The organism is Paraburkholderia sp. J11-2 (genome assembly GCF_905220185.1).
In the GTDB taxonomy this organism is placed as follows: domain Bacteria; phylum Pseudomonadota; class Gammaproteobacteria; order Burkholderiales; family Burkholderiaceae; genus Paraburkholderia.
This window is the reverse complement of the sequence record NZ_CAJMYY010000035.1, coordinates 1-87,826: the sequence shown is the minus strand read 5'-3', so window position 1 is coordinate 87,826 and position 87,826 is coordinate 1. Positions and strand designations below refer to the sequence as shown.

Annotated in this window: 81 protein-coding genes; 49 read left to right on the top strand and 32 right to left on the bottom strand. The window is 63.2% G+C overall.

The genetic code is table 11. From position 1 onward, the window contains the following. Nucleotides 1-450 precede the first annotated feature (450 nt). Together U5A57_RS35405 and U5A57_RS35400 are read left to right on the top strand one after the other, a co-directional pair. Entirely contained in the window at nucleotides 451-1,281 is an 831-nt protein-coding gene (locus tag U5A57_RS35405) for a tyrosine-protein phosphatase (protein WP_321916333.1), read from the top strand. A 79-nt stretch (nucleotides 1,282-1,360) separates the two neighbouring features. After that, complete coding sequence (locus tag U5A57_RS35400; RefSeq protein WP_321916331.1) at nucleotides 1,361-1,573, top strand: hypothetical protein; 213 nt, start codon at nucleotides 1,361-1,363, stop codon at nucleotides 1,571-1,573. A gap of 1,896 nt (nucleotides 1,574-3,469) precedes the next feature. Here U5A57_RS35400 and U5A57_RS35395 read toward each other — a convergent pair. Further along, nucleotides 3,470-4,102 carry a 3'-5' exonuclease gene (locus U5A57_RS35395; protein ID WP_321916329.1) on the bottom strand — a complete coding sequence of 211 codons (633 nt, stop codon included), beginning with the start codon at nucleotides 4,100-4,102 and terminating at the stop codon, nucleotides 3,470-3,472. A 156-nt stretch (nucleotides 4,103-4,258) separates the two neighbouring features. On the opposite strand from U5A57_RS35395, the gene U5A57_RS35390 reads away from it, so the two are divergent. The 8 genes from U5A57_RS35390 (at nucleotide 4,259) to hutG (ending at nucleotide 12,302) form a co-directional block, all read left to right on the top strand. Next, nucleotides 4,259-4,510, top strand: coding sequence for a hypothetical protein (locus U5A57_RS35390; RefSeq protein ID WP_321916328.1), 252 nt, complete (start codon nucleotides 4,259-4,261; stop codon nucleotides 4,508-4,510). Nucleotides 4,511-5,026: 516 nt separating this feature from the next. Further along, complete coding sequence (gene dapA / locus U5A57_RS35385; RefSeq protein ID WP_321916327.1) at nucleotides 5,027-5,950, top strand: 4-hydroxy-tetrahydrodipicolinate synthase; 924 nt, start codon at nucleotides 5,027-5,029, stop codon at nucleotides 5,948-5,950. Nucleotides 5,951-5,988: 38 nt separating this feature from the next. Then, nucleotides 5,989-7,059, top strand: coding sequence for an ABC transporter substrate-binding protein (locus tag U5A57_RS35380; protein WP_321916326.1), 1,071 nt, complete (start codon nucleotides 5,989-5,991; stop codon nucleotides 7,057-7,059). Between the two features lie 77 nt (nucleotides 7,060-7,136). After that, on the top strand, nucleotides 7,137-7,970 hold the full coding sequence (locus tag U5A57_RS35375) for an ABC transporter permease (protein ID WP_321916324.1): 834 nt from the start codon (nucleotides 7,137-7,139) through the stop codon (nucleotides 7,968-7,970). Beyond that, on the top strand, nucleotides 7,967-8,818 hold the full coding sequence (locus U5A57_RS35370) for an ABC transporter permease (RefSeq protein WP_321916323.1): 852 nt from the start codon (nucleotides 7,967-7,969) through the stop codon (nucleotides 8,816-8,818). The genes U5A57_RS35375 and U5A57_RS35370 overlap by 4 nt, the downstream gene beginning before the upstream one ends. A gap of 14 nt (nucleotides 8,819-8,832) precedes the next feature. Further along, the gene (locus U5A57_RS35365; protein ID WP_321916321.1) at nucleotides 8,833-9,999 is read left to right on the top strand and encodes an ABC transporter ATP-binding protein; all 1,167 of its coding nucleotides are present in this window, start codon (nucleotides 8,833-8,835) and stop codon (nucleotides 9,997-9,999) included. Nucleotides 10,000-10,006: 7 nt separating this feature from the next. Next, nucleotides 10,007-11,455 carry an FAD-binding oxidoreductase gene (locus tag U5A57_RS35360; protein WP_321916320.1) on the top strand — a complete coding sequence of 483 codons (1,449 nt, stop codon included), beginning with the start codon at nucleotides 10,007-10,009 and terminating at the stop codon, nucleotides 11,453-11,455. Between the two features lie 43 nt (nucleotides 11,456-11,498). After that, entirely contained in the window at nucleotides 11,499-12,302 is an 804-nt protein-coding gene (gene hutG / locus U5A57_RS35355; protein ID WP_321916318.1) for an N-formylglutamate deformylase, read from the top strand. Between the two features lie 185 nt (nucleotides 12,303-12,487). Here hutG and U5A57_RS35350 read toward each other — a convergent pair whose 3' ends face one another. Genes U5A57_RS35350 through U5A57_RS35335 form a run of 4 tightly spaced genes read right to left on the bottom strand, consistent with a single transcriptional unit; the run spans nucleotide 12,488 to nucleotide 15,987 of the window. Next, a complete protein-coding gene (locus U5A57_RS35350) occupies nucleotides 12,488-13,417 on the bottom strand; it encodes an electron transfer flavoprotein subunit alpha/FixB family protein (RefSeq protein ID WP_321916317.1) in 930 nt (309 codons plus the stop codon). Next, nucleotides 13,418-14,167, bottom strand: a complete 750-nt coding sequence (locus U5A57_RS35345) for an electron transfer flavoprotein subunit beta/FixA family protein (protein WP_321916316.1) — start codon at nucleotides 14,165-14,167, stop codon at nucleotides 13,418-13,420. Nucleotides 14,168-14,200: 33 nt separating this feature from the next. Then, nucleotides 14,201-14,803, bottom strand: a complete 603-nt coding sequence (locus U5A57_RS35340; RefSeq protein WP_321916314.1) for a HutD family protein — start codon at nucleotides 14,801-14,803, stop codon at nucleotides 14,201-14,203. Continuing rightward, complete coding sequence (locus U5A57_RS35335; protein WP_321916312.1) at nucleotides 14,800-15,987, bottom strand: FAD-binding oxidoreductase; 1,188 nt, start codon at nucleotides 15,985-15,987, stop codon at nucleotides 14,800-14,802. Before U5A57_RS35335 ends, U5A57_RS35340 begins: the two co-directional genes overlap by 4 nt. 463 nt (nucleotides 15,988-16,450) lie before the next feature. On the opposite strand from U5A57_RS35335, the gene U5A57_RS35330 reads away from it, so the two are divergent. After that, nucleotides 16,451-18,127 (top strand): electron transfer flavoprotein-ubiquinone oxidoreductase, encoded by a 1,677-nt coding sequence (locus tag U5A57_RS35330; RefSeq protein ID WP_321916310.1) that lies wholly within the window; start codon nucleotides 16,451-16,453, stop codon nucleotides 18,125-18,127. 80 nt (nucleotides 18,128-18,207) lie between these two features. On the opposite strand, the gene pruA is transcribed toward U5A57_RS35330, so the two are convergent. The 4 genes from pruA to U5A57_RS35310 form a co-directional block, all read right to left on the bottom strand. Continuing rightward, nucleotides 18,208-19,818: an L-glutamate gamma-semialdehyde dehydrogenase gene (pruA, locus tag U5A57_RS35325; protein ID WP_321916309.1), complete on the bottom strand. Its 1,611-nt coding sequence runs from the start codon at nucleotides 19,816-19,818 to the stop codon at nucleotides 18,208-18,210. 213 nt (nucleotides 19,819-20,031) lie between these two features. Continuing rightward, the gene (locus U5A57_RS35320) at nucleotides 20,032-21,033 is read right to left on the bottom strand and encodes a LysR family transcriptional regulator (protein ID WP_321916307.1); all 1,002 of its coding nucleotides are present in this window, start codon (nucleotides 21,031-21,033) and stop codon (nucleotides 20,032-20,034) included. Nucleotides 21,034-21,108: 75 nt separating this feature from the next. Continuing rightward, complete coding sequence (locus U5A57_RS35315; protein WP_321916306.1) at nucleotides 21,109-21,966, bottom strand: N-formylglutamate amidohydrolase; 858 nt, start codon at nucleotides 21,964-21,966, stop codon at nucleotides 21,109-21,111. Nucleotides 21,967-22,141: 175 nt separating this feature from the next. Continuing rightward, nucleotides 22,142-23,296 (bottom strand): porin, encoded by a 1,155-nt coding sequence (locus U5A57_RS35310; protein ID WP_321916304.1) that lies wholly within the window; start codon nucleotides 23,294-23,296, stop codon nucleotides 22,142-22,144. Between the two features lie 375 nt (nucleotides 23,297-23,671). On the opposite strand from U5A57_RS35310, the gene U5A57_RS35305 reads away from it, so the two are divergent. Then, nucleotides 23,672-24,967, top strand: coding sequence for an MFS transporter (locus tag U5A57_RS35305; protein WP_321916303.1), 1,296 nt, complete (start codon nucleotides 23,672-23,674; stop codon nucleotides 24,965-24,967). A gap of 42 nt (nucleotides 24,968-25,009) precedes the next feature. On the opposite strand, the gene U5A57_RS35300 is transcribed toward U5A57_RS35305, so the two are convergent. Continuing rightward, nucleotides 25,010-25,906, bottom strand: a complete 897-nt coding sequence (locus U5A57_RS35300) for a LysR family transcriptional regulator (RefSeq protein WP_321916301.1) — start codon at nucleotides 25,904-25,906, stop codon at nucleotides 25,010-25,012. A gap of 98 nt (nucleotides 25,907-26,004) precedes the next feature. On the opposite strand from U5A57_RS35300, the gene U5A57_RS35295 reads away from it, so the two are divergent. The 16 genes from U5A57_RS35295 (at nucleotide 26,005) to U5A57_RS35220 (ending at nucleotide 43,469) form a co-directional block, all read left to right on the top strand. Next, a complete protein-coding gene (locus U5A57_RS35295) occupies nucleotides 26,005-27,309 on the top strand; it encodes a citrate:proton symporter (protein ID WP_321916299.1) in 1,305 nt (434 codons plus the stop codon). 18 nt (nucleotides 27,310-27,327) lie between these two features. After that, complete coding sequence (locus U5A57_RS35290; RefSeq protein WP_321916298.1) at nucleotides 27,328-28,701, top strand: acyclic terpene utilization AtuA family protein; 1,374 nt, start codon at nucleotides 27,328-27,330, stop codon at nucleotides 28,699-28,701. Continuing rightward, complete coding sequence (locus tag U5A57_RS35285; RefSeq protein WP_321916297.1) at nucleotides 28,688-29,002, top strand: hypothetical protein; 315 nt, start codon at nucleotides 28,688-28,690, stop codon at nucleotides 29,000-29,002. Before U5A57_RS35290 ends, U5A57_RS35285 begins: the two co-directional genes overlap by 14 nt. Nucleotides 29,003-29,142: 140 nt before the next feature. Then, the gene (locus U5A57_RS35280; RefSeq protein WP_321916296.1) at nucleotides 29,143-29,847 is read left to right on the top strand and encodes a FadR/GntR family transcriptional regulator; all 705 of its coding nucleotides are present in this window, start codon (nucleotides 29,143-29,145) and stop codon (nucleotides 29,845-29,847) included. A gap of 68 nt (nucleotides 29,848-29,915) precedes the next feature. Further along, nucleotides 29,916-30,806 carry an L-threonate dehydrogenase gene (gene ltnD / locus U5A57_RS35275; RefSeq protein ID WP_321916294.1) on the top strand — a complete coding sequence of 297 codons (891 nt, stop codon included), beginning with the start codon at nucleotides 29,916-29,918 and terminating at the stop codon, nucleotides 30,804-30,806. A 28-nt stretch (nucleotides 30,807-30,834) separates the two neighbouring features. Continuing rightward, nucleotides 30,835-32,151, top strand: coding sequence for a 3-oxo-tetronate kinase (gene otnK / locus U5A57_RS35270; protein WP_321916339.1), 1,317 nt, complete (start codon nucleotides 30,835-30,837; stop codon nucleotides 32,149-32,151). Beyond that, nucleotides 32,148-32,804 carry an aldolase gene (locus tag U5A57_RS35265; RefSeq protein ID WP_321916293.1) on the top strand — a complete coding sequence of 219 codons (657 nt, stop codon included), beginning with the start codon at nucleotides 32,148-32,150 and terminating at the stop codon, nucleotides 32,802-32,804. The genes otnK and U5A57_RS35265 overlap by 4 nt, the downstream gene beginning before the upstream one ends. A gap of 134 nt (nucleotides 32,805-32,938) precedes the next feature. Beyond that, on the top strand, nucleotides 32,939-34,276 hold the full coding sequence (locus U5A57_RS35260; protein WP_321916292.1) for an MFS transporter: 1,338 nt from the start codon (nucleotides 32,939-32,941) through the stop codon (nucleotides 34,274-34,276). A gap of 26 nt (nucleotides 34,277-34,302) precedes the next feature. Beyond that, nucleotides 34,303-35,091: a 2-oxo-tetronate isomerase gene (gene otnI, locus U5A57_RS35255; protein ID WP_321916291.1), complete on the top strand. Its 789-nt coding sequence runs from the start codon at nucleotides 34,303-34,305 to the stop codon at nucleotides 35,089-35,091. Nucleotides 35,092-35,127: 36 nt separating this feature from the next. Continuing rightward, nucleotides 35,128-36,117 carry a D-erythronate dehydrogenase gene (gene denD / locus U5A57_RS35250; RefSeq protein ID WP_321916290.1) on the top strand — a complete coding sequence of 330 codons (990 nt, stop codon included), beginning with the start codon at nucleotides 35,128-35,130 and terminating at the stop codon, nucleotides 36,115-36,117. A 210-nt stretch (nucleotides 36,118-36,327) separates the two neighbouring features. After that, nucleotides 36,328-37,005 carry a heavy metal response regulator transcription factor gene (locus U5A57_RS35245; RefSeq protein WP_321916289.1) on the top strand — a complete coding sequence of 226 codons (678 nt, stop codon included), beginning with the start codon at nucleotides 36,328-36,330 and terminating at the stop codon, nucleotides 37,003-37,005. Next, complete coding sequence (locus tag U5A57_RS35240) at nucleotides 37,002-38,408, top strand: heavy metal sensor histidine kinase (RefSeq protein WP_321916288.1); 1,407 nt, start codon at nucleotides 37,002-37,004, stop codon at nucleotides 38,406-38,408. Before U5A57_RS35245 ends, U5A57_RS35240 begins: the two co-directional genes overlap by 4 nt. Before the next feature lie 201 nt (nucleotides 38,409-38,609). After that, the gene (locus U5A57_RS35235) at nucleotides 38,610-38,843 is read left to right on the top strand and encodes a hypothetical protein (RefSeq protein WP_415766357.1); all 234 of its coding nucleotides are present in this window, start codon (nucleotides 38,610-38,612) and stop codon (nucleotides 38,841-38,843) included. Between the two features lies 1 nt (nucleotide 38,844). Continuing rightward, nucleotides 38,845-39,897 (top strand): multidrug transporter subunit MdtN, encoded by a 1,053-nt coding sequence (gene mdtN, locus U5A57_RS35230; RefSeq protein WP_321916286.1) that lies wholly within the window; start codon nucleotides 38,845-38,847, stop codon nucleotides 39,895-39,897. After that, entirely contained in the window at nucleotides 39,878-41,899 is a 2,022-nt protein-coding gene (locus U5A57_RS35225; protein WP_321916285.1) for an FUSC family protein, read from the top strand. The genes mdtN and U5A57_RS35225 overlap by 20 nt, the downstream gene beginning before the upstream one ends. After that, nucleotides 41,886-43,469 (top strand): TolC family protein, encoded by a 1,584-nt coding sequence (locus U5A57_RS35220; RefSeq protein ID WP_321916284.1) that lies wholly within the window; start codon nucleotides 41,886-41,888, stop codon nucleotides 43,467-43,469. The genes U5A57_RS35225 and U5A57_RS35220 overlap by 14 nt, the downstream gene beginning before the upstream one ends. A 19-nt stretch (nucleotides 43,470-43,488) precedes the next feature. Here the strand turns inward: U5A57_RS35220 and U5A57_RS35215 are convergent, their stop codons facing one another. Continuing rightward, nucleotides 43,489-43,842 carry a DUF4148 domain-containing protein gene (locus tag U5A57_RS35215; RefSeq protein WP_321916283.1) on the bottom strand — a complete coding sequence of 118 codons (354 nt, stop codon included), beginning with the start codon at nucleotides 43,840-43,842 and terminating at the stop codon, nucleotides 43,489-43,491. A 343-nt stretch (nucleotides 43,843-44,185) separates the two neighbouring features. On the opposite strand from U5A57_RS35215, the gene U5A57_RS35210 reads away from it, so the two are divergent. Further along, a complete protein-coding gene (locus U5A57_RS35210; RefSeq protein WP_321916282.1) occupies nucleotides 44,186-44,965 on the top strand; it encodes an alpha/beta hydrolase in 780 nt (259 codons plus the stop codon). Then, nucleotides 44,962-45,096, top strand: coding sequence for a hypothetical protein (locus tag U5A57_RS35205; protein WP_321916281.1), 135 nt, complete (start codon nucleotides 44,962-44,964; stop codon nucleotides 45,094-45,096). Before U5A57_RS35210 ends, U5A57_RS35205 begins: the two co-directional genes overlap by 4 nt. Before the next feature lie 28 nt (nucleotides 45,097-45,124). On the opposite strand, the gene U5A57_RS35200 is transcribed toward U5A57_RS35205, so the two are convergent. From U5A57_RS35200 to U5A57_RS35185, 4 genes are all read right to left on the bottom strand, one after another. Continuing rightward, nucleotides 45,125-45,463 (bottom strand): ribbon-helix-helix domain-containing protein, encoded by a 339-nt coding sequence (locus U5A57_RS35200; RefSeq protein WP_321916280.1) that lies wholly within the window; start codon nucleotides 45,461-45,463, stop codon nucleotides 45,125-45,127. A 119-nt stretch (nucleotides 45,464-45,582) separates the two neighbouring features. After that, complete coding sequence (locus U5A57_RS35195; RefSeq protein WP_321916279.1) at nucleotides 45,583-47,163, bottom strand: GMC family oxidoreductase; 1,581 nt, start codon at nucleotides 47,161-47,163, stop codon at nucleotides 45,583-45,585. 16 nt (nucleotides 47,164-47,179) lie between these two features. After that, nucleotides 47,180-47,797: a twin-arginine translocation signal domain-containing protein gene (locus U5A57_RS35190; RefSeq protein ID WP_321916278.1), complete on the bottom strand. Its 618-nt coding sequence runs from the start codon at nucleotides 47,795-47,797 to the stop codon at nucleotides 47,180-47,182. A gap of 57 nt (nucleotides 47,798-47,854) precedes the next feature. Continuing rightward, complete coding sequence (locus U5A57_RS35185; protein ID WP_321916277.1) at nucleotides 47,855-48,253, bottom strand: VOC family protein; 399 nt, start codon at nucleotides 48,251-48,253, stop codon at nucleotides 47,855-47,857. A 443-nt stretch (nucleotides 48,254-48,696) separates the two neighbouring features. Between U5A57_RS35185 and U5A57_RS35180 the strand changes: the two genes are divergently transcribed. From U5A57_RS35180 to U5A57_RS35110, 15 genes are all read left to right on the top strand, one after another. Next, nucleotides 48,697-49,740: an NAD(P)-dependent alcohol dehydrogenase gene (locus tag U5A57_RS35180; protein ID WP_321916276.1), complete on the top strand. Its 1,044-nt coding sequence runs from the start codon at nucleotides 48,697-48,699 to the stop codon at nucleotides 49,738-49,740. Nucleotides 49,741-49,782: 42 nt separating this feature from the next. Next, on the top strand, nucleotides 49,783-50,094 hold the full coding sequence (locus U5A57_RS35175) for a hypothetical protein (protein ID WP_321916337.1): 312 nt from the start codon (nucleotides 49,783-49,785) through the stop codon (nucleotides 50,092-50,094). Beyond that, nucleotides 50,091-51,113, top strand: a complete 1,023-nt coding sequence (locus U5A57_RS35170) for a GTP-binding protein (protein ID WP_321916275.1) — start codon at nucleotides 50,091-50,093, stop codon at nucleotides 51,111-51,113. The genes U5A57_RS35175 and U5A57_RS35170 overlap by 4 nt, the downstream gene beginning before the upstream one ends. Further along, entirely contained in the window at nucleotides 51,110-52,204 is a 1,095-nt protein-coding gene (locus U5A57_RS35165) for a WD40 repeat domain-containing protein (RefSeq protein WP_321916274.1), read from the top strand. Before U5A57_RS35170 ends, U5A57_RS35165 begins: the two co-directional genes overlap by 4 nt. A gap of 41 nt (nucleotides 52,205-52,245) precedes the next feature. Further along, a complete protein-coding gene (locus U5A57_RS35160) occupies nucleotides 52,246-52,449 on the top strand; it encodes a hypothetical protein (protein ID WP_321916273.1) in 204 nt (67 codons plus the stop codon). A 451-nt stretch (nucleotides 52,450-52,900) separates the two neighbouring features. Then, the gene (locus U5A57_RS35155; RefSeq protein WP_321916272.1) at nucleotides 52,901-54,571 is read left to right on the top strand and encodes an aromatic/alkene/methane monooxygenase hydroxylase/oxygenase subunit alpha; all 1,671 of its coding nucleotides are present in this window, start codon (nucleotides 52,901-52,903) and stop codon (nucleotides 54,569-54,571) included. A gap of 57 nt (nucleotides 54,572-54,628) precedes the next feature. Next, complete coding sequence (locus U5A57_RS35150; RefSeq protein ID WP_321916271.1) at nucleotides 54,629-55,711, top strand: NADH:ubiquinone reductase (Na(+)-transporting) subunit F; 1,083 nt, start codon at nucleotides 54,629-54,631, stop codon at nucleotides 55,709-55,711. 37 nt (nucleotides 55,712-55,748) lie between these two features. Next, nucleotides 55,749-56,831: an aromatic/alkene monooxygenase hydroxylase subunit beta gene (locus U5A57_RS35145; protein ID WP_321916270.1), complete on the top strand. Its 1,083-nt coding sequence runs from the start codon at nucleotides 55,749-55,751 to the stop codon at nucleotides 56,829-56,831. Nucleotides 56,832-56,875: 44 nt separating this feature from the next. Next, entirely contained in the window at nucleotides 56,876-57,229 is a 354-nt protein-coding gene (locus U5A57_RS35140) for an MmoB/DmpM family protein (RefSeq protein WP_321916269.1), read from the top strand. An 81-nt stretch (nucleotides 57,230-57,310) separates the two neighbouring features. After that, the gene (locus tag U5A57_RS35135) at nucleotides 57,311-58,336 is read left to right on the top strand and encodes an amidohydrolase family protein (RefSeq protein ID WP_321916268.1); all 1,026 of its coding nucleotides are present in this window, start codon (nucleotides 57,311-57,313) and stop codon (nucleotides 58,334-58,336) included. Next, the gene (locus tag U5A57_RS35130) at nucleotides 58,333-59,217 is read left to right on the top strand and encodes an iron-sulfur cluster assembly protein (protein WP_321916267.1); all 885 of its coding nucleotides are present in this window, start codon (nucleotides 58,333-58,335) and stop codon (nucleotides 59,215-59,217) included. The genes U5A57_RS35135 and U5A57_RS35130 overlap by 4 nt, the downstream gene beginning before the upstream one ends. 42 nt (nucleotides 59,218-59,259) lie before the next feature. Continuing rightward, nucleotides 59,260-60,897, top strand: a complete 1,638-nt coding sequence (locus U5A57_RS35125) for a molecular chaperone GroEL (RefSeq protein ID WP_321916266.1) — start codon at nucleotides 59,260-59,262, stop codon at nucleotides 60,895-60,897. 100 nt (nucleotides 60,898-60,997) lie between these two features. Next, nucleotides 60,998-61,204, top strand: coding sequence for a hypothetical protein (locus tag U5A57_RS35120; RefSeq protein ID WP_321916265.1), 207 nt, complete (start codon nucleotides 60,998-61,000; stop codon nucleotides 61,202-61,204). Nucleotides 61,205-61,267: 63 nt separating this feature from the next. Next, nucleotides 61,268-62,593, top strand: a complete 1,326-nt coding sequence (locus tag U5A57_RS35115; protein WP_415774697.1) for an Nramp family divalent metal transporter — start codon at nucleotides 61,268-61,270, stop codon at nucleotides 62,591-62,593. 264 nt (nucleotides 62,594-62,857) lie between these two features. Beyond that, a complete protein-coding gene (locus U5A57_RS35110) occupies nucleotides 62,858-64,846 on the top strand; it encodes a sigma-54-dependent Fis family transcriptional regulator (protein WP_321916335.1) in 1,989 nt (662 codons plus the stop codon). 42 nt (nucleotides 64,847-64,888) lie between these two features. On the opposite strand, the gene U5A57_RS35105 is transcribed toward U5A57_RS35110, so the two are convergent. The 4 genes from U5A57_RS35105 to U5A57_RS35090 form a co-directional block, all read right to left on the bottom strand. Next, nucleotides 64,889-65,401: an OmpA family protein gene (locus U5A57_RS35105; protein WP_321916263.1), complete on the bottom strand. Its 513-nt coding sequence runs from the start codon at nucleotides 65,399-65,401 to the stop codon at nucleotides 64,889-64,891. An 83-nt stretch (nucleotides 65,402-65,484) separates the two neighbouring features. Then, a complete protein-coding gene (locus U5A57_RS35100; RefSeq protein WP_321916262.1) occupies nucleotides 65,485-66,744 on the bottom strand; it encodes a diguanylate cyclase domain-containing protein in 1,260 nt (419 codons plus the stop codon). Further along, complete coding sequence (locus U5A57_RS35095) at nucleotides 66,741-67,427, bottom strand: YfiR family protein (RefSeq protein ID WP_415774696.1); 687 nt, start codon at nucleotides 67,425-67,427, stop codon at nucleotides 66,741-66,743. The genes U5A57_RS35100 and U5A57_RS35095 overlap by 4 nt, the downstream gene beginning before the upstream one ends. Nucleotides 67,428-68,032: 605 nt before the next feature. Beyond that, nucleotides 68,033-69,064 carry an AraC family transcriptional regulator ligand-binding domain-containing protein gene (locus tag U5A57_RS35090; RefSeq protein WP_321916260.1) on the bottom strand — a complete coding sequence of 344 codons (1,032 nt, stop codon included), beginning with the start codon at nucleotides 69,062-69,064 and terminating at the stop codon, nucleotides 68,033-68,035. 208 nt (nucleotides 69,065-69,272) lie between these two features. Here U5A57_RS35090 and fabF point away from each other — a divergent pair, with 208 nt between their 5' ends. Next, nucleotides 69,273-70,511, top strand: a complete 1,239-nt coding sequence (fabF, locus tag U5A57_RS35085; RefSeq protein WP_415774698.1) for a beta-ketoacyl-ACP synthase II — start codon at nucleotides 69,273-69,275, stop codon at nucleotides 70,509-70,511. A gap of 136 nt (nucleotides 70,512-70,647) precedes the next feature. Beyond that, the gene (locus tag U5A57_RS35080; protein WP_321916258.1) at nucleotides 70,648-71,088 is read left to right on the top strand and encodes a hypothetical protein; all 441 of its coding nucleotides are present in this window, start codon (nucleotides 70,648-70,650) and stop codon (nucleotides 71,086-71,088) included. A 132-nt stretch (nucleotides 71,089-71,220) separates the two neighbouring features. On the opposite strand, the gene U5A57_RS35075 is transcribed toward U5A57_RS35080, so the two are convergent. From U5A57_RS35075 to U5A57_RS35060, 4 genes are all read right to left on the bottom strand, one after another. Further along, nucleotides 71,221-72,864 carry an ABC-F family ATP-binding cassette domain-containing protein gene (locus U5A57_RS35075; RefSeq protein ID WP_321916257.1) on the bottom strand — a complete coding sequence of 548 codons (1,644 nt, stop codon included), beginning with the start codon at nucleotides 72,862-72,864 and terminating at the stop codon, nucleotides 71,221-71,223. Between the two features lie 221 nt (nucleotides 72,865-73,085). Then, the gene (locus U5A57_RS35070) at nucleotides 73,086-74,123 is read right to left on the bottom strand and encodes a porin (protein WP_321916256.1); all 1,038 of its coding nucleotides are present in this window, start codon (nucleotides 74,121-74,123) and stop codon (nucleotides 73,086-73,088) included. 139 nt (nucleotides 74,124-74,262) lie between these two features. Then, nucleotides 74,263-76,788, bottom strand: a complete 2,526-nt coding sequence (locus U5A57_RS35065) for a glucose/quinate/shikimate family membrane-bound PQQ-dependent dehydrogenase (RefSeq protein WP_321916255.1) — start codon at nucleotides 76,786-76,788, stop codon at nucleotides 74,263-74,265. A 52-nt stretch (nucleotides 76,789-76,840) separates the two neighbouring features. Then, on the bottom strand, nucleotides 76,841-77,944 hold the full coding sequence (locus U5A57_RS35060) for a porin (RefSeq protein ID WP_321916254.1): 1,104 nt from the start codon (nucleotides 77,942-77,944) through the stop codon (nucleotides 76,841-76,843). 370 nt (nucleotides 77,945-78,314) lie between these two features. Between U5A57_RS35060 and U5A57_RS35055 the strand changes: the two genes are divergently transcribed. Further along, nucleotides 78,315-78,866, top strand: a complete 552-nt coding sequence (locus tag U5A57_RS35055; protein ID WP_321916253.1) for an isochorismatase family protein — start codon at nucleotides 78,315-78,317, stop codon at nucleotides 78,864-78,866. Nucleotides 78,867-78,868: 2 nt separating this feature from the next. Here the strand turns inward: U5A57_RS35055 and U5A57_RS35050 are convergent, their stop codons facing one another. The 4 genes from U5A57_RS35050 to U5A57_RS35035 form a co-directional block, all read right to left on the bottom strand. After that, nucleotides 78,869-79,591, bottom strand: a complete 723-nt coding sequence (locus U5A57_RS35050; RefSeq protein WP_321916252.1) for a trimeric intracellular cation channel family protein — start codon at nucleotides 79,589-79,591, stop codon at nucleotides 78,869-78,871. Further along, nucleotides 79,588-80,856, bottom strand: coding sequence for a M20 family metallopeptidase (locus U5A57_RS35045; protein ID WP_321916251.1), 1,269 nt, complete (start codon nucleotides 80,854-80,856; stop codon nucleotides 79,588-79,590). The genes U5A57_RS35050 and U5A57_RS35045 overlap by 4 nt, the downstream gene beginning before the upstream one ends. A 55-nt stretch (nucleotides 80,857-80,911) precedes the next feature. Beyond that, entirely contained in the window at nucleotides 80,912-81,289 is a 378-nt protein-coding gene (locus tag U5A57_RS35040; RefSeq protein WP_321916250.1) for a MarR family winged helix-turn-helix transcriptional regulator, read from the bottom strand. A gap of 253 nt (nucleotides 81,290-81,542) precedes the next feature. Then, nucleotides 81,543-82,703: a porin gene (locus tag U5A57_RS35035; protein ID WP_321916249.1), complete on the bottom strand. Its 1,161-nt coding sequence runs from the start codon at nucleotides 82,701-82,703 to the stop codon at nucleotides 81,543-81,545. On the opposite strand from U5A57_RS35035, the gene U5A57_RS35030 reads away from it, so the two are divergent. Continuing rightward, entirely contained in the window at nucleotides 82,702-82,848 is a 147-nt protein-coding gene (locus tag U5A57_RS35030) for a hypothetical protein (RefSeq protein ID WP_321916248.1), read from the top strand. The two genes, U5A57_RS35035 and U5A57_RS35030, sit on opposite strands and share 2 nt — an antisense overlap. A 342-nt stretch (nucleotides 82,849-83,190) precedes the next feature. On the opposite strand, the gene U5A57_RS35025 is transcribed toward U5A57_RS35030, so the two are convergent. From U5A57_RS35025 to U5A57_RS35005, 5 genes are all read right to left on the bottom strand, one after another. Then, the gene (locus tag U5A57_RS35025) at nucleotides 83,191-83,925 is read right to left on the bottom strand and encodes an ABC transporter substrate-binding protein (RefSeq protein WP_321916247.1); all 735 of its coding nucleotides are present in this window, start codon (nucleotides 83,923-83,925) and stop codon (nucleotides 83,191-83,193) included. A 75-nt stretch (nucleotides 83,926-84,000) separates the two neighbouring features. After that, complete coding sequence (benD, locus tag U5A57_RS35020) at nucleotides 84,001-84,777, bottom strand: benzoate diol dehydrogenase BenD (RefSeq protein WP_321916246.1); 777 nt, start codon at nucleotides 84,775-84,777, stop codon at nucleotides 84,001-84,003. Next, nucleotides 84,774-85,796, bottom strand: coding sequence for a benzoate 1,2-dioxygenase electron transfer component BenC (gene benC / locus U5A57_RS35015; RefSeq protein ID WP_321916245.1), 1,023 nt, complete (start codon nucleotides 85,794-85,796; stop codon nucleotides 84,774-84,776). Before benC ends, benD begins: the two co-directional genes overlap by 4 nt. 63 nt (nucleotides 85,797-85,859) lie before the next feature. After that, complete coding sequence (gene benB, locus U5A57_RS35010) at nucleotides 85,860-86,348, bottom strand: benzoate 1,2-dioxygenase small subunit (protein WP_321916244.1); 489 nt, start codon at nucleotides 86,346-86,348, stop codon at nucleotides 85,860-85,862. Next, nucleotides 86,345-87,715 (bottom strand): Rieske 2Fe-2S domain-containing protein, encoded by a 1,371-nt coding sequence (locus U5A57_RS35005; RefSeq protein ID WP_321916243.1) that lies wholly within the window; start codon nucleotides 87,713-87,715, stop codon nucleotides 86,345-86,347. The genes benB and U5A57_RS35005 overlap by 4 nt, the downstream gene beginning before the upstream one ends. Between the last annotated feature and the right edge of the window lie 111 nt (nucleotides 87,716-87,826).

Here is an 87,826-nt window from a genome sequence, read left to right as displayed (position 1 = left end):
ATGAGGTCGCCGAACGAGTCAGGTCTTGCACCGAAATGACGAAACGAAATCGTTTAAGCATGATAGTTGAACTGGATGCTCGAAGGGCCACATTTTGCCGCCACCCTCGAGGGTCCGCTTGTGGCCGAGGTCTGCGAGATGTAGTCGTCCCTAGTCCACGGCGGATTCAACCGGTCGATGCAGCACCCCACGGGCTCGCAAAGCCCTTAGTGTGTTGCATCGACTGGTTGAATCCGCCACCCTCACCAGCCATTCGCCCGGTTCGGTACCCGAAGACGGCTATCAAGTGTAGAGGCGACTTTCTCGACCCCGTTTATGCCGCGTAGTGGTCAACCCTGGGCAATTTTGGCGCGCAATGAAAAACGACTCGAATCGGCTCGATAAAAAATAGACGCTCCAATCATTGTCAAAGGATCGCGACCGCCTCGCCGGCAGAGTCCTAAATCGGGTATGTCAAGCCAAATCTCGTCACTCCTGTCTAGCGTCACCTCATATGAGGATCCCGACGCGGAACAGTCATTCGATCCGGGATCCCCCGTTGCACCGCGTCGTTTTGACAACATCCATAACCTGCGCGATCTTGGAGGGCTGCACGGCCACGAGGGCAGGCGCATCAGTGCGGGGCGCCTTTTCCGCAGCGGCAACCCTGGGATGGCCAGTTCCGGCGACATTGATCGGCTTCAGACGCTTGGACTGGACGTAGTCATCGACTTTCGTTCGCCCGAAGAGAAGTCCGATGAAGAAAGCGCATTTGGTGCCGTATTTAACTGGCTGCCATTACCGGTGCTGGAAGGCAGCATGAGTATGGCCGAGCTGGTGCCGCGCCTGAAAAGCGCGACACGGCAGGAAATGGATGACTTCATGCTGCAGGTGTACCGTGACTTTCCTCTGAAGCATCAGTCCGTCTTCGGTCGGTTCATGAAGGCGGCGGAGGCGGGTCTGACGTTGCTCTATCACTGCAGCACCGGAAAGGACAGAGCTGGCTTTGCGACCCTCCTGCTACTGTCAGCGCTCGACGTCACGCCCGAGACGATCCTCGCGAACTATATGGAATCCAACCACCGGAACCGACTACTCGTTCGAGGGCTCTTGGCCCGTCTGGATTCGCTCGGGATCGCACATGGCGTAGCGATGCCGCTGCTGGAGGTCCGGCCCGGTTATCTGCTGGCGTCGCTTCAGACAATCCAGCAGGAATGGGGCAGCACAGCAAGGTTCCTCAGCGAAGCTCTGTCCGTGGATGTCGAAAAGCTACGCGTGCATTACTTGGAGAGCATCAACTGACTTCAGCGGCGGAGGCAGTCGATCCTGGGGCACTCGTTAGCATGAAGGGATGTTCATTCGAAACTGAGGAGGAAAGAATATGGCAACGAAGGAAGCGAAAGATTTGCAGGTCGGTGACGTGGAAGTACGTAACGGTATGAGCCGTCACAAGATCACCGCCGTCGTGCCCATTGTCCGCCTCGGTGGTTATGTGGAAGTCCGAAGCCACCAGGTGGGCAAGCCGGACAACACAACCGTCGCCACGGTCCCTGCACATATGCTGGTGAAAGTGGCCGACGACAAGACGCTATGATCACGTGAAGCTCAGCTCCCCCCCGCTTATCCCTCTGGTGCCAAAGACCAGTTGGGGTGTAGAGACAGCACCGACCACGGTTGACTGTCAAACAGCAGGAAAAGCCGAAAGACCGCTCATCTCCTGCAATCGAATGTCCGGTAACAAGGGAGGACTCGCCTTTTGAATGTCCCATCTGCCAGACAACCGGGTGACTCTTCCTGGCCGACTGCCGCCCGACGTGTCCAACAGATTCACGCGATGTGCGTTGCGCATCTCTCCCACGATGCAAGGATAATTTTGACGGTTGGCCGTCATGAGCTCCAGAAGCCTACACTTTTCGGACCAATCGCGCTGGCCCAGCGTTCGCAGTCGCACGAGTTTCGGTCAAGGGAGGCGCGAATATGCATGTCGAAAAGCACGTCGACCGGGTGGACCGGGCGCGCTTCACGTTTGACAGCTCGATCTACGTGAACCCAGGATGAATGAGATCTATGCGCTCGGCACATCCATGGCTCGGCCCGTTCGCTTGTGTGCCACTGTGGGCGTGCTGTGGACCGTGCCTTGCGTAGAATCCCCGCACGAATAAAGGTGCCGGGGCGTGGAGACGTCAATCAGGCAAGTTCAGCGGTCCCTGGATGAGCTCCCAATGTAGAACAAGGTCGCGGGTTTCTGCATCGTAGCTTTTCAAGCCCAAGTGTTCGACAGCTATCCCGATCAGGTGAATCATCGCTGCATTGGCCGCGTGCAGCGTGATCGCATATCGGAATAGTCAGGTCCGAAGCGATACCCGTTGAGGTATCCGCTTTCGTCGGCGCACATGTTACGTTCCAGCGCGGCGACTGTGGCGTGCGCTCTGTTACCGGACGTGTGCCGATATGAAAGCTCATATAGCAGTTCGAGCCCGCTTTGTCGCGCGAGGGAACCCGGCCTGTCTTTGCGATCGGTAACCCGCTCATTGCTGACGGATTGTCACAACAAATTCCAATCTGGGCACCGGGCGGTGCGCTCGCGCTGCTCGACTCACTCATCGAACCTTACGAACTCACTGGCGTCGACGCTAGCCAGGCGCGAGTGGAGAGTGCCGAACGCGCCGAGTACGCCCCTGAACTCACCAAAGTTCTCTAACGCGGTTTTCAATCTGCGCGAGGACTTGGCATTGAGCGACTCATGCAGCGAGCGAGCATCCGAGTGTCATGGGACGTCTTGGCGCGATTCAATGTCTGCGTCCGGCGGGACCTGACAGTCAGATTTGAGGACGTTATTCCCGGCAGATTTTTGTCCTTCGCGACGCGAGCATGGATCGACATGGACGCAGCCACGTTCTACGTCGTCGAGCCGGACGACGTTGGCGATCCCGGCTCAGGTGCGTACGCGGTTGCGTCGGCCTTTGCTAGCGATACGCGACGAATCGCCCACGACTGGCTCGCCGCTTGGGGGGCCGCAAAGGCGGGGCACCGGGCTGAGGCGATCAAGACTGCCGCGAGTGTGGAGGCTGAGCAGAAGCGGGCCCGCGCGGAGCGCGAGGCAGCTGCCAGCGCCGCATTCCAGCGATTATCAGAAGAGTCAGAGCGACGTCGGCAGAAGAGGTCGACAACCAAGCTGGGTGGCGGTGATCGGCAACCTTCAAGCAGGTGCTGGAGATCCAGAGGTGCGAGTTATCACGAATCCGCTAGACCAGCTCGAACTGCAACCGACGACGTCGGTGCAGTTCGCCGGCGTCCTCGCTGCAAGAGCACTCACTTTCCAATTCACACTCCAGGACTTGCCCGAGATCGACGAAACACTGTGAACCCGCACGAATTCGTCGAAGGCAATTGTCGATAGCCGTTCGATAGACATATCGGTGCTTGCCGTTTGGGGATGTCTCTTATCGCTTTACTCCGGCCTTCCGACGGGTGACAGATTTAATGTGCTCTACGACGTCTTTTTCGGCAAAACTGGCGTAGACAGTGAACCCAGAAATGTCGCAACCTTCGCCTTGCTAGTCTTCTGCAATTGAGCCATGAGGGCGTGATCGATTCGCTTCAGCCCGTAAGTTTGAGCGATGTCGTGCTGCAATCGGCACCAGAGATGACTGGCGATCTCAGCGTCAACCATCGCTCGGTGCGCACGACCCGATTTCGGTAATCGAAGCATCTCCGCCAAGCTAGATAGGCGGTGACTCTGGGCGCGTGGGTAGATCCGCCTGGACACGAGCATCGTGCAAGCAAACGAATGCTCCGCTGGCACTCCAAGAAGCCCCAGTTCTGCCTGCCAAAACCGCTTATCGAAACCGGCGTTGTGGGCAACGACGGGATGGTTTCCAACAAACGCTGCAGATTCCCTCATGACTTTCGATACAGGAGGAGCCGATGCGATCATGTCGTTCGTGATGCCTGTGAGAGCAGCGACATCGGACGGGATGCGCCGTCCTGCGTTCATCAAGCTCTGGTAACGATCAACAATCCGACCGTCACGCAGGAGGATGACGGCAATCTCGGTAGCGCGGTCGCCCAGATTCGGCGAAAGCCCGGTTGTTTCGAAGTCGAGTACCGCAACGGTCTGCATGTTTCTTTCGTTCACTAATCAGTTGATGCCGTAATACGCACGCTTCCCCATGCCTAGCGAGCCAGGCAAGACGCACCTTGATTTGTTCGCCCGGCTGCCGCTCAGGCCAGTTCGCCAACCAACGACACACTCGGAGACAGGACTTGCAGGGTATCCGTGGCGATGCGCCCGGATCTGGATGCGTTGGATGAGTGGCGTATTCTACGCTTCGTCACCGCTATTTCTTATATCGACGCTAACGCCGTCGACAGTTACTGGGGCGAACGTGGAGAGTTGACAGATGCAAACGCCTGGAATGACGCGAAGCTCAGGCGCTGCGCTTTCCTCTCGCTGGAGTTGTGGATTGCGAGTTCACCGGCATCGGGAAAACCGGCGCCTTCAGCGGAAAGCGGGCAGGGGACCGAGTAAGGTGGATTCTGTCATCTAGGAGTTTTAAGTGAAAAGCGTTCCATTATGATAAGAATACTTATCACAATAAAATCATAATACCGGCATTTCACCTATGTCCCGACGACCTACCGCTGTCGACGAGCATTGCCAGAATCAAAAAACCGCGTTCGAATCGCCTGGCCCTTGCGAAATCGTCGGACAAGAGGCCACGGATGGATGGGGGACCACGCCCGTTCGTATAAGGCGACAATGCTCTCGATGCACATGCCCCTGAGAACCACCAGAGGGTCACATCAGGGGAAACCCTCAAACCGCCACGTTTATCACGCTTGTTTGCGCCCGCCAGGCCGTCTCGCGAGGCTGCGCAGCCCCATCCCGCCTGCTCCAGGCCCCATTGAATAACCAGGTCTTATAAAGAGGGTAACTGGCACTGATGGTGCGTGTCCGGTTTTTTTGCCTCCTTATCGTTCAAACCATGGAGTGTCATTCAGATCCTCGGCGACCCAGGCCGTACCACTATTGAAGAGCGCATCGATGAGCACGTTGCATCCCTATGCAGGTATTTTGACGGCAGTTCCCACTCCTCTCGACGCAGACGGCCATTTCGTCGCCGCGCCGCTTGCCGCGCAGATCGGCAGGCTCATCGAAGCCGGCGCGGACGGTGTCGTGCCGCTCGGCGGCACGGGCGAGTACACGGCACTGTCGTTCGCGGAGCGTCTGCGTGTCGTCGAAACGTCGCTCGAAGCGGCGGCCGGCGCGCTGCCCGTCGTGCCGGGCATTCTCGCGCCAGGACTTGGCGACGCCATCGACAACGCCAAGGCCTTTGTGAAGGCCGGCGCGAAGGCGCTCATGGTCGTCACGCCGTATTATTTCCGGCCTACACAGGAAGGCATCGTCGAGTACTACCAGCGTTTCTCCGATGCAGTCGACGCCGACATCATTCTCTACGAAATCCCGTATCGCACGGGCGTCTCGCTCCATTACGAAACCGTCGCGAAGCTCGCCGCGCTCACGCGCGTCGTCGGCATCAAAGCCTGCAATCCGGATCTCGCCACGCAAATGCGCGCGGCCGAACTCTGCGCGTCGAAGATCGCCATTCTGAGCGGCGAGGAAGACGTGCTGCCGCTGCACGTCGCCATGGGTGCCGTAGGCGGCATCATCTCCAGTTCGAACCTCGTGCCGAAGCAGTGGGCGCGTGTGCTCGCGCTGGCGTCGAACGGCCAGCTCGAACAGGCCGTTGCGCTGCACGCCACGTTGCGCCCGCTCATCGACGCCATCTTCGCCGAGCCGAATCCCGCGCCCATCAAAGCCGCGCTGACGCTTCAAGGCCTCGCGTTCGGCGACGTGCTGCCGCCGCTCAAGCCTGCTTCGGCGGCGCTGCGCCAGCGCCTCGCCGACGTCATGGCGCCGCTCGTCGCGCGCGAGGACGCCTGTTCCCCATCCGCGGCGGGCGTTTGAGTCGCACTGAGACCATCGATACGTTAAGAGAGAAGACCATGTCATCCGATAACAACATCATTCTTCCGCGTCGTCGCTTTCTTCAGGCGGCGGGCGCCACGCTACTCTCGTCGGCCGTTGCCGCGCCGATGATCATCACTTCACGCAAGGCGGCCGCTGCGAGCAATCTCACGGTCGTGAGCTGGGGCGGCAACTATCATCAGGGTGTTGACGAAGCGCTCGCCAAGCCGTTCGAAAAGGAATTCGGCGTGCACGTGACGCTCGTCGACACGCCCGATCTTGCCCGCGTGAAGGCGCAGGTGATGACGAACAACGTGCAATGGGACGTGTTCGATGCGGTCGGTCCAATGGCGATGACGGGTGCGAAAAACGGCTATTGGGAACCGCTCGATCCGGCATTGTTCGACCGCAGCGACCTGATTGCGCCGATGACGAAATTCGCCGTGCCGTTCTACGGCTTCACGGGCGGCATTTGCTGGGACAACAGCAAGCACCCGGCCGGCAAGCACCCGGAAACCTTCGCCGATTACTTCGACGTGAAGAAGTTTCCCGGCCAGCGCACGCTGCGCAACCGCGCGAGCGAAACGCTCGAAATCGCCTTGCTCGCCGACGGCGTGCCGCCGGAAAAGATTTATCCGCTCGACGTCGACCGCGCGTTTCGCGTACTGGACCGCATCAAGCCGTCTATCGGCAAGTGGGTGGACCAGACGCCCCAAACGGTCTCGCTCGTGGAAACGGGCCAGGTCGATTACAGCTACACGTATTCGACGCGCGTGAAGGCCGCACAGGAAGCGGGCAAGCCGATCGACTTCTCGTTTAAACAAACGCTCACCGGTCTCGAGTATCTCGTCGTTCTGAAGAACGCGCCCAACAAGGCGAACGCGATGAAGTTCGTGCAGTTCGCCATGCGCCCCGATCGTCAGGCGGCGCTCATGGATTATCTCGGCAACACGCCGGCGAGCAAGAAGGCGCTCCCGCTCGTCAAACCCGACGTGCGCAAATGGCTGTCGGACCCGAACAACAAGATGAACCTCATCAGCAACGATGTCTGGTGGACCGACCATTACGACGAACTCACACTGCGTTTCAAGGAGTGGGTGCTGTCGTAACGTCGAGGTAAAAAAGGCCGTCGCAATAGCGGCGGTCGTATGGTCAGCAGTCAAGCATTTCAGCGGTAGGAGGAGTGATGAAAGGCAGAAAGGATGGGTTGCTGTACGTCGGCCCGGCAACGGTATTTTTATTTCTCGTGGTGTTCGTGCCGCTGATGTATGTGGTCTACACGAGTGTCTGGGTGAATGACGGCTTGTCGCTTTCGGCCTATCAACGCCTCTTCGGCAGTGAACTCTTCCTGCGCACCTTGTGGTCGACGTTTCAGATCAGCATCTGCGCTTCGTTGTGCAGCCTGCTGCTCGGCTATCCCATCGCCATGCATCTCGCGAAGCAAACGCCGAAGAAACGGGCCCTCTACATGGTGCTCGTGCTGGTGCCGTTCTGGACCAGCATTCTCGTGAAGAGCTATGCATTCACGGTCCTGCTCGGCCGCGACGGGCTGGTCAACAAGCTGTTGTCGGTCCTGTTCGCCACGCATGTCCAGCTGCCGATGCTGTTCAACCGCTTCGGCGTGATGGTCGGCATGACCAACTATCTGATTCCGTTCATCGTCTTTCCGGTCCTCGCGAGTTTGCTCGCTATCGACCAGTCGCTGTACCGCGCTTCGGAAATCATGGGCGCGAAGCCGCCGCGCATCTTCTTTCGCATCACGCTGCCACTGTCCATGCCCGGTGTCGCGGCCGCGGCGCTGAGCACCACGGTCATGTCGATGGGCTTTTTCGTGATTCCTGCGCTGCTGGGCGGCCGTAAGGACGCGATGATGTCCAATCTCGTCGACTTCTACACGCGCGAAACAATGGACTGGAATATGGCGTCGGCAATCGGCGTGATCCTGCTCGGTATCGTCACGCTCGCGGCGCTCGGCGCGGAGCGGTTCCAGAAGCGCGATTCAAAAAAGGTGATGGCATGAGCACATCGATGCAAGCAGGGTTGCCGGCAGTCCGGCGCGGTGTCGTGGTCGATGGGCTCGCGCGTCGTTACGCGCGGCTGCGCAACGTCATCGCCATTCTGGTGTACGTCTTCATTCTGGTGCCCACGCTCATCGTCATTCCGATTTCGTTCGGCGGCGACGGCGAGCTGACGTTCCCGCCGCGTGTGTGGTCGATGTCTCTGTATGTGCATCTCTTCACGTCGGATAGCTGGGTCGGACCGATCCTGCAGAGCCTGAAGGTCGCGAGTCTCACCACGGTCGTTTCCGTGCTCCTGGGCGTGCCTGCCGCATACGGGCTCGTGCGCCACGAATTCCCCGGCAAGCGCTTTGTGATGTTGCTGCTCATGAGTCCGATTCTGGTTCCCGTGATCGTGATGTCGCTCGGCCTCTATTTGTACCTGTCGCGGCTGCATCTGGTCGGCTCGACGCTTGGCCTCGTCGTGAGTCATGTCGCGTATGTCACGCCGTTCATGATGATGACGGTGATGGCCGGCGTGAAGAAGCTCGACCCGGCGCTCGAATTCGCCACCACGATCATGGGCGCGGAGCGCCGCACCGTGTTCTTCAAGGTGGTCCTGCCGCAGCTTCGCCCGTCGATTCTCGCGGGCGCGCTGTTCGCGTTTCTCGTGTCGTTCGACGAGGTCGTTATCGCGTGGTTTCTCACGAGCCCCGAAACGACTACGTTGCCGGTGCGGATGTACAGCAGCATTCAATGGGATATTTCACCCGTGATCGCCGCCGTTTCCGCACTGCTCACATTGCTTTCGCTGGTTTTCTGTTGCGTGTCGGTTTGGCTTCAGCCGGCTGCGCCCGAATCGTCGCATTGAGGTTGGAGAAAAACATGTCACACGTTCTACTGGATAACGATGGCCGTCCGCTGCCAGGCATCGCGCAAGCGGCCAAGGAAGCCTCGGGCAGCGTCGCGGCGACGCAGCGCAACACTGAAGAGATGATCGTTTTTCGCGGCGTGAGCAAGCATTACGGCAGCGCGATTGCGCTGCACAGCACGGATTTTTCGATCCGCAAGGGCGAATTCCTGAGCCTGCTCGGGCCGAGCGGTTCGGGCAAGAGCACGATCCTCAACATTATCGCGGGCGCCGTCGCGCCGACCGAAGGCACCATCGTGCTCGACGGCAAGGACGTGTCGACCGTGCCGCCGCGCGAGCGCGGCCTTGGCATGGTGTTCCAGAACTACGCGCTGCTGCCGCATTTGAATGTGTTCGACAACGTGGCGTTTCCGCTGCGCATTCGCGGCGTCGCGAAGTCGGAGATCCAGCAGCGTGTGCGCAACGCGCTCGAGCGCGTCGGGCTCACGGGCTACGAGAATCGCAAGCCTCGCGAGATGTCGGGCGGCCAGCAGCAACGCGTGGGCATTGCGCGCTGCATCGTCTATTCGCCTTCGGTGATCCTGATGGACGAGCCGCTCGGTGCGCTCGACAAGAAGCTGCGCGACCAGTTGCAAGGCGAGATCAAGCGCCTGCACCGCGACCTCGGCACCACACTCGTCTACGTCACGCACGATCAGGAAGAGGCGCTCAACCTCTCTGACCGCGTGTGCCTCATGAACGGCGGCCGCATCGCGCAACTCGGCACGCCCGACGAATTGTATTTCGAGCCCGTCAACGAGTTCGTCGCGGACTTCGTTGGCGAGTCGAACCTGATCGAAGGCGTCGTGCAGGCCGAAGGGGTGGTGCGTGTTTCCGCGAATCGCGTGCTCAAGGTGCGCAGCACGCAAGGGCACGCGATCGGCTCGAAAGTCAAGGTGCTCGTGCGCCCGGAAAAGATCGACGTGGTGGAGAAAATGCAACCCGAGGACGACAACACGTGCACGGGCACGATTGCGCAGGTATCGTTCGTGGGCGGCATGACGCGCTTCGAGCTGACGCTCGCAGACGGCGCGACGCTGCTCGTGAAGGGTATTTCGGCGCGCGCCGCGGAGCGCGCGAACGTGGGGCAGCAACTGGCCGTGCGCTGGGCCGCGCGCGACGCCGTCGTGTTGAGGAAGTGAACGAACCATGAATCAAGCCATGATTATCGAGGCGATGCGCGAACTCGCGGGCGTCGCCAATGTGCTGGAGCGCGACGCCGACATGGCGCCGCATTTGATCGACTGGCGCAAGCGCCATTCGGGACGCGCCGCGTGCGTCGTGTTTCCGCGCGACACCGCGCAGGTGTCGCGTGTCCTCGCATGGTGCAACGCGCGCGGCGTGAAGGTGTTTCCGCAAGGCGGCAACACGAGCGTGTGCGGTGGCTCGGTACCGGACGCTTCCGGTAACAGCATCCTGCTGAATCTCGCGAAGATGAACCGCATCATCGAGGTCAACGCCGACAACAATTCGATGACCGTCGAGGCCGGCTGCATTCTGGCCGATCTCCAGCAAGCCGCCCTCGACGCCGACCGCATTTTTCCGCTCACGCTCGGCGCGGAAGGCTCGTGCCAGATCGGCGGCAACATCGCGACGAATGCAGGCGGCACCAACGTGCTGCGCTTCGGCAACACGCGCGATCTCGTGCTCGGGCTCGAAGTCGTGCTTGCCGACGGGCGCATCTGGAACGGCATTCGCACGCTGCGCAAGAACAACAGCGGCTACGATCTGAAGAACCTGTTGGTGGGCGCGGAGGGCACGCTCGGCGTGGTCACGCAGGCTGCGTTGAAGCTGTATCCGCGTCCGCGCGCGACGGCTACGGCCATGTTGGGCGTCGATACCGTGCACGCCGCCGTGCGGGAAGGGCTCAAGCTTCAAGCCGCTTTTCCGGGCGAACTGGTCGGGCTCGAACTCATCTCGCGCAGTGAATTCGAAATCTCGCTGCGTCATGCCGCGAAGGCGCGCAATCCGTTCGACAAAACGCCGGCGTGGATGGTGCTCGTCGAACTGGCGGCTTCGTCGGGCGACGATGAAGCAGTCGCCGCGCGCTTGACGGATGCGCTCGCGCCGTCGTTCGAAGCCGGCGTGATCGTCGACGCGGTGGTGGCCGCGAGCGCGCAGCAGCGCGCGGACCTTTGGCACATCCGTCATCACGTGACCGAGGCGAATGGCCGCGAAGGCATGGGGCTCACGCACGATATCGCCGTGCCTACGTACCGCATTCCCGACTTCATGGAGGCCGCCGAGAAGACGCTCGAGGAGCACTATCCGCAGGCCACGCAAGTCGTGGTCGGCCATATGGGCGACGGCAATCTCCACTACATCGCCATGTTTTCGCACGAATACTGGGCGAGCGTTGCGGACAAGGCCGCTCTGCAGCTCGCGCTGAGTCATCGGCTTTACGACATCGCGGCGGCGATGGGCGGCACGTTCAGCGCGGAGCACGGCATCGGCTCGCTGCACGTGCCCGAGATGTCGCTCTACAAGGACGCGAACGAAATCGCCTTGATGCGGCAAATGAAGCACCTGCTCGATCCGAACGATACGATGAATCCGGGCCGTGTCGTGCCGGCAGCGTCACCCTCGCTTCCCGCGTAGTTACGCAGGCCGTTCCCCTCAACATCACCGCAATGCCTCCCGCATGACTTCCCCGATCTTCGATTTTCATCGCGGCACCGTGCCGCTGCTCGTTTCCATTCCGCATCTGGGCACGGCCATTCCCGCCGATATCCGTGAGCAGTTGACCGACGTTGCCGGCGAAGTCGCCGACACCGACTGGCATCTCGATCGCCTCTACGCGTTCGCGAAAAAGATGGGCGCCTCGGTGCTGGGCGCGCGCGTGTCGCGCTATGTGATCGACCTGAACCGGCCGGCCTCGGGCGAAAGCCTCTATCCGGGCCAGAGGACCACCGGCCTGTGCCCGACCGAAACGTTTCGCGGCGAACCGCTGTATCGCAATGGCGCCGGCCCCAACGCCGCCGAAGTCGCGCGGCGTCTCGACCGGTACTGGCGCCCGTATCACGCGCAACTGCGCGCCGAACTCGACCGCTTGACGGCTGAATTCGGCGCCGTGCTGCTGTGGGAAGCGCATTCGATCGCGAGCGTGCTGCCGCGCCTTTTCGAGGGCAAGCTGCCCGACCTGAATATCGGCACGAACAACGGACTGAGTTGCGACGCCGGCGTGCTCGACGCGATCACGCGCACGCTCGACGCTCAGCCGTTCACGTGGATCGCCAATGGACGCTTCAAGGGCGGTTACAACACGCGCGCGTATGGCGAGCCGCAGAAGGGCGTGCACGCGGTGCAGCTCGAAATGTGTCAGTCGACGTATATGAGCGAGACTTCGCCGTTTGAGTACCTGCCTGAAGTCGCGGGCGAGGTCGAGCCGGTGGTCGAGCGCATGGTGACGGCGGCGTTTGAGGCGGTGCGAGCGATGGGACGCTGAATGCGCGATCCAGGCTAATGAAAAAGCGGGCATGGCCCGCTTTTTTTGTTGGCGCATCGCACATGCCGCATCGCAGGCGCAAAAAAAGCCGTCTTCGCGAAGGCATCGAGAAGACGGCGAACCGGTTACTGCGTGAGGATTGAGACAGGAACAGGCAAGTAGCGCGGCGCGAACGCCGCGCAGCATTACAGCGCTTGAGCGAAGGCGGGCACCGCCTCGAACAGATCGGCAACGAGACCGTAATCGGCCACGCCGAAGATCGGAGCATCGGCGTCCTTATTGATTGCCACGATCACCTTCGAGTCCTTCATGCCCGCGAGATGCTGGATCGCACCCGAAATGCCGACTGCGACATAGAGTTCCGGCGCGACGATCTTGCCGGTTTGCCCGACTTGCAAATCATTCGGCGCATAGCCCGAATCGACGGCGGCGCGCGACGCGCCGATCGCGGCGCCCAGCTTTTCGGCGAGCGGATCGAGGCGCGCGAAATCTTCGGCGCTGCCAAGGCCGCGACCGCCGGACACCACCACACGCGCCGAGGTGAGGTCGGGCCGGTCGCTTGCCGCGATCTCGCGGCGAATAAACGACGAGAGGCCGCGATCGGGCACGGCCGGCGCTTCGGCGATCGACGCGCTGCCGCCTTCCGGCTGCGCCGCTTCGAATGCGGTCGTGCGGATCGTCGCGACCTTCACGGCGTCGCTGGATTGCACGGTGGCGATGGCGTTACCGGCGTAGATCGGGCGCTGGAACGTGTCCGGCGCGTCGATGGCGATCACGTCGGAGATTTGCGAGGCGTCGAGCTTCGCGGCCACGCGCGGGGCGACGTTCTTGCCGAACGCGGTGGCGGGGAAGAGTAGATGGGAGTAGTCGGCAGCCAGCGCCAGGACCTGCGCCGCCACATTCTCCGCGAGGGCATCGGCGAGATGCGGCGCATCGATCAGCACGACCTTGTCGACGCCCGCCACACGGCTCGCGGCTTGCGCCACGGCGCTCGCGGCATGACCCGTCACGAGCACGTGCACGCCGTTGCCGATCTGTTGCGCGGCGGCGATCGTGTGCAGCGTCGCGGGCTTCAGTTGACCTTCGCCATGTTCGGCGATTACGAGAGTTGTCATTCAGATCACCTTCGCTTCGGATTTCAGTTTTTCGACGAGCGTGGCCACATCTGGCACGATCACGCCGGCTTTGCGCACGGGCGGCTCGACGACCTTGAGCGTTTTCAGGCGCGGTGCGGGATCGACGTTGAGTTGCTCGGGCGTGAGCGTGTCGATCGGCTTTTTCTTCGCCTTCATGATGTTGGGCAGCGTGACGTAGCGCGGCTCGTTAAGGCGCAGATCGGTCGTCACGATGGCGGGCAGGCGCAGCGAGACGACTTCGAGACCGCCGTCCACTTCGCGCGTGACGGTGGCCGTGCCATCGCCGATTTCGATCGCGCTCGCGAACGTCGCCTGCGGCCAGTCGAGCAGGGCGGCGAGCAGCTGGCCCGTTTGACCCGCGTCGTCGTCGATGGCCTGCTTGCCGAGAATGACCAGTTGCGGCTGCTCTTTGTCGATCACGGCCTTCAGCAGCTTCGCGACGGCAAGCGGCTGCAATTCCACGGCGGTTTCCACGAGGATGCCGCGGTCCGCGCCGATGGCGAGCGCGGTGCGCAGCGTTTCCTGGCTTTGCGCGACGCCGCACGAGACGGCCACGACTTCCGTGGCATGGCCCGCTTCCTTCAGGCGCGTGGCCGCTTCGGTGGCGATCTCGTCGAAGGGATTCATCGACATCTTGACGTTGCCGATATCGACGCCGCTGCCGTCCGCTTTCGCGCGGACCTTCACGTTGTAATCGACGACGCGCTTGACTGCGGTAATCACTTTCATGCTGGTTTCCTCGGAATACTCAACGATATTCGTTCATGGTGATGCGACAGGCGATAACGTGACGAGCACGATGCGCGCGCCTGGCGTGGCGGGCGCGACGGCCAGCGGCGCGCGCACGTCGGCGAACGTGGCGTATTCGCCCGATGCGAGGCGCGTGTGTCCGGCTAAGCTGCCGCCGATATCGCACGCGCCATCGAGCGCCAGCACGAGCGCCACGCCGCCGGCGTCGACAGTCACGCTCGCGCCGAGTGGGCGCACCGCGACGCGATACTTTTGCGCCGCGTTCATCACGTTCAGCACCGTGACTGCGCCGCCCACGAGGCGCGCGTCCCACGCTGCGTTGCCCGTGTATTCCACGGCTTCGTTCGGCGTGAGCGACACTTCCAGCGCGCCTTCGCGCAGCACGACGCCTGCGCCGCGCAGTACGAACGACACGCGCGTCATGCCGGCAAAACGGGAGTACGGGCCATCGCGCTCGACTTCGGCGATGCTCACGCGCCATGCGTCTGCGTTTGCATTCGCGTTCGTGGCAAGCGTGCGTGTCACGCCGCCGCCGTTGCGCCACGCTTCGCGCGGCAGCGCGGCGAGCGCGCGTACGTTGGCGGTGTTCATCGGCACGGGGTCACGCACGCTCACGACACGGCGCCAAGGCCGTATTTGCCCGTCAGCAGCGCGCCCGTTTCGAAGCGCTCGATCGAATACGGGTCGAGCGAGACATCGGTCGGCAGACCAAGCGCTTCCTGGGCGAGTACGCGGCCCACCGTCGGCGAAAGCTTGAAGCCGTGGCCCGAGAAGCCGTAGCCGACCACGAGGCCTTCGATGCCGGGCAGGCGGCCGAGCACCGGATTCCAGTCGGGCGTGACGTCGTAGACGCCGGTCCACGACGACGCGATGCCCGCCGTTTCGTAGGCCGGGAAGCGCTCGGCCACCTGCGCGCCGACTTCGACGACGTAGTCCATCGGAATGTCGCCTTGCTCGGTTTCGGCGGCGGCGAGCTTTTCGCCCACGATGCCTTCGCTCACCAGCATCTGACTGCCGCCGTAGCTGCGGTAATAGAGCATGCCGGGCGAGGCCAGGTCCTTGAATACCGGCATCGAGAAGGTGTACTTCGCCGCGTCGCATTCGAGCGCGAGCACGGCGTGGCGTTCGGGCATCACGGGCAGGTTGCGGCCGGTCCAGCCCGCAAGTTCAGGCGTCCAGATGTTCTGTGTGCTGATGACGACGCCCGCTGCGAAGTCGCCCGCGCTCGTCGATACGCCGACCACGCGGTTGCCTTCGAACAGGATCTTGTTGACCGCGACGTTCTCGCGGATCGTCACGCCGCCGCGGCGCGCGGCGCGCGCGAAGCTGGTGGCGACGAGATACGCATCGGCGAAACCGGCTTCGGGCTCGTAGCCGATCAGGGCGGCGTCGTCGAAGCGGGCGATCGGCAGCAGTTCATGCGCGGTTTTCGCGTCGAGCAATTCGAGCGGCACGCCCTGGGCCTTTTGCTGATCGAGCGACGCGCGCAGCGGCTCGAGCTTGTCGCCTTCGCTCGCCACGATCATGTAGCCGCACTTCACGAGTCCACAGGACGCTTCTTCGTCGCCGAGATAGGCCGGGAAGTTGTTGAAGACTTCCCAGCTCTTGAGCGCGAGTTCCACGTTTTCCTTGACGGAGTAGTGGGTCCGCAAGATGCCGGACGACTGCGAGGTCGTCCCGGCGCCAATCGTGCCGCGATCGAGCACGAGCACGTTCTTCGCGCCGAGCTTCGCCAGTTGAAATGCGACGGAGCTGCCGATCACGCCAGCGCCAATCACGACCACATCATATTTGTCCACGGTTTCGCGTCCTTTCCTGAGCAAAGGGTATGGGGCGAAGTGTGAGACGCCATAAACCGCGGCGCGCCAATATAAGCAGGATCGATGCTTAGTAAAAGCGGGCGTCGCACTGCCGCCGCGCACAGGCCGTGCGCGCGGTATTCGGGCGCTATCCGCGCGGTTCTGGGTGGCGCTTGCCTTACGCGGGACTGGCCCGGTCGCATTCGCAGCGACGCGCACAGAATCACCACGACTGGACGCGCTCGCGTCGCCGCATTGAATTCACGCCATCGCAAGACCAACGCGGGCTTGATTGCTGCATAAGCACCGGTGATGTCGCAGGCATCCGCTATCCGGCAACGTAGGATGGGTTTCAGGCCGGTCGTGCCGCTTCGCGCGGCGCGTGCCGGGAACTCCACAAGGCTGCGGCCCTTGCATGTGTGTGCGAGCCGCAGCCGTCCCGCACAGTCAGATATCGGTTGAAATGGACACGAAGACCTTCGCAGCGCGGTTTGGCCCGCGCGAATCGATGGAGTATGACGTCGTCATTGTCGGTGGAGGGCCGGCCGGTCTTTCCGCCGCCATCCGCCTCAAGCAGATGGCGCAAGAACGCAACGCTGATGTGAGCGTGTGCGTGCTCGAGAAAGGTTCGGCCATCGGCGCGCATACGCTCTCGGGCGCGGTCATGGACCCGCGCGCGCTTTCCGAGCTGATTCCCGACTGGAAGGAGCGCGGTGCACCGCTCGACGTACCGGTGACCGAAGACCGTTTTCTCTTCCTTTCCGAAGGCGGCGCGAGGCCGGTGCCCAACTGGCTGCTGCCCGATAACTTCAGGAACCACGGCAACTATGTCGTGAGCCTCGGCAATGTGACACGCTGGCTCGCGGAGCAGGCCGAAGCGCTGGGCGTGGAGATCTTCGCGGGCTTCGCAGCGGCGGAAGTGCTCTACGGCGAGCACTGCGAAGTGCGGGGCGTGGCGACGGGCAACATGGGCGTCGGCAAGGACGGGGAGCCGACTGCGAACTTCCAGCTGGGCATGGAACTCCACGCGCGCTATACGCTATTCGCGGAAGGCGCGCGCGGTCATCTTGGCCGCGAGCTGATCGGCCGTTTCAAACTCGACGAGGGCGCCGATCCGCAGGTATACGGACTCGGCATCAAGGAACTCTGGGAGATCGATCCGGCCTTGCATCAGCCGGGCCTCGTGATACACACCGCGGGCTGGCCGCTCGAAAGCGACACCTACGGAGGCTCGTTTCTCTATCACCTGAACGACAACCAGGTGGTGGTGGGGTTCGTCGTGGGGCTCGGGTACACGAATCCGTATTTGTCACCGTTCGAGGAGTTTCAGCGCTACAAGACGCATCCGGCGATCCGGCGCTTTCTCGAAGGCGGCCGGCGTCTGTCGTATGGCGCGCGCGCCATTGCGGCGGGTGGCCTCGTGTCGATGCCCAAACTCGTGTTCGCGGGCGGCGCGCTCCTGGGTTGCGAGGCGGGCATGCTCAACGCCTCACGCATCAAGGGCAGCCACGCGGCGATCGCCTCGGGCATGATGGCGGCGCAAGCGGCGTTCGACGCGTTGCAAGCGGGGCGTGGCAACGACACGCTCGAGGCGTACCCCGAGGCCTTCGAGCAATCGTGGCTCAAGGAAGAACTGCATCGTGCGCGCAATTTCAAGCAATGGATGAGCAAGGGCCTCTATCTCGGCAGCATGATGGTCGGCCTCGAGCAAAAGGTGCTGGGTGGACGCGTGCCATGGACGCTTCACCATCATCATTCGGATCACGAAACATTGCGGCCGGCAGCGCAGTGCAAGCCGATCGCCTATCCGAAGCCCGACGGCAAGCTCACGTTCGACCGGCTTTCTTCGGTGTTTCTCTCGAATACGAATCACGAAGAGAACCAGCCCGCTCATCTCACGCTCAAGGATGCGAGCGTGCCCGTGCGTGTGAATCTCGACCACTACGCGGGGCCTGAAGCGCGGTTTTGCCCGGCGGGCGTCTACGAGTTCACGGGCGATGAAGGCGCGAGCGATCGCACGCTAGTCATCAATGCGCAGAACTGCGTTCACTGCAAGACCTGCGATATCAAGGACCCGACGCAAAACATCGTGTGGGTCACACCCGAAGGCGGCGGCGGACCGAATTATCCGAACATGTAAAGCAAAAGGGCTCATCGTCGCGATGAGCCCTTTTTTCATGCGTCCCGGCGATCGCCGGGACGATGAACCGCGCCTGGCGCTTACACGCCGAAACGCCACTCGCGCGTGGGCAGGTAGGTTTCCTTCACGACGCGCGGCGAGGCCCAGCGCAGCAGGTTCAGATACGAACCGGCCTTGTCGTTCGTGCCGCTCGCACGGCCGCCGCCGAACGGCTGCTGGCCGATCATCGCGCCGGTCGGCTTGTCGTTGAGGTAGAGGTTGCCCGCGGCGTTCACGAGCACGTCCTCGGCCTGATGCAGCGCGAAGCGGTCGGTGCAGAAGATCGAGCCGGTGAGGGCGTACGGGCTCGTCGCGTCGATCAGCGTGAGCGTGTCGTCCCATGCGTTGTCGTCGTACACATACACCGAGAGGATCGGCCCGAACAGTTCCTCGGTCATCAGCGCGTGCTTCGGATTGCTCACTTCGAGCACGGTCGGCTCGACAAAGTAGCCGGGTTCCGACCACGTCTTGCCGCCGCTCACGAAGGTGACAGCCGAGTCGTCCTTTGCCGCGGCCAGCACGCGGCTCAGCTTGTTATGCGAGGCTTCGGAAATCACGGCGCCCATGAACGTGCTGAAGTCGGCTACGTCGCCCACTTTCAGCTCGGCAAGGCGCGCGCGCAATTCCTCGCGCACGGTGGACCACAGGCTGCGCGGAATATAAGCGCGCGAGGCGGCGCTGCACTTTTGCCCTTGATAGCCGAACGCGCCGCGAATCAGCGCGATGGCGACTTCGGACGGATGCGCCGACGCATGCGCGAGTACGAAGTCCTTACCGCCCGTTTCGCCCACGAGGCGCGGAATCGTACGGAACGAGTCGACCTTGGACGCCACGCCCTTCCAGAGCGACTGAAACACCGCCGACGAGCCCGTGAAATGAATACCCGCGAGATCGGGCGAGGCCAACGCCACGCGTGTGGTGAGTTCGGCTTCGCCCGGCACGAAGTTGATCACGCCCGGCGGCAGGCCCGCCTCTTCGAGCGCTTCGAAGAAGATGTAATTGGCGAGCGCCGACTTTTCCGAGGGCTTCCACAGCACGGTATTGCCCATGATGGCGGGCGCCGTGGTCAGGTTGCCGCCGATGGCCGTGAAGTTGAACGGCGAGACGGCGTAGACGAAACCTTCGAGCGGACGCCAGTCGGCGCGGTTCGCGGCGGTTGCGACCGACATCGGCTGCTCCGCATACACGCGTTGTGCGTTGTAGGCGTTGAAGCGCAGGAAATCGATCAACTCGCAGGCGCTGTCCGGCTCGGCCTCTTCCACGGTCTTGCTCTGGCCGAGCATGGTCGCTGCGTTGATCTTCATGCGCGAACGCGTGGCGATGATCTCGGCGGCGCGATGCAGGATCGTTGCGCGGCTCGCGTGCGTGAGTCGGGCCCAATCTTTCGCCACGCGTTTGTTGCTCGCAATCGCTTCCTGGACCTGGGCTTCAGTGGGCCGGTGGATGCGGGCGAGCAGGCGCTGCGTGTCGTGCGGTGCGCGCACTTCGACGACGTCGTTCGAGAAGTAGCGCTTGCCGTCGATCACGGTGGGGATCTCGACCACGTCGCGCTGTTCGAGCTCCTGGCGCAACTCCGCTTGCGCTTGCGTGCCCGCGCCGAAATGCACTTCGGGTTCGTTCGCGGGCTGCGGGAATTGAGGACCTGAAATCACACTGGCTCCTAAGGGAAGGGGATTCGAAAACGCCGCCGGCGTAGCGGTTCGCATGCAGCGGCACGCCGCGCGCGCCGCTTTGCGCCGAAGGCGAAGCTCAGTGTCCAGACTAGTGGCAAGGCGGCAAACCGCCCGTTGCTAAACCTCGACTTATGCTTTGGATCGGCGAGGGTTATGGAAGCGGCGGAACATGCGGCCAACGCGCGGCGCGCATCATTGCTCGTCGGCGATACAGACATCCTCGGGCGCGAGCGCGAGCGCTTTGGCGATGTCGCGTGACACCTGGCGCTCGAACGCGCGCTTGAGCAGATCGTAGAGATCGGCGGGCAGATGGCCGAGTTCGTTCTCGCGCGAGGCGAGAAAGAACGAACGGCTCAGGCCCTGGTAAGCCCGGCCGTGCCGCGAGAACGACGAAAGCGCGACCACGCGCAAATCGGGCACGTAATGGCGCGACTGCCACAGACACAGCGGCGTGGTCACCGCGAAGCCGAGACCGGCGGCCACGAGACTGAGCATCGGGTCGGTGGCGTCGAATTCGCAGGTGCGCTCGATGTTTTCGGCGTTGGCGGCGAGATAGGCATCGACGTGTTGGCCGATGACCGAACGCGCGCTGTAGCGGATGAGTTGAAGCTGGCGGCTGAGTTCCGTGAGCGTCGTGAAGCGGTCCACTTCGAAGCTGCGCGGCAGCACGACCACGTAGGGCTCCGAAAACAGCTTCTGGCGGCGAATGCCGGGCACCTGCGAAAGCTCGGTGGTCGTCACGGCCATGTCGAGCTGGCGCGCCTCGAGCTGCGCGTCGAGCGTGGGCGTGATGCCCGACCACAAACGGATTTGATGCGACGTGCCCGCGAGCGCCTTGATGATGATCGGGCCGATGGTGGCCGCAAACGAATCGACGCATCCGAGACGCACGACAACGCGCTTGGCGCGCGTGACGTTGCGCACGGCTTCGACCATCTGGTCAGCGCCTTGCAGCAGCACGGTGGCATGTTCGAACAGGCGTTGACCGGCGGCGGTAGGACGCGCGGGGCGCGTCGCGCGATCGAGCAACGTGGTGTCGAGGATGGTTTCGAGCGCCTTGATGCGTTGTGAGACGCCGGCTTGCGAGATCGCGAGGCGGCTTGCCGCGTCTGAAATCGAACCCGATTCGACGACGGCCACCCAGCTTGCGAGTAAATCCCAGTCTGGATACTGTTCAGGTGCGCTTTCTTTCATGGTCGCCTGCAACGTGACAGCACGAATGCTAACACGGTTGCCTGAGCGTAAATATTAGGGAATCGCGCGTTGCCGTTACTTTGGCAGCCGGTCGGCGTGGGTTGACGTTGCGTGCGACGGCGCGAGCGTTGGCGCGCGCGGAAAGCGTGCGAGCGCGCCCTCGAGCGCATCGAGCAGCGCACTGAGCGTGGCAACCGCTTCGGCGCCTTCTGCCTGCTCGCGCTCGTATTCGAGCGCTGCCCGCCAGCGGCCCGCGATCTCCATTTCGACGGCGTGGATGCCCTCGTCGGGCGCGCCGTAGTGCTGCGCCGCGAACACGTCCGCGACCTTGCCGTTCACGACCCACGAGCGGCCGTGCTCGCCAACCGTATCGGTGAGCGCGGACACGAGTTGACGGTCGCACGAACGGCCGCGATTGCTGCCGACGTTGCAGTCGAGCGCGCCGCTCTGGTTGCGGTAAGGCGAGAGCCAGTAGCTCGCGTGCGAAACGAGCAGCAGCACGTTGGCGTGAAGGCTGCGCAAGCGTTCGATTTCCGCCGCCACGGCCGCATGAAAGGGACGCCAGTACTGTTCGACGCGGGCTTCGACCTCGCGCTCGGAAGGCGGGTGCGAGTCGTCGTAGAGCGGCTCGCCGCGCGAAGTGTGCGTGCGGCACAGGCCGCTTCGGCTCAGGCGCAACGATAGCGGACGGCTTTCCGTTGCCACGTTGAAGTCGATGACGCAAGGATGGTAGCGCGCACTGATCGTCGTGATGCCGCGCTTCGCGGCGAGGGCTTCGAGGGCGAGGCCCGCCGGATCGGCCATACGTCCCTCGATGGCGGTCCATGACGCGCTGCTCAGCAACTCGCCCGGAATCCGGCTGCCGCTATGCGGCGTGACGATGACAAGCGGTGAATCGGCACGAAAAACGTGCCCGAAAGCCAGGCTCTGCATGTTCAATACCCTCGGGTTCGCTTGCGCGCGTGTTTCTCTGGCAGCGGCGCGCCGGCCTTGAGCGCGGCGCGCGTTGTCCTAAGGTAGCCGAACCCGTTGCGAAACGCCGGTGCCTAAGCGGCTCTTTTCCTAACCATAAGCACCGCTTACGCAAATACGCCGGCGTTCGCGCGTTTTAGAACCGGTGCCGCATCCCGACAATCGCCATGACCTGGTTTTGCGTGGTCGAAGCGGTGAGGAAGTTGATGTTCGCGACCGCCTTTTCCCCCGTGGAATCGGTGCCGGATGCGTGCTGGTAGACCGCGTCGACGTACAAATCGGTGCGCTTCGAGAGGAAGTAATCGGCGCCCATCACACCCTGGTGATATGTCGCGCCGTTCACGCCATAGCCCTTGGTGTAGTCGTAAGCCGCGCCCAGCAGCAGCGCAGGCGTGAGCTGATAGCGGAAGTTCGCCTCGACATTGTGGAATTTCGCGTCGCCGCCGGCTCCCGTGGCAGGCAGCCCGGCGAGCGCGCCGATGTCCTTGAACTGCGTGTTGCTGTACGTGACGCCGAAGGTCGCGGCTTCGTAGGTATATTGCGCGCCCGCGACGATAACCTGCTGCGTTTTCGCCGACGCATAACCGGAGTAGACGCGGCTCGACGTCATGTTCGACGCCGTGGTGCTCGAGGTCGAGTTGTTGCCGAAGTACGAGTAGTTCGGGTCCCTGGCGTTGAGGTACGACACGCCGAGCACCAGAGGCCCGCGCGTGTAGTTCGCGCCGAGCGACCAGATCTGGTTGCGGGTGAAGTCGCCCGCCACGCCGCCTAGGCTGTAAAGCCCGCCGAACGTGAAGCCGCCGTAGGAGAGGCTCTTGTACTTGATTGCGTTGTTCACGCGGTTGGTGCCGTTCAGGTTGTCGAGGTCGCCGGGATGCGCGCCAAAGTACGGCGACCACACGTTCGCCGCTTCGAACATGTACGTGAAGTCAGTGATCGAATCGTACTGGCGGCCGAGCGTGATCGTGCCGAGATTCGCCGACGACAGTCCCACGTAGGCCTGGCGTCCGAATTCGTCGCCGCCCTGGCCAAGCTTGCCGGTCGCCACGTTGAAACCGTTTTCGAGCACGAACAGCGCCTTGAGCCCGCCACCCAGGTCTTCGTTGCCGCGCAAGCCCCAGCGGCTGCCCTGGATATTGCCGCTGCTCATCTGATACTGGCTATGGCCGCCGGCATTGTTGGCATAGAGGACGCCGACATCGATCAATCCATATAGCGTGACGGAGCTTTGGGCGTGCGCAGCAGTAGTGAATGCGAGCGCAATAGCCGCTGCAAGAATGTGTTTTTGCATGTGAAGGTCTCTGCGGTTGAAAGAAGAACGAAGCCGGCGAAGCCGTTGGCGACGCCATGCGCTCGCAGAGTAGGTAGGTCAAAAAAATCGGCCGCGAAACGATCGGCGGATCTTATTCAGATAATAAGAGGGGGTGATATTCGCGTGACAGCATGCAATGACGGGCGATCTTCGGCTCTCGTGCTTGCGCGCGTGAGCATCACGGGCCGTTAATTTCTTTATCACGTTTCGTGATTGATTTCGCGTGCGGCCGCATTCTGGATGACGCTGACCGACTCTGGCGATACACGCCGCGGCCGTGCTTCGCTTGAACGAATCGTGGCGTCATTGATCGAGGGACGTGCGCCCTGCGCATCTGCTTTACGGACGGTAAGAATGAGAGAAGCACAAGGTGACGCCAGCACGCTATTGCTGCAAGAACCGCCATACGATCGCACGGGCAGCGCAGAATCGAACCTTCCTCTCGACACGCCCGGTCACGCCGCGCCACTACCGGCCGCTGCCTCGCAAACCCCCAGCGAATACCGAACCCTTGCGGGACTGCTGCTCGGCGCGGGCTTTCTGATTCTCGGCAATGGGCTGTTCCAGACGCTGATTCCGCTGCGTCTCGTGCGCCACGGCGAATCCACGCTCATGGTGGGACTCATCCAGTCGTGCTACTACCTTGGCTTTTTGCTCGGCGCATTTACCGCGCGACGTTTAATCGACCGGTTTGGCCAGCATCGGGTCTTTATCGCCTTCGCCGCGTTGGCCGCGATTCTCACGCAAGCGTTCGGAGCGTTCGACTCGGCACCGACGCTCGCGTTGATTCGTCTCGCGACCGGCTTCGCTTTCATGGGCCTGTTTTCGTCTATCGAAAGCTGGATTCAGGGCACGGCGTCGAATGCCAATAGAGGGCGCATATTCGGCACCTACTCCACCGTCAACTATTTCTCGCTGTGCGCGGGGCAATTATTGCTGAATATCGGCAGCCCGGGCGCTACAACCGGATTTGCGCTTGCCTCTGGACTTTTCTCAGCGGCGATCATTCCTGTGGCGTTGCTGTCAGGCTGGCCCAGGACGGCGAATAGCGGCGCGATTGAACCGTTGCGAGGGCATAGCTGGATCGAGGTCCTGCGAGCGTTGACCCGTGCGACGTCGCTTGCGGTGCCGGGCTGCATTCTCGCGGGGTTTCTCTACAGCAGCTTTTTTTCGTTGATGCCCGTCTTTCTTGTGCGTTCCGGCTTCGCCACGACCAATCTTTCGCTATTCATGGGCGTCTGTTTACTCGGCGCGTTGTTTACGCAGCGGCCGATAGGGCGGCTTTCCGACCGTTATGCGCGGCGTGTGCTCGTGTTCCGGATAGCGTTGCTATCGGCGGCGCTGAGCGTGGCGCTCGTCGTATTTCACGAAGGTGCGTTTCTCTGGATTGGCGCCATTGCGTATGTGGCCGTGACGTTCACGCAGTATGGACTTGTCGCGGGCGACACCAATGACCGTATCGATCCGCAATTGCGTGTGGCGATCTCTTCGCTGTTGCTGGTGCTGTTCTCATTGGGCGGCATGACAGGGCCTGCCATCGCATCCATGTTCATGACCGTGCTGGGCGCGAAGGGCCTTTTCGCTTTCAATGCATTTTCGTGCCTGGTACTGGCGTGGGCTGCGAAAGGCAGTCGCAAAACAATGCGCTAAGTGAACTTAGGGCGGTGCCCACCGCAAAGCGACAATTTGCGCTCAGCCCGGCCTCTCGCCGCCAAGATCGACTGTGCTCACAAAGTCCTCCGTCACGCGAGGCAGCGTGCGGCCGCGCTTCTTGACGAGCGCGATCGGGCGCACGAATGCCGGATCGTCAATCGGCCTAGTGACGAGGCCGCGCTCGGCATGCACTTCACGCGCCGATTCCGGTAGAACCGAAATCCCCAGGCCGCCGCGCACCATCGCAACGGCGGTCATCATGTACATCGGCTCGCACGCGATATCGGGCGTGCAACGCGAGTTCGACAGCGCGGCATCCACCACCGCGCGCACGCTGGTTCCCGGCGCGGTCAGCACGAGCGGCATCGAAGCGAAGTCGTCCACCGTCACCGTGCGCTTGCGGGCAAGCGGGTGGGTCTTCGGACACACGATCACGAGCCGGTCCTCGCCTGTCTGCAGAACATCGAGCGTCGCATCGACGCTGTGGCCGCCCGTCAGGCCAATATCGACCTCTTCATTGCGCACAAGTGCGTTGACGGCGCTCGCGACGACATCGCGAACCTGAAAGCGCGCCTGTGGCACGCGTAGACGAAACGCCTGAATGAGTTCGGGGAGCGCGCTGGCCGCGAAGGTCGGCAGACACGCGAGCCGCACCGTGCCGCTCGAACCGTCGCCCAAGGCGCGCGCATCCCGCAGGGCCTGCTCCATGTCACTGAGCGATCGCGTCAGGATAGGCAGCAATTCGCGTCCCGTTTGCGTCAGTGCGACGCTGCGGCTGTTGCGATCGAACAGTCGCGCACCCACGGTTTCTTCCAGACGCCGAATCTGCACGGTCAGCGCGGGCTGCGACAAATGCAGCCGGGCCGCCGCGCGCGTGAAGTTGCCCGCGTGCGCCACGGTCACGAAAGCTCGAATGTCGCGGAGATTGAGATCCATAACGAACTGTGATTGCTGCGATCAATTCATTTCAATTGCGTTATTGCACCGCCGAACTTACGCTGGTCCGCACTAAAAGACAAGACTGGAGACACAACATGCTGCCTTTGCTGGGGCTCGTGACGATCGTGGTGTTGCTGGCCGCGATTCTTTCAAAACGCATGTCGCCGCTCGTCGCGCTCATCATCGTGCCGATCGCCGCGTCGCTGATTGGCGGATTCGGCTTGCAGACGAGCAAATTCGTTGTCGACGGATTGAAGAGCCTCGCGCCCGTCGTCGGCATGTTCGTGTTCGCGATTCTCTATTTCGGCACGATTACGGACGCGGGCACGCTCGATCCGATCATCGACCGCATCCTGCGCACGGTCGGCACCAAGCCGACGCGTATCGTGGTGGGCACGACGCTGCTCGCGCTGCTCATACACCTCGACGGCTCGGGCGCCGTGTGCTTTCTCGTCACGATCCCCGCGATGCTGCCGCTGTACGAGCGCCTGAACATGGACAAGCGCGTGCTCGCGGCGGCCGTTTCGATGGCGGCGGGCATCAACTTCCTGCCATGGACGGGGCCGATGATCCGCGCATCGGCGTCGCTGCATCTGCCTATTTCCGCGCTGTTCAACCCGCTGATTCCGGTGCAGGCAATCGGCCTCGTATTCGTGTTCAGCATGGCCTGGTGGCTCGGCTGGCGCGAGGAGAAGCGCCTCGGTTATTCGTCTGCGAACGGCGCTGTGCCGGTGCCCAAACGCGAACTCACGCCCGAGGAGCAAGCGCTGCGCCGCCCGCAGAACTTCTGGTTCAACATCGTGCTGACGATCATCGTGCTCGGCACGATGGTCGTGATGGGCGAGAAGATTCCGCCCGCGATCATGTTCATGGTGGGCCTGTGCATCGCGCTGATGGTGAATTACCCGAACGTCGACATGCAGCGAAAGCGCATCGACGCCCATGCGCGCGCCGCGCTGATGATGGCGGGCATCCTGCTTGCAGCCGGTGTGTTTACCGGCATCATGCAGGGCAGCGGCATGCTCAAGGCGATGGCGCAAGCGGCGGTCGGCTTCGTGCCGCCATCGTTTGCGGGGCAGATTCCGGTTGCGCTCGGCGTGCTGTCGATGCCGCTCTCGATGCTGTTCGACCCCGATTCGTTTTATTTCGGCGTGCTACCGGTTATCGCCGAAGTCGCGTCGCAGCTGGGCGTGCCGGCGGTGCACATCGGCCAGGCCGCGCTGCTCGGCCAGATGACTACCGGTTTTCCCGTGAGTCCGCTCACGCCCGCGACGTTTCTGGTCGTCGGCCTGTGCGGCATCGATCTAGCCGATCATCAGAAGTTCACGTTCCCGCTGCTGTTTGGCGCATCGATCGTCATGACGATCGCGTGCGTCGTGCTGGGCGTGTTTGCGTTGTAAACAGGAGTCGTTGACGTCATGAACCGGACCGAATCACCCAAACGCGTACGCATAGGCGCGGGCGCTGGCTACTCGGGCGATCGCATCGAGCCCGCTGTCGAACTCGCGGAGCACGGCGCGCTGGACTACCTCGTATTCGAATGCCTCGCGGAACGTACGGTCGCGATCGCCCAGCAGACGCGCCGCCACCATCCCGAACTTGGCTACGATCCGCTGCTCGAAGCGCGCATGCGCGCCGTACTGCCGGTCGCCGTGAGCCAGCGCGTGCGCATCATCTCGAACATGGGCGCCGCCAATCCGCGCGCTGCGGCGATCAAGACCGCGCAAATTGCGCAGGAACTTGGCCTGAGCGGACTGAAGATTGCGGCCGTCACCGGCGACGATGTGCTCGATGTCGTCCTGCAATCCCAACTGCGCTTCGAGGAGTCCGGCGACGATGTGAGCCGCTACACGGACCGCATCGTCTCGGCGAATGCGTATCTCGGCGCGGCGCCGATTGTCGAAGCGCTCGCGGCGGGCGCGGATATCGTGCTGACGGGGCGCGTCGCGGACCCGTCGCTGTTCGCGGCGCCGCTCATTCACGAGTTCGGCTGGCGCATGGACGACTGGAACACGCTCGGGCAGGCGACGGTCGTCGGCCATTTGCTCGAATGTGCGGGGCAGGTGACGGGCGGTTACTTCGCCGATCCCGGCGTCAAGGACGTAGCGAATCTCGCGCGGCTAGGTTTTCCGATTGGCGAGGTGAGTGCCGATGGAAGCGTCGTCGTCACGAAGGTGCCGCATGCGGGCGGGCGCGTGACCGAGGCGACATGCAAGGAGCAATTGCTCTACGAGATTCACGATCCACAACGCTACTTTCAACCCGATGTCGTCGCAGACTTCTCCGAGGTTCGCGTCGCACAGGAGGCACATGACCGCGTGCGCGTGACAGGCGGACGCGGCAGCGCTCGAACCGGCACGCTGAAGGTGTCGGTCGCGTATGTCGACGGCTACATCGGAGAGGGGCAGATTTCCTATGGCGGGCCGGGTGCGCTCGCGCGTGCGCGGCTTGCGCTCGACATCGTGCGGGAGCGTCTGGCGATCACGGGCGTCGAGACGAGTGAACTGCGCTTCGACCTGATCGGCGTGAATGCGCTTTATGGCGATGCCCTTGCGGCCCATCATGAAGAACCGTACGAAGTGCGCGTTCGCGTGGCGGGGCGCGCGGCGAACGCAAAGGAAGCGGCGCGCATCGGCAACGAGGTCGAAACGCTCTACACCAACGGGCCTGCGGGCGGCGGCGGCGTCACCAAATCGACGCGCGAGGTGCTCGCCGTGCAGTCCGTGCTGCTGCCGCGCGAACAGGTGAGTGCGGCTTTCCAATTTGTCGAGGCAAGCGATGAAACTGCGTGAACTGGCCCACGGCCGCACCGGCGACAAAGGCAATACGCTGAATATTTCGGTGATCTGTTTTGACGCGAAGCACTACGCCCATCTGCGCAACGTCCTCACGCCGGAGCGCGTCAAGGCTCACCTCGCCGACGTGGTCAAGGGCGACGTCGTGCGCTATGAACTGCCGCTTCTCGGCGCATTCAATTTCGTGCTCGGCAACGCGCTCGGCGGAGGCGTCACGCGCTCGCTGGCGCTCGACGCGCATGGCAAGTCGATGAGCATGGCGCTCCTCGATATCGAAGTGGACGACCTTCCCGAGTGAGCGAAAGGAGGCGCGCCCGTCGAGAGACGGGGCGCCTCCCTTTGAAACGGGCTCAAACGAGCCGCTTAAGGGTTCACCCCAATGTCGATTCGCGCGTCAAAATTTGTATGATGACCCGATGACATGGCGAATCTGATGATATGTTCGAGAAAATTCCCACGCGGGCGCTGAGCGACACCGTCGCGCAACAACTGCTCGCCCAGATCGACAAAGGCACGTTCGCGCGCGGCGGCAAGCTGCCGACCGAAGCCGTGCTCGCTCAGGAGTTCGGCGTGAGCCGCACGGTAATCCGGGAGGCCATTTCGCGCTTGAAGAACGAGGGCGTGGTCGAGCCGCGCCAGGGCAGCGGCGTCTACGTATCGGCGCATGGCGCGATCCGGCCGCTGCGCATCGACTATGCGGAAGCGATGGAAGGCGGCTCGGTCCTGCAGATTCTCGCGGTGCGCCGCGCGATCGAAGCCGAAGTCGCGGCGGAAGCCGCGATGCGCCGCACCGATGCCGACATGATGGCCATCGACGCCGCGCTCAAGAGGATCGATGAAGCCGTCGCCGAGGGCCGCGACGGCGTTGCCGAAGACGTCGCGTTTCACCGGGCGATTGCCACCGTAACGGGCAACCCGTACTTCCTGAAGACGCTGACGTTTCTCAATCAATACCTTGAAGCGGGCACGGTCGTCACGCGCCGCAACGAGGCGCTGCGCGAAGACTTCTCGCGTCAGGTGCGCGACGAACACGCAGCGATCGCCGCGGCAATCCGCGCAGGCGACCCCATGGCGGCGCGCAACGCCGCGCAAACCCACATGTACAACGCGGCGCGCCGTTTGGCCGAAGCCGGTATCTGCTGATTTGCAGACGCGTTCGCCAGCGCCATGCGCGGCGCGCTGTCTGCTGCATTGTTCGTAGAGGAAAGGGTATGTCGAGAAATGTCGGAGTGATCGGTCTGGGTGCGATGGGCATGGGTGTCGCACGTTCGCTGCTGCGCGGCGGCTTCAATGTCCATGCGTGCGATGTGCGCCGCGAAGTGCTCGACCAGTTCGTCGCCGACGGCGGCACGGCTTGCGCGAATCCTGCCGAGCTTGGCGCGCAGTGCGACGTGGTCGTCACGCTCGTCGTGAATGCCGCGCAAACGGAAACGGTGCTGTTCGGCGAGCACGGCGCGGTCAAGTCGATGAAGCCGGGCGGCGTGGTGATTGCGTGCGCAACGGTTGCGCCGGACTTCGCCATTGACCTCGGCCGTCGCGTGGAAGCGGCCGGCCTGCACATGCTCGATGCCCCCGTGTCGGGCGGCGCGGCGCGCGCCGCGTCGGGCGAAATGACCATGATGACGTCCGGCCCCGCTGCCGCGTATGCCGCGTGCGAGGACGTGCTCGCCGCGATGGCGGGCAAGGTGTATCGGCTGGGCGAGCAGCACGGCGCGGGCTCGAAGGTGAAAATCATCAACCAGTTGCTCGCGGGCGTGCACATCGCCGCCGCCGCCGAGGCGATGGCGCTGGGTCTTCGCGAAGGCGTGGATCCCGACGCGCTCTACGACGTGATCACGCATAGCGCCGGCAACTCGTGGATGTTCGAGAACCGCGTGCCGCACATTCTCAACGGCGACTACACGCCGCTGTCGGCCGTCGACATCTTCGTGAAGGATCTCGGCCTCGTGCTCGATACCGCGCGACGCTCGAAGTTTCCGCTGCCGCTCTCGGCGGCCGCGCATCAGATGTTCATGATGGCCTCGACGGCGGGCCACGGCGGCGAAGACGATTCCGCCGTCATCAAGATTTTCCCGGGCATCGATGTCCCGGCGAAGCGGTAAGCGAGAAGGGCGCAACGACATGACGAACCTGAACGCCTCCGCCAGCAAGCCGCTGCTCGGCTGCATCGCCGACGACTTCACGGGCGCGACCGATCTCGCGAACATGCTGGTGCGCGGCGGCATGCGCACCGTGCAGACGATCGGCGTGCCCGCCGCCGACACGCGCATCGAAGCCGATGCGCTCGTGGTCGCGCTGAAGTCGCGCACGATCGATGCCGCCGACGCCGTGGCGCAGTCGCTGGCCGCGCTCGAATGGCTGCGCGCGCAAGGCTGCCGCCAGTTCTTCTTCAAGTACTGCTCGACCTTCGATTCGACGGATAAAGGCAACATTGGGCCCGTGGCCGACGCGCTGCTCGACGCGCTGTCGCGCATCGACGGAACCGCGCCATTCACGATCGCTTGCCCCGCGTTTCCGGAAAACGGCCGCACGATTTATCGCGGGCATCTGTTCGTCGGCGACGTGCTGCTGAACGAGTCGGGCATGGAGCATCATCCGCTCACGCCGATGACGGACGCGAACCTCGTGCGCGTGCTGCAACGGCAGACGCACTCGAAAGTCGGCCTCGTACGCTATGACGCGGTGGCGCAGGGCGCACAAGCCGTACGGGCTTCAATCGACACGTTGCGCGCCGACGGCGTGCGCATGGCGATTGCCGATGCGGTCTCCGACGCCGATCTCTACACGCTCGGCGAAGCCTGCGCGGACCTGCCGCTGATCACGGGCGGCTCGGGCGTCGCGCTCGGTCTGCCCGCGAATTTCCGCCGCGCCGGTTTGCTCGCCGATGCCGCCAACGCAGGCGAGCTGCCGCGTATCGACGGCGCGTCGGCAGTGCTGGCGGGCAGTGCGTCGAAGGCGACGAATGCCCAGGTGGCCGCCTGGCGCGAAACGCGCCCCGCGTTCCGCATCGATCCGCTCGCGGCGGCGCGCGGCGAGCCTGTCGTCGAACACGCGCTGGCCTTTGCACGCGAGCACATGAACGCCGCGCAGCCGCAACCCGTGCTGATCTACGCAACGGCGTCGCCCGACGAAGTGAAGGCGACGCAGCGCGAACTCGGCGTCGCGCAGGCGGGCGAACTGGTCGAGCGCACACTCGCATCGATTGCGCGCGGTCTGCGCGATCTCGGCGTGCGCAAGTTCGTTGTCGCCGGTGGCGAGACCTCGGGCGCAGTGGTGCAGGCGCTGGGCGTCGACATGCTGCGCATCGGCAAGCAGATCGATCCGGGCGTGCCCGCCACCGCCACGATAGGCGGGGAGCCGCTTGCGCTCGCGCTCAAATCCGGCAACTTCGGCGCGGTCGACTTCTTCGCGAAGGCGCTGCGTCAGCTTGACGGAGACGCGCAATGACGGCAGCCATTCACACGAGCGGCGAAGCCCGCGTCCGCGAAGAAATCTGCGTGACGGGCGCAAGCCTGTACGCGCGCGGTTACACGGTCGGCAGCGCGGGCAACATCAGCGCGCGGCTCGACGACGGCTGGCTCATCACGCCGACCGACGCCTGCCTCGGCCGGCTCGATCCGGCGGAGATCGCGAAGGTCGACCTGAATGGCAACGCGGTTTCGGGCGGCAAGCCATCGAAAACGCTGGCGCTGCATCGCGGCGTGTACGAGCGTAACCGCGAAGCGCGCGGTATCGTGCACACGCATTCCACGCACCTGGTCGCGCTCACGCTCGCAGGCGTCTGGAACGACGCCGACGTGCTGCCGCCCATCACGCCGTACTACGTGATGAAAGTCGGCCACATTCCGCTGATTCGCTACCGCCGTCCCGGCGATCCGCAAGTCGCGCAACAAATCGCCTCGCTCGCAGAAAGCGTGCGCGGCGTGCTGCTCGAACGGCTCGGGCCGGTCGTTTGGGAGCGCTCCGTTTCGCAGGCTTCGTACGTGATCGAAGAACTCGAAGAGACGGCGCGCTTGTGGCTGATGACGAACCCGCGTCCCGCGCCGCTCAGCGACACCGCGCTCGAGGAGTTGCGCACGGTCTTCGGCGCGCGCTGGTAGCGCGTTCGAGCCCATCGAGCTTGCCGCGCACCCACGCGCACGCTCCGTATTACCCACCTTAGACAGAAAGCCGGAGGGCCGTCCGACGCAACGAGGACGGCCTGTAACCAGCGCCACCCCGAAGGAGACAACGCATGACAAGCTATCAGGCGGCATCCGTTCGCCCTGCATCCACCGCCGCCGCAGCCGGGCAACCCGGCGCGGCCGAAATCGAACGCACCTATGGCAAGGTGTTCTGGCGCATCGTGCCATTTTTGATGCTGTGCTACGTGGTCGCGTATCTGGACCGCGTCAACGTGGGCTTTGCAAAGCTGCAGATGTCGCAGGACCTCGCGTTCAGCGAGACGGTATTCGGTCTCGGCGCGGGTGTGTTCTTCGTCGGTTACTTTCTCTTCGAGCTGCCCAGCAACATCCTGATGCACCGGCTCGGCGCACGCATCTGGATTGCGCGCATCATGATCACGTGGGGCCTGCTTTCCGCCGTGTTCGTATTCGTTCGGACTCCAACGCAGTTCTACGTGCTGCGCTTCCTGCTCGGTCTTGCCGAAGCCGGTTTCTATCCGGGCGTCATTCTGTATCTCACGTACTGGTTCCCGTCGCATCGCCGCGCGAAAATCATCGCGGTGTTCATGTCGGCGATTCCGGTTTCGGGCATTTTCGGCAATCCGTTGTCGGGCTGGATCATGCAGACCTTCGACTCCCATCACGGCTTCGCGGGCTGGCAATGGATGTTCCTGATCGAAGCGGTACCCGCGATCGCCATTGGTATCGCGACGATCCTGTATCTCGACAACGGCATCGCCGGCGCGAAATGGCTGACGCCGCGCGAAAAGCAACTGCTCGCCGATGAAATCGCCGCGCAGCCGCAGGAAGAGGCGAAGTCGCATTCGATTGGCGCGGTGTTCCGCGACCCGCGCACGTGGTGGATGTCGCTGATCTATTTCGCGTTCGTCACGGGCCAGTACGGGCTCACGTTCTGGATGCCGACGCTCGTGAAGTCGACGGGCGTGACGGGCGCGTTCGAAATCGGCCTGCTGAGCGCGATTCCGTTTCTCGTTGCCATTGTCGTGATGAATGTCATGGGCCACAGCGCGGACAAGCGCCGCGAGCGCCGCTGGCATCTGATCGGGCCGGCGCTTGCGGGCGCGGTCGGCTTCACGGTCGCGGCTTCGTTCGCGAACAACACGGCCGTGTCGATTGTGTTCCTGTCGATCGCGGCTGCGGGCGTGTTGACCTGCGCGCCGCTCTTCTGGTCGCTGCCCACGGCGTTCATGTCCGGCGCGACGGCGGCGGCGGGCATCGCGATCATCAATTCGATCGGCAATCTGGCGGGCTTCGCAAGCCCGTACATGATCGGCTATCTTAAGGATCTCACGCACAGCACGCAGTCCGGCATGTATGTGCTGGCCGCCATGCTCGTGATCGGCGCGCTCGCCGTCTGGCTGACGCCCGCGCGGCTCGTGAACCGCTAAACACGCGTATTTAAGGAGTTGCTTCGATGCCACGCTTCGCCGCCAATCTGTCGATGATGTACAACGAACACGCGTTCCTCGATCGTTTCGCCGCCGCCGCACGCGACGGTTTCGAGGCCGTGGAGTTTCTGTTCCCCTATGAGTTTCCAGCCGCCGACATCAAGGCGCGGCTGACTGAAAACGGCCTCACGCAGGCGCTTTTCAACGCGCCGCCGGGCGACTGGGCGGCAGGCGAGCGCGGCATCGCGTCGTTGCCGGGCCGCGAAGACGAGTTTCGCCGCAGCGTCGATACGGCACTCGACTACGCGCGCGTGCTCGGCAACGACAAGCTGCACGTGATGGCCGGTTTGATCAAGCCGGAGCAGTCGCGCGCCGCGCACCGCGACGTGTATCTGAAGAATCTCGCGCATGCGGCGAAGGCGGCCGAAGCGGACGGCATCACCGTCGTTATCGAGCCGATCAATACGCGCGACATTCCCGGCTTCTTTCTGAACCGGCAAGACGACGCGCAGGCGATCTGCGCGGAAGTCGGCGCACCGAACCTGAAAGTGCAGTTCGATCTGTACCACTGCCAGATCGTCGAAGGCGATCTCGCCGTCAAGCTCAAGCGCGACATGAAGGGCATCGGGCATATCCAGATCGCAGGCGTGCCCGAGCGGCACGAGCCGGATATCGGCGAAGTGAACTACCCGTATCTGTTCTCGCTGATCGACGCACTCGGCTACGAGGGCTGGATCGGCTGCGAATACCGGCCGCGCGCGGGCACGTCGCAAGGGCTCGGATGGATCCGGCCGTATGTGAAGGCGCGCGCCTGAGCGCATTCGAAAGACACACTGAGGAACCACAGCAACATGAAAGTACTGATCACGGGCGGAGCGGGATTTCTCGGCCAGCGTCTCGCGCGCGAACTGCTGGCGCGCGGCGAACTAACGGGCGCGCACGGACAGCGCGAGCCGATCACCGAACTGGTGTTGCTCGACGTCGTCGCGGCGCCGGGTCCGAACGACGCGCGCGTGCGTGTCGAAGTCGGCGACATTGCCGAGCGCAGCGTGCTCGAACGTCTGATCGACGACAGGACGGCAGCGATTTTTCATCTCGCGGCGATCGTTAGCGGCCAGGCGGAAGCGGACTTCGATCTCGGCATGCGCATCAATCTCGACGCGTCGCGCCTGCTGCTCGACGTGTGCCGCGAGCGTGGGCATCGGCCGCGTGTGGTGTTCACGAGTTCGGTCGCCGTCTATGGCGGCGATCTGCCCGATGTCGTGCTCGATGAAACCGCGTTGAATCCGCAGTCGTCGTATGGCGCGCAAAAGGCCGTCGCCGAGTTGCTGCTCAACGACTTCTCGCGGCGCGGTTTCGTCGATGGCCGCGTGCTGCGCCTGCCGACCATCAGCGTGCGGCCGGGCAAGCCGAATGCGGCGGCGTCCTCGTTTGCCAGCGGCATCATTCGCGAGCCGCTGAACGGGCAGCCGGCCGTGTGCCCGGTGGGCGGCTCGACGCGGCTGTGGCTGCTGTCGCCGCGCAAGGCGATCGAATGCCTGACCGCGGGCTGCGAGATCGACGGCGCGGCGCTCGGCAACCGGCGCACGGTGAACCTGCCGGGCGTGTCGGTGACGGTCGACGAGATGATCGCCGCCCTGCGCGAAGTGGCGGGCGAAGCCGTCGCGGCACGGATCGAATGGCAGGCGGACGAGCGTGTCGAGAAGATTGTCGGCAGCTGGCCCGCGCAATGGGACATCGCGCGCGCAACGCAGCTCGGCCTGCAAGGCGATGCGTCGTTCAAGGATATCGTCCGCGCGTTCGTCGACGATGAACTCGGTGGGAAGATTCCGCAGCATTGATGACGCGCGCTTGTCGCGCAGGAAATAGCACACGCCGCCGTCGCAGACCTGAGTGTTTGCGACGGCGGCGTTTTGTCATTTCCTTGTAATGATTGGGTAACGGCCCTGTTAGCGCACACTGCTTAGACTGCAAGCATGCCCGGCTGGTATAAGGGCGCAAACGAGCACAGAATCAGTGACACGCGCATCAACGTGCAGGGATCGGACGCCATGAAAATCCTCGTCATCGAAGACGAAGCGAAGACCAGCGAGTACATCCAGAACGGCTTGACGGAAGCCGGTTACGTGGTGGACGTCGCCACGAACGGCATCGACGGCCTGCACCTTGCGCAGGAAATGGGCTACGACCTGATCCTGCTCGACGTGATGATGCCGGAGATGGACGGCTGGACCGTCATGAAGAAGCTCGGCGCACGCACCAAAACGCCGGTGTTGTTCCTGAGCGCGCGCGGCACGCTCGAAGACCGCCTGAAGGGCCTCGATCTCGGCGCCGACGATTATCTCGTCAAGCCATTCTCGTTTGCCGAGCTGCTCGCACGCATCCGCATCATATTGCGGCGCGGTCAGCCGCAAAAACCGGATGAACAGGTCTTCGAAGTCGGGGATCTGCGCGTGGATGTGCCGAAGCGGCGCGTCGACCGGGGCGGCGTGCGCCTTACGCTCACCAACAAGGAATTCAACCTGCTGGCGTTCTTTCTGGAGCATCAAGGCCAGGTGCTCTCGCGCGCCCTGATCGCTTCGCGCGTGTGGGACATGAATTTCGACAGCGATAGCAACGTGGTCGATGTCGCGGTGCGCCGGCTGCGGCAGAAGATCGACGACCCTTTCACCGTTCGCCTGATTCATACGATACACGGTGTGGGGTACCGTTTCGAGTACGAAGCATGATGCGGCTTTCGCTCACCACGCGCCTTGCGTTGTTGTACGCACTCATCGTATTTACGGCGATGGCTTTGCTCGGCGCTTTGCTATACCGCGGCCTGGAGCAGCAACTGAGTGTGCGCGACGACGCGGCGCTGGTGACGCGGGTGGACCAGCTTCGCACGCTCATGAACGATGTCGACGTGCGCGAGCTGATTCGGGACAAGCCTCATCTCTTCGCGAACATGCTCGGCAATACGGAATCGCTGCTGATCGTGGGCTTTCCGGGTGAGGCGCCGCTCATTACGGTGAATCCGGGGCACAGGGCGGTGCCCGACGTGACGCCTGTGCCGGTGGACGCGCCACTCACGCTCGGCGCCGTCCGCCATACGCTTGCGGCCGATGGAACGCCGTTCATCTACGTCGCCGCCGCGGCGCACGACGCAGCCGGGAAGCAGGATCTGCAGATCCTCTCAGGCCGCCTGCTGACCGAGCGCACGCTGTTGTTGCGGGCCTACCGCAACCGGATACTGCTATTCGCCTCCGCTGGCGCGACCATCGCCGCCTTGCTCGCTTTCGTCGTCGCGCGCCGCAATATGCAGCCATTGCGCGTGCTCGCCGCGCAAACCGGGGCGATCGGCATCAGCACGCTGTCGACGCGCATCGAGCAGCGCGCTGCGCCCCCCGAACTCGACGCCCTGATCGCCGCGTTCAACGGCATGCTCGACCGGCTCGAACGCGGGTTCACGCAGTTAAAGCAAGTGTCGGCGGACATGGCGCACGACCTGCGCACGCCAATTGGCAACCTGTTGGGGCAGACCGAAGTCGGCCTGAGCCAGACGCGCGACACCGTGTACTACCAGCGGTTGCTCGGCTCGAATTACGAGGAACTGCAGCGCCTGTCGAAGATGATCGACAACATGCTTTTTCTGGCGCGCACCGAGCAGGCCGACAACGCTATCGAGCGCAAGGCGTTGCCGCTCGCCGTGGAATTCGAGCGTATGCAGGAGTACTTCGAAGGTCTCGCGGAGGACCGCAACGTGAGCCTCGAGTGGCGCGGCGAGGGCGACGTGTGCGCGGACCCGGATCTGCTGCGCCGCGCGCTGGGGAATTTGCTTGCGAATGCCTTGCGGTATGCGGAACCGGGCTCGGCAATCTCGACCGTGGCGGATCAGGGACCGGAGGCCACGACGCTGCATGTCGAGAACCGCGGGCCGACGATCGAGCCGCATCATCTCGAACGGATTTTCGATCGCTTCTACCGGGCCGATCCGTCGCGACATCGCTCATCGGAGTCGAGCGGGCTCGGGCTTTCGATCGTGCGCAGCATCATGCAGCTGCACGGCGGCGCGTGGCGCGCGTCGAGCAGCAACGGCGTGACGCGCTTTACGCTCGTGTTCCCGCGGCAGCGCGAGCAGCGGGGCCGATAAGCACCCCATGGGCGGCGGTGCGGCAAACCGCGCTATGATGGGCTGCCTTGAATCGGGAATGCGGGACGCAACCCATCGGTGCGCGCATGGGTTGTTCGTACGAGTGGAATTCAGCATGTATTCCAGTCACGAAGCATCGAATAAGCGATGAAACAACGTACATGGCCCAGATGCGCTGTCGTTTGTTCATGCCTGGCTTTCATGCCGCTTGCGGGTTGCGTGGCCCGCGGCGCGCCGTCCTGGTCGCTCTTCGGCGCGTACTTTCCGTACTGGCTCGTGAGCGCCGTGATCGGCGTCGTGGGCGCGATCGTCGCGCATCGCGTGTTCGTCGGGACCGGCTGGGTTCGCCGGGTGCCGTACCAGCTTTCCGTGTGTACCTCGATCGGCATCGTCGTCGGGGTGCTGGCCTGGCTGTGGGGAACGGGGCAGCTCTGACATGAAAATGGCCGGCCAGAATCCTCGACATGCATGGAAGGGCCGCGCCATAGCGGCCGTGATCGTCCTGCTCGGCGCGGCGGCACTCTGGTACGCGTACGATCGCTCGTCGCGCGATCCGTCCACCGACGACGCGTCCATCGACGCGGACGTCGTTCACGTCGCGTCGCCCGTGGGCGGCCGGATCATCCGCGTTCCCGTGGAGGAGAACCAGCATGTCGCGAAAGGCGACGTGCTGTTCGAAATCGACCCGGTGCCGTACCGGCTCGGCGTTGCGCAGGCGCAGGCCGAAGTCGAACTGGCGCGCGCCTCGCTCGCCACGCGCCGCCGCACGCTGATCGGCGAAACATCGAACGCGACCATCGCAGCCGACCAGACCCGCCGCGCCACGCACAACTACGACCTCGCGACGCGCAGCGTCGACCGGCTGCGTCCGCTCGCAGCGCAAGGCTATGTTTCAGCACAGCAGCTCGACCAGGCGGTTGTGGCGCAGCGCGATGCGAGCGTTTCGCTCGCGCAGGCGCAGGTGCAACAGCGCGCTTCTGCGCAGACGATAGGCGACGACGCCGACGCCATAGCGGCCCTGCATGCGCGCGAGGCCGCGCTCGCGATCGCCCAGCGCGCGCTCGACGACACGGTCGTGCGCGCGCCGTTCGACGGCTACGTGGCAGGCCTGACGATCCTCGCGGGCGAGACGGTCGCGCCGAACCAGTCCATCTTCACGCTGGTGCATTCGGGCGAATGGTTCGCGGTGGCGAATTTTCGCGAGACGGCGCTCGGTGCGATCGAAGTCGGCGACTGCGCGACCGTGTACTCGATGATCGACCGAAAGCAGCCGATGAGCGGCAAGGTGATCGGCATCGGCGCCGGGATCCTGGACACGGACCGCGTGAACCTGCCGCGCAGCCTGCCGTACGTGCAGCAGTCGGTGAACTGGGTGCGCGTGGCCCAACGTTTTCCGGTTCGCGTGCGCATCGACGCGCCGGTCAACAAGCTGGTGCGCATTGGCGCCAGCGCGATTGTCGAGGTCCGGCATGGCCAGTCTTGCCGGTGACATCAGGCGGCCCGGTCCGCGGGAAATCGCGAAGCTGCTCGCGCCGTTTCCGGGGCGCGCCGCGATCGTCACGCGCATTGCGCTGATCTGCGCGCTCACGGTGCTCGTGACGACCGGCTACGCCACGCCCGATGCCGCGACTTCCGTGTATATCGTGTTCTTCCTGAACCGGCCCGACCGTATGACGAGCATCGTCATGTCGTTCGCCTTGATGCTGATCGTGACGGTGATCATCGGCATCGTGATGATCTTCGCAATCCTCACCATCGACCAGCCGCCGCTGCGGGTCGCGAGCATGGCGCTGCTCTCGTTCGGACTGCTATTCGCCACCTCGGCGAGCAAGCTACGGCCAATCGGCGCCATTCTTGCGATGATCGTCGGCTTCGGGCTCGACGAGCTTGGCCTCGCGCCGGTCGGCGAAGCGGCCACGCGCGGCCTGTTGTACGCGTGGCTGATGGTCGCAATTCCGATTGGCGTGGCGATCGTCGTGAACCTCGTGAGCGCGCCGTCGCCGCGCCGGCTCGCCACCTCGCAGCTTGCGCGGCGCCTGAAGCTCGCCGCGCGCCGCCTCACGGACGCGGCGACGGACGAGGAGCGCGCCGCATTCGAAGCGTGCATGCGCGAGGGCGATCATCAGATCCTCGCGTGGCTCAAGCTCTCGAAACTCGAAGGCACGTTGGCGCCGGCCGACGCTGCGCCGCTGCGCCAGGCAGCGGCGTCCACAACGGCGATTCTGGTCGCAACGGAATTCGCGGCGAGCGAACCCGGCGCGCGTCTGCCCGACGCGTGCGCGGCGCAGCTTGCCGAAACGATGACGCAGATGGCCGCGATGCTCGAAGCGGGCGGCTACCCTGTGGACGTCACGCTCGATGTGCCAAACGTGCCTGAGGCAACCGCGCTACAGGCGCTCGTGCTCGCCGACCTGCGCGCCGCGCTGGAGGGCTTCGCGGTGCCGTCTGCTGAGGCCGCCGCGGCGCCGGTTCCTGCGCCTGCTCAGGAGAAAACCGCCGGACCGCCCGCGCGCGGCGGCTTTTTCGACGCCGATGCCTTTTCGAATCCCGATCACGTCCGCTATGCGCTGAAGACCACGGCGGCGGCGATGTTCTGCTATGTGCTGTATCAGCAGCTCGACTGGCAAGGCATTCATACGTGCTTCATCACCTGCTATATGGTCTCGCTCAACACCACGGCCGAGACCGTCGAGAAGTCGACACTGCGGATCACGGGCTGTCTCATTGGCGCTTTGCTCGGCACGGCGGCGATCGTGTTCGTGACGCCGCGTCTCACCTCGGCGGGCGAATTGATGGCGCTGGTGTTCGCAGGCGCGTGGCTCGCCGCATGGGTGGCGATGGGGTCGGCGCGGATCTCGTACGCGGGCATGCAGATCGCGTTTGCGTTCTTTCTGTGCGTGATCCAGGGCGCGGCGCCCGCGTTCGACCTCACGCTCGCACGCGACCGCGTGATCGGCATCCTGATCGGCAACGTCGTGATCTATCTGGTCTTTACGCGCGTCTGGCCCGTGAGCATCGCGAGCCGCATCGACGCAACGCTCAAGGCGCTCGTTGCGCAGTGGACCCGCATCGCGCAGGCAACGGACGCCCGGACGCGCAGCGCGCTCGCGGGCGGTGCGCTGGCCCAGTACGGCGGACTGCGCCAGGATCTCGGCCTGATTCACTACGAGCCATCGTGGGTGCGCCCCGAGCCCGACTGGGTGGCGAGCCGGCGGCGCGCGCTCGCGGAGCTCGAGGCGCTGGAGGCGCCGCTGGTCCTCGCGGCAGGACGGGCGGGCGCAGCGCGGCTGGGTGAAATCGCACAGCGTCTCGCACCGGGCGACGACGCGCACTTGCAGGCCCCACAGCATGCCGCCGAGGCCGCAAAGGACCGCACGGCCGACCCCGCACTCGATGCACTCCACAACGTTATCGCGAAGCGATTTGGACAGATCGCCGACATCGCGCGCCCAGCTTCGGACGGGGAGACGACGACCGATGCGCGCCCCTGAACCGATGCCCCGGCTTGTCGCGTTGACTGCCACGTTGGCTGCCGCGTTGGCTATCTCGGGCCTCGAGGGCTGCGCGACGTCGTCGATCGATCTCGCGCCGCCCGCGGCGGACCGAGCGTGGCAGCCGCAGACGGACGCCGACGGCAGCATCGTGCCCGGCCCGCCACGTAACGCCAGCGACGCGGCGCAGGCTGGCTACACGTTGCCGCGCAGCGCCGCGCTGGCCTCGATCGAACCCGCCGCGGCGTTCGATGCGAACCACGCGTACACGCTGCCCGAGCTGATCGATCTCGCGGAGTCCACGAACCCGCTCACGCGCATCGCCTGGAACGACGCACGCAACGCGGCGCTCGCGGCGGGCGTTGCGAAGACCGCGTATTTGCCGCAGCTTACCGCCACCGCCATGGGCGGCTACGAGGCGGCGAGCGGCGCGACGTCGACGCCGCTGCTCGGCAACACCTCGACCAGCTCGAACATTCACGGCACCGTTTCGGTGCTGTCACTGCAATGGCTGCTATTCGATTTCGGTGGCCGGCGCGCGCGCCTCGACGCGGCGAAGCAGCTTTCCCTGGCGGCGAACGTCGCGTTCACGTCGGTTCACCAGCACGTGATCCACGAGGTGAGCATCGCGTACTACGCCTACGAAGCCGCCAGCACGAGGGAGCAAACCGCGCAGCAGGCGCTCGACAACGCGGACGGCATTCTCAGCGCCGCGCGCGCCCGGCGAAAGCAGGGCGTGGGCACGGTGGTCGAGGTCGCACAGGCCACGCAGAACCGCGCACAAGCCAATCTGCTGAAGGTGCAGGCCGACGGCGCCGTGAGCGACAGCTATCTGAGCCTCGTCTCCGCGCTCGGCATTTCGCCGTTGTCGAAACCTCAGATCGCTGCGTTGCCGGCACGCACGCTCACGCCGGCGCTGCATCAGAGCGTCGACGAAATCGTCGCCGATGCGATTGCGCGGCGGCCGGACGTGCAGGGCGCCTACGCGCTGGAGGAGGCCAACCAGGCGAAGATCCGCGCCGCCGAATCGGCGTTCATGCCGAAGATATTTCTCTCCGCCGCGGCCGCATACGGTACCGGCACGACGTCGATCACCGCGATTCCGCCGGTTGGCGATCAGGCGGCCACGGTGAACCTGAACGGCAGCCGCCGCAGCGGCAGCATCTTCCTCGGCGTGACGATTCCCTTATACGACGGCGGCTTGCGTTCCGCCGTGCTGATGCAGGCGCGCAACGACGCGGACAGTGCGTCTGCGCAGCTGACCCATACGAAGCAGGAAGCCGTCAGGCAGATCGTGGCCGCGCAGAACGGGCTTTCGACGAGCCTCGCGTCGAACGACGCCGCGAAGGCGCTGGTCGAAGCCGCGCAGACGACCTACGACGCGGCATTCTCCGCGTACCGGCACGGCGTCGGCACCATTACCGACGCGCTCCTCACGCAGAACCAGCTGCTCGCCGCGCAGAACGCGTATGCGGACAGCTACAGCGCCGCGCTTTCCGCTGCCGCGACGCTCGCCCTGGCAACGGGCGAGATCGGTGCGCCGTCACTGGAGGGTGCACCGCCTCATTAGGTACAGCGCGCCCGCCGGCTCAACTACCGAAAAAGACCGAGCAAAAGCTGGCTGGGCCAACACAGTCGGACTGTGAAGGCATACGCGTGCGCGAGCCAGCAGCCGAGGTACTCGCCATCGATACGCCACCCATATCGGTTTGCGCGGAATTTTGTGCGTATTGGCCCGCTGCGACCTTGGCCTCGGCTGCCTGAATGTCGGCCGGATAGTTGATGTCGTCGCCGCGGCCCGGGCTGTATCCGGCTTGCTCGACGCGCACGAGGTCCGCACGGACTTCTGCGCGGGTGAGGGGTTGGGCGGACTGCGCGAAGCTATAGGCCGGAACGGCGACGGCGGAAGCCGCAACGAGAACGCTGAGAAGAAGCTTGGACATGATCAATACTCCTATGTACCTGAAAAGCGGATGAGTCGGGAAAGAAGGCCGCAGCATCGACTGTGCATGGACGCGAAGACAGGCTTAGGAGGGACAACTTGAAACTTGGCTAAGCGAGGCAAAGCGTGACTGCGTGGTTGCAGTGTAGGGAGGCGCCTCGATCGGCAGGGTTACCGAGTCGTTACAAGAAAATAACAAGCCTTCCGGCCCTTTGATTCGACTCACCGATGCAGCGACGTCATTTTTTCGTAATGACTGGGTAACCCTCTCGTTCGAGACCGCTTTTTAGACTGGCCGTGTTGTTAATCGATTGATCCACTTCACGCCATTCCAGGGAGCTTCCATGTCTTTGCCCACTTTCCGTTCCGCTATTGCACACGCAGCCGCCGCGCTTTGTCTGGTCGCTGGCGCCGTGACGACGGCGCAAGCCGCGCCCATCAAGAACGTTGTCCTCGTGCACGGCGCTTTCGTGGGTGGCGCCGGATGGCGTCCGGTGTACGACATTCTCACAAAGGACGGCTACAACGTGACGCTCGTGCAAGAGCCGCTCACGTCATTCAAGGACGATGTGACAGCGACGAAGCGTGCTATCGACAGCCTCGACGGCCCGTGCGTGCTCGTCGGCCATAGCTACGGCGGCGCCATCATCACCGAGGCGGGCAACGACGAGCACGTGAAGTCGCTTGTCTACATTGCGGCTCATGCACTCGATGCCGGCGAAACCGAAGTCTCGAATGGCAAGCGTTATCCGAACGCGACGCCCCACGAGGACATCGTGAAAACGGCGGACGACTATCTTTATCTGAACCCGGCGGACTATCCGCGCGATTTCGCGGCCGACCTTCCGATCGCTCAGGCCGAATTCGAAGCCCACGAACAAATGCCGACTTCGGCAAGCGTATTCGCTGCGCAGATCCCTGATCCGGCCTGGAAGATCAAACCGACGTTTTATATGGTCGCGAAGGCGGACAAGATCATCAACCCGGACCTCGAGCGCATGTACGCGAAGCGCGCTCACGCCCAGACGGTGGAAATCGATGGCGCGAGCCACTCGGTGTATGAGTCGCATCCGAAGGAAGTGGCTGCGCTCATTGAACAGGCGGCTCAGCAACAGGCGCAATGACGGTTTGCCTCGAGTATCGCCAGTGTCGCCGGTTTGCCTGGCCGTATGCGGCGGTCACGGTGTGCGGCCCGCGCGAGCAGTACCTCGACTGGCGCGTGCCGGGTTTCGACATCCTGCGTTCGACGCGATGAAAATGGACGTCCCGGCTCAAAGCCCGGTTCAAACCGTTTTCAGAATGCGCGGCCGCAAGTCGCTGCCCGGCATCGCCGGGCTTGCAGGCGCATCTTCCTTTGCGGAGCGTAATGACAGGTACCGCAAACAGCACACCCGCAGAAACGATGCGAAGTTGGTCGGCGGCTCGCCGCGCAGCGCAATCAGTTCGTCGTACAGTTTGACCGCGAATTGGCTCGTCGTCATGTTTTCGCGCGCGGCGATTTCCTGCAGCACATCCCAGAACAGGTTTTCCAGCCTCACGGTCGTGATTACGCCGTGAATACGCAACGATCGCGTGCGCGATTCGTAGAGGATCGGGTCTGCGTTGACGTAGATTCTGCACATGCTCGATCTCCTTCAGTCTTCATGGGGAGAAGTCTTGCCCTGCCAACATACGCGCAAGCTTCCTGGCTGGCAAACGCAACCCTCCCGAGCCGCGTTTGCCAGCCAAGGGGCGCCTGTCATCAAATCGCGCGGCGCTTCATTTGCCCTGCGATGTAATCGGACTGGCGGATCGCGAGCGTGACGATCGTCAGCGTCGGGTTCTCGGCGGCGCCCGTGGTGAACTGACTGCCGTCGGACACGAACAGGTTAGCCACGTCATGCGTCTGTCCATGCGCGTTGCACACGCCATCCTCCGGCCTCGCGCTCATCCGGCAGGTGCCGAGATTGTGCGTCGAAGGATAGGGCGGCACGCGGTAGACCGTCTTCGCGCCGACCGCCTCGTACACCGCGGAACCCTGCTTGAACGCATGCTCGCGCATGGCTTCGTCGTTCGGGTGATCGTCGAAATGGACGTTCGGGACGGGCTGGCCGTATTGATCCTTGACGCTGTCGTTGAGCGTCACGCGATTGTTGGCGCGCGGCATGTCTTCACCGACGATCCACATGCCGGCCGTGTAAGCGTACTGATCCATGGCTTGCGCAAACGACGGTCCCCAGGCGCCTGGATTCAGGAACGCGGCATAGAACGGCAGTCCGAGCGAGATGGTTTCCATGTGGTAGCCGCCGACAAAGCCGCGTTTGGGATCGTTCTTCGCCTCGTCCTCGATGATGCCGGCCATTGTCGTGCCCTTGTACATGTCCACCTTCTGGTCGAACGTCGCATACACGGAGCCCGTTGTGTGCCGCATATAGTTGCGCCCGACCTGCCCGGAAGCATTGGCGAGGCCATTGGCAAACTTTCCGGAATGCGAGTTCAGCAGCAGGCGCGGCGTCTCGATCGAGTTGCCCGCGACTGCCACGACGCGCGCTTTCTGGCGTTGCAGCTTGCCCTGCGCGTCGTAATAGACGACACCGGTGGCTCTGCCTCGCGTGTCGTGCTCGATGCGCACCACATGGGCTTGCGTACGCAGTTCAAGATGGCCCGTGGCCTGGCCGCGCGGCAGTTCCGTATAGAGCGTCGACCATTTCGCGCCGGTGCGGCAGCCCTGAAAGCAGAAACCACGCTGGAAGCAGTGACTGCGATCGTCGCGCACCACGCTGTTGATCGCCATGTGGCCTGTGTTGCATCGCGTGTAGCCGACCTTCGTCGCGCCCGCCGCCATCACCTTGAAGTTGTTGTTGCCCGGCAGGCCCGGCAGCCCGTTGGTGCGGGTGACGCCAAGCTTCTTCTCGGCGCGGTCGTAGTACGGGTCGAGTTCCTCGCGCGTGAGCGGCCAGTCGAGCAGCGTCGCGCCTTGAATGTCGCCATAGGTCGTGCGCGCCTTGAATTCGTGCGGCTGGATTCGCAGGCTCGCGCCGGCCCAGTGCGTTGACGTGCCCCCCACCGTCTTGCAGATCCACGCGGGCAGATTCGGGAAGTCCTTGGCGACGCGCCACGTGCCTGAGGTCGTGCGATTGTCCAGCCATGAGAGCAACTGGAACGAGCCCCATTCGTCGGTCACATAGTCGGCCTGCGTATGCATGGCGCCCGCTTCGAGCACGACAACGTCGATGCCTTTCTGGGCGAGTTCGTTCGCGAGCGTGCCGCCGCCCGCGCCGGAGCCCACGACGACCACCACGTTGCTGTCGTTGAGCGGGAAGCGCTTCTGGTTCAAATCCATGTTTTGTCTCCTGTGCTCAACTGTCTTTGGGAAGCGGACCGCTCTCGTCGGCCGGGGGGTTGGGCAGCCAGGACAAGTTGTTGAAACCTTTGTACAGGTAGCCGCCGTCGCCCTCGGCCGCCCCATAGCCGAAGTGCTGGTAAGCCAGCGTGTTGCTATACAGCGAGACGATTGCCGTGCTGCGCACCGTAGTGAAGAAAGGCGTGCCCGCCAGCGCGGCGACGTCGCGCGCCTGTGCCGCGCTCTCGCGCCTGGACCAGTCCGAGCCGCCGGCGCTCGCGTCGAGCTGCTTTACGCCATCGGCCAGTTGCTTGCGCACGGCGGGGTCCTTTTGCGCCTTTGCGTCGAGGTCCTTGACGACGAGCGCGTAGACCGCATTGTCGAGCGTGGGGTGCGGATAGAGCTGGCGCGTGAACGCGAGCAGGACGTCGCCCTGGTGCGTGTCGAGGCCCTGGAGTTCGAGGGCCCAGACCCGGCTGGGCGCGAACATCGCGAGCGTGGAAGTCAGCGCCAGCGTGCCCGTGAGGACTCCTGTGCCTTTGAGCAACTCACGCCGTGTGAGCTTGATGCGCATTCCGCTTTCCACCGCGTGAGCGTCCGGTTCGTGCGCTATCGGTATGATCGTGGGGCTCATTGTTGTCTCCTGTGTTGGTCTCATGCCATCAAACAAACGCGGCCCTGCGCACGGCCGCTAGCGATAGTGGCCATGCCTTTCCAGGACTTCGATCTTGTAGCCGTCCGGGTCCTGAATAAAGAAGTAACGGGCGATCAGCGAGCCGTCGTCCGCGTGGAATTCGCGCAGGTCGTTTGGCGCTAGACCCATGTCGAGAAGGCGCTGTCGATCGGCCTTTGCGTCGTCGACGACGAAGGCTACATGGCCGTACCCGTCGCCGTGCGAATACGGATCGGCGCGTCCCTTGTTCCAGGTGAGTTCGATTTCCGTGTCGGCCTCGTCGTTGCGCAAATAGGCGAGCGTGAAATCGGGGAAGTCGAGCCGGTGCGAGACCTTGAAGTCGAAAACCTTGTCGTAGAAGTCGAGCGAGCGCGACAGGTCCTGCACGCGAATCATCGTGTGAACAAGCTTGGGCATGCGTTGTCTCCTCGGTCTGCGGCGGTGGCCACTGCGGGTGGCTTGCGTTGTGCGCAGTGATGTCAGTTTAGGCGCGCGAACGGATGGCAGGTAATGGCCGGCTAAATCGGTGTCGGGACTTACCCTCGAATGCCACTGCGTTCGGCGTCGTCGTGCACGCACTTTCCGCTGGGCGCGTCTCATTTTCGGACACCCTGTCGATCCTCACGCTCGTTGAGCGTCCGATTTTGCGACAGTTGGTCGGCGGGTTCGCTGGGTGGTCCGCTGGTTCGCCGCTGCAGGTGACACATCTTCTCTAAGCCAGCGCATCGACTGCGGACGGCTTCGGTGCTTTCTATTTCTTTTGGCATGGACATTGCGTAACCGGCTCTCGACGTGCGCAACAACGCTAGCCCCGATGGCTCGTGCATTGTCCGGCCATTCATGAACGGAGGAGACAAAAAGTGAAAGCTGCCGTGCTGCATCAGTACGACGAGTCGCTGACTCGCGAAGAATTCGTGCGCTACGAAGAGGTGGACGATCCCAAGATCGTGCGGCCCACCGATGTCGTCGTGAGGATTGGCGGTGCGGGTGTGTGCCGCACCGATCTGCACGTCGTGGAAGGCATCTGGCGCAGCAAGGTCGATGTGGCGCTGCCCTACATCATGGGTCATGAAAATGCCGGCTGGGTCGAAGAGGTGGGGCGCGGCGTGGAGAGTGTGAAGGTGGGCGATCCGGTCATCTGCCATCCGCTGGTGACGAGCGGACATTGTCTCGCTTGCCGGCGCGGTGACGATATGCACGCCACGGACAGCCGCTTTCCCGGTATCAACGCGAACGGTGGCTACGCGCAGTATCTGCTAACGGGCGAGCGCTCGCTGATCCAGTTGCCGAAATCGCTCGCACCGAAGGACGTTGCGCCTTATACGGACGCTGGCTTGACCGCATACCGCGCCGCAAAAAAAGCCTCGCGCCATTTGCTGCCTGGCCAGTTTGCCGTCGTGATCGGCGCCGGAGGCCTGGGGCATATTGGCATTCAGGTTTTAAAGGCACTCTGCGCGGCTGAAATCATCGTGGTCGATCGCTCCGATGTTGCGCTGCAGCTTGCGAAGGAATGCGGCGCGCATCACACGGTCAAGGGCGGCGGAGAAGAAGTCGAACACGTCCTGGAACTTACCCGTGGCAATGGCGCGGAAGCCGTCATCGATTTTGTTGGCGAAGGAGACGCGATCGCCAAAGGTCTCGCCATGACGCGCAACGGCGGCTTCTATTACATCGTGGGTTATGGCGGAAAAATCGAACTGCCGACCATCGACATGATCACCAGCGAGAAGACCATTGTCGGCAATCTGGTCGGCACGTATCCCGAACTCGTGGAACTGATGGCGCTCGCCGATCGTGGACTCGTCCACCTGTCCACACGGGAGTATCGCTTGAGCGAGGCGAACCAGGCGCTCAAGGATCTGCATCACGGGAAGGTCAAAGGGCGGGCGGTGTTGATTCCGTAACGGTTTCGACGGGACGACTTCAGCGTGGAGATTGCCGTGACCATGGAGCGCGACGCAGCCTCGCTTTTCGAGCGCATGCATTTGATCATTGCGCTAACCGAAGTGAATTCCCGCCATTTGCGCGGGGAAAGCCGACGCGCGGGCGCAGAGATCGAACTGGCATGCGCACTCGCCTGCGAAGAGCGCGATGGCGCCTCACCGGAAAGAGCGGCGCATATCGAGCAATTGCGCGGGCGTTTTCGCGAGGCCGAAAGCGCGTTGCGGGCGATCGAATCCGAGCGGGATCGGCTTGAAAGCGAACTGGGTCGCCTCGACAGCCGAATGACGTCTGGCACACAAGGGGGCTGGCAATGAACCGCATTCCGGTTACCGTGCTCACCGGTTTTCTCGGCGCTGGCAAAACCACGTTGCTCAATCGCATTCTGCGCGAGCAGCACGGCCGGCGCTATGCGGTGATCGTCAACGAGTTCGGGGCCATCGGCATTGACGGGGCCCTCGTCGTCGGCGCAGAGGACGAGGTCGTCGAATTGAATAATGGCTGCGTCTGCTGCAAGGTGCGCGGCGATCTGATTCGCGTGGTGTCGTCGCTGGTCAAGCGCAAGGATGGCTTCGACGGGATTCTGATCGAGACTTCCGGTTTGGCCGACCCCGCGCCGGTGGTGCAAACCTTCTTTATCGACGATGAGATCCGCCAGCGCACGAGGCTTGACAGCGTGATCTGCGTAGCCGACGGGGCGCATCTGGCGGCGCGCCTCGCGGACAGCCGTGAGGCTGCGGAGCAGCTCGCGCAGGCCGACATCGTGCTGGTCAACAAGATCGACCTTGTCGATGCGGCGGGTCTCGCTTCGGTGCGGGACGCCGTGCGGCGCATCAATCCGACTGCCGAATGGTTGACCAGTGTGCGCTGCGAAATCCCGCTTGCCGCGCTGCTCGATCGCGGCGCGTTCGATCTCAAGCGCCTGCAGCTTGTCGCGTCGCCGGGTGAAGGCAGCGATGCGCCGCGCGGCGAGCGGACGTATCGAGCGGTGCCGTTTCGCGCTGGCGCGACTGTCAAGCAAGGCCACCATAGCCACGGCATCGATAGCGTATCGCTGCGTGTCGAGCGGCCGCTCGAACGAACACGCTTTCTCTCCTGGCTGCAGCAACTGGTGGCCGAGCAAGGCCAGGACCTGATGCGTGCAAAGGGTATTGTCGATCTCGCCGGATCGGAGCGCCGCTTTGTGTTTCAGGGCGTGCACATGACGATGGATACCGCCTTCGATCGACCGTGGCGAGACGGCGAGCCGCGCGATAGCCGCCTGGTATTTATCGGCCGCCATCTCGACCGGCGCGACTTGCGCGACAGCATTCGATACTGCGAGATCGACGCATGAACGCGCCGCAATTTCTGATCGATCTGCTTGGGGCGCGCTGGCAAAGCGACGCGCCTGTCGTCGATGTCGTGTGGGACACGTCGGGGCAATGCGCTGGATTCGCGCTGGGCGACGGCACGCTTGCGCTCGCCACGGGTGGCTGGCCGGGCGGTCCTCGACTCAAGCCACGCGAGAGCGGCGGCGTCGAGTTCGTGCAGGCGCAAGCGCCGCCTGCGCCGCTCGCGCGCTTCAGCGTGCACGAGGGCACGTGCCTGGCCCTTGCCGCCGACCCCGGTGGGGGATTCCTCAGCGGTGGCGACGACGGACGCCTCGTCCATCTGCGGCTCGATGGCACGAGCGAACTCGTCGCGCATGAGGCCGGGGCATGGATCGACCGGGTGGCGGCGAGTCCGCTTGGTGGCCGAGCCTATGCCAGCGGCCGCAGGGTCCATTGGCTGGGACCGAAACCCGCGTGTCTGATGCTGCCGGGATCGGCGACCTTCATGGCGTTCGACCCAGCGGGTAAGCGTTTGGCCATTTCGCATCACGGCGGCGTCACGCTATGGGCGGCCGACACGCTGCGCGAGCGTCAGCTTGTGTGGCCGGGCTATCACCGCAACGTGGTGTGGAGTCCGGACGGCCGCTATCTCGTGACCGGCATGGAGGAAAACGCCTTGCACGGCTGGCGGCTGCCCGATGGCGCGGACATCGACATGGGCGGCTACCCCGGGCAGCCGCGTTCGTTGTCGTTTTCCGCTGATGGCCGCTTTCTCGCCACGAGCGGCGGCATGCGCGCGGTGTGCTGGCGTTTCGATCCGCCCAGAGCCAATGACGAGCCGCATGAATGCGGTATCGCGGGCAAGACGCCGGTCAGCATCGCAGCCTGCCATCCCGTTCATCCGCTCATAGCCGTCGCGTATCACAGCGGCGAGGTATTGCTGTGTCAGCCAGGCAGCAGCGACATCTTGCTCATCAAGGGTTCGGGCAACCGTGCCGTAAGCGCGATCGCCTGGGCGCCGGACGGTCGGCGCCTCGCGCTGGGAACCGAGGCGGGCGAGCTGGCGCTGGTGTTTCTGCCGGAAGAATTGTTTCGCTTCGGACGGCGCAGGTAAGCCGGCAGTGCTCCCTCCCACATATCCAAAGAGAGACGACCATGAATACCGGACTCACTTCCAGGGAACAATGCTTTGAGCGCCTGGGCACGATGGCGGACGAGATGATCGAGGCGTACGGCAAGGATTTCGCACTAGGGGCGCTCATCCTCACGGCACGCTTTGTCGCTGAAGGAAAATCCCCCGGAAATAGCGGTCAAAGCGCGATTCTTGCCACTGAAAGCCAAGGTGACGTAGCCCGGTAGATGTGCCACGCACCGTACTTCGATATTCGTTTCATTCAATAAGGTATCCGAATTTACATTAAGAATCGATTCAACCGGACGTCCCAATATCGGACAGCATCGTGAACCGGCTTTGTCGCAGAACAAAACATGGCGCACTGCGAGATTTTATAGCAAGCGTCTGTGCCCATTACCAGGCTTGACCCGGAAGAAATAACGACGTCTGGCACGCTTATCGCTCTATAAGCACAGGTCAATCCGAAAGCGTTGACGTCAAGAAGCGCAAAACGAAAACAGCAGGAGACACGATCATGAAGTCAGGCCCAGCAGGCCTGCACTTCGATTTTTCTCCGACCTTTTCGCTTGCCAACGAGACGGCCCGCCCGCGTTGTTGACTCTGGTCGTGACGCTAGCCGGCTCCGCCCGAAGCGTCGCATTGCGGCAGTAATCGAAATGAAACCAGGAGAGCTCAATGTCTGATGGATTAACGCTCAACAAGATCACGTCCCAGCGCGGTATCAGCATTGGCGAAGCGGCGCGCCGCGTTGCCGATCTTGGCTGGACTCCGAGTTACGTCCAGGAAGCCATGACCTTCCCGACGGACTACAAGATCAGCAAGGCGCCACGCGACCCGATGAAACAGGTGCTGCGCTCTTATTTCCCGATGCAGGAGGAGAAGGATAACCGCGTGTACGGCGCACTCGACGCGGCATTGCGCGGCGACATGTTCCGCAACGTCGAGCCCCGCTGGGTGGAATGGATGAAGCTGTTCCTCGCGATCATTCCGTTCCCCGAAATCTCGGCTGCGCGTTCAATGGCGATGCTCGGCCGGCTCGCGCCCGGCGAAGATTTGCGCACCGGCTTTACGATGCAGATGGTCGACGAGTTCCGGCACTCCACGATCCAGATGAACCTGAAAAAGTGGTACATGGAAAACTACATCGATCCGGCCGGGTTCGATATTACGGAAGCCGCGTTTGGCAAGTGCTATGCCACCACGATCGGCCGCCAGTTCGCCGAGGGCTTCCTCACTGGCGACGCGGTGACGGCTGCCAACGTGTTCCTGCAGGTGGTGGCCGAAACGGCGTTCACGAATACGCTGTTTGTGGCGATGCCCTCGGAGGCCGCCCGCAACGGCGATTATGCGTTGCCGACGGTATTCCTTTCCGTGCAGTCGGATGAAAGCCGCCATATCGGCAATGGCCACTCTCTGGTCATGTCGATCATCAACGATCCGGACAACCATCTCCTGCTCGAGCGCGATCTGCGCTACGCATTCTGGCAGAACCATGCGATCGTCGACGCCGCGATTGGCACCTTCATCGAATACGGCACCACGGACCGCGACAAGAACAAGGAATCGTACGCCGAGTTGTGGCACCGGTGGATCTACGAGGATTACTACCGGACCTACATGCTGCCGCTGGAAAAGTACGGCATCAAGATTCATCACGAGGACGTCGCTGCTGCCTGGGATCGCATCGTCAAGCAGAACTATGTTCACAAGGTCGCGCAGTTCTTCTCAGTGGGCTGGCCGGTGAACTTCTGGCGCATCGAAGCACAGACCGAAAAAGACTTCGAATGGTTCGAGCACAAGTACCCCGGCTGGTACGCCGAATTTGGCGACTACTGGAAGTGGTATGCGAAGAAGAGCGTGCCGGGCGAAACCAACATGCTGTTCGATCAGGAAAACGGGTACGTCTATCCACACCGTTGCTGGAGTTGTCTCGTGCCTTGCCTGATTCGCGAAGACTTCGTGGTCGATGAAGTCGACGGCCAGCTGTACACCTATTGCTCGGAGCTGTGCCGCTGGACGCATAAGGTCGCGTTCGCCGACGAATACGAAGGCAGACCGACACCGGCAATGGGGCGCTTCAGCGGGCGCCGCCAATGGGAAGAGTGCTACCACGGTTGGGATCTCGCCGATTGCATCAAGGATCTGGGCTTCGTGCGCAGCGACGGCAAGACGCTCGTGCCGCAACCGCATCTGCGCTTCGACGACCGGCAAATGTGGACGCTCGACCATGTACGCGGCTACACGATCCAGAGCCCGCTTGTCTTGCTGCGGGGCATGACGCCGGAACAGCGCGAGAAACACATCGCCGAGTATCGCGCCGGCTTCAAGATCAATCCGGTGAGCTGACCAGGGCGTCCGGTCCGGCGGCGCACAGTTTGCCGCCGGACGGATGAGGAGCACACGATGAGCGACACGCAAGAAGCGAGGCGCGAGATGGCGGACCAGGGCGACGACAAGATATTCCATACCGTGTACTTCGAGCCAGTCGGCGTGCAGATGTCGGTGGCGGAAGGCGAAACAGTGCTAGACGCCGCGTTTCGCCAAGGCATCGCGGTGATGCATGGATGCAAGGAGGGGCAGTGCAGCAGCTGCAAGTCGCTGCTCATTGAAGGCGATGTCGAACTCAAGAAGTATTCGACCTTCGCGCTGCCCGACTACGAACGCGAATCCGGCCATATCCTGCTATGCCGCACGCTCGCCTATAGCGATCTGACCGTCGAACTGCTGAACTACGACGAAGACCTGATGCGCCGCTCGATCGCGGTCAGCGAATATGACGCGACGCTCACGAAGATCACGGCGCTCACGCACGACATCAGGCTGCTGGAGGTGAAGCTTTCGAGGCCTTTGCGCTTCTGGGCCGGACAATACGTCGACCTGACGATTCCGGGCGCGGGCATCACGCGATCGTTTTCCATGGCCAATACGCCCGACGGTGAATCGACGCTGCAATTCATCATCAAGAAGTATCCCAACGGGGCGTTCTCGTCGCAACTGGATGGCGGGCTCAGTCCAGGGGACAGGCTGATTGCGAAGGGCCCGTACGGCACCTGCTTCCGGCGCGAGGATCAGCCTGGACCCATGGTGCTCGTCGGCGGAGGGTCAGGCATGTCGCCGCTGTGGTCGATCCTGAGCGATCACGTGCAAAGCGGCGAGGAGCGCCCCATCCGCTTTTTCTACGGTGCGCGCAGCCGGCGCGATCTGTTCTATCTCGACGAGTTCGCGGACCTGGCGCAGAGGCTGCCGGATTTCCGCTTTATTCCGGCGCTTTCGAACGCCGAACCGGATGACGGCTGGACGGGCGAGACCGGCTTTATCCACGAGGTGGTCGGGCGCACCCTGCGAGAGGAAGCGCTCGCGGGTGAGATCGACGCCTACGCGTGCGGCCCCACTCCCATGATCGAGGCGGTGATGCCGGTTCTTCAAATGGCCGGTGTTGCGCCCGAGCGGCTGTATTTCGACAAGTTTACGCAGGCGGTTCGCTGACAGGATGTCCATAACCGAAACGTGAAGGAGGACTAACATGAGTACGTTGGCAGAGCAGTCGCCGGTGAAATCGGGCGCGGCCGGCGCGGCCCAGTTTGCCGGCTGGGACAGCCGCAAGTACAACTACTTCGAGCCGAAGGGCCGCAAGGCCAGCCACTACGAAGACATGACCGTAGACGTGCAGCCCGATCCGCATCGCTATCTGCTGCAAGACTGGATTCTTTCATTCGCCGACGGCACGCCGACGTATTCGCAAACGTGGACGGCTGCCAAAAGCTCGGACTGGCACAAGTTCCGCGCCGTCGACGAGGAGTGGGAGCGCACGCACTACCAGCGTCAGTCGACCATCGTCGGGATGATCAGTGGCGCGATTCAGAACGCGCGGCGCTCCGGGGCAGTCAAGCGCTTCGACAAAACGTGGATCAAGGTGCTGGAAGCGCATTTGGGCGCATACAAGCATGCCGAGTTCGGTTTGGGCACCTCCACGATGCATGCGCAGCGCTACGGCTACACGCAGATGATCAATAGCGCGATCCTGACCAATGCGTCGTACAAGCTGCGCTTCGCTCAGGATTTGACACTCTACCTGGGTGAGATCGCGCTCGACCTGCCCAATCTCGACCTCGATGCGGGCAAGCAGCACTGGCTGAGCGATCCCATCTGGCAGGACACGCGTCGTGCGGTGGAAGCCATCGGCGGGGCCACCGACTTTCTCGAGAAGTACTTCGCCGTGAACGTTGTGTTCGAACCGCTCGTTGCAGACCTGTTTCGCAGCGGATTCATCATGCAGGTCGCAGCGGCGCAAAACGACTTTCTGACGCCGACCGTCGTGTCGGCTGCGGAAGGCGACTACGAGCGCAATCTGGCCAACGCGGTCGAACTGTTCCATATGCTCACGAACGACCCGCAGTACGGCGAAGCCAATCGCAAGCTGTTCGGCGCGTGGCTGGAGAAACACGGCGTGCTGGCTCTGGCCGCTGCGAAGCAGTTGCAGCCGATCTGGTCGATTCCGCACGTGAAAACGGCCCAGTTCAACGACTGTCTGAACAGCGCGATAGAACGGGCGGAGATGATCGCGAGAGAGATCGGCGTTCACTTTCCTTCGTCGATCCGCGCCTGAGCGCCGCTCGAACCATTCGAATCCACCGCGCAGAGGAGTACGCAATGTCAGTGCATACCGACAACATTTTCAAGTCGATGAAGGACGTCCGCTTCGAGCAGACCATCTCGCACCAATGCGGTGTGACGATGAACGATAGCGTCGAGGCGCGCGCGATCGCCGAACTGATGGCTGCGAAACCGGGCATCACGGTGACGTATCTGCCAGCGATGATTCGCATCGACGGCCAGGGCAAGATCGAGTTCAAGATGGGCGAAATCAGCGAAGCGCTAGGCCGCGAGATGACGCCGCATCTGTTCGAGATTTCCACCTCGACCCATTACGGGCGCATGGTGATGATCGACGACGAGACGGTCGTGCTGTTCGGCAATATGGACGATGCGATGGCTTACGAGTGAGCGGACACCCCCCGATCCAACCATACGGCCCGTTTCCCGCTATGGCGAAGGGCCGTTCGTACAACCAAGGAGACGAATGCCATGTATCGAACCACGGACGGTGAAGAAGTCTTCATCATCGACGGCCACGTTCATCTATGGGACGGCAGCAAGGCCAACGTCAAGAACGTGCACGGCCAGCAATTCATTGACTGCTTCTATGCGTATCACTCGAACCTGAGCCCCAAGGAGTATCTGTGGCCCAAGGAGAAGTTCGACAAATACGGCGAAGAGGCGATGGTCGACGACCTGTTCGTCACGGGTTACGACGACATGGCGATTTGTCAGCCAACGTATCTGACCGACTTCTACAAGAACGGCTTCAACACGACCGAGGCCAACTACGTCTTGAAGAAGAAGTATCCGCACCGTTTTATCGTCAACGGTGCGTTCGATCCACGCGATGGGGAAGCCGGCCTCGATCGACTCGAGGAGCTTGCGTCGCTCTACAAGATTCAGGGCGTCAAGCTTTACACGGCGGAATGGCGCGGCGACAGCAAGGGCTACAAGCTGTCGGACCCGAGCGTGCAACGCTATTTCGAACGCTGCGAGAAGTTGGGGATCAAGAACATCCACGTTCACAAGGGACCGACGATTCTGCCGCTGAATCGCGACGCGTTCGACGTGGCCGATGTCGACGATGCCGCGACCAGTTTTCAGAACCTGAATTTCATTGTCGAGCACTGTGGTTTGCCGCGACTCGACGACTTCTGCTGGATCGCGACCCAGGAGACGAACGTCTACGGCGGCCTCGCCGTGGTGCTGCCGTTCATTCATACGCGGCCGGAATACTTCGCGCATGTGATCTCGGAGCTGCTGTTCTGGATCGGCGAGGACAAGATTCTTTACGGCAGCGACTACGGCATCTGGTCGCCGAAATGGCTGATCGAAAAATTCATGGCCTTCGAATTGCCCGAGTCGGTCAGCAAGGAAACCGGTGTGCAGTTGTCATTGACGGCCAAGAAAAAGATCCTCGGGCTCAACGCGGCGCGCCTGTATGGCATCGATGTCGAGGCGCAAAAGGCCTTGCTGGAGGATGTCCGGCAACCGGCAGCGGCAGGCGCATGAGCACGCCGCTCGTTGTGCAAGCTTCGGCCGCAATCGGGGCGGAGGTCGCATCGGGCCGCGTCGCCGAGGTCTGGTCCCGGCTCGCGACGGTTGCTGACCCTGAACTCGACGAGTCGGTGACGGAGCTGGGGTTCGTCACCACGGTCGAGGTCGAGGGCGGCTGTGTGTCGATCGGTTTCCGCTTGCCGACCTACTGGTGCGCGGCGAATTTCGCCTACCTGATGGCCGACGACATGCGGCGGGCGATAGCGGGCTTGCCATGGGCGACGAACATCACTATTGCGCTCGACGAGCATATGTACGCCGCCGAAATCAATCGAGGTGTAGCCGCCGGACGATCGTTCCAGCAGACCTTCGGCGGCGAGGCCAATGGCGAGGTGGAGGACGTACGGCGCATTTTTCTCGTCAAGGCTTTCCAGCGGCGGCAGGAGGCGCTTTTAAGCTGGCTGCTGGGGCAAGGCAACGAGCCCGCAAAGCTGGTGTGCCTGAGCATGGCGCAGTTGTCAGAGCTGGCAGGTGAGAGCACGGACGATGAGAAAACGCGGCGGCTCGTAGCGCGATACGTCGAGCGGCGATTCGTTGCAGGGCGTGGTGCCAATGCCGAAGCAGAGCAGGAAGAGGCGCTGGCATTCGTCGACGCGCAAGGTGAAGCGCTGGTTGCAGACGAGCTAGGCGCATACCTGCGAGCGTTGCGAAGGGTCGGCGTCAATGCCGAATTCAACGGCGCGCTTTGCCGCGGTCTGCTGGCTGCCCGCTACGGCGAGGGTTGCACATCCGCACCGGCAGTCGAGATCAAACCGGTGCACTTCGTGCGCACTCGCGATGCGAAGCCCGGCGGGTCGTTCGCGCCTGCACGAGAGGCGCCTCGCGCAGCAGAGTAAACAAGAGCAACCAGAACTAACCGGATCAGGAGGGACAGGATCATGCCGAATATCATGCTGCATGACGACGAAGCGCGCATGGCGCTAGGTCGGGGTATCGCGAAACTGGCCAAGGCAGTGCGAGGCACGCTGGGCCCGCGTGGAATGAACGCAATCATCGACCGGCCAATCGGCTCGCCGATCATCTCGCGCGACGGGGTGAGCATTGCCAGCGAGATCGAACTCGAAGATCCATTCGAGAACATTGGCGCGCAAGTCGTGCGCGAAGTCTCCAGGCAGACCAACGAAGTCGCCGGTGACGGCACGACCACCGCGACTGTGCTCGCCGACGCACTGGTTCAGGAGGGCCTCGCGTGCCTCTCGCAGGGCGCCAACCCGGTCGAACTAGTGCAGGGGCTGGAACTGGCCGTCAACGAGGCAATCGATTCGCTCAAGCGCTCGGCAACGCCCCTGCGCAGCAGTGACGAAGTGCGCGCCGTGGCTGTGGTGGCAGCCAACGACGAGTTTACCGGCAACCTTGTGGCGCAAGCACTGGAACGCGTGGGCGCCGACGGCATCGTCGATGTGGAATACGGCAATACCGTCGAAACCCGTCTCGAAGTGGTGGACGGGATGGCGTTCGATCGCGGCTACCTGTCTCATCACATGGTGACCGACATCGAAAGAATGCAGGTGGTGCTGGACAACCCGCTCATTCTGATGACCGATCAGCGGCTGCAGTCGCAGGAGGAAGTGGCCGCGCTGCAGGCGCTCGCGACGCAGAGCAAACGACCGCTGCTGATCATCGCCGAAGAGGTGGCGCCAGCCTGCGTGATGACGCTGCTCGCATGGCGCGACAACGGCGGCATGCCCGTAGCGGCGATTCATCCACCGGAGTACGGACACTGGCGCAAGGCGATGCTCGAAGACATCGCCATCGTGACAGGCGGCAAGGTCGTTGCCCGCGACCTGGGCGGAAAGCTCGAAGCCACGCAATTGGGCGACCTGGGGAGCGCGCGCCAGGTACGCATCTCGTCGAACCAGACCATCATCACTGCAGGTGGCGGCGATCCCACGGCAGTAGCGGCGCGCCGGCAACAGGTGGCGCGCCAGTACGAGATGGCGCCGGAGAATGTCGAGCGCGACAAGTTTCAGGTGCGGCTCGCCAAGCTGTCGGGCGGCACCGCGCTGATTCTCGCGGGTGGCGCAACCCCGGTCGAACAGAAGCGCCGGCTGCATCTGATCGACGACGCGATTCACGCGGCGCGCGCGGCGATTGCCGAAGGTGTCGTGCCGGGTGGCGGCATGGCCTTGCTGCAGGTCTCGTCCGAACTGGAGGGTGTCATCGCGCGTAGCCATGGCAGCGTGCAGCAAGGTGCGCGGCTCTTGCAAAGCGCCTTGGCAAAGCCGCTCTTTCACATTGCCACGAATTGCGGCCTCGACGGCGCGGCGATCGTCAGCGCAGCGGTACGCGCAAAACCCGGAATGGGGCTCGACGCGCGTCGCGGCGCCTTCGTGAACCTCGCCGAAGCCGGCATCATCGATCCGGTCAAGGTCAGCTACAGTGCGGTGCGAAATGCGGCCTCGGTAGCAGGGCTGATTCTCACCACCCAGACGCTGATCGCCAAAAAGCCGGAGACGATCGATCCGACCGCCGGCCCCGCGTTGGGCGCAGGCGCCGAGCGGCTCGGCCGGGCATAGAAGACAAGACTGGCGTAGCCGGCTTTCCGTATCCGGAGGCCGGTCTGGCATGGCCGCGGCCCGCGCAGACCGGGCAGGCGCCGCCGTGGGGAGACGAACAATGGCGAGAGATACCAGCCGTCACTTCGGTGCGACTGCGACGACGGTCCGGCATGTTGGCGCGATGCCCACGATGCGCGTGCTCAAGGTCACGCTGGGTTGGAGCATCACGCTGTGTGGGCTTTCGGTTTTGCTATGCGATGTGAGCGCAACGACCGCTGCGTTGATGCACGGCGTTGCCAGTGCGATCCTCAAAGCCATAGCGTGATCGCCATACCTGCCTGCCCGGGAGGGCGCTCCTGCGCATTGCGGGAACAACGGGAGCGCACGCATGGATGATCGCGTTCGGCCAGCGAGCCTGGCGAATTCGGGGGCAAGTACAGCGCGCACGATGCTTGCTGCGCGCGAGGTACTGGAAGGGCGCCGTCGTGGCGCCTTGAAGCTGCTGCCGTTTGCCGGTCCGGCGGTCGTCGTTTCCGTGGCCTACATGGACCCCGGCAACTTCGCGACGAATATTCAGGCGGGCGCCCGATACGGCTACACGTTGCTGTGGGTGGTGGTGCTGGCGAACCTCGTGGCCATGTTGTTTCAGGCGATGTCGGCGAAACTTGGCATTGTCACGGGTAAAAACCTCGCGCAATTGTGTCGGGAACGGTTCCCTAAACCGGTTGTGCTGTTGATGTGGGGGGCGAGCGAGATCGCAGCCATGGCCACCGATCTGGCCGAATTTCTCGGCGGCGCGATCGGGCTCGCATTGCTGTTCCATCTGCCGTTGCTCGTGGGAATGGCGATTACGGCGTTGGTGACATACGGACTCCTGTTGTTCGAAAGCGCCGGGTTTCGGCCGCTTGAACTCGCTATCGGCGCACTGGTGGGCGTCATTGGCCTCTCGTATCTCGCCGAGTTGTTCATCGCGCCGGTGGTCTGGCCGAAGGTTCTGCTCCACGCGTTTTCGCCAAGCCTGCCGGACAGGGATGCATTGACGATCTCGGTCGGTATCGTCGGTGCAACGGTCATGCCTCATACGTTGTTCCTGCATTCGGCACTGACGCAGGATCGCGTGGTCGCGCGCAGCGGGAAGGAGCGTAAGCAACTATTGAAGTTTTCGAACCTCGAAGTGATGGTCGCGCTGAGCATTGCCGGCGTCATCAATATGGCAATGGTGATCATGGCTGCGAGTGCGTTTCATCATGGCCATGCCGAGGTCGCGGAAATCCAGGACGCGTACCGCACACTTGCGCCGCTGCTCGGCGCAGGCGCGGCGAGCATCTTTCTGATATCGCTGATTGCTTCGGGCGTATCCAGTTCGGTGGTGGGCACCATGGCGGGCCAGATGATCATGCAGGGGTTTGTCGGCTTCAAATTTCCGCTGTGGTTGCGCAGAGCCGTCACAATGGTGCCCGCGTTCGCGGTGGTGGCGCTCGGTGTCGACGCAACGCGTGCACTTATCTTGAGTCAGGTGGTTTTGAGTCTCGCGCTGCCGCTGCCGATGGCGGCCTTGCTGTGGTTTACGCGCTGCGATGCAGTGATGGGCGACTACGCAAATCGCACGGTTACGACGGTCGTCGCCAGCGTGGCCGCGCTGGTGGTTTTATCGTTCAACGTCGTGTTGGTGCTGCAAACATGTGGCGTTGGTATTCCCGGCTGGGGGAGCTGACAAACGCGTGACAAAGAGATTAATGAAAGTGCAAGGCGAGGCGGGGTACGCGGTTTGCTGACCGTGTTTCCCCCAAAAGACTTGTTGAGGATTCAGGCATATACTGCGAGCGCGTTCGCTGCTGGGTTTGAAAAATAGAAGTCGGCAAGATTCGTCCAGCCACAATATTCTAGCTAGTCATGACGAAGCCGGCCGCAGGGCCCGGCTCCGCGTTGACCCATCGCCCAGGAGGACGTTGTGGCGAGGAGACATCAGCTTGGCAGCATGTCGGATCCTGGTCATCAGGCTGAGATGCGTGGCATCGTGGCCAACGCGCAGCGCGCTAACCTCCGTCACTCCGATCGGGGCACGATGCTCGCCTGGGAGCGCTTTCTGGCGGGCGAATCCTCGACTTCCGCTCCCCCGGCGCTCATCGACTCATGGCAACGCAGCTTGCGCTCAGGCGTGAGTCCGACTGCGGTTTCAGCGCCTATCGCGGTACATGGCGACGAAGTCGCGGCGCTGCTCTGGCGCCATCGCGATCTGCTGGCCGCGGCTGATCGCCTGTTCACTGTCACAGCCGACCTGTTCGCAGATTCACATTCAATCTTGCTGCTCACGAATCAGGACGGCGTCATCCTGAAAGCAGCCGGCGATTTGCGCACGCAGGCGGCCGGCGAAAAAATCCATTTGACTATTGGCGGCGACTGGTGCGAGGGCAGTGCGGGCACCAATGGTATCGGCACCGCGCTGGCTACGCGCGAGCCGACCTATATTCATGCGTCGGAGCACTTCTGCGAAGGCATCAAGGCATGGAGTTGCGCGGCCGCGCCAATATGCGAGCCGGGCACGGGCGCAGTGATCGGCGTACTCGATATTTCCGGGCCGCCTTCCACTTATCAGATCAACAATCTTACGTTGGCGGTGACCGCCGCGCGTCAAATCGAAATGGTGCTCGCCGAGCAGGCCGCTCGCGAACATATGCGTTTGCTGGCGTTTTGCCTGCAGCGGGTGTCGTCGTCGGATGCGACCGGGATGGTCGCGATCGATCGCAGTGGCCGGCTCGTGCATACCACTGGCAGAGTCACGTTGCCGGTCGGTATTGGCGAGCGTTTTCCTGGCATGAGCGAGACCTCTGCCGTTGAAGACTGGGCGCAGCATTTGCCCGCTGGCTTGAGCGCCGAATGGTTCAACCCTGTCGTCGTCGACGGCAGCCCGATTGGGGCGATGCTGGTCGTGCCGGCCAGGACGCGGCCTGTGAGTGTACGACTCGCCGGTCGCGGCGAAGCTGATCCACAGCGCAACGGCTTCGCGCAAATCCAGGGGCAAAGTTCCGCGATGCAGGCTGCCGTCAATCGCGGGCGTCAGCTTGCCAGCAGGCGTGTTCCGGTGCTCATCGAGGGTGAAACGGGCGTTGGCAAAGAGTTGTTCGCGCGCGCGATTCATGGTGAAGAGGGCGGCACCGGCCCGTTTGTCGCGTATAACTGCGGTGCGGCATCGAAGGAACTGATTGCCAGCGAACTGTTTGGTCACGTGCGTGGCGCTTTTACCGGCGCGACAACGGAAGGGCGGCCCGGCCGTTTCGAACTGGCTCACGGCGGGACGCTTTGTCTCGACGAGATCGGTGAAATGCCGCTCGAACTTCAACCCGTTCTGTTGCGCGTACTGGAAGAGGGCGTCATTTACCGCCTGGGCGATACGCAACCGCGCCGCGTGGATGTGCGCTTGCTGGCAATGACCAATCGCAATCTGCGCGAAGAGGTCGAGTCCGGTCGCTTTCGCCGCGATCTGTATTACCGGATCAGTGTTACGCGCCTACGTATTCCGCCGCTACGCGAACGGGACATCGATATCGATCTGCTAGTCGAGCACTTTAACCGCAAGCTTGCCTTGCGCCATGGTGTCCCCGAACGACAACTCGGCACGGAGGTGATGGCCGTGCTGCGTGCCTACTCGTGGCCCGGCAATGTGAGGGAAATGCGCAACGTAATCGAGAATATGCTGTTGACGTCCAGCGAACCTGCCGTTTCACTCGACGATTTGCCTGTCGAATTGCTTGACGAAATCTCGATGTCCGGCGCCATCCCCTCGCTGCGTGACGAGGCGGCAAGTCTCGAGGCAACCGAGCGTTTGGCCATTGCACGCGCGGTGCACAATACACACGGTAACCTCGCGCAAGCCGCACGCGCGCTCGGTGTCTCGCGAAGCACACTTTATCGAAAGATCGAGCTTTATCAACTGGAAGGCATGGTGAAACCGGCAGCCAGGGAATGAGGTCTGCGTGAACTGGAGCAATCGGTTATTTTCCATAGACTCTCAGCGTGGCGAGACGACAATCGCGACACGGCGGTTTTGAGCCCGGCCGGCTTCCGTGCGGTTATCCGCCACCGGATCACGCTTACCTTTCCCGATGATCTCGACATCCCCAGCAGGCAGGCCGGTGTCGATCAGTTCGAGCGCCACGACCTCCGCACGGCGTCTTGACAACTCGAAGTTATAGGCATTCGCGCCTTCTCCGTCGCTGTAGCCATAGACTCGCACGCTGGTCAGCCCCGCCGACATAAGCGTATGGCCGATGTGCTCGACAATCCTGCGGCTGTCGGGCTTGAGGTTGTAGCGGTCGAAGTCGAACAGAATGGGTCCGGTCGAGCCGAACTCGAAACCCTGCTCGGTCTCCTCAAAGCCCGCCGACGTGAGTGCCTGAACTTGCGTCTGCGTCAGACCACGGTAAAGCGGCGGCGTCTTGCAGGCCCCAAGCAGCATACACAGGAGCAGTGCGCTCCCGATGCCCATCCGCCAGCTACCTGCAGGAGACGAGTGTTTTTTCATCGCATTCCCCTCGAGCGCGCCGGCGTTGCGCGCACGGTTGCAAATTCTTGCGACAGACCCGGCCGGTGGGCCATGCCATAACGTCAAGCCTGTCCTGCGACACCTTCAGCAAATTGCCACGAGCCCGGCCGCGCACGCTTGGCCCGGTACATCGCGGCATCTGCGGCCCGCAGCAAGCCGTTCGCGTCACACGCGTGATCGGGATACAGCGCAATCCCGACGCTCATCATGGTGGCCACCATACGGCCATCGGGCAAGGTGATCGACGGTGTCATGCTCGACAGTATGTCCTCGGCGATACGGGTGGCGCTGGCCAGTTCGCGCATCGGCGCCAGCATCACGGCGAATTCGTCGCCGCCGAGGCGTGCCACCAGATCGACCTCGCGCAACTGCGTACGCAGCCGCGCCGCGATACCGATCAGCACCGCATCGCCGGCTTCATGGCCGAGGCCGTCGTTGATCTCCTTGAAGCGGTCGCAGTCGAGATAGAGGACGGCGACGCGCTGCCTTGTCACCATGGCCTCGTCGAGCGCACGCATGAGGCGAGCCTCGAATTGCCAACGATTGGGCAGGCCGGTGAGCGCGTCGTGGGTCGCCTTGTGTTCGAGCGACGCGTTTTCGTGGCGCAGGGTGTTTTGCCAGTCTTCGAATTCGTCGAGCAAGGCGTTGAAGTCGTTGCCGAGCTCGTTAAGTTCAGCGATTGCCGCGGGCTCGACCCGCTGCTCGAACGCACGCTCGCGCCGCACTGCGTGGGCAACGCCTGCCAGCGCGTGCAGCGGAGCGACGATGCTGCGCAGCACGCGCTTCGAGCTGACATAAGCGCCAAGCACGCTAACGGCGAGGCACGCGAGGATGCCACCGACGCCGCCGAGCAGAAAACCGAAGAACTGGTGCCCCTGGCCACGCACTTCGACGTAACCGACGACAACGCCGTCGTGGACCACCGGCACGGTGACGGGGCCAGGCAGCGCAATGTCGGCGACCGACCGCTCGAGCCTGGCGATCGCATTGGCGGCTGGCGACTGCCATGCCGCGAAGGGTCGACCCGCGCTGTCCGAGACGACGATCTCGGCCACGTCCTCTTCTTTGGCGATCAGCACGATCGCCTGGGTCGCCGCAATGCGGTCGCCGAATACCAACGCCGCCTCGACCGTATAGGCGAGCGAGCGCGCCAGCAGGTTCAGGTTGTTGCCGGCATAGGCACGCAATGCGATCACGGCGACCATGATCAACGACACTGCGGCCATCGTGACGGCAACGAACGCCAGACGCAGATGCGCGCGGCGCAATACGCTTTGCAGCGTCGGGCGCGCAGGGAAAGCGGGGGGCGAGGGCCGTCTCATGGCGTCACCGGCCGCCGCGCGAGATTGAGGACATTGGGCTGGACGCGTACGCCGCTGCGCGCTACGGCATCGAGATTGATGTCGAACGTAACGCGCTCGCCATCGACATTCAGGCAGAACATGCTGCCCGCGGTGCAGGTCGGATCGTGTTCCGCAATCGTCAGGACCGGGCGGCCAGCCACGGTGGCGCTGACCCGCTGTCTCTCGGCACCGTTGAGGTCGCCGAGATAGACGACTTCACAGGCTGCGCCAAGGGCGGAATCATCAAAGGGGAAATGCTGCACCTCGAGCGGCGTCGAGCCGGCCTGCATCGTGTCGACCAGGCCTTGTGCGTAGTCGGGCCGGCCCGTCACGCACAGGTGCAGGTGGCCAGGCGGCGTCGGCCAGTGCGTAAAGCTGATGATTCCGAGCACGACCTGGCGCACGGCGGCGTCTCGTGGCGAAACGGTGGGGCCGGTGCGGCTCGCGGTGGTGACGGTGCCCGCCGTGTGGGCCGAATCGACTGTATTGTCGGGTGTGTCGGCGAGCGCGCCCGGTGCCGCGCCCAGCGCGCATGCCGTTGCGAGCAAGGCGTGGCGAAGCCGGGCCGACCAGCCAGGCAGGCCAAACGTCGCCAGCGCCGCGCTCCTTGGCCTCATTGCAGCCGCACGACCGGCGACCGCGGCGGGCACGCTCGCATGCATGATGAAAACACCTGTTGGCGTTGATCCAGGCGCTGCCCTGGCTCCCGCCATTCGCGGGCGTGCACAAGGTGATGCGCGCAGAAGTTCATCTTAAGCGCAAAGTCGCACGATCAACCAGTCGAACACCCGCTTTCGCTGTGGCCATCGACGTTTGCCGCTTTGCAGCGAATTGATCTGTAGATTGGAGGGTCAAAACCGTCGGCACCCAACTGAGGTGAGATTATTCAGGATGTCGAAAGAGAAGCTCTCGAACGTCGGCGGCACCCGCTCCAGCCAACCGTCCAGGCATGATCAATGCAGGCACGCCATGCTGCGCATTTCTGGTCGATCTTCATCAAGTGATGGAGGCCAGCGGGTGCGCGCGAATTTAGAGTGGGAGGAGTGGTCAGGAAATTTCGCCGCACTTCCGACTACCTCGGCCCGAGGGCAGCCGTGCGCTAACGCGAGCGAGCGGCGCCAAAACAAGCCTGATCTTCGATTGAGGCCGGTGTTCTTTGGCGGGTCACAAGCGGTTTCGTCTGACCTGGTCAGGCGATGAGTCCCACGCCGCCCCCGCCTGGGACGGCGTGGCGTGCAGTGCTGTTCTGTGCGTGTGGACTGCCACGTCATTCACCCTGCCGAGTGCCTTTGCGATAGTCAGTAGGACTACTGCCGGTCCAGTGTTTAAATGCGCGGCAAAAAACGGTGGCGTCGGAAAAGCCGAGATCAAATGCGAGCGCGGCCACGCTCGTGTTCGAGTTTGTCAGCCGATGGACTGCGATATCCCGTCGTAGTCCGTCTTTCACCAGCTGGAAATGCGTTCCTTCCTCTGCGTATCTGCGGTTGAGCGTGCGTACAGACGTGTGCAGCGCCTGTGCAAGATCCTGTATCGTCACCGGCTGCGCAATATTCTGTTCAAGATACTCGCGCGTCTTAGCCACAATGGATCCGTAGTGAAGTGCGGTGAATGTCCAGTCTCCGGGAGCACGCTTCAGGAATTCCCATAGCGCGTGTTTCTCGCGTTTGAACGGCTCCGCACAATCCTGGTACGAGAAATAAATGCTCGTCACCTCTGAATCAAAGTGCGCTGGACCTGGGAACAAGAATGCGTAGTCCTCTACATGCCTCGGCTTGGCGAAACTGAACTCGACCCGATGCAGGTTGATCTCCCTGCCAAGCAGCCATGATGCGATGCCGTGAACGAGCTTCATCATCAACTCATGCCCAAGTGGCGTGACCTGTGTGCCAGACGTTCGCTCCGCCAGAGCCAGTCGCACCAGATCCTTCTTCGTTGATATCTGCAACCGGTAGTCATCCAGCAACAAATTCCAGAAACGGACAAACCGATTGAACGCCACCAGCACGGTAGGCGCGTCCAGCAAGCTGAGCATCAGGTACTTCAACGTGCCACCCCGGATCGGCCTGGACCATAGTCCCAGCATCTCGTCATCGAGCGTCGCCGCGACTGTCCTGTACAACGCGACGTATTGCTGACGTGTCATTCGAGCGTCAGGCTGATTGAGAAGGGACGGGGGGATGGCGGCGCTGGCGAGTGCTTGTGCTGCTACGCCTTCTCCGTGACGGGCACGAATGACGCGCAGCATCCCGTGCAAGAAGTGGGCGGAAAGCGTGAGAGGGCTTTGCGAGGACAATTTCATGGTTCGTCCATTATGGCGCATTTTGCACATTGATTGGCGCGATGCGCCAGTTCTCTGCTAGCCCTGCGCCTATACTGGCCGGGAAATTCTGCTACGCCTGAAGTTTGCGATAGCGGCCAGATGGCGCGTTGCGCCAATTTCTGGCGGCGTTTCTTCGTCGGTCAAAAGGGAGCTTGGTTTGAGCACGAGACGGATCGTTGTGACTGGCATGGGTATGGTGTCGCCATTGGGATGTGGCGTCGAATCCGTATGGAGCCGCCTCTTGAAGGGGCATTCAGGCCTGGCCGGTTTGCCTGGCGACGTCACCGAAGGGATTGCATCGAAGGTCGGTGGCGTCGTGCCTGTGTTGACATCAGACTGCCCATGGGGATTCGATCCCGCTCTCGCGGTGGAACCCAAGGACCAGAAGAAGATGGACCGCTTCAGCCTCTTTGCGTTGACCGCGGCGCAAGAGGCTCTGAATCAATCGGGGTGGCAACCTGCAACAGAAAGCGCCCGCCAAAGGACAGCAACAATCGTGGCATCCGGCGTAGGTGGGTTCGGTGCGATTGTGGAGGCCGTCCGGACTACTGACGAACGGGGTCCAAGGCGACTTTCTCCTTTCACCGTTCCGAGTTTCCTGGCCAACATGGCGGCGGGCCATATATCCATTCGCCACGGATTTCGTGGTCCCCTGGGCGCACCGGTCACTGCCTGTGCTGCCAGCGCACAGGCCATTGGCGACGCAGCGCGCCTGATTCGCGCTGGCGAAGCCGATATTGCCGTGTGTGGCGGAGCCGAGGCCTGTATCGATCGCGTCAGCCTGGGGGCATTCGCCGCGGCAAGAACCATGTCCACGGGCTTTAATGATCGACCCGCTCAGGCGTCCCGCCCGTTCGATGCTGGGCGAGACGGCTTTGTCATGGGAGAGGGCGCCGGCATGCTCGTCATAGAAGACCTGGAGCACGCATTGCAGCGGGGCGCCACTCCGCTTGCGGAAGTGATGGGGTATGGCACGAGCGCCGACGCACACCATATGACGTCTCCGCCCGAGGACGGCGCCGGCGGACGTCGGGCGATGGAGCTGGCAATCCAGCAGGCGAACCTTGAACCCAGGCTGATCGGGCATTTGAACGCCCATGCGACGTCCACGCCCGTAGGCGACATCAGTGAGTTGGCGGCCATTAAGGCGATATTTGGAACAGGTCGAGGTCCCGCCGTATCAGCCACCAAATCTTCGACAGGACATTTGCTTGGGGCCGCTGGCGGCGTGGAAGCCATTTTCACGGTGCTCGCGCTGCGAGACCAGCTTGCGCCGCCTACGCTCAACTTGACGCAGCCTGATTCGGCAACGGACGGCATCGACATTGTCGGCGGATCGGCCCGCAGAATATCGACGGAATATGCGATCTCCAATGGATTTGGTTTCGGGGGCGTCAACGCGAGCCTGGTATTCCGTCGGCTTTAATTCCCGCTGCGAGCGCATCGGGCGACCCGCGGATCTACATCAAAAAGTGCGATAAATTATATTATGTCCAATTAGATAGCCACCTCAGGCACACCTCCTGCGCCGCCAATCCCATGGCGTCCTGCAGGAGGAACCCATGACGTCCGCCCCGTCATCCGGGCAACCAACCCGCGCCAGTTCGAATCCAGAACCCACGCTCGCGCAGCGCGTCGCCGGCTGGCTCGGTCTGTGCGCAGTGCCGCTCATCTGGCTGCTGCATCTGGCACTTGGCGTTACGCTCGTTTCCACGGCCTGCGCCGACGCCGTCACGCAGGACCCGATGCCGGGCTGGCACGGCACGCAATGGATCCTCGGCATCGCCTCGGTCTGCGCGCTCGTGCTTGCGCTCGTCATTACCTACGCCGCAGGCCGCGCCTGGCGCAAGACTGCCTACGTCGCGAAGGAAAAGCGCGATGCACGGCGATTCATCGCGTGGTGTGGCGCGACGGCTTCCGTGGCCTTCACCTTCGGTCTCGCCTTTTCGATCTGCATATTGATTGCAGTACCGATCGAACGCCTCTGCACCGCCTTCGACTAGGTAACGCGACATCCGCCATGCAATCGCTGTGCGCCAGTGCTTCGCTGCAGTCATTTGTCTCGCTGTCCGTTGTCACGGTCACAGCCAGCCCGCCGAATTCCGCACGACGACAGGTTCGGTCGCATCGTCGGATCAGATCACAGGATCGTAGCGCCATCCCTCGCGGCTCCATTGCATGGTATGCGTCGGCGCCAGCGCGGCGATGAAATCCGCGTCATGTGAAGCCACGATCAGCGCGCCCGGGAAGTCCGCTAGCGCCCCCTCGATCGCACGCACGGATTCGAGGTCGAGATGGTTGGTCGGTTCGTCGAGCAACAGTAACTGTGCCGGCGTGCCGCGCCAGAGCGCACAGGCGAGTGCGGCCTTCAACCGCTCCCCGCCGCTCAGGTAGCGCGCCGGTTGCGTCACGCGCCTGGCGTCGAGCTGCAGCAGCGCGAGCCGGCTGCGCAACGCCCCTTCTGCGAGCGGTGTTTCGAGCAACCCAAGCTGCTCGACGATCGAGCAGTCGGGATCGAGCTGTACGAGCTTCTGGTCAAGGTAGGCACAGCGAACATGCGTCACGCTGCGCCCCGTATGGGGCGCGAGTTGCCCAGCAAGGAGGCGCAACAGCGTCGACTTTCCGCATCCGTTTGGCCCCTTCAGCGCCACGCGCACAGGGCCGCTGCACGACCAGGTGAGCGTGGCGGCGGGATCGTCGTGGGCAAGCCACGGCAGCCGGGCCTCTTCGAGCGTGAAGACCTGGCGGCGCGCGCTGACTTCTGCGCCTGGCATCGCCACGAGCACGGGCGCCTCGGGTTCGACATGTGCGGCCGCCTCGGTAACGCGCTCGTCGAGCGCCTCCTTGTGCTCGCGCTGCTCGGCCCTGACCTGCCCCATCACATTGCGCCCACCGCCCTTGATCCCCTCCTTCGCCATCGACGATAAATTGGCCGTCTTCGCGTAACGCAAGGTGCCAGCGGCATGCCGCTGGATCGTGTCGTGTTCGCGCTGGAGCTTGCGCGTGGCGCGCTCGCGTTCGGTACGCGCATGGCTGAGCGCGCTCTTCGCCGCTTCGTGCTCCGCATCGCGCTGGGTGCGGTAGCTGGCATAGTTGCCGCCATAAGTTCGAAGCCCCGTGGGCGTGACTTCGACAATGCGCTGCATGTCTCCAAGCAATGCACGATCATGGCTCACCACGACGAGGCCGCCTCGCCATGCGCAAAGCGCGCTGCGCAGCCATGCGCGGCCAGCCGCGTCGAGGTGATTGGTCGGCTCGTCGAGCACGAGCAGACCGGCGTCACCCAGCAGCGCGCCTATCATGGTCACGCGTGCGAGTTCACCGCCGCTGAGTGCGTGCGCTGATGTGTCGGACTCCAGATGATCGAGACCCGCCGCGTCGAGCGCAGTGCGCAGGCGCGCAGCGAGATCCCAGCGCTCGCCGATCACGTCGAAATCGACGGCGTCGGCCGTACCCTTTCCCAGCCGCGCCAGCGCCGCGAGTGGCGCTTCGATCCCCATGACTTGTGCAACGGTCAGCGTATCGTGTGACGCGTCAAGGTGTTGCTGCGCCGCGTACGCGACACGCACGTGCCGATCGATCGTGCCGGACGTCGGCTCGATTTTTCCCGCGATCAGTTGCGCGAGCATGCTTTTGCCAATGCCGTTTCGGCCGACAATACCAGTGGGCACGCGATCGACAACGAGTTCTAGCGAATCGAATAGCGTAATGCCGCTATCGAAACGCAATGAGACGTGATGGAGTGCGGCAAGCGCCGCAGCTGGCGTGACTCGAGCCATAAGCTTCTCCCGAATGTATGAAACCTCTCGCGCAACGTGTTCGACGCTGACGCGAAAACATTTTTTGGGGGAAGCTTAGTTGTCCACTTTGGCTGGAGTCCGGTATGCAGGAATGGAAGGCGCATGATAACAACGAGAGATGCCAGGCACAAGCCATACGCCGGCCGAATTGTTGGCCATGCACCACGCCGCCAGCGGATCGATCTACCAGAAAACCCCTTCTAAAAGCGGTCGATCATGCCAAACTGGACACCGCGCACTGGCGCGCCTGGCCAGGAAGGCGGCAGCCCGGTCACGTTCACGCCGCGCAGCGTGAAGGTCGCATCGTTACGATTGCGCAGCCACCCTGCGCTCGCGTAGAGCAGCACGCGCTTCGAGAGGTCGTACTCGCACGCGGCGCTGAACTGGTCGGCGTCGTTGTCGGCGCCCGAGAGGTCGTGCACCCACGCATAGCCGAGCGACGCACGAAATTGCGAGGTGATCGCGTAGCGCGCGGAGACTGAAAAGCCGTTGTTGTGGTTGCGCGGCGTGCCGCCGTCGCCGTTGAAATACGCGAAAAAGCCTGTCACAGGCCCTAATACATATGACATGCCTCCGAGATTCGCGCGTAGTGCCCCTGCGCCGTTTTGCTGTTGATGTGCGTACGAAATGCGAAACGGTCCGTGCCGCCATTCGACGGTTTCGATGTTGCCGGCAAGTCCGTTGCTGCCCGTAGCGGGGTCGCGCAGCGAGGCCATCAGCGTGGTCGAGAAACCGTAGATATCGGGCGACAGATACGTGATCGCGTTCGATTCGTATGGCGTGATCTTCGATAGATTGTTCAGGCCCGAAGCGATGGTGCCCGCGCCGAACGCGTCGAGTTGCCCCTTGAACGGAATATAGATTGGCGAGTATTGCCGCCCCGCTCGCACCGTGCCCCACTGTGTGCCGAGGCCAATCCACGCCTGGCGATTGAAGATCGTGTTGGCCACGGCAAAGGTGCCGTCGTTGGACCCGAAGCCGTTTTCCAGTTCGAACAGGATCTTGATGCCGTCGCCGATATCCTCCACGCCGCGCAGCCCGAAGCGAGACCCGCGATACGCGCCCGAGTCCATGCGCGCGACCCAGCCCGCGCCCGGGTTCGTCACCTCGATGCTCGTGTCGAGCGTCCCGTACAGCGTGACCGAGCTTTGCGCGCGTGCGCCTGTCGTATGCAACGTGGCGAAGGTTGCCGCACACACCACCGCCCAGGCGCGCGCGGCGCGCAATGTTCGATTCATGGAGGAAAAACGGGTGAGGCGCACGAGCGGTGCGTCGCATGCTGCATGAGAAGCGGCAGGTGCTGTGCGAGCCCCTGCCGCCGCCTGAAAAACCCGCTAGCCGCGGCCGCCCTGTGCTGCCGGGCGGCTCCCGCGCGCTTCACTGCTTCGGCAGCGCGTAGGCAATCACGTAGTCGCCGAGCTTCGTGCCGAACGAGCCGTGCCCGCCCGCCGCGATCACGACGAACTGACGGTCGCCCACCGCATAGGTCATCGGCGTGGCCTGACCACCCGCGGGCAGCCGCGCTTGCCAGAGCCGGGCGCCATTGTTCACGTCGAAGGCGCGGATGTAGTTGTCCGCCGTCGCGCCGATGAAGATCACGCCGCCCGCCGTCACCATCGGGCCGCCGAGCATCGGCATGCCCGTGCGGAAGGCCACCGGAATCGGCGAGCTGTCACGCGTCGTGCCGATGCGCTTTTTCCAGATGATCTGATTGGTCTTGAGGTCGACAGCGGAGATGTAACCCCACGCCGGCTGCTTGCACGGCAGCCCGAGCGGCGACATGAACGGATTGAGTGTCACGCCGTAAGGCACGCCGTATTGCGGCTGAATGCCCGCCTCCGTGCCGCTGCCCTTCGCGCCCGGCTGCGGCTCCATCGGGTTGCCCGGCCCGCGCGGAATGAGCCGCGAGACGAACGGCAGCGCGATGGGGTTCGCCACGGCGATCTGCCGGTCGGTGTCGATGGCAAGGCCGCCCCACTCGAACATGCCGAGGTTGCCCGGGAAGACGAGCGAGCCTTGCAGCGAAGGCGGCGTGAACGTGCCTTCATAGCGCAGCTGGTGGAACATCACGCGGCAGATGAGCTGGTCGTACATCGTGGCGCCCCACATGTCGGCGTCGGTGAGGTCCTTCGACGGCCGGAACGTGAGTTGCGAGAACGGCTGCGTGGGCGAAACGTGGTCGCCCGGCGCCGCGCCCTGCGGCACCGGCATTTCGGGCGCGGGCACGACGAGTTCGCCCGTGCGGCGGTCGAGTACGAACAGGTTGCCCGTCTTCGCGGGCGCATACACCACCGGCACGGTCTTGCCGTCCTTGTCGGTGATGTCGGCGAGCGTGGGCTGCGAGGGCTGATCCATGTCCCACAGGTCGTGGTGCACGGTCTGGTAGAACCAGGCGAGCTTGCCGGTCGACGCGTGCAGCGCAAGCAGGCCCGTTGCGTAGCGCTCCATGTCGGGCGTGCGGTCGCCGCCCCAGATGTCCGGCGTCTTCACGCCCATCGGCAGATAAACGATGTCGAGCTTCGCATCGTAAGCCGCCGGCGCCCACGAGTTCGGCGAATTCCACGAGTAGTGCTCCCCTGGGCCCGGAATCTTGTTCGGGTCCGCCGCGCCCGGATCGAACGCCCACAGCAGCTCGCCCGTGCGCACGTCGAAGCCGCGAATCACGCCCGAAGGTTCGCGCGTCGAGAAGTTGTCTTCCACGGCGCCCGCCACGACGATCACCTTGCTCGTGACGATGGGCGGCGAGGTGGGCTCGTACATGCCCGGCGTCGTTACCGGCATGGCGTGCTGCAGGTCGAGATCGCCGTTTTTGGCGAAGCCCGCGCAGCGCTCGCCCGTGAGCGCGTCGAGTGCGTAGAGGTGGCCGTCGTTCACGGGCAGCAGAATGCGCTTCGTGCAGGCGCCGTTCACGGCGGCAGGCATTGCGACGGCCGTGGTTTCGCTCGCCGGCGCGGCGGCTTCTGTCGCTGAGGCGGCGTCGCTCGCGGGCGCGGCCGCCTCGGTTGCCGAAGCCGCCGCGGGGTCCGATGCGGCCGCGGGCGTCGACGCCGCTGCGGCATCACCCGCACTCGCATTCGCGCTCGCCGAAAGATCCACGAACGACACGCCCCGGCAGGTCACGTGCTGGAACGAGGGATCGGCCTGCAGCTTCGGATCGAACTTCCATTTGAGTTCGCCGGTTTGCGCGTCGAGCGCGAACAGGATCTGGTGCGGCGAGCACAGGTAAAGCAGGTCGCCGATCTTGATCGGCGTGACTTCGTTGGTGATCTCGACCGGATCGTTGGGCCCCTTCGTGTCGCCGGTGCGGAAGGTCCATGCCACCTGCAGATTGTGCACATTGTCGGGCGTGATCTGCTGCAGCGGCGAATAGCGCGTGCCTTGCTGGTCGCGTCCGTAAGCGGGCCATTCGGATGGCTCGATGCCATCGACGTTCGGCGCGGGCGTGGTCCTCACCGCCGCGAGCGAGCCGTTGATCTGCTGCGGGTCGTTGAAGTGCGCATACACGAGCACGCCGCCCCACACGAGCAGCCCGACCACGAGTGAAAGCACGCCGAACTGGCGCGGACGCTCCAGGTGCCAGCTCATGAGCACGAGCAGCCAGATGCCGAACACCACCAGCACGCCCGAGCGCGGCACGAGCGCCCAGAAGTCCGGCCCCGACTCCCAGAGCCCCCAGATCGCCGTGCCGATCAGCACGATCGCGTAGAGCACGAACGCAGAGGGACTCGCACGCCACAACAGCCACGCGAACACGAGCAGCAGCACGCCCGTCACGACGTAATACGGCGAGCCGCCGAGCGAAATGAGCCACGCGCCGCCAGCCAGCAGATAGACCGCCGTGAGCAAGGTGAACAGCACGGAGATGACTCCGATGAAGCCCAGCGGTTTCGATAGTCTGGCCATGATCTCAACCTTCCTCGAAGAATGTCGTCTGCGATGGCGGAACAACGTGGCGTCAGAACACGTGCATCATCCCGACGTAGGCGCCCGTTTGCGATTGGCCCGCCAAGGGGCTGGTCGGCGTGCTCGAGTCGCGCGGCGTGGCGAACACGGAGAACGTGCCGTTCTTGCTGTTGTTCACATACGCGAGCGTGCCGTACAGGAACGTGCGCGCACTCAGGTTGTACGTGGTGCCGAGCGCGTAGAGCATGGCGTGGCTCGCAGGGTCGTGCGAGGCGTCGCCGCCGCCCTCGCCTACGTGAATATAGAAACCCGCGGCCGTCACGGCCCACTTCGGTGTGGCCTGGTAGGTCGCGCCCAGCCAGTAGTGGTCGGCGGTATCGGAAATGCCGGGCGGCGTATCGGGCGCGGAATAATGCGTGTACGCGGCCTGGATCTTGAACTTCTGCACGCGCAGGTTGCCGCCCACGAAGTATTCTTTCGAGGCCGTGAAGATGTTTGAAAAGCGCCCGCTCGAATCGCGCAGTTCGTCGTAGATGCCGCGCAGGTCGAAAAGCGTCGAGTGGTACGACAGCATGATGCCGTCCGAGCGGCCAAACTCGCCTTCGGCGCCGGCATTGAAGTTGCCCGGCTGATTGCCGAACGAATACTGCCCCTGCACGTCGAGGCCGTTCCACACCGGGCTGTGATATTCGATGTTGTTGCTCGTCTGCTGCCAGTTGCGGCCGCGCACGAGCGAGGCCGACGACACCGCCTGCTGCACGAACGGATCGAATGCCCACACGCCGTCGCTGTCGATGAAGAGATTACGGCCGGCTTGCAGTTGACCCCACGTATCGTTCTTCAACCCTACGTACGCGCGGCGCGACCAGAGCCGGCCGCCGCCCGTGGTGCCGTTCATGATCTGCACGGCGGTTTCGAGGTTGAAGATCGCGGCGCTGCCGCCGCCCAGGTCCTCGGTGCCCTTGAGGCCGAACATGCTGGTGCCCCAGTCGCCGCCTTCGGCGCTCCAGCGGCTCGAACTGCCGCCGTTGCCGTTCGCGATGTGATTGAGGTACTCGATACCGCCATCCACGCGGCCGTACATCGTGACACTCGATTGTGCGCACGCGGCCGAACTGGCGGCGAGCAGCACCACTGCGCCCAGAGTCGTTTTCACGTTGGCTCCCTTGTGGAGTCCTCTTTCTTGGTCCGGTCCGTGCCGGGGCGGATAACGTGGTTTAACGTGCAGACAAGCCGGCGCGCCCGGTTGCATGCCGGACACATCGCGCACTAAAAAGCATAGCGCGTGGTGAGAAATCCCGTATTTTGGCTGGACGACGAATGACGCACAGTTGCACGCCCGCGACGGCGCGGGGGCGCAAAGCATATTGCGTGCCGCGCGGCACCATGCGCGACGCATGCGTGGGCTGTTCAGCACGATTACCGTTGGATTTCAGGGCGACGTATCGGCGCGCCTGCCATTGCGAGGGCTCGCGAAGGGGGGCCGGACACGCGATAGAATCAGCGCTTTTCATGGACGTTTCCCCATGACCACTGCGCTGCTCGTCATCGATTTTCAGAAGACGCTTGTCGACACCGAACCGCTGCCCGGCGACATCGCCATGGTCAGCGCCAACATCAACGTGCTGTTGCAGCGCGCAAGGCATGCGGGTGCGCCGGTCGTGCTGATCCAGCATGAGGACGACACGGCGCTCGTTCGCGGGTCCGACGCGTGGGCGCTGTCGGCCACGCTTGTGACGGACCCGGCCGACCACCTCATCGGCAAGCGCACGCCCGATTCGTTTCTCGGCACCGGCCTGGGCGCCCTGCTCGCCGCGCATGCGGTGAATCACGTCGTGATCTGCGGCTATGCGAGCGAATTCTGCGTCGACACGACGGTGCGGCGCGCCGCCGCAAACGGCCTCGCGGTCACGCTCGCCGCCGACGCCCACACCACCCACGACAAGGCCCACGCGAATGCGGCGTCGATCCGCGCGCACCACAACGCGACGCTGTCGAATATCCGCAGCTTCGGCCCGAAGATCAGCGCGGTGCGCACCGGTGAAATTGCATTCGGCACGCCCGCACAAGACGGCTGAAGTTAGCGCGCGTCGTGCCGCGAGTCTGCCTTCGCGGCGTCGCCGCCCTGTGTCGGCTGCGGTTGAGCCGGCCGCACAGTATGGAAAACCGGCAAACGCCAGCCGAAATAGAGCGAAGCCAGCCGCAACGCCACGCAGGAAATCACGGCCACCCAGGGCGTCCAGAACGTCGACCAGCCCGCATACGTGAGCCCCACCTGCACGGCGGCGCCAAGCAGCGCCGCCGACGCATAGATCTCGCGATCGAGAATGGCCGGCACGCGCGAGAGCAGCATGTCGCGCATCACGCCGCCGCCCACCGCGCTCACGATGCCAAGGATGATGGCCGGCTCAGCGCTCTGGCTATACGCAAGCGCCTTCTGCGCGCCCGCCACCGCAAAGAGGCCTAGCCCGATTGCATCGAACAGCAGCACCGGGTGACGCAGCCGCCGCACCTGCGGATACGCGGCAATGGTGAGGCCCGTAGCCAGCAACGTCACCGCGAGATAGGCCCAGTTTGCGAGCCCTGCCGGCGGCACCGCACCGATACACAGATCGCGGATGATGCCGCCGCCGCACGCCACCATGAAGCTCACGACGACGATGCCGAACAGGTCGAGCCGCCGCTGCCGCGCGGCCACGGCGCCGGAGATCGCGAAGGCGAACGTGCCGATCAGGTCGAGTGCCGTATAGGCCGTGTGAGCGTTGAGATGCGCGCCCACTTCCGCGCCGATTGCCACGCTCACGCCGCCTCGCTTTCGCGGCCAAGCCACGCGCCGGCCGCGCACAGCATCGCCTCGAGGCCGGCGCGCAAGGTGGGGTCGAGCACCGGCGCGAACTTCGGCGAGTGGTTGCTCGGAATCTCGTTGAGCTTCTTCGCGGCCCTGGCTTGCGCATAGACCTCGGGATCGGTGCCGCCCACGAACCAGAACGCGTACGGCACGCCCCATTCGCGGCCGAACACGCTGAAGTCCTCGCTGGCGGCGGCCGGCGGCGTTTCGTAAGCGCGCTCGCCGAACCACGCTTCGAACGCCTTGCGCAGGCGCGCCGTGGTGGCGACGTCGTTTACCGTGAGCGGGTAGCTCGACAGCGTCGTGAACTCCGGATCGCGCGGCGCATTCGAGGCCGCGCATTCGGCGCAGCAGATACGGCGGATCGCGCCCAGCATGTACTCGCGCACGTCTTCGTCGAAGGTGCGCATGTTGAGTTTGAGCGTGGCGTCGTCGGGAATGATGTTTTCCTTGGTGCCTGCCTGGAGCGAGCCCACTGTCAGCACCGCGCGCTCGCTCGGAGAGATTTCGCGCGAGACGATCGTCTGCAGGCGCAGCGTGGTGGAAGCCGCCATGATCACCGGGTCGATCGACGTTTGCGGCTGCGAGCCGTGCGAGCCGCGGCCGAACAGCTTCACCTTGAGACTGTCGCCCGCCGAGAGGATCGCGCCGCTGCGATAGCCCACGGTGCCAGCCGGGCCCACCATCACGTGCTGGCCGAGAATCACGTCGGGCTTCGGAAAGCGCTCGATCATGCCATCGTCCATCATGCTGCGCGCGCCGCGCCCCACTTCTTCGCCGGGCTGGAACACGGCAAGCAGCGTGCCGCTCCATGCGTCGCAATGCGCCGCCATCAACTGCGCCACGCCTAGCAGCCAGGTCACGTGCAGATCGTGCCCGCACGAGTGCGCCACGCCCACCTGCACGCCCTCTTCGTCTTTGGCGGTCACGGTGCTCGCATACGGCAGGCCGGTGGCTTCGGCCATGGGCAGCGCGTCCATGTCGGCGCGCAGCATCACGACCGGCCCCTCGCCGTTGCGCAACACGCCCACCACGCCCGTCACGCCGACTTCGCGCGAGACTTCGTAACCGAGCTTTTGCATGCGCTCCGCCACGAGCGCCGCCGTGCGGAACTCCTGCATCGAGAGTTCAGGATGCTGGTGCAGATCCTTGTAGAGCGCTTCGAGTTCGGGTAGCAGCGCGCCGATGGCGGGCGCCACGGTTTCGACCAGCTTCGGCATGGACGACTCCTTCATGCTTGATTCAATCACTTTGTCAGTCAGGCAAGGCGCGGTCTCAACCGCGCTCGATCAGGCTCTGCGCAAGCTTGGCGAGCAACTGGTCGAGCGTCTTGCGCTCGTGGTCGGTGAGCACGGCAGCGAGTTCGGACTCGAGCTTCGAGCCTGCTTTTTCAGAGGCGCTCGCCACCTTCGCGCCCTCTGGCGTGACGCGCAGTGTAACGCTGCGCCGGTCCGTCGCGTGCGCGCCACGACCTATCAGACCGCGCGACTCGAGTTCGCCGAGCGTTTTGGAAAGCAGCGTTTTTTCGATGAGCGCGAGCTGAGAAACGGCCTTGGGCGTGATGCCCGGTTCGGCCCGGATGATGCGCAGCACGCGCATGGCACGCACGTCGAGACCCCAGCGCTCACGGTAGACCGCGTTGGCGCGATCCATCAGCAGGGCACTCGTTTGATCGAGCCTGAATGTGAGGAAATCTGAATACAAATGCGTGCTTCCGTCCAGTGCGCCAACTGGACGCCAGTATAGTCAAATAGTTGAAAATTTCAACTATCTAGAACCGGTAAGCACGATTGAGCGGGCGCAGATGCGACAACGCGGCGGCTCCCTCTTGAGAGGAGAACCGCCGCGCGGGGGAAAACGTTCGGCGGGGACAGATGCCCGCCGAGGTCAGCCTCGCTGAACCGACTTAGAACGCGTGGCGCATGCCCACCGTGACGGCGACCTGCGTATCGGTCGACGAAGGCGAGAGTGTGTTGATCATGGCATGCGAGAGCACCGAGCCTTCCGGTGCGCCATGCACGTTCTGGTACACGCCTTCCAGGTAGAAGTCGGTGCGCTTGCTGATAGCGTAGTCCGTTTGCAGCATTGCCGTGTTCCAGCCCGGGCTCGAGCCGTTGTACGCGCCGTGCGTGTACGTGTACGCACCCGACACGCTCCATGCCGGCGTGAGCGCGTATTTCACGTTCGCTTCGAAGTTGTCGAGGCGCAGCGAACCGGCGAGCGAACCTGCGGAGTCGTCGTTCGAGCCGAGGTAGGTGCCCGTGCCGAACGAGTAGACGCCTGCGGCGTTGTCGATCTGCGAGTGGCTCCAGACGAGACCCACCGTGGCCGGGCCATAGGTGTAGTTGCCGCCGAGCGACCAGACACGCTGACGTTCAGCCAGGAAGTTCGCGCTCGTGTCGCTCGTGGTGACCGCGCCGCTGCCGGTGCCCGCGTTGTTGAACTGCAGGTAACCGGCCGCGAGGTTCAGCGGGCCCTGGCTATACGACACGGCGAAGCCGTACGAGCGGTTGTTCGCGAAGTCGCCGGCCTTGTTGCTGAACGAGTACATCGTCTCGAACGTCACACCGTACCAGGTCGGGCTCGCGTACTTGACCGAATTGTTGATGACCACCGAGTTCGCCGCGAGGTTGTCGTTCTCGAACGGGTGAGCCGCGAGGCTGCCGCCCCACGTGTTGAATTCCGCCGTGAGCGGGCCCACGAGGTCGTTCATCACGTCGAACTGGCGGCCGAACGTGAGCGTGCCGTACGGATCGCTTTGCATGCCGACCCAGGCTTGCGAACCGAAGCCCAGACCCGAGAACGCCTGCGCGCCGTTGTTGAGCAGGAAGCCTTGTTCGAGCTTGAAGATCGCATGCAGACCGCCGCCCAGATCTTCCGAACCCTTGAGGCCGAATACCGTGTTCTGCGTGGAGCTGCTGTTGAGCTGCCAGTTGCTGTGGCCGAACTGGTTGTTCGTGTAGACGAGACCGGTATCGATCAGGCCGTAGAGGGTCACGCTGCTTTGCGCGTGTGCCGAAATGGCAAAGGCGCTCAGCAGGGCCGCGGCGAGTAGCGATTTTTTCATGTTTTCAAGCTCCGGATTGGGCGGTGGGTTAATGCATCGAATTCAGGCAGCCGGCACCATCGGCGTGCAATCTCATACGCGCGCATTCCATTTCGGTGCAGATTCAAAAGAAAAAATCTACCCGTCGATGATTATTGCGAATTGAGCAATTCATCGATGTTGATAATGCAATGACGAAATGGGAATCGAGCGGCGAGTACGGCGCGAATCGAACACCCGCATCATAGGGCGTAGAAAATAAAAATGGTGTCGAAATTCGAGCGGCGTGGCGTCGATGGCACAACCGCGCCGGGCAAGGCTCGACGCGCGTCGAGGAATGTGCGGGGCGTGAATATTGCCGGACAAATTACATAATGCTTTCGATATGACGCATTAAAACCGGCGAGAAAGACCGATTAACCGCATTGAGAACTGTCGCCGAAATCGGCCCTCAGAGTGCGTTGATTCTTGTATTAATGCGCGCTCATTTTGACGTGACGCCATTCATTCAGGCAGCCGGTGCAACCGACGCGCCCGCTATTGCGTGACGCTTCAAAGCCTCTGCCACAAATCCCGACGCTTTCATGGTTTCGACAAACGCGCCGAGCACTTCGGCCGCCTGCGGACCGCGGCGCTTCGCGACGCCCATCGCCTGGCGAATCACCATGAAGCGTTCGTCGAGCAGGCGCAAACCGCCGACTTTCGCGGCATCGGCTTCGAGTTGCTGCTTCACGCCCGCGGCGACTTCAAGCCCTTGATCGAGGAAGGTCTGCACGACGGTTGGCGAAGTCGGCGCGCGCACGATCTCCGCTTGCTTCAATTCGCGCGAGAGAAAGAGATCGTACGCACTGCCCTTGCCCACCGCCACGCGGTTATGCGGCTGATCGACTTCGGCATTGGTGCGCACGAGCGAATCGTTGCGCACCAGATAAAAGCCTTCGATCAACACATAAGGCGCGGTGAACGCGATCGTCTCGCCTCGCTTGGGATCGACGGCGAAGAAGCCGAAATCCGCGCGCTCGTCGCTCACGGCTTCGACGGACTTGCCCGCCGCGTCGAACACGACGAGTTCGAGCGGCACGCCCAGGTGCTGCGCGAACGCGCGTGCGAGATCGACGGAAACGCCGAACGGTTCGCCCGACGCCGCATCGCGATTCGCGAGAATCGGATTGCCGAGGTTGATGGAGGCGCGCAACGTACCCGTGGGCGCGAAGGCTTTGACGACGGCAGGATCGATATTCATGGCGATGGCGGCACGACAATCAGGGGCCTTCGAGCATATCACCCCGGCCGCGCACCCCGCCTGTGCGCGCCTCGCTCAGCCCGTATCGCCGCCGGCGACCGGCAACACCGAGCCGGTGATATAGCTCGCCTCGTCCGAAGCGAGAAACAGAATCGGCGCGATCTGTTCGTCGAGGGTGCCGTAGCGCTTGAAGAATGTCGACTCAGTGACCTGCCGCACCGCCTCGCCCATCCAGGCCTTTTCCTGTTCGCTGTCGCCGGCGGCGTTGCGCGGAATGCGGCGCGGCGGCGCTTCGGTGCCGCCTGGCGCCGTGGCGACCACGCGGATATGGTGCTCCGCATACTCCATCGCCAGCGATTGCGTGATCGCATTCACGCCGCCCTTCGCCGCCGAATACGGCACGCGGCGAATACCGCGCGTGGCGTTCGAGGAAACATTGACGATGGTGCCGCGCCCGCGCGCGAGCAAATGCGGCAACACGGCGTGACACGTGTAGAGCGTAGGCATGAGCGAGCGGCGGATTTCCGCATCGATCTGCGCCGGCTCGAATTGCGCGAACGGGCGCATGCGGATGGCACCGCCCACACCGTTGATGAGAATGTCGATGCCGCCAAAGTGTTTCGCGGCGAAGTCCATGGCCGCTTTCGCGCCTTCATACGTTTCGAGGTCGGCGACAAAGCCCGCCGTTTCAGCGCCCGTCGCCTCTGCCGCGATTTCGCCCACGAAATCGGCGCGATCGACGAACACGACCTTGCCACCTTCGGCCGCCGCGCGCAGCGCGACGCCGCGGCCAATTCCCTGCGCCCCCCCGGTGACGACGACGACCTTGCCTGCGAATCGTTGCATGATCATGCCGCCTTCGGAACGACGTTCGGGGTGAACTTCTCGTAGTGGAAGCTGTTAGGCTTCACGCCTTCGTCATCGAAATACTTGCGTACGGCGTCCACCATCGGCGGCGGCCCGCACAGATACACGTCTACGTCGCCATCGTTCAAGGCGTCGGCGGGAATGTGCTGCGTGACCCAGCCCTTGCGAGGATGATTCGAATCCGCGTCGGCAATGACAGTCGCGAAGCTGAAGTTCGGCAGTTTCGCCGCGTAGGCCTCGATGGCTTCGACCAGCACCAGGTCGAGGTCGCGCGTCACGCCGTAAATGAGGTGCACCTTCTGCTGCGCGTTGGTGCGCGCGAGCACTTCCAGCATCGAGAGGAACGGCGCGAGACCCGTGCCGCCTGCGAGGAACAGCAGCGGACGCGCCACGTCGCGCAAATAGAAGCTGCCAAGCGGCCCCGTCAAATCGAGCTTCGTACCCGGTTGCGCGGCTTCGAGCCAGGTGCTCATCACGCCGCCCGGAATCTTCTTGATCAAGAAGCTGATTTTCGATTCGCCCGGCGCAGAAGAGAAGGAATACGAACGATGTTGACCACTGCCCGGCACGTCGATGTTGACGTACTGGCCCGGCAGGAACACGGGGCCCGTTGCGTCGACGTCCAGTTCGAGCACGATCGCCGCGTCGTTGTGCTGCTCGACCTTCGTCACCGTGGCTGCGAACGTGCTCTGCCCGGTCTTGCACACCGTTGAAGACGCGGGAATCGCGATCACGCAGTCGCTCTGCGGCACCATCTGGCAGGTGAGCACGAGACCGCTGTCCTTTTCGTCTTCGGTCAGCGCGTCTTCGATATAGTCTTCGCCCAGGTCGTAGCTGCCGCTTTCCGCGCGGCACTTGCAGGTGCCGCACACGCCGTCTGAGCAATCCATCGGCAGGTTGATGCGCGCGCGAAACGCAGCGTCAAGGACCTTCTCGCCTGCCTTGCATTCGATGAAACGGGTCACGCCGTCTTCGAAATTCAGTGCAATCTTGTAGCTGGACATGGTGTCTCCTTCATACCCATGTTGAAACCGGGTCTCGATGTCAAATAAGACTTAAACGAGACTTCAAACGTGATAAACGTCGAGTACTTGCCGGATGTAATCGTTCTTCAGCACGATCTTTTTGCTGGCAATCAGGAAGTCGTCGCCGCGCTTGCGCAAGGTGACGAACATTGTGCCGAAGAAGCTGTCCGTGGTTTTGTAGCGATGACTGAGCGTGTGGAAGTTGTAGCGCACCTCCACTTCGTCGCCGCGATCCGCCAGCACTTCCACGTTCGTCACGTTGTGGCTCGTGCGTGGCTCCGGCATCGAAGCGCCGCTGCGCTCGGTCTTGATGCGAAACACACGGTCTTCGAGGCCGCCGCGATCCGGGTAGTACATCAGCGAGATCTGCGACTGGTGGTCGTCGGTGAGCTGGTCATCGTCGTCCCACGCGGGCATCCAGTACGTGACGTCTTCGGCGTAGCAGGCGAGCCATTCTTCCCACTGGCGATCGTCGAGCAGGCGCGCTTCGCGGTACAGTGCGGCGCAGATTTTCTGGTAGTCGTTGCTCATGCCTGCGCTCCTGCCTGTTCGTGATGCATCTCCTGCTCGAGGGCGTCGCGCATGGCGTGCACCCAGTACTCGTGCTGGACCACGAACAGACCTTCGTCTTCGCTGCGCTCGCCGGAAATGATCGGCTTGAGGCCCATCTTCTTCGCGTTTTCGTCCGCCCCTTCGACCCACAGCGGCGCGCCGCGCGAGAGATCGTTCCACATGGCCGTGGTGCCCGCATAACCGGTCTGGCATGCGCGGAACTCTTCGAGGTCGTCGGCGGTGCCCATGCCCGTGACGTTGAAGAAGTCCTCGTACTGGCGAATGCGCGTTGCCCGATCTTCCGCGCTCTCGCCCTTCGGCGCGAAGCAGAAAATGTTCACCTCGGTCTTGTCCACGCTGATCGGGCGCACCACGCGAATCTGCGTGCTGAACTGGTCCATCAGGAACACGTTCGGGTAGACACACAAATTTCTCGTCTGATTGACGATGAAATCCGCTTGCACTTCGCCCACGCGCGCCTTGATTTCCTCGCGATGCTTGTACACCGGCCGCACTTCCGGGTTCATCGTATTGGTCCACAGCAGGATGTGGCCGTGGTCAAAGCCATATACGCCCGCCACCGACTTGCTCCAGCTATTGGCGTCCACCGCCTGGGTGCCGTCTTCCTTGCGCCGGCCCATGGTCGCGGCGTAGTTCCAGTGCACGGTGCTGACGTGATAGCCGTCACAGCCATTCTCCATCTGCATCTTCCAGTTGCCGTCGTACATATACGAGGAGTTGCCGCGCAGCACTTCGAGGCCGTTCGGCGACTGGTCGACGATCTGGTCGATGATGATCTTCGCTTCGCCGAGGTAGTCTTCGAGCGGCTGCACGTCGGCATTCAGGCTGCCGAACAGAAAGCCGCGATAGCTCTCGAAGCGCGCGACCTTCTTCAGGTCGTGAGAACCCTCTTTGTTGAATTGCACGGGGTACTCGGTCGTTCTTTCGTCCTTGACCTTCAGGAGCTTGCCGGTGTTGGAGAACGTCCAGCCGTGGAACGGGCACGTGAAGCTGCCCTTGTTGCCGTGCTTGCGCCGGCACAGCATGGCGCCCTTGTGTGCACACGCGTTGATTACGGCGTTCAGCGCGCCGGTCTTGTCGCGCGTGATGACGACCGGCTGGCGGCCCAGCCACGTGGTGTAGTAGTCGTTGTTTTCAGGAATCTGGCTTTCGTGCGCGAGGTACACCCAGTTCTTCTCGAAGATGTATTTCATCTCCAGTTCGAACAGGTCGGCATTGGTGAAAATGTCCCGGCGGCAGCGGAATACACCGTTTTGCTTGTCGTCCTGCACGGCGGTGGACAGCAGGTGATCCAGGTCACTGGCTTTGTCGATGATGGCTGACATATTAGCTCTCCTATGCATACTCCACACGCGGTACGGAGTTCCTGCATCGGTGTCGAATGATGATCGCGGTAAAACTGGCGGCGGCTGTGTCTTCACACCGCCGCCTCGCAG

What these genes read in the sequence shown, in the direction of transcription:
- U5A57_RS35405 (WP_321916333.1), top strand. Translation starts at nt 451, where the DNA reads ATGTCAAGCCAAATCTCGTCACTCCTGTCTAGCGTCACCTCATATGAG.
- U5A57_RS35400 (WP_321916331.1), top strand. Translation starts at nt 1,361, where the DNA reads ATGGCAACGAAGGAAGCGAAAGATTTGCAGGTCGGTGACGTGGAAGTA.
- U5A57_RS35395 (WP_321916329.1), bottom strand. Translation starts at nt 4,102, where the DNA reads ATGCAGACCGTTGCGGTACTCGACTTCGAAACAACCGGGCTTTCGCCG.
- dapA (WP_321916327.1), top strand. Translation starts at nt 5,027, where the DNA reads ATGAGCACGTTGCATCCCTATGCAGGTATTTTGACGGCAGTTCCCACT.
- U5A57_RS35380 (WP_321916326.1), top strand. Translation starts at nt 5,989, where the DNA reads ATGTCATCCGATAACAACATCATTCTTCCGCGTCGTCGCTTTCTTCAG.
- U5A57_RS35375 (WP_321916324.1), top strand. Translation starts at nt 7,137, where the DNA reads ATGAAAGGCAGAAAGGATGGGTTGCTGTACGTCGGCCCGGCAACGGTA.
- U5A57_RS35370 (WP_321916323.1), top strand. Translation starts at nt 7,967, where the DNA reads ATGAGCACATCGATGCAAGCAGGGTTGCCGGCAGTCCGGCGCGGTGTC.
- U5A57_RS35365 (WP_321916321.1), top strand. Translation starts at nt 8,833, where the DNA reads ATGTCACACGTTCTACTGGATAACGATGGCCGTCCGCTGCCAGGCATC.
- U5A57_RS35360 (WP_321916320.1), top strand. Translation starts at nt 10,007, where the DNA reads ATGAATCAAGCCATGATTATCGAGGCGATGCGCGAACTCGCGGGCGTC.
- hutG (WP_321916318.1), top strand. Translation starts at nt 11,499, where the DNA reads ATGACTTCCCCGATCTTCGATTTTCATCGCGGCACCGTGCCGCTGCTC.
- U5A57_RS35350 (WP_321916317.1), bottom strand. Translation starts at nt 13,417, where the DNA reads ATGACAACTCTCGTAATCGCCGAACATGGCGAAGGTCAACTGAAGCCC.
- U5A57_RS35345 (WP_321916316.1), bottom strand. Translation starts at nt 14,167, where the DNA reads ATGAAAGTGATTACCGCAGTCAAGCGCGTCGTCGATTACAACGTGAAG.
- U5A57_RS35330 (WP_321916310.1), top strand. Translation starts at nt 16,451, where the DNA reads ATGGACACGAAGACCTTCGCAGCGCGGTTTGGCCCGCGCGAATCGATG.
- U5A57_RS35320 (WP_321916307.1), bottom strand. Translation starts at nt 21,033, where the DNA reads ATGAAAGAAAGCGCACCTGAACAGTATCCAGACTGGGATTTACTCGCA.
- U5A57_RS35315 (WP_321916306.1), bottom strand. Translation starts at nt 21,966, where the DNA reads ATGCAGAGCCTGGCTTTCGGGCACGTTTTTCGTGCCGATTCACCGCTT.
- U5A57_RS35310 (WP_321916304.1), bottom strand. Translation starts at nt 23,296, where the DNA reads ATGCAAAAACACATTCTTGCAGCGGCTATTGCGCTCGCATTCACTACT.
- U5A57_RS35305 (WP_321916303.1), top strand. Translation starts at nt 23,672, where the DNA reads ATGAGAGAAGCACAAGGTGACGCCAGCACGCTATTGCTGCAAGAACCG.
- U5A57_RS35300 (WP_321916301.1), bottom strand. Translation starts at nt 25,906, where the DNA reads ATGGATCTCAATCTCCGCGACATTCGAGCTTTCGTGACCGTGGCGCAC.
- U5A57_RS35295 (WP_321916299.1), top strand. Translation starts at nt 26,005, where the DNA reads ATGCTGCCTTTGCTGGGGCTCGTGACGATCGTGGTGTTGCTGGCCGCG.
- U5A57_RS35290 (WP_321916298.1), top strand. Translation starts at nt 27,328, where the DNA reads ATGAACCGGACCGAATCACCCAAACGCGTACGCATAGGCGCGGGCGCT.
- U5A57_RS35285 (WP_321916297.1), top strand. Translation starts at nt 28,688, where the DNA reads ATGAAACTGCGTGAACTGGCCCACGGCCGCACCGGCGACAAAGGCAAT.
- U5A57_RS35280 (WP_321916296.1), top strand. Translation starts at nt 29,143, where the DNA reads ATGTTCGAGAAAATTCCCACGCGGGCGCTGAGCGACACCGTCGCGCAA.
- ltnD (WP_321916294.1), top strand. Translation starts at nt 29,916, where the DNA reads ATGTCGAGAAATGTCGGAGTGATCGGTCTGGGTGCGATGGGCATGGGT.
- U5A57_RS35265 (WP_321916293.1), top strand. Translation starts at nt 32,148, where the DNA reads ATGACGGCAGCCATTCACACGAGCGGCGAAGCCCGCGTCCGCGAAGAA.
- U5A57_RS35260 (WP_321916292.1), top strand. Translation starts at nt 32,939, where the DNA reads ATGACAAGCTATCAGGCGGCATCCGTTCGCCCTGCATCCACCGCCGCC.
- otnI (WP_321916291.1), top strand. Translation starts at nt 34,303, where the DNA reads ATGCCACGCTTCGCCGCCAATCTGTCGATGATGTACAACGAACACGCG.
- denD (WP_321916290.1), top strand. Translation starts at nt 35,128, where the DNA reads ATGAAAGTACTGATCACGGGCGGAGCGGGATTTCTCGGCCAGCGTCTC.
- U5A57_RS35245 (WP_321916289.1), top strand. Translation starts at nt 36,328, where the DNA reads ATGAAAATCCTCGTCATCGAAGACGAAGCGAAGACCAGCGAGTACATC.
- U5A57_RS35240 (WP_321916288.1), top strand. Translation starts at nt 37,002, where the DNA reads ATGATGCGGCTTTCGCTCACCACGCGCCTTGCGTTGTTGTACGCACTC.
- U5A57_RS35235 (WP_415766357.1), top strand. Translation starts at nt 38,610, where the DNA reads ATGCCGCTTGCGGGTTGCGTGGCCCGCGGCGCGCCGTCCTGGTCGCTC.
- mdtN (WP_321916286.1), top strand. Translation starts at nt 38,845, where the DNA reads ATGAAAATGGCCGGCCAGAATCCTCGACATGCATGGAAGGGCCGCGCC.
- U5A57_RS35225 (WP_321916285.1), top strand. Translation starts at nt 39,878, where the DNA reads ATGGCCAGTCTTGCCGGTGACATCAGGCGGCCCGGTCCGCGGGAAATC.
- U5A57_RS35220 (WP_321916284.1), top strand. Translation starts at nt 41,886, where the DNA reads ATGCGCGCCCCTGAACCGATGCCCCGGCTTGTCGCGTTGACTGCCACG.
- U5A57_RS35215 (WP_321916283.1), bottom strand. Translation starts at nt 43,842, where the DNA reads ATGTCCAAGCTTCTTCTCAGCGTTCTCGTTGCGGCTTCCGCCGTCGCC.
- U5A57_RS35210 (WP_321916282.1), top strand. Translation starts at nt 44,186, where the DNA reads ATGTCTTTGCCCACTTTCCGTTCCGCTATTGCACACGCAGCCGCCGCG.
- U5A57_RS35205 (WP_321916281.1), top strand. Translation starts at nt 44,962, where the DNA reads ATGACGGTTTGCCTCGAGTATCGCCAGTGTCGCCGGTTTGCCTGGCCG.
- U5A57_RS35200 (WP_321916280.1), bottom strand. Translation starts at nt 45,463, where the DNA reads ATGTGCAGAATCTACGTCAACGCAGACCCGATCCTCTACGAATCGCGC.
- U5A57_RS35195 (WP_321916279.1), bottom strand. Translation starts at nt 47,163, where the DNA reads ATGGATTTGAACCAGAAGCGCTTCCCGCTCAACGACAGCAACGTGGTG.
- U5A57_RS35190 (WP_321916278.1), bottom strand. Translation starts at nt 47,797, where the DNA reads ATGAGCCCCACGATCATACCGATAGCGCACGAACCGGACGCTCACGCG.
- U5A57_RS35185 (WP_321916277.1), bottom strand. Translation starts at nt 48,253, where the DNA reads ATGCCCAAGCTTGTTCACACGATGATTCGCGTGCAGGACCTGTCGCGC.
- U5A57_RS35175 (WP_321916337.1), top strand. Translation starts at nt 49,783, where the DNA reads ATGGAGCGCGACGCAGCCTCGCTTTTCGAGCGCATGCATTTGATCATT.
- U5A57_RS35170 (WP_321916275.1), top strand. Translation starts at nt 50,091, where the DNA reads ATGAACCGCATTCCGGTTACCGTGCTCACCGGTTTTCTCGGCGCTGGC.
- U5A57_RS35165 (WP_321916274.1), top strand. Translation starts at nt 51,110, where the DNA reads ATGAACGCGCCGCAATTTCTGATCGATCTGCTTGGGGCGCGCTGGCAA.
- U5A57_RS35160 (WP_321916273.1), top strand. Translation starts at nt 52,246, where the DNA reads ATGAATACCGGACTCACTTCCAGGGAACAATGCTTTGAGCGCCTGGGC.
- U5A57_RS35155 (WP_321916272.1), top strand. Translation starts at nt 52,901, where the DNA reads ATGTCTGATGGATTAACGCTCAACAAGATCACGTCCCAGCGCGGTATC.
- U5A57_RS35150 (WP_321916271.1), top strand. Translation starts at nt 54,629, where the DNA reads ATGAGCGACACGCAAGAAGCGAGGCGCGAGATGGCGGACCAGGGCGAC.
- U5A57_RS35145 (WP_321916270.1), top strand. Translation starts at nt 55,749, where the DNA reads ATGAGTACGTTGGCAGAGCAGTCGCCGGTGAAATCGGGCGCGGCCGGC.
- U5A57_RS35140 (WP_321916269.1), top strand. Translation starts at nt 56,876, where the DNA reads ATGTCAGTGCATACCGACAACATTTTCAAGTCGATGAAGGACGTCCGC.
- U5A57_RS35135 (WP_321916268.1), top strand. Translation starts at nt 57,311, where the DNA reads ATGTATCGAACCACGGACGGTGAAGAAGTCTTCATCATCGACGGCCAC.
- U5A57_RS35130 (WP_321916267.1), top strand. Translation starts at nt 58,333, where the DNA reads ATGAGCACGCCGCTCGTTGTGCAAGCTTCGGCCGCAATCGGGGCGGAG.
- U5A57_RS35125 (WP_321916266.1), top strand. Translation starts at nt 59,260, where the DNA reads ATGCCGAATATCATGCTGCATGACGACGAAGCGCGCATGGCGCTAGGT.
- U5A57_RS35120 (WP_321916265.1), top strand. Translation starts at nt 60,998, where the DNA reads ATGGCGAGAGATACCAGCCGTCACTTCGGTGCGACTGCGACGACGGTC.
- U5A57_RS35115 (WP_415774697.1), top strand. Translation starts at nt 61,268, where the DNA reads ATGGATGATCGCGTTCGGCCAGCGAGCCTGGCGAATTCGGGGGCAAGT.
- U5A57_RS35110 (WP_321916335.1), top strand. Translation starts at nt 62,858, where the DNA reads ATGTCGGATCCTGGTCATCAGGCTGAGATGCGTGGCATCGTGGCCAAC.
- U5A57_RS35105 (WP_321916263.1), bottom strand. Translation starts at nt 65,401, where the DNA reads ATGAAAAAACACTCGTCTCCTGCAGGTAGCTGGCGGATGGGCATCGGG.
- U5A57_RS35100 (WP_321916262.1), bottom strand. Translation starts at nt 66,744, where the DNA reads ATGAGACGGCCCTCGCCCCCCGCTTTCCCTGCGCGCCCGACGCTGCAA.
- U5A57_RS35095 (WP_415774696.1), bottom strand. Translation starts at nt 67,427, where the DNA reads ATGCATGCGAGCGTGCCCGCCGCGGTCGCCGGTCGTGCGGCTGCAATG.
- U5A57_RS35090 (WP_321916260.1), bottom strand. Translation starts at nt 69,064, where the DNA reads ATGAAATTGTCCTCGCAAAGCCCTCTCACGCTTTCCGCCCACTTCTTG.
- fabF (WP_415774698.1), top strand. Translation starts at nt 69,273, where the DNA reads ATGGGTATGGTGTCGCCATTGGGATGTGGCGTCGAATCCGTATGGAGC.
- U5A57_RS35080 (WP_321916258.1), top strand. Translation starts at nt 70,648, where the DNA reads ATGACGTCCGCCCCGTCATCCGGGCAACCAACCCGCGCCAGTTCGAAT.
- U5A57_RS35075 (WP_321916257.1), bottom strand. Translation starts at nt 72,864, where the DNA reads ATGGCTCGAGTCACGCCAGCTGCGGCGCTTGCCGCACTCCATCACGTC.
- U5A57_RS35070 (WP_321916256.1), bottom strand. Translation starts at nt 74,123, where the DNA reads ATGAATCGAACATTGCGCGCCGCGCGCGCCTGGGCGGTGGTGTGTGCG.
- U5A57_RS35065 (WP_321916255.1), bottom strand. Translation starts at nt 76,788, where the DNA reads ATGGCCAGACTATCGAAACCGCTGGGCTTCATCGGAGTCATCTCCGTG.
- U5A57_RS35055 (WP_321916253.1), top strand. Translation starts at nt 78,315, where the DNA reads ATGACCACTGCGCTGCTCGTCATCGATTTTCAGAAGACGCTTGTCGAC.
- U5A57_RS35045 (WP_321916251.1), bottom strand. Translation starts at nt 80,856, where the DNA reads ATGCCGAAGCTGGTCGAAACCGTGGCGCCCGCCATCGGCGCGCTGCTA.
- U5A57_RS35040 (WP_321916250.1), bottom strand. Translation starts at nt 81,289, where the DNA reads ATGGATCGCGCCAACGCGGTCTACCGTGAGCGCTGGGGTCTCGACGTG.
- U5A57_RS35030 (WP_321916248.1), top strand. Translation starts at nt 82,702, where the DNA reads ATGTTTTCAAGCTCCGGATTGGGCGGTGGGTTAATGCATCGAATTCAG.
- U5A57_RS35035 (WP_321916249.1), bottom strand. Translation starts at nt 82,703, where the DNA reads ATGAAAAAATCGCTACTCGCCGCGGCCCTGCTGAGCGCCTTTGCCATT.
- U5A57_RS35025 (WP_321916247.1), bottom strand. Translation starts at nt 83,925, where the DNA reads ATGAATATCGATCCTGCCGTCGTCAAAGCCTTCGCGCCCACGGGTACG.
- benD (WP_321916246.1), bottom strand. Translation starts at nt 84,777, where the DNA reads ATGATCATGCAACGATTCGCAGGCAAGGTCGTCGTCGTCACCGGGGGG.
- benC (WP_321916245.1), bottom strand. Translation starts at nt 85,796, where the DNA reads ATGTCCAGCTACAAGATTGCACTGAATTTCGAAGACGGCGTGACCCGT.
- benB (WP_321916244.1), bottom strand. Translation starts at nt 86,348, where the DNA reads ATGAGCAACGACTACCAGAAAATCTGCGCCGCACTGTACCGCGAAGCG.
- U5A57_RS35005 (WP_321916243.1), bottom strand. Translation starts at nt 87,715, where the DNA reads ATGTCAGCCATCATCGACAAAGCCAGTGACCTGGATCACCTGCTGTCC.